This window comes from Leptonema illini DSM 21528, from assembly GCF_000243335.1.
GTDB lineage: Bacteria > Spirochaetota > Leptospiria > Leptospirales > Leptonemataceae > Leptonema > Leptonema illini.
Genome location: NZ_JH597773.1, coordinates 1051695 through 1165532 on the forward strand (window position 1 = coordinate 1051695; position 113838 = coordinate 1165532).

General features: G+C 54.6%; 110 protein-coding genes, 3 tRNA genes, 1 other RNA gene and 2 pseudogenes (2 of these 116 running past the window's edge). 47 read left to right on the forward strand and 69 right to left on the reverse strand.

Annotated elements, in window-relative coordinates; genetic code table 11:
• Positions 1–299 carry the 5' end (the start) of an exonuclease SbcCD subunit D gene (locus LEPIL_RS04760; RefSeq protein ID WP_002770500.1) on the reverse strand. Its footprint begins 847 nt before the window's first position, so only the first 299 of its 1146 coding nucleotides appear in the window; it begins with the start codon at positions 297–299; the stop codon falls past the left edge of the window.
• Positions 300–483: 184 nt separating this feature from the next.
• On the opposite strand from LEPIL_RS04760, the gene LEPIL_RS04765 reads away from it, so the two are divergent.
• Positions 484–1566: an endonuclease/exonuclease/phosphatase family protein gene (locus LEPIL_RS04765; protein WP_002770502.1), complete on the forward strand. Its 1083-nt coding sequence runs from the start codon at positions 484–486 to the stop codon at positions 1564–1566.
• Between the two features lie 5 nt (positions 1567–1571).
• Here LEPIL_RS04765 and LEPIL_RS04770 read toward each other — a convergent pair whose 3' ends face one another.
• From LEPIL_RS04770 to LEPIL_RS04790, 5 genes are all read right to left on the reverse strand, one after another.
• Entirely contained in the window at positions 1572–1970 is a 399-nt protein-coding gene (locus LEPIL_RS04770; RefSeq protein ID WP_002770503.1) for an acyl-CoA thioesterase, read from the reverse strand.
• 96 nt (positions 1971–2066) lie between these two features.
• On the reverse strand, positions 2067–3119 hold the full coding sequence (locus LEPIL_RS04775; protein ID WP_211208612.1) for an extracellular solute-binding protein: 1053 nt from the start codon (positions 3117–3119) through the stop codon (positions 2067–2069).
• A gap of 84 nt (positions 3120–3203) precedes the next feature.
• Positions 3204–3989 carry an ABC transporter permease gene (locus tag LEPIL_RS04780; RefSeq protein WP_002770507.1) on the reverse strand — a complete coding sequence of 262 codons (786 nt, stop codon included), beginning with the start codon at positions 3987–3989 and terminating at the stop codon, positions 3204–3206.
• On the reverse strand, positions 3979–4821 hold the full coding sequence (locus LEPIL_RS04785; RefSeq protein WP_002770509.1) for an ABC transporter permease: 843 nt from the start codon (positions 4819–4821) through the stop codon (positions 3979–3981). The genes LEPIL_RS04780 and LEPIL_RS04785 overlap by 11 nt, the downstream gene beginning before the upstream one ends.
• A complete protein-coding gene (locus tag LEPIL_RS04790) occupies positions 4808–6037 on the reverse strand; it encodes an ABC transporter ATP-binding protein (protein ID WP_211208613.1) in 1230 nt (409 codons plus the stop codon). The genes LEPIL_RS04785 and LEPIL_RS04790 overlap by 14 nt, the downstream gene beginning before the upstream one ends.
• Before the next feature lie 132 nt (positions 6038–6169).
• On the opposite strand from LEPIL_RS04790, the gene LEPIL_RS04795 reads away from it, so the two are divergent.
• Positions 6170–6577 (forward strand): DUF2452 domain-containing protein, encoded by a 408-nt coding sequence (locus tag LEPIL_RS04795; RefSeq protein ID WP_002770513.1) that lies wholly within the window; start codon positions 6170–6172, stop codon positions 6575–6577.
• Here LEPIL_RS04795 and LEPIL_RS04800 read toward each other — a convergent pair.
• Together LEPIL_RS04800 and LEPIL_RS04805 are read right to left on the reverse strand one after the other, a co-directional pair.
• On the reverse strand, positions 6574–7047 hold the full coding sequence (locus tag LEPIL_RS04800; RefSeq protein WP_002770515.1) for a MarR family winged helix-turn-helix transcriptional regulator: 474 nt from the start codon (positions 7045–7047) through the stop codon (positions 6574–6576). The genes LEPIL_RS04795 and LEPIL_RS04800 overlap by 4 nt on opposite strands.
• Positions 7047–7727: an MgtC/SapB family protein gene (locus LEPIL_RS04805; RefSeq protein ID WP_002770518.1), complete on the reverse strand. Its 681-nt coding sequence runs from the start codon at positions 7725–7727 to the stop codon at positions 7047–7049. The genes LEPIL_RS04800 and LEPIL_RS04805 overlap by 1 nt, the downstream gene beginning before the upstream one ends.
• A gap of 145 nt (positions 7728–7872) precedes the next feature.
• Between LEPIL_RS04805 and LEPIL_RS04810 the strand changes: the two genes are divergently transcribed.
• Positions 7873–8940 carry a helix-turn-helix transcriptional regulator gene (locus tag LEPIL_RS04810; RefSeq protein ID WP_002770520.1) on the forward strand — a complete coding sequence of 356 codons (1068 nt, stop codon included), beginning with the start codon at positions 7873–7875 and terminating at the stop codon, positions 8938–8940.
• Between the two features lie 100 nt (positions 8941–9040).
• Positions 9041–9796, forward strand: coding sequence for a hypothetical protein (locus LEPIL_RS04815; protein WP_002770522.1), 756 nt, complete (start codon positions 9041–9043; stop codon positions 9794–9796).
• Between the two features lie 8 nt (positions 9797–9804).
• Here the strand turns inward: LEPIL_RS04815 and LEPIL_RS21635 are convergent, their stop codons facing one another.
• Complete coding sequence (locus LEPIL_RS21635) at positions 9805–12186, reverse strand: ATP-binding protein (RefSeq protein WP_002770526.1); 2382 nt, start codon at positions 12184–12186, stop codon at positions 9805–9807.
• 54 nt (positions 12187–12240) lie between these two features.
• Between LEPIL_RS21635 and LEPIL_RS04825 the strand changes: the two genes are divergently transcribed.
• The 5 genes from LEPIL_RS04825 (at position 12241) to LEPIL_RS04845 (ending at position 18265) form a co-directional block, all read left to right on the forward strand.
• Positions 12241–13080, forward strand: coding sequence for a YdcF family protein (locus tag LEPIL_RS04825; protein WP_002770528.1), 840 nt, complete (start codon positions 12241–12243; stop codon positions 13078–13080).
• A gap of 268 nt (positions 13081–13348) precedes the next feature.
• Complete coding sequence (gene msrB / locus LEPIL_RS04830; RefSeq protein WP_040919578.1) at positions 13349–13747, forward strand: peptide-methionine (R)-S-oxide reductase MsrB; 399 nt, start codon at positions 13349–13351, stop codon at positions 13745–13747.
• Between the two features lie 116 nt (positions 13748–13863).
• On the forward strand, positions 13864–14577 hold the full coding sequence (locus tag LEPIL_RS21640; RefSeq protein WP_157135024.1) for a FecR family protein: 714 nt from the start codon (positions 13864–13866) through the stop codon (positions 14575–14577).
• Positions 14574–15503: a tetratricopeptide repeat protein gene (locus LEPIL_RS04840; protein ID WP_002770534.1), complete on the forward strand. Its 930-nt coding sequence runs from the start codon at positions 14574–14576 to the stop codon at positions 15501–15503. The genes LEPIL_RS21640 and LEPIL_RS04840 overlap by 4 nt, the downstream gene beginning before the upstream one ends.
• Positions 15504–15541: 38 nt before the next feature.
• On the forward strand, positions 15542–18265 hold the full coding sequence (locus LEPIL_RS04845) for a phosphoenolpyruvate carboxylase (protein WP_002770536.1): 2724 nt from the start codon (positions 15542–15544) through the stop codon (positions 18263–18265).
• A gap of 30 nt (positions 18266–18295) precedes the next feature.
• Here the strand turns inward: LEPIL_RS04845 and LEPIL_RS04850 are convergent, their stop codons facing one another.
• The 3 genes from LEPIL_RS04850 to LEPIL_RS04860 all read right to left on the reverse strand — a co-directional run bounded on the left by LEPIL_RS04850 (position 18296) and on the right by LEPIL_RS04860 (position 20256).
• Positions 18296–19186, reverse strand: coding sequence for a DMT family transporter (locus LEPIL_RS04850; RefSeq protein WP_052608162.1), 891 nt, complete (start codon positions 19184–19186; stop codon positions 18296–18298).
• Positions 19183–19407, reverse strand: coding sequence for a hypothetical protein (locus LEPIL_RS04855; RefSeq protein WP_040918301.1), 225 nt, complete (start codon positions 19405–19407; stop codon positions 19183–19185). Before LEPIL_RS04855 ends, LEPIL_RS04850 begins: the two co-directional genes overlap by 4 nt.
• Positions 19408–19476: 69 nt before the next feature.
• Positions 19477–20256 carry a Fic family protein gene (locus LEPIL_RS04860; RefSeq protein ID WP_211208614.1) on the reverse strand — a complete coding sequence of 260 codons (780 nt, stop codon included), beginning with the start codon at positions 20254–20256 and terminating at the stop codon, positions 19477–19479.
• A gap of 173 nt (positions 20257–20429) precedes the next feature.
• Between LEPIL_RS04860 and gdhA the strand changes: the two genes are divergently transcribed.
• Positions 20430–21782 (forward strand): NADP-specific glutamate dehydrogenase, encoded by a 1353-nt coding sequence (gene gdhA, locus LEPIL_RS04865; RefSeq protein WP_002770541.1) that lies wholly within the window; start codon positions 20430–20432, stop codon positions 21780–21782.
• 422 nt (positions 21783–22204) lie between these two features.
• Here gdhA and ssrA read toward each other — a convergent pair.
• Positions 22205–22551, reverse strand: a transfer-messenger RNA (tmRNA) gene (gene ssrA / locus LEPIL_RS22820).
• Positions 22552–22683: 132 nt separating this feature from the next.
• Between ssrA and LEPIL_RS04870 the strand changes: the two genes are divergently transcribed.
• A complete protein-coding gene (locus tag LEPIL_RS04870) occupies positions 22684–23616 on the forward strand; it encodes an MBL fold metallo-hydrolase (protein ID WP_002770542.1) in 933 nt (310 codons plus the stop codon).
• 6 nt (positions 23617–23622) lie between these two features.
• On the opposite strand, the gene LEPIL_RS04875 is transcribed toward LEPIL_RS04870, so the two are convergent.
• The 9 genes from LEPIL_RS04875 to LEPIL_RS04915 form a co-directional block, all read right to left on the reverse strand.
• The gene (locus LEPIL_RS04875) at positions 23623–24111 is read right to left on the reverse strand and encodes a hypothetical protein (RefSeq protein ID WP_002770544.1); all 489 of its coding nucleotides are present in this window, start codon (positions 24109–24111) and stop codon (positions 23623–23625) included.
• Between the two features lie 42 nt (positions 24112–24153).
• A complete protein-coding gene (locus LEPIL_RS04880; RefSeq protein ID WP_002770546.1) occupies positions 24154–26106 on the reverse strand; it encodes a VWA domain-containing protein in 1953 nt (650 codons plus the stop codon).
• Entirely contained in the window at positions 26103–27134 is a 1032-nt protein-coding gene (locus tag LEPIL_RS04885) for a VWA domain-containing protein (protein WP_002770547.1), read from the reverse strand. The genes LEPIL_RS04880 and LEPIL_RS04885 overlap by 4 nt, the downstream gene beginning before the upstream one ends.
• Positions 27131–27628, reverse strand: coding sequence for a hypothetical protein (locus LEPIL_RS04890; protein WP_002770548.1), 498 nt, complete (start codon positions 27626–27628; stop codon positions 27131–27133). Before LEPIL_RS04890 ends, LEPIL_RS04885 begins: the two co-directional genes overlap by 4 nt.
• On the reverse strand, positions 27625–28515 hold the full coding sequence (locus LEPIL_RS04895) for a DUF58 domain-containing protein (protein ID WP_002770549.1): 891 nt from the start codon (positions 28513–28515) through the stop codon (positions 27625–27627). The genes LEPIL_RS04890 and LEPIL_RS04895 overlap by 4 nt, the downstream gene beginning before the upstream one ends.
• Positions 28512–29498, reverse strand: a complete 987-nt coding sequence (locus LEPIL_RS04900) for an AAA family ATPase (protein WP_002770550.1) — start codon at positions 29496–29498, stop codon at positions 28512–28514. The genes LEPIL_RS04895 and LEPIL_RS04900 overlap by 4 nt, the downstream gene beginning before the upstream one ends.
• A 119-nt stretch (positions 29499–29617) precedes the next feature.
• The gene (locus LEPIL_RS04905) at positions 29618–30721 is read right to left on the reverse strand and encodes a slipin family protein (protein ID WP_002770551.1); all 1104 of its coding nucleotides are present in this window, start codon (positions 30719–30721) and stop codon (positions 29618–29620) included.
• A 519-nt stretch (positions 30722–31240) separates the two neighbouring features.
• Complete coding sequence (locus tag LEPIL_RS04910) at positions 31241–31939, reverse strand: DNA alkylation repair protein (protein WP_211208615.1); 699 nt, start codon at positions 31937–31939, stop codon at positions 31241–31243.
• 49 nt (positions 31940–31988) lie between these two features.
• Positions 31989–32243, reverse strand: a complete 255-nt coding sequence (locus tag LEPIL_RS04915) for a hypothetical protein (RefSeq protein WP_002770560.1) — start codon at positions 32241–32243, stop codon at positions 31989–31991.
• Positions 32244–32435: 192 nt separating this feature from the next.
• On the opposite strand from LEPIL_RS04915, the gene LEPIL_RS21645 reads away from it, so the two are divergent.
• Positions 32436–33773, forward strand: coding sequence for an adenylate/guanylate cyclase domain-containing protein (locus LEPIL_RS21645; RefSeq protein WP_002770562.1), 1338 nt, complete (start codon positions 32436–32438; stop codon positions 33771–33773).
• A 4-nt stretch (positions 33774–33777) separates the two neighbouring features.
• Here the strand turns inward: LEPIL_RS21645 and LEPIL_RS21650 are convergent, their stop codons facing one another.
• The 13 genes and pseudogenes from LEPIL_RS21650 to LEPIL_RS04990 all read right to left on the reverse strand — a co-directional run bounded on the left by LEPIL_RS21650 (position 33778) and on the right by LEPIL_RS04990 (position 49593).
• On the reverse strand, positions 33778–34533 hold the full coding sequence (locus tag LEPIL_RS21650; protein WP_002770565.1) for an NADase-type glycan-binding domain-containing protein: 756 nt from the start codon (positions 34531–34533) through the stop codon (positions 33778–33780).
• 94 nt (positions 34534–34627) lie between these two features.
• Positions 34628–35344, reverse strand: coding sequence for a TPR end-of-group domain-containing protein (locus LEPIL_RS04940; RefSeq protein ID WP_002770567.1), 717 nt, complete (start codon positions 35342–35344; stop codon positions 34628–34630).
• Between the two features lie 24 nt (positions 35345–35368).
• The gene (locus LEPIL_RS04945) at positions 35369–38227 is read right to left on the reverse strand and encodes a hypothetical protein (RefSeq protein ID WP_002770569.1); all 2859 of its coding nucleotides are present in this window, start codon (positions 38225–38227) and stop codon (positions 35369–35371) included.
• Positions 38228–38265: 38 nt separating this feature from the next.
• On the reverse strand, positions 38266–39810 hold the full coding sequence (locus LEPIL_RS04950) for a WG repeat-containing protein (protein WP_040918306.1): 1545 nt from the start codon (positions 39808–39810) through the stop codon (positions 38266–38268).
• A gap of 32 nt (positions 39811–39842) precedes the next feature.
• Entirely contained in the window at positions 39843–40538 is a 696-nt protein-coding gene (locus LEPIL_RS21655) for an SH3 domain-containing protein (RefSeq protein ID WP_002770573.1), read from the reverse strand.
• A pseudogene (locus LEPIL_RS22825) lies at positions 40535–40714 on the reverse strand (SH3 domain-containing protein); the annotation flags it as partial. The gene LEPIL_RS21655 and the pseudogene LEPIL_RS22825, both read right to left, overlap by 4 nt.
• A gap of 74 nt (positions 40715–40788) precedes the next feature.
• Positions 40789–43137, reverse strand: coding sequence for a hypothetical protein (locus tag LEPIL_RS04960; RefSeq protein WP_002770575.1), 2349 nt, complete (start codon positions 43135–43137; stop codon positions 40789–40791).
• Positions 43138–43273: 136 nt separating this feature from the next.
• Positions 43274–43987: an SH3 domain-containing protein gene (locus tag LEPIL_RS04965; protein ID WP_002770577.1), complete on the reverse strand. Its 714-nt coding sequence runs from the start codon at positions 43985–43987 to the stop codon at positions 43274–43276.
• A 119-nt stretch (positions 43988–44106) separates the two neighbouring features.
• Positions 44107–45060 (reverse strand): SH3 domain-containing protein, encoded by a 954-nt coding sequence (locus LEPIL_RS04970; RefSeq protein WP_002770579.1) that lies wholly within the window; start codon positions 45058–45060, stop codon positions 44107–44109.
• A 69-nt stretch (positions 45061–45129) separates the two neighbouring features.
• Positions 45130–45462 (reverse strand): ankyrin repeat domain-containing protein, encoded by a 333-nt coding sequence (locus tag LEPIL_RS04975; protein ID WP_040918308.1) that lies wholly within the window; start codon positions 45460–45462, stop codon positions 45130–45132.
• A gap of 12 nt (positions 45463–45474) precedes the next feature.
• On the reverse strand, positions 45475–46473 hold the full coding sequence (locus tag LEPIL_RS04980) for an ankyrin repeat domain-containing protein (RefSeq protein WP_002770581.1): 999 nt from the start codon (positions 46471–46473) through the stop codon (positions 45475–45477).
• A 268-nt stretch (positions 46474–46741) separates the two neighbouring features.
• Positions 46742–47833, reverse strand: a complete 1092-nt coding sequence (locus LEPIL_RS04985; protein WP_002770583.1) for a hypothetical protein — start codon at positions 47831–47833, stop codon at positions 46742–46744.
• Positions 47834–47964: 131 nt separating this feature from the next.
• Positions 47965–49593, reverse strand: a complete 1629-nt coding sequence (locus LEPIL_RS04990) for a 7TM diverse intracellular signaling domain-containing protein (protein WP_002770585.1) — start codon at positions 49591–49593, stop codon at positions 47965–47967.
• Between the two features lie 134 nt (positions 49594–49727).
• On the opposite strand from LEPIL_RS04990, the gene LEPIL_RS04995 reads away from it, so the two are divergent.
• Positions 49728–50711 carry a TPM domain-containing protein gene (locus tag LEPIL_RS04995; protein ID WP_002770590.1) on the forward strand — a complete coding sequence of 328 codons (984 nt, stop codon included), beginning with the start codon at positions 49728–49730 and terminating at the stop codon, positions 50709–50711.
• Here the strand turns inward: LEPIL_RS04995 and LEPIL_RS23880 are convergent.
• Positions 50698–51237, reverse strand: a complete 540-nt coding sequence (locus LEPIL_RS23880) for an IS4 family transposase (RefSeq protein WP_040918311.1) — start codon at positions 51235–51237, stop codon at positions 50698–50700. The two genes, LEPIL_RS04995 and LEPIL_RS23880, sit on opposite strands and share 14 nt — an antisense overlap.
• Positions 51134–51610, reverse strand: a complete 477-nt coding sequence (locus tag LEPIL_RS23885; RefSeq protein WP_052608170.1) for a hypothetical protein — start codon at positions 51608–51610, stop codon at positions 51134–51136. Before LEPIL_RS23885 ends, LEPIL_RS23880 begins: the two co-directional genes overlap by 104 nt.
• A 201-nt stretch (positions 51611–51811) precedes the next feature.
• On the opposite strand from LEPIL_RS23885, the gene LEPIL_RS05010 reads away from it, so the two are divergent.
• Complete coding sequence (locus tag LEPIL_RS05010) at positions 51812–53047, forward strand: IS256 family transposase (protein ID WP_002769350.1); 1236 nt, start codon at positions 51812–51814, stop codon at positions 53045–53047.
• 29 nt (positions 53048–53076) lie between these two features.
• Here LEPIL_RS05010 and LEPIL_RS05015 read toward each other — a convergent pair whose 3' ends face one another.
• Positions 53077–53538, reverse strand: coding sequence for an IS4/Tn5 family transposase DNA-binding protein (locus tag LEPIL_RS05015; RefSeq protein ID WP_052608172.1), 462 nt, complete (start codon positions 53536–53538; stop codon positions 53077–53079).
• Positions 53539–53747: 209 nt separating this feature from the next.
• Here LEPIL_RS05015 and LEPIL_RS05025 point away from each other — a divergent pair, with 209 nt between their 5' ends.
• Both LEPIL_RS05025 and lenA read left to right on the forward strand, forming a co-directional pair.
• Positions 53748–54854, forward strand: a complete 1107-nt coding sequence (locus LEPIL_RS05025) for a HEAT repeat domain-containing protein (RefSeq protein WP_002770592.1) — start codon at positions 53748–53750, stop codon at positions 54852–54854.
• Between the two features lie 65 nt (positions 54855–54919).
• The gene (gene lenA / locus LEPIL_RS05030; protein ID WP_002770594.1) at positions 54920–55699 is read left to right on the forward strand and encodes a lipoprotein LenA; all 780 of its coding nucleotides are present in this window, start codon (positions 54920–54922) and stop codon (positions 55697–55699) included.
• Positions 55700–55798: 99 nt separating this feature from the next.
• Here lenA and LEPIL_RS21665 read toward each other — a convergent pair whose 3' ends face one another.
• From LEPIL_RS21665 to LEPIL_RS05055, 6 genes are read right to left on the reverse strand one after another with little or no spacing between them, the layout of a single operon-like run.
• Positions 55799–58330 (reverse strand): bifunctional diguanylate cyclase/phosphodiesterase, encoded by a 2532-nt coding sequence (locus LEPIL_RS21665; RefSeq protein ID WP_002770595.1) that lies wholly within the window; start codon positions 58328–58330, stop codon positions 55799–55801.
• Positions 58331–58335: 5 nt separating this feature from the next.
• Entirely contained in the window at positions 58336–59124 is a 789-nt protein-coding gene (locus LEPIL_RS05040; protein WP_040918317.1) for an ABC transporter substrate-binding protein, read from the reverse strand.
• 34 nt (positions 59125–59158) lie between these two features.
• On the reverse strand, positions 59159–60334 hold the full coding sequence (locus LEPIL_RS05045; protein WP_002770601.1) for an esterase/lipase family protein: 1176 nt from the start codon (positions 60332–60334) through the stop codon (positions 59159–59161).
• A gap of 44 nt (positions 60335–60378) precedes the next feature.
• A complete protein-coding gene (locus LEPIL_RS24025; RefSeq protein ID WP_002770604.1) occupies positions 60379–60504 on the reverse strand; it encodes a hypothetical protein in 126 nt (41 codons plus the stop codon).
• On the reverse strand, positions 60501–61457 hold the full coding sequence (locus LEPIL_RS21670) for a DUF6206 family protein (RefSeq protein WP_052608174.1): 957 nt from the start codon (positions 61455–61457) through the stop codon (positions 60501–60503). The genes LEPIL_RS24025 and LEPIL_RS21670 overlap by 4 nt, the downstream gene beginning before the upstream one ends.
• Positions 61458–61509: 52 nt before the next feature.
• Complete coding sequence (locus LEPIL_RS05055) at positions 61510–62829, reverse strand: aspartate aminotransferase family protein (RefSeq protein ID WP_002770607.1); 1320 nt, start codon at positions 62827–62829, stop codon at positions 61510–61512.
• Positions 62830–63066: 237 nt separating this feature from the next.
• Here LEPIL_RS05055 and LEPIL_RS05060 point away from each other — a divergent pair, with 237 nt between their 5' ends.
• The 3 genes from LEPIL_RS05060 to LEPIL_RS05070 are packed head-to-tail and all read left to right on the forward strand — an operon-like array spanning position 63067 to position 65513.
• Complete coding sequence (locus LEPIL_RS05060; RefSeq protein WP_002770609.1) at positions 63067–63759, forward strand: TetR/AcrR family transcriptional regulator; 693 nt, start codon at positions 63067–63069, stop codon at positions 63757–63759.
• Positions 63756–64868, forward strand: coding sequence for a serine hydrolase domain-containing protein (locus LEPIL_RS05065; RefSeq protein WP_002770613.1), 1113 nt, complete (start codon positions 63756–63758; stop codon positions 64866–64868). Before LEPIL_RS05060 ends, LEPIL_RS05065 begins: the two co-directional genes overlap by 4 nt.
• A gap of 15 nt (positions 64869–64883) precedes the next feature.
• A complete protein-coding gene (locus tag LEPIL_RS05070; RefSeq protein ID WP_002770614.1) occupies positions 64884–65513 on the forward strand; it encodes a hypothetical protein in 630 nt (209 codons plus the stop codon).
• Positions 65514–65551: 38 nt separating this feature from the next.
• On the opposite strand, the gene LEPIL_RS05075 is transcribed toward LEPIL_RS05070, so the two are convergent.
• Positions 65552–66637, reverse strand: coding sequence for a saccharopine dehydrogenase family protein (locus LEPIL_RS05075; RefSeq protein WP_002770615.1), 1086 nt, complete (start codon positions 66635–66637; stop codon positions 65552–65554).
• 89 nt (positions 66638–66726) lie between these two features.
• Between LEPIL_RS05075 and nhaA the strand changes: the two genes are divergently transcribed.
• The 3 genes from nhaA to LEPIL_RS05090 are packed head-to-tail and all read left to right on the forward strand — an operon-like array spanning position 66727 to position 70528.
• Positions 66727–68055 (forward strand): Na+/H+ antiporter NhaA, encoded by a 1329-nt coding sequence (gene nhaA, locus LEPIL_RS05080; RefSeq protein ID WP_002770617.1) that lies wholly within the window; start codon positions 66727–66729, stop codon positions 68053–68055.
• A 45-nt stretch (positions 68056–68100) separates the two neighbouring features.
• Positions 68101–69234, forward strand: coding sequence for an LBF_2804 family protein (locus tag LEPIL_RS05085; protein WP_002770618.1), 1134 nt, complete (start codon positions 68101–68103; stop codon positions 69232–69234).
• Positions 69235–69283: 49 nt separating this feature from the next.
• The gene (locus tag LEPIL_RS05090) at positions 69284–70528 is read left to right on the forward strand and encodes an esterase/lipase family protein (RefSeq protein ID WP_002770620.1); all 1245 of its coding nucleotides are present in this window, start codon (positions 69284–69286) and stop codon (positions 70526–70528) included.
• 59 nt (positions 70529–70587) lie between these two features.
• On the opposite strand, the gene LEPIL_RS05095 is transcribed toward LEPIL_RS05090, so the two are convergent.
• The 4 genes from LEPIL_RS05095 to LEPIL_RS05110 are packed head-to-tail and all read right to left on the reverse strand — an operon-like array spanning position 70588 to position 74491.
• A complete protein-coding gene (locus tag LEPIL_RS05095; RefSeq protein ID WP_002770621.1) occupies positions 70588–72459 on the reverse strand; it encodes a PP2C family protein-serine/threonine phosphatase in 1872 nt (623 codons plus the stop codon).
• Positions 72460–72499: 40 nt separating this feature from the next.
• A complete protein-coding gene (locus LEPIL_RS05100) occupies positions 72500–73636 on the reverse strand; it encodes a hypothetical protein (RefSeq protein WP_002770622.1) in 1137 nt (378 codons plus the stop codon).
• Positions 73626–74081 (reverse strand): cyclic nucleotide-binding domain-containing protein, encoded by a 456-nt coding sequence (locus LEPIL_RS05105; protein WP_002770623.1) that lies wholly within the window; start codon positions 74079–74081, stop codon positions 73626–73628. Before LEPIL_RS05105 ends, LEPIL_RS05100 begins: the two co-directional genes overlap by 11 nt.
• A 14-nt stretch (positions 74082–74095) precedes the next feature.
• Positions 74096–74491: a cyclic nucleotide-binding domain-containing protein gene (locus tag LEPIL_RS05110; protein WP_002770624.1), complete on the reverse strand. Its 396-nt coding sequence runs from the start codon at positions 74489–74491 to the stop codon at positions 74096–74098.
• Between the two features lie 71 nt (positions 74492–74562).
• On the opposite strand from LEPIL_RS05110, the gene LEPIL_RS05115 reads away from it, so the two are divergent.
• From LEPIL_RS05115 to LEPIL_RS23335, 9 genes are all read left to right on the forward strand, one after another.
• Entirely contained in the window at positions 74563–75549 is a 987-nt protein-coding gene (locus tag LEPIL_RS05115) for an acetylxylan esterase (RefSeq protein WP_002770625.1), read from the forward strand.
• 122 nt (positions 75550–75671) lie between these two features.
• Complete coding sequence (gene rpsR / locus LEPIL_RS05120; RefSeq protein ID WP_002770630.1) at positions 75672–75944, forward strand: 30S ribosomal protein S18; 273 nt, start codon at positions 75672–75674, stop codon at positions 75942–75944.
• 9 nt (positions 75945–75953) lie between these two features.
• Complete coding sequence (locus tag LEPIL_RS05125; RefSeq protein WP_002770631.1) at positions 75954–78719, forward strand: 2-oxoglutarate dehydrogenase E1 component; 2766 nt, start codon at positions 75954–75956, stop codon at positions 78717–78719.
• A 29-nt stretch (positions 78720–78748) separates the two neighbouring features.
• Positions 78749–79960 carry a 2-oxoglutarate dehydrogenase complex dihydrolipoyllysine-residue succinyltransferase gene (gene odhB / locus LEPIL_RS05130; protein WP_002770632.1) on the forward strand — a complete coding sequence of 404 codons (1212 nt, stop codon included), beginning with the start codon at positions 78749–78751 and terminating at the stop codon, positions 79958–79960.
• Between the two features lie 71 nt (positions 79961–80031).
• On the forward strand, positions 80032–81453 hold the full coding sequence (gene lpdA, locus LEPIL_RS05135; RefSeq protein ID WP_002770633.1) for a dihydrolipoyl dehydrogenase: 1422 nt from the start codon (positions 80032–80034) through the stop codon (positions 81451–81453).
• A 116-nt stretch (positions 81454–81569) separates the two neighbouring features.
• Complete coding sequence (locus tag LEPIL_RS05140) at positions 81570–82457, forward strand: tetratricopeptide repeat protein (protein ID WP_002770635.1); 888 nt, start codon at positions 81570–81572, stop codon at positions 82455–82457.
• Entirely contained in the window at positions 82436–83761 is a 1326-nt protein-coding gene (locus LEPIL_RS05145; protein ID WP_002770637.1) for a multiheme c-type cytochrome, read from the forward strand. Before LEPIL_RS05140 ends, LEPIL_RS05145 begins: the two co-directional genes overlap by 22 nt.
• Before the next feature lie 95 nt (positions 83762–83856).
• The gene (locus LEPIL_RS05150; protein WP_002770639.1) at positions 83857–84390 is read left to right on the forward strand and encodes a dihydrofolate reductase family protein; all 534 of its coding nucleotides are present in this window, start codon (positions 83857–83859) and stop codon (positions 84388–84390) included.
• A 1-nt stretch (position 84391) separates the two neighbouring features.
• Complete coding sequence (locus tag LEPIL_RS23335; RefSeq protein WP_157135027.1) at positions 84392–84568, forward strand: hypothetical protein; 177 nt, start codon at positions 84392–84394, stop codon at positions 84566–84568.
• Between the two features lie 60 nt (positions 84569–84628).
• On the opposite strand, the gene LEPIL_RS05155 is transcribed toward LEPIL_RS23335, so the two are convergent.
• Positions 84629–85216, reverse strand: a complete 588-nt coding sequence (locus LEPIL_RS05155) for a DJ-1/PfpI family protein (RefSeq protein ID WP_002770641.1) — start codon at positions 85214–85216, stop codon at positions 84629–84631.
• 43 nt (positions 85217–85259) lie between these two features.
• Positions 85260–88055 carry an FAD-binding and (Fe-S)-binding domain-containing protein gene (locus LEPIL_RS05160; RefSeq protein WP_002770643.1) on the reverse strand — a complete coding sequence of 932 codons (2796 nt, stop codon included), beginning with the start codon at positions 88053–88055 and terminating at the stop codon, positions 85260–85262.
• A 213-nt stretch (positions 88056–88268) separates the two neighbouring features.
• Between LEPIL_RS05160 and LEPIL_RS05170 the strand changes: the two genes are divergently transcribed.
• On the forward strand, positions 88269–88742 hold the full coding sequence (locus tag LEPIL_RS05170; RefSeq protein ID WP_002770645.1) for a GNAT family N-acetyltransferase: 474 nt from the start codon (positions 88269–88271) through the stop codon (positions 88740–88742).
• 108 nt (positions 88743–88850) lie between these two features.
• Positions 88851–89252: pseudogene (locus tag LEPIL_RS05175) on the forward strand (YbaN family protein); the annotation flags it as partial.
• A gap of 6 nt (positions 89253–89258) precedes the next feature.
• Here LEPIL_RS05175 and LEPIL_RS05180 read toward each other — a convergent pair.
• The gene (locus LEPIL_RS05180; protein ID WP_002770649.1) at positions 89259–89996 is read right to left on the reverse strand and encodes an RsmE family RNA methyltransferase; all 738 of its coding nucleotides are present in this window, start codon (positions 89994–89996) and stop codon (positions 89259–89261) included.
• A gap of 51 nt (positions 89997–90047) precedes the next feature.
• Here LEPIL_RS05180 and LEPIL_RS05185 point away from each other — a divergent pair.
• Together LEPIL_RS05185 and LEPIL_RS22835 are read left to right on the forward strand one after the other, a co-directional pair.
• Positions 90048–90131: transfer RNA gene (locus tag LEPIL_RS05185), tRNA-Leu, on the forward strand.
• A complete protein-coding gene (locus tag LEPIL_RS22835) occupies positions 90105–90431 on the forward strand; it encodes a hypothetical protein (RefSeq protein ID WP_078123345.1) in 327 nt (108 codons plus the stop codon). Before LEPIL_RS05185 ends, LEPIL_RS22835 begins: the two co-directional genes overlap by 27 nt.
• Positions 90432–90581: 150 nt before the next feature.
• Here the strand turns inward: LEPIL_RS22835 and LEPIL_RS05195 are convergent, their stop codons facing one another.
• From LEPIL_RS05195 to LEPIL_RS05245, 11 genes are all read right to left on the reverse strand, one after another.
• Positions 90582–90770 (reverse strand): hypothetical protein, encoded by a 189-nt coding sequence (locus tag LEPIL_RS05195; RefSeq protein WP_002770651.1) that lies wholly within the window; start codon positions 90768–90770, stop codon positions 90582–90584.
• A 179-nt stretch (positions 90771–90949) separates the two neighbouring features.
• Positions 90950–91693 carry a 4'-phosphopantetheinyl transferase family protein gene (locus tag LEPIL_RS05200; RefSeq protein ID WP_002770653.1) on the reverse strand — a complete coding sequence of 248 codons (744 nt, stop codon included), beginning with the start codon at positions 91691–91693 and terminating at the stop codon, positions 90950–90952.
• 9 nt (positions 91694–91702) lie between these two features.
• Positions 91703–92503 (reverse strand): lysophospholipid acyltransferase family protein, encoded by an 801-nt coding sequence (locus LEPIL_RS05205; protein WP_002770655.1) that lies wholly within the window; start codon positions 92501–92503, stop codon positions 91703–91705.
• A 41-nt stretch (positions 92504–92544) separates the two neighbouring features.
• Positions 92545–92790, reverse strand: a complete 246-nt coding sequence (locus LEPIL_RS05210) for a phosphopantetheine-binding protein (protein WP_002770657.1) — start codon at positions 92788–92790, stop codon at positions 92545–92547.
• A 42-nt stretch (positions 92791–92832) separates the two neighbouring features.
• Positions 92833–94113, reverse strand: coding sequence for a beta-ketoacyl-[acyl-carrier-protein] synthase family protein (locus LEPIL_RS05215; RefSeq protein WP_002770659.1), 1281 nt, complete (start codon positions 94111–94113; stop codon positions 92833–92835).
• Positions 94110–94574, reverse strand: coding sequence for a 3-hydroxyacyl-ACP dehydratase FabZ family protein (locus tag LEPIL_RS05220; RefSeq protein ID WP_002770661.1), 465 nt, complete (start codon positions 94572–94574; stop codon positions 94110–94112). The genes LEPIL_RS05215 and LEPIL_RS05220 overlap by 4 nt, the downstream gene beginning before the upstream one ends.
• Positions 94564–95289, reverse strand: coding sequence for a 3-oxoacyl-ACP reductase family protein (locus LEPIL_RS05225; protein ID WP_002770663.1), 726 nt, complete (start codon positions 95287–95289; stop codon positions 94564–94566). Before LEPIL_RS05225 ends, LEPIL_RS05220 begins: the two co-directional genes overlap by 11 nt.
• A gap of 22 nt (positions 95290–95311) precedes the next feature.
• A complete protein-coding gene (gene fabA, locus LEPIL_RS05230; protein ID WP_002770665.1) occupies positions 95312–95899 on the reverse strand; it encodes a bifunctional 3-hydroxydecanoyl-ACP dehydratase/trans-2-decenoyl-ACP isomerase in 588 nt (195 codons plus the stop codon).
• A gap of 23 nt (positions 95900–95922) precedes the next feature.
• On the reverse strand, positions 95923–96861 hold the full coding sequence (locus LEPIL_RS05235; RefSeq protein WP_002770666.1) for an SDR family oxidoreductase: 939 nt from the start codon (positions 96859–96861) through the stop codon (positions 95923–95925).
• A gap of 46 nt (positions 96862–96907) precedes the next feature.
• On the reverse strand, positions 96908–97816 hold the full coding sequence (gene fabD, locus LEPIL_RS05240) for an ACP S-malonyltransferase (RefSeq protein ID WP_002770668.1): 909 nt from the start codon (positions 97814–97816) through the stop codon (positions 96908–96910).
• Positions 97817–98219: 403 nt separating this feature from the next.
• Entirely contained in the window at positions 98220–99281 is a 1062-nt protein-coding gene (locus tag LEPIL_RS05245) for a sensor domain-containing diguanylate cyclase (RefSeq protein WP_002770670.1), read from the reverse strand.
• Positions 99282–99427: 146 nt separating this feature from the next.
• On the opposite strand from LEPIL_RS05245, the gene LEPIL_RS05250 reads away from it, so the two are divergent.
• The 3 genes from LEPIL_RS05250 to LEPIL_RS05260 all read left to right on the forward strand — a co-directional run bounded on the left by LEPIL_RS05250 (position 99428) and on the right by LEPIL_RS05260 (position 100526).
• Positions 99428–99503: transfer RNA gene (locus tag LEPIL_RS05250), tRNA-Met, on the forward strand.
• Positions 99504–99513: 10 nt separating this feature from the next.
• Positions 99514–99587: transfer RNA gene (locus LEPIL_RS05255), tRNA-Met, on the forward strand.
• Between the two features lie 42 nt (positions 99588–99629).
• Positions 99630–100526 (forward strand): hypothetical protein, encoded by an 897-nt coding sequence (locus LEPIL_RS05260; protein WP_002770672.1) that lies wholly within the window; start codon positions 99630–99632, stop codon positions 100524–100526.
• On the opposite strand, the gene LEPIL_RS05265 is transcribed toward LEPIL_RS05260, so the two are convergent.
• Positions 100504–101130: an inorganic diphosphatase gene (locus LEPIL_RS05265; protein WP_002770674.1), complete on the reverse strand. Its 627-nt coding sequence runs from the start codon at positions 101128–101130 to the stop codon at positions 100504–100506. The genes LEPIL_RS05260 and LEPIL_RS05265 overlap by 23 nt on opposite strands.
• Before the next feature lie 152 nt (positions 101131–101282).
• Between LEPIL_RS05265 and LEPIL_RS05270 the strand changes: the two genes are divergently transcribed.
• Positions 101283–102968: a DUF1554 domain-containing protein gene (locus tag LEPIL_RS05270; RefSeq protein ID WP_002770676.1), complete on the forward strand. Its 1686-nt coding sequence runs from the start codon at positions 101283–101285 to the stop codon at positions 102966–102968.
• 129 nt (positions 102969–103097) lie between these two features.
• On the forward strand, positions 103098–104756 hold the full coding sequence (locus LEPIL_RS05275) for a DUF1554 domain-containing protein (RefSeq protein ID WP_002770678.1): 1659 nt from the start codon (positions 103098–103100) through the stop codon (positions 104754–104756).
• Between the two features lie 78 nt (positions 104757–104834).
• Here the strand turns inward: LEPIL_RS05275 and fliH are convergent, their stop codons facing one another.
• Positions 104835–105764, reverse strand: a complete 930-nt coding sequence (gene fliH, locus LEPIL_RS05280) for a flagellar assembly protein FliH (protein ID WP_002770680.1) — start codon at positions 105762–105764, stop codon at positions 104835–104837.
• A 182-nt stretch (positions 105765–105946) separates the two neighbouring features.
• Between fliH and dcd the strand changes: the two genes are divergently transcribed.
• The 7 genes from dcd to LEPIL_RS05315 all read left to right on the forward strand — a co-directional run bounded on the left by dcd (position 105947) and on the right by LEPIL_RS05315 (position 110394).
• Entirely contained in the window at positions 105947–106465 is a 519-nt protein-coding gene (dcd, locus tag LEPIL_RS05285; RefSeq protein ID WP_002770682.1) for a dCTP deaminase, read from the forward strand.
• Entirely contained in the window at positions 106462–106872 is a 411-nt protein-coding gene (locus tag LEPIL_RS05290; protein ID WP_002770684.1) for a hypothetical protein, read from the forward strand. Before dcd ends, LEPIL_RS05290 begins: the two co-directional genes overlap by 4 nt.
• Positions 106869–107501: a serine O-acetyltransferase EpsC gene (epsC, locus tag LEPIL_RS05295; protein WP_002770686.1), complete on the forward strand. Its 633-nt coding sequence runs from the start codon at positions 106869–106871 to the stop codon at positions 107499–107501. Before LEPIL_RS05290 ends, epsC begins: the two co-directional genes overlap by 4 nt.
• Positions 107502–107547: 46 nt before the next feature.
• The gene (locus LEPIL_RS05300) at positions 107548–108252 is read left to right on the forward strand and encodes a UvrB/UvrC motif-containing protein (protein WP_002770688.1); all 705 of its coding nucleotides are present in this window, start codon (positions 107548–107550) and stop codon (positions 108250–108252) included.
• A complete protein-coding gene (locus LEPIL_RS05305) occupies positions 108249–109691 on the forward strand; it encodes an aldo/keto reductase (RefSeq protein WP_002770689.1) in 1443 nt (480 codons plus the stop codon). Before LEPIL_RS05300 ends, LEPIL_RS05305 begins: the two co-directional genes overlap by 4 nt.
• A gap of 9 nt (positions 109692–109700) precedes the next feature.
• Entirely contained in the window at positions 109701–109922 is a 222-nt protein-coding gene (locus tag LEPIL_RS05310) for a tetratricopeptide repeat protein (RefSeq protein ID WP_002770690.1), read from the forward strand.
• Between the two features lie 82 nt (positions 109923–110004).
• On the forward strand, positions 110005–110394 hold the full coding sequence (locus tag LEPIL_RS05315; protein WP_002770691.1) for a bactofilin family protein: 390 nt from the start codon (positions 110005–110007) through the stop codon (positions 110392–110394).
• Here LEPIL_RS05315 and LEPIL_RS05320 read toward each other — a convergent pair.
• The 4 genes from LEPIL_RS05320 to LEPIL_RS05335 form a co-directional block, all read right to left on the reverse strand.
• Positions 110361–111512 (reverse strand): glycosyltransferase family 4 protein, encoded by a 1152-nt coding sequence (locus LEPIL_RS05320; RefSeq protein ID WP_002770692.1) that lies wholly within the window; start codon positions 111510–111512, stop codon positions 110361–110363. The genes LEPIL_RS05315 and LEPIL_RS05320 overlap by 34 nt on opposite strands.
• Entirely contained in the window at positions 111509–111736 is a 228-nt protein-coding gene (locus tag LEPIL_RS05325) for an RNA chaperone Hfq (protein ID WP_002770693.1), read from the reverse strand. The genes LEPIL_RS05320 and LEPIL_RS05325 overlap by 4 nt, the downstream gene beginning before the upstream one ends.
• A gap of 98 nt (positions 111737–111834) precedes the next feature.
• Positions 111835–113610 carry a hypothetical protein gene (locus tag LEPIL_RS05330; RefSeq protein WP_002770694.1) on the reverse strand — a complete coding sequence of 592 codons (1776 nt, stop codon included), beginning with the start codon at positions 113608–113610 and terminating at the stop codon, positions 111835–111837.
• A 21-nt stretch (positions 113611–113631) separates the two neighbouring features.
• Positions 113632–113838 carry the 3' portion of a LolA family protein gene (locus LEPIL_RS05335; protein ID WP_143464680.1) on the reverse strand. The gene runs 375 nt beyond the window's last position, so only the last 207 of its 582 coding nucleotides appear in the window; the start codon falls outside the window, past its right edge; the stop codon is at positions 113632–113634.

Here is a 113838-nt window from a genome sequence, read left to right on the forward strand (position 1 = left end):
TCTTCAAGCAGGCGTGAGGCAAAACCGATGCGATCGGCGCTATCGTGATTTCCCGAGATCACAAGCACGCGCTTCTTTAGATCAAGCACAAGCCGGTTGATGACGTCGTTCATGAGTCGGATGGATTCGGCGGGCGGATTGGCGATGTCATAAAGATCGCCGGCAAGCACGATGAGATCGGGCTTCGTATCGGCGGCCATGCGGGTAAACTGTTCAAGCACATAGGCCTGATCTTCAAGCAGATGAAAGCCATACAGGCGACGGCCAAGATGCCAGTCCGATGAATGCAGTATTCTCATGGTTCTTCTCTATGAAATTGCCGAGGGATTAGCGAACGGTTGCAAAATCTGCCGTGCCAACGCGCTCTCTGCGACTGTAGCTCGCCATCGGGACAGAACCTGTAAATTCACGCGCGGGCGAAACGATTTTTTTGTTTCCGTTTACGGTAACGTGAATAGGTTCGGCACCAGCTGAGGCAATTTCATGAAACGTATCGCTCTGTCCATCATCAGTTTTTTACTGATCCTTTTCGCCGGCCTGTACACGTGGGCCCGACTCACGACGCTGCATCCGGCTGAGACGCAGGAAGAGACGGTCAGCTGCGCCGCTGACGCTCCGCAGTGGGACGGTCGGCCGCTCAAGGTGATGAGCTGGAACGTGCAGTATATGGCCGGCAAATCCTACGTCTTCTTCTATGATCTGCCCGATGGATCGGGCCCCGATGAACGGCCTTCTCACGAAGAAATCGAGAAAACGACGCTCGAAGTCGCTCGCATCATCAACGACGAAAGGCCCGACGTTATCCTTCTGCAAGAGCTCGACGATGGCGCCTCGAAGACCGACTATCGCGATCAGCTTGCCGATGTGCTCGGTCTTCTTACAGACAGGTATCCCTGTCATGCCTCGGCCTTCTATATGAAGTCGACCTTTACGCCGCATCCTCACATTCGCGGAGCTACGGGTATGAAGCTGTCGACGATCAGCCGCTATCAGATGAGCAAGGCGATCCGGCATCAGCTGCCGACGATTCCCGATAACTTCGTCGTGAAGCTTTTTAACTTTAAGCGTGCCGTGCTCGAGGTTCGTATTCCGACCACCGGCAAAGAAGCGAAAAAAGAAGCGGCCTTCCTCAATACGCATACGGACGCCTTCGCCCAGGGGACGACGACGATGCAGGATCAGATCGATCGCATTCATGGCATCCTTTCAGATCTGAAGGCACAGGGTATTCCGTTTGTCATCGGCGGCGATTTCAACCTGCTGCCGCCGGATTTCGCGCGTACCGAACTGCATGCAAGCGTGCAGGTGTATTATAACGACGAAACGGAGATCGCTCCGCTGTTCAAAGATTTTGCGCCAGGCGCCACCATCGAACAGTTAACGGGAAAAGACAGGGCGAAGTACTTTACGGCTTACCCGAATAACCCCATCGCCTCGGGGCCGGATCGTACGATCGACTATCTTTTCTATGACGGTTTCAAGATGAACCGTTATTATGTGCGCCAGCATGACACGCTGAAAATCTCGGATCATCTGCCGCTTGTGGGCGAGTTCGCTCTGCCCTGACAGCCCTACGCCTGCTCGGCGGCTAACTTCAGTATGTCGGGAGGAAGGCGTCTCGGACGGCCTTCGTGGCTGATGCACAGATGCCACGTATGGCCCGTAACGAGCACTTCCTCGCCGCGCATCACCCTGTAATCGACGCGAAAGCGTCCGCCTTCGACGACGGCGATTCGGCCGCGGATCTCGATGCGATCATCATAAAGAGCGGATTTGAAATACTCGCAATGCGCCTCGATTACGGGAAAGCGCAGTCCGGATGCCTCGATCTCCCTGTAGCTGCGGCCCGAGCTGCGAATAAGTTCGTTGCGCAAGCGCTCGAAATACACGAAGTAGTTCGCATAATAAACGACCGACATCTGATCGGTATCGGCATAGGGTACGGTATAAGGCAGGATAACTTCTTTCATAACGATGGCGGCAGCTGATGTCGATGGATAGATAAAAGGCCCGTCTTCCCGACGGTTGTCTTTCCGACTTTTAGACAGGCCTTTCGTTAAAGTTGATTATCGGGCGAGCTTGATCTCTTCCCAGATCTTGTTATGCACCTGAACAGCGTCGCCGATATCTTCAAGCACGGTGGCTCGCTTCAGCTCCTCAATCGGATACAGATCGGGGATGGACTTCAGCTTGCGGGCCTCGACGTTGATCGACGGCATATTGAAATGCTCGACGATTTTAACATACACTTCCGGGCGCATGATGAAGTTCATGAAGCGATGGGCCGCTTCGACGTTCTTTGCGTCTTTCAGAAGAACCATGCTGTCGATGGCCATCATGGCGCCTTTTTCAGGAATGAAGTAGACGAAGTGCTTCTTCTGTTCGTCTGACAGTTCGGAGTTGATATTCTCTGCGTACCCGTGAGCGACCCAGTATTCTTCAGAGGCGAAGGCCTTGCCGAAGCCTTCGGAATCAAAACGCAGGATGTTCTTCTTCCAGGCAAGGGCCTCTTCTTTCGCCTTCCTCAGAGCCTCCGGATCTGTCGAGCCCTGATCGTAGCCGTGAATCAGCAGCGCAGACGAGATGATCTCACGCATGTCGTCAAGTAACGTCATGCGATTCTTATACTTCTCCATTTTGAAGATGTCGAAGCTGCGCGGAAAATCTTTCACATACTTCGTGTTCACGGCGATGCCGACGGCGCCCATCGCATACGGAACGGCATAGTCGTGCTGCGGATCGAAGGTCATCTTTGCCAGAAAATCGGGATCAAGATGCTTCATATTGTCGAGCTTCGAGCGATCGACCTTCTGTAACATGCCCTCGCCGATCATGATCTTTGCATAGTCCGACGACGGGAAGGCGATATCATAGCCGCCGCCGCCGGCCTTGATCTTCGCGTACATCTCTTCGTTCGAAGAATAGACGTCATAGACGACGTCGATGCCCGTCTCTTTCTCGAATTCGGCGATGACCTCGTCGGGCATATACTCGGACCAGTTATATACGTAGAGCTTCTTATTCGCCTCGCCCTTAGAGCAGCCGACGGAGAGAAGCAGAATCGCTGATAGCGAAAGCAGGATGCGAAATCCCTGCTTGCGGAAAGTTTCTCGAATCACGGAATCACCTCTTTTGTTGTCCGATTTTTCAAACATCTTCTCACATGAAGACGACCGTTTGCTTTCGGGTATCTGCCCGGCATGTCATGCCTTCTGTCGACCGATCATGTATTTCTGCATGTTCTTGCTCATCAGAGTGAGAAGTACCGTGACGGCAATCATAATTACCGAAAGGGCATTGATTACGGGAGAGACACCGAAACGTAGCATGGAGTAGATATGCAGCGGCAGCGTCGAAGATCCGGGGCCCGATACAAAGAAGGTGATGACGAAATCGTCAAGCGAAAGGGTCATCGACATGAGAAATCCGCTGATAATGCCCGGCAGCAGCATCGGAATAATCACGCGGCGAAGCGTATAGAACTCGCCCGCACCCAGATCTCGCGACGCTTCAATGACGGAGTCGTCGAATTCTTCGAGACGTGCCAGCAGTATAAACAGAACAAAAGGGACGCTGAACGTCGTATGCGCTATGAAAATCGTCTGCAGGCCGAGGTTGAAGTGCACGGCGGCGAAAAAAATCAAGAGCGAAACGCCCATGATGATGTCGGGGATAATAAGCGGCAGATAGGTGACGAACTTCAGATAACGACGTCCGCGAAAGTCATACCAGTGCAGCGCGACGGCGCCGGCCGTTCCGAGGGCGCAGGCCAGCGTCGACGAGGCGACCGCGATAAGCACGCTGAAGCCGAAGGCGCGCCACAGCATATCGGAATTCATGAAAAGCTCTTCGTACCAGCGAAACGAGAAGGCCTGCCAGATCATCGTCTTCGCCTCGTTGAACGAGAAGAGCATCATCAGAACCAGCGGCAGATAGAAGAACAGCATCGTCAGCCCGAAGACGACGGGCGAAAGCCTTTTACGCTCCATGTTCGTCCTCCCGCGCCGAATAGCGCATGAAAAGAACGATACCGACGGCGGTTACGGCCATAAGCACGACTGAGATCGCCGAGGCCATAGGCCAGTTTCGCGTTACCGTCAGCTCCCGCGCAATGACGTTGCCCAGCATCATCGAATCCTTTCCGCCGACGAGCTGCGGTACGGCATACGAGCCCATCGCCGGAATAAACGTAAAAAGCAGAGCGGTCATCAGCCCCGGCCGGATGCCGGGAACAAAGACCTTCCACATCGCCTGAAACTTGGACGCTCCAAGATCACGGGCCGCCTCAAGCAGAGAGAAATCGAATTTCTCGATAGAGGCGTAAAGAGGCAGGATGGCATACGGAAGATATGTATAGACGGTGATCAGGACGACGGCGCCGACGTTATACAGCATCTGCACGGGTTCGGTCAGACCAAAAACCTCCATCAAACCGCGATTCACAAAACCGTTATTGCCGAGCAGAGCGATGAAGGCATAGACGCGAATCAGAAAGTTCGTCCAGAACGGTATGATAATGAGCATGAGCAGCAGATTGCGCCGTCGCGATCGAGCGATAAAATACGCCGTCGGCAGAGCGAGCACGATGGCGATAATCGAAACGGCGACCGAGATATAGAAGGTAATCCAGAGCACGTGAAGAAAGTTCGGATCAATAAAATTACGATACGCCTCGAACGAGAGATTCCACTTCACGCCGCCGTAGGTGCCGCGCTCAAGAAAGCTGTAAAGCACGACGATGGCCGAAGGAACGGCGAAGAAGATCGTTATCCATAAAAGAAGGGGCGAGGCGTAAAGCAGCCCGCGATTACGATCCTGCATGCTCGACCTCCACAAGGTAGGCATCTTCGCAGTTCCAGAAAAGAAATACCTTTTCCTTCCATTTGATGAGCTCATTTGATTCGACGTACTCGACATGCTGCCTGTACACACGGATGCGGTTCTGCGTCTGAATCAGCGACATGCCCTCTTCAAGCAGCTCTTCATCATGCATTCCGTCACCGGCCGTCTCTTCCTCTTCGGATGATTCCGTGTCATCGCTTCGCCGCACCTCGCTATCGGGGCGCCCACCTGAAGCGGCGCTGACGGCGACAAAGAAGCGGGTCTGGAAGCCCGAGTAGATCAGATCTTCAACCGTACCTTCGAGAACGTTATGATTCGGATTCACAAGCTCCGGACGACTGCGCGAGATGCGCACCTTTTCGGGGCGCAGGGTGATCGTGACGCGATCGCCGGGAAGGCACGGTTTATCCATCTGAAACACGATCGAACCGAAAAGATCGCTCTGCATAACGCCCGTCGGTACCGATCCCTGCGTCTTGACCTCTTTCACCGTCCCTTCGATCAGATTCGTCTCACCGATGAAATCGGCGACAAAGGCAGTAGCCGGGCTTTCGTAAATCTCTGCCGGCGTACCGATCTGAAGAATGCGCCCTTCGTCCATGACGGCGATGCGATCCGAGACGGAAAGAGCCTCCTGTTGATCATGCGTGATAAAAATGAATGTGATGCCCACCTGATCGTGGATGGCGTCGAGCTCCATCAGCATGTGATGCCGCAGTTTCGCGTCGAGAGCGCTTAACGGCTCGTCGAGAAGAAGCACTTCCGGATGATTGACAAGAGCACGTGCGATGGCGACACGCTGCTTCTGCCCGCCCGAAATCTGATGCGGACGTCTGTCGCGCTGCCGTTCCAGCTTTACCATCGCCAGATGACGCATCACCTCTTCTTCGATCTGCTCTTTCGGAAGCTTTTTTACACGAAGAGGAAAGGCGACGTTCTCGAAAACGGTCAGGTGCGGGAAGAGCGCATAGCTCTGAAAGATCGTGTTAACGTTGCGCCGGTTCGGCGGCATGCCATTGATGCGCTGGTTGCCGAGCAGAATCTCGCCTTTATCGGGTTCGACAAAGCCTGCAATAAGGCGCAGCAGAGTCGTCTTTCCGCAGCCCGACGGGCCAAGAATCGAGAAGAACTCGCCCGGCTGAATCTCCAGATTTATACCATCAAGAATCTTCTCGCCATCAAAGCTTTTTTCCACTCCGGAGATACGAACCGAACTACCTTTCAATGCATTGCCTCACCTGACCTGCTTTCTCTCCAGGCGGACACAGGGCAATCCCATTTTAGAGGATTTGCTTGCAAGGAGGACTGCAGAAACGACAGAGGAAGCATGCACAATAAGAACGAGCCCGTCATCGAAAACCGGCGCAGCCTGAGTGTGCCGTCCCGCACGCTTGATCCTCCGATCAGGCTGGTGGACCGGGCTCGCGAGATCGAACTCGCCGACAGCTCGCTTCGCAGCCATACCGAAGGAAAGCTCGATCTGATTCTCAAACAGATTCGCTCGCTACAGGAAGAGGCTCGCAGCATCCTCGAAAAGGCCGAGCGGGACGCCGCCCTGCATCGCGTGAAATGCAGCTTCGAGAAACGTATCGGCCAGACGATCTACCTCTACGAAAAAGAAGAAGGCCGGTATTTTTCTCTTCTCTCGCCGGAGGACTGGAACGGAAGCCCGCCGCATACCTTTATCGGCGCCTACTCTCTCAATGGCGATCAGAGTTTTACGGAGGTCCGTTAACCGATCTCTGCGCGACGATGATCGCCTTTCTCGTCGATGGCCTCAAAGATCACTCGCAGCTCGCGAAGCATACCGAGCAGTATCGCCTGCTTCTCTTGCGGGAACGGCGAGAGAAGAGCGCCAAAATGTGACAGCACACGCCCGGGCAGCACATCGGCAAGATTGCGGCCCGCCTCGGTAAGAACGACGCGACTGATCCGCTGATCGGCCGCATCAACCTCTCTATGAACCCACCCGTCGCGCTCCATGCGGGCCAGCATACGCGATACGGTGGGCGCATCCTGAAGGGTAACGGCGGCGATCTCGCTCTGACTCAGGCGATCCTTTCCCCAGAGGGTAACAAGCGCCTGCCACTGCTCGGGAGTGAGCGAGTATTCGCCCAGACAGCGGAGCAGCTCCCGGCGAAACAGAAGCGAAAGACGGTAGAGATTGAATCCGATCTGCTCGTCGAGTACGATGCGCTTTTCCATTAGAATTCCCTGTTCTCAAAACCGATTTTGACGACGTCTTTCAGCTTGCCGAGTTCTCTGGTTAACGTTTCGATACGCACTTCACGCGGGAGGCCGATGAGCATACGCACATGCGTTTCTTTCTTCTGCAAAGAGCGTACGAGATCGACATCTGACGTTTCGATGCCATGCGCTGCAAGAATGGCGTTCAGGTCGTCGATATCGAAACGTGCGCTTTTCAATGACAGCAGAAGAAGCTTCTGACGATCCCCGGAAAAGAAACGCTTCTCGACCCAATCAAGGATGATGAGAGTAAATAGAGCGGCCAGCGTTGTGAGCACCGAGATCACGTACATGCCCGCGCCGACGGAAAGCCCGATGGCCGCGACGATCCAGATGGAGGCGGCGGTGTTCAATCCCTTAACGTTCAACCCCTGCCGCATGATAACGCCGGCGCCCAAGAAGCCGACGCCTGAAACGACCTGAGCGGCGATACGGGTGAGGTCGCCGTTTTCGCCGCCCAGCATATTCGGCACATGGACGCTTACCAGCATGAACAGCGTAGCGCCGACGCTGATCAGCACATGTGTTCGAATGCCAGCCGGCTTCCTTTTGTATTCCCGGTTCAGGCCGACGGCAGCACCGAGTAGCAGACTGAGAGCGAGTTTCGCTGCAGCAATGTAATGGGGGATTGGATCCATACTGCATAAATACGCATGATTCTCGGGCCGTCAAGAAATGCCACAGACCTGAAAAAAAGCGCGAACAGAATACAGGATGTTTGCAGAGATGGCATGCCGGTTAAAATGAGGAGCGGTTTTCGCAAGTACTATCCGGAATCTGTCAATGACGGCTTTTTTTCTTATACCGCTCTCGGCTTTTCTGGCCGATCTGCTTTTAATCATCGTACTGCGCAGGCGAAGAGATACCTTCGGTCGTGCGTTTCTGTTGCTGGCCATTTTTCTTGCCGGCGCAAACCTGTTGCTTGTATTCCAGCTCATATCTGCCGACGAGAAAACGGCCGGCTTGCTCTTTCACGCGATGCGGCATGCGCTGTTCCCTGTACCGGTAATCCTGCTCGCCCTGTCCGTACTTCTTTCGGGTCGAAAGCTGTCTTCGCCGGTGCTGCTTTTCCCGCTCGGCCTGCTTTTCATTTTTCTCGTGCTGATCAATCTCGCCTTTTTCAGCGGAAGCTCCATTCTTGTCGCGGGCATGAAACGGCATACGTTCGGATTCTTCCCCGTTCTCAATACACCGGGCTTACTGCTGCTCAGCACCCTTTTCGGGGCTTGCTTTCTACTCTCGATGAGCGTTCTTCTGCAACCGAAAGAGGCCTCTGTCGTCGACCATCCCCTGAAGAGACGTCTGCCTGTTCTGTTTTTCCTGTGGTGGGTCGGATTTTCGTTGAACCTCATCCCATTGAGCGGGCAGGCCTTTCCGCCGGTGGGCATGGCTGTCGACGCCCTGATCTGCATTCTCTTCGCCTCTCATCTGATCAGCAGCGACGACCGCTTGTTTCGCACCTCTGAAATGCTCGGAGCTCTCTCTGCCAGCGCTCTGGGCGGAACGCTTGTCCTGTTGCTGCTTCCCGAGCAGCCGGGATCCGTGCAGACGGCCACTGTTATGATTGCCTGCGCCCTCTCGGCGCTGCTCTGGACGCGCATCATTCAATCCTCGCCGAAGCCATCCGGTGATTTCTCTTCTACCGCTCTCACCAAACAGGAGAATCGCATCTGCGAGTTGATCAATGAAGGCTACAGCCGGAAGCAGATCGCCTTCTTTCTTGGAGTTACGGAAGGAACACTGCGAAACCATCTGATGAACATTTACGCGAAACTGCTCGAAGGCGATGATGGACGCGATCGCTTTCAGAGGCTCACCGTCTTAATTAAGAAGGCTTCGGGCAAAACATGACGGGCGTCATGCCCCTTCGACGGATTCATGACGCCGCGCCGATGGACAGTTTTATCCGCGCGATGCATACTCTCTGTAAATCCCTTCACAGGAGAGAAGTATGTATCACTTCGCTGTTCAGATTCCGGCCTTCACACAGGCCTTCATTCTTGCGTCCGTTGTAGCTATCGTCGCTCTGTTGCACCTTTCCCTTCGACGTCTCGTCGGAGCACAGCCGTTTCTATGGAAGGCGACGGGCATGCTCTGCCTCTATCTACTTCTCATCGCCGGCCTGTCGGTGATCGGCGTTTTTGAGGATTTCAGTTTGCCGCCTCGTATTATCGCTGGAGCGTTCTTGACCATCGTCGTTCTAATCCTGATCTCGATCTACTTCAGACAGAGCATGCACCGAATGACGACGGAACGCCATGAAACCGGCATCAAGAATTTTACGCTCTCAGGGTTAACGATGGTACAGGTCTGGCGTATTCTTCCCGAGACGATCATTCTGCTGCTTATTCAAAACGGCATAATGCCCGAAGTGATGACCTTTACGGGTCGTAATTTTGATATCTTTGCGCCGTTAACAGCGCCTTTAATGGCGATGATGATTCGCCGGGAATCGCCGGCAAGGATCAAGATCCTGCTCGTCTGGAACGTAATCTGTTCGCTTATCTTGATCGTTACCGTCACGCACGGGGTGCTTGCGACGCCCACACCTCTGCGTATAATATTCTCAGAGATTCCTAACGCCGCAATCGGATCGTTCCCCGCCACGATGCTACCGGTCTTTATGGTGCCGCTCGCCTTCGTAATTCACGGATGGAGCATTCGCATCTGCCTGAATCGCCTGACATCGATCAAAGAACATTTGTGAGATGGCTTCTAATTCAGATTGCGGTAGAGCACTTCTTTCAGTTCTGACGGTCGGAACGGCTTGGCAAGATAATCGTCCATTCCGACCTCAAGGCAGCGCTCTCTATCGCCCTTCATCGCATCGGCCGTAAGGGCGATGATGCATCGGTGGCCGCCGCTCTGCGCCTCCCTGTTACGTATGGCGATCGTCGCCGTATAGCCGTCCATGACGGGCATGTGCACGTCCATCAATACGACGGCATAATCCGTCTGCTCAAGCCTGTCGAGAGCCTCGCTACCGTCGGTGGCCTCATCCACCTCGAAGCCCATCGATTTCAACTGTCGTCGCAGGATCTCTCTATTCAGCGGATCGTCTTCGACGATCAGAGCTCTTGTTCCGGGATCTGCGCGAAACGCTTCGGATAACGAACTCGATTCGGACGATTTTACGGAAGGCGTGCCCGGCAGAGGTATCTCGACGATAAACGTCGTTCCCTTACCTATCTCGCTATGAACACGGATGCCGCCGCCCATCAGCTCGACCAGCTTCTTCGCAATCGACAGACCGAGTCCCGATCCAGGATAACGACGATGCGTGCTCTGATCGATCTGATAAAAGCGGTCGAAGATACGCGGAAGCGCTTCGCCGCTCATTCCTATTCCCGTATCACGAACGGTAAAGCGAATCAGGTCGTCGAAGGCCGGTTGCACGCGCAGCTCGATCTCGCCATGCTCGGTGAACTTCAGAGCATTGCTGAGCAGATTGAGAAGAATCTGACGCAGTCGCCCGCCATCGCCGAAAACGGTCGTCGGAACGACGGGATCTATCTTCCAGAGGCATTGAACGCCTTTCTGCTCGGCTCTAACCTGCAGCGGTCGCATCATTCGCTCGATCAATTCCGCCAGAACGAAGGGCTTTGTATCAAGCGTCAGCATGTCCGACTCGATTCGCGAGAAATCCAGGATATCGTCGAGCACCTCGAGCAATTCAAGAGCAGACTCTCGAATATTCTTCACGTCTCCCTGAACGGACGAAGATAAAGACGACGAATCGGTTACCTGCTCGGCGAGAACAAGATCGGCAAGACCGACGATACCGTGGATGGGAGTGCGGATCTCATGACTCATCGTAGCGAGGAAAGCCGATTTTGCTCGATCGGCCTTTTCGGCCTCTTCTTTCGCGAAAAGCAGGGCCTGCTGAAACTGATGCCTGTCGGTTACGTCACGATTGGAGATTCGACGGCCGAGGAAGCGACCGTCCGGAGCGAATACGGGACGGCAGACATGCTCCATCCAGCGCAGCTCGCCGTCTTTATGAATAATACGAAACTCCGAACGATGAAAGGACTCAAGATGCGTCAGGTTACCGCCATGGTACTCGCCGAGATGCTTGATAAATGCCGGACGATCCTCGACATGTACGATCCGCTCTATCAGACCGGGATCTTTCATGAATTCTTCGGATCGATACCCCGATAACGACTCGCACGAAGGCGACATGTACACGATATTGCGGTCGGGATCGATCCAGTATTCCCAGTCTCCCGTATAATTCGACATGGTACGGAATTTTTCTTCGCTGCTCTGCCTTCGGTTATACTCGCGAAGAAAAACCGAAACAAGAGAGGTAAGAATCAGACCGGCCGGAATGGCCCACCAGTAAAGAAACGATCTATGCGTCATTACATAGTCCGGCGTGCCGCGCACATCGATGCGGTAGGAGCGCCCCGCCTCGTTAAAGAAAAACGTATGGCTTAACGCCGGAGAAGGATCAATCATGAGAACCGACGGTACCTCAACGGCATCAGGACTCCATGAGATAACCTGCTGATGCCCGGGAGTCGCCGAAACGTCGAACCACTCTACGGGTAACGGCTGGATCTGACGTTTTACCGTCTCGTCCAGAAGAGCTGCGATCTCGATGATAACAACGACGATGCCGGTCGCCTGTTTGAGCTGCGTGTACACGGGTACGGCCAGGATCAGCGTATCGTTCTTCGGAGGAGAAGCGACCATCTTCCCGCTTCGCAGTGCATTCGCAAGAAGGTCTCTCGGAATGCCGCCCGTCGGAGCATGGCGCTCTTCGCTATACAGTATCCTGACACCGCCTTCGAGATTCGCAGAAACGAAGTAGAATCCGTGAATGCCTGGCCTGCTCTCGATAGCGGGACGCGTAAACGCCGCGAACTCAGCCTCATTCACAGAAGCGGATGACTCGAAAAGGCGGCGTACGGCGTCCGCCTCCTGAAAGTAATCTTTATAGCCATTCGCAAGCCGACTGGCCTGATTCTCAGCAGCCGGGCGAAAGCGAGCCTCCAGGCCGGTATTCTCAAGGCTACGGCCCAGAAAGAAGGCGGCAGCCGTCGCGAGCAGACCGGAAAGCCAGATCGTCAGCAGTTGAGAACGATGCATAGATAGCCTTTAATTTTTCGATGCCACCGTAAGGGCATGCCTTTTTCGTGACTCATGTTCTTCCTGGTTTCTAAAGTCGCCTCTCTTTTTCTTTTGCCGTATCCCTTTTTTTATTTCTGCGGTCTGTTCGGATTGCTTGCCTATCGACGACGCATTCCTGGACGGAAACCCGGCTGGCCTGTTCTGCTCTATCTTGGATTCGGCCTTATGTCGACGGATATCTTTTCGAATTATACGCTTCGCCTGCTTGAGGACCGGTTCCCGCGACGCTCCGTCGCCGAAGTCGCCCCGGCAGACGCAGTCTTCGTTCTCGGAGCAATCAGTAATCCGCTTGCAAGCGTCGATGAGACTCCTCAGTTCACCGACGGCGTGGACCGCCTGCTTGCCGCTATGGATCTTTTCAAGGCAGGCAAGGTAAGGTATATTATTCTCACAGGAAGATCCTCGATGATTGATCATAAAGGCAACGCCGAATCGGAGGATCTGAAGAACTACCTGATTCAGCGCGGATTCCCCGCCGACCGTATTCTCATCGATGCTGAATCGCGTAACACGGCCGAGAATTTCCTGTATGGTCTCAAACTCGGGAAAGAGCACAATCTTCGCAGCTACTATCTGGTCACATCGGCCTTTCATATGTACAGAAGCGTGCTGACTTACGATAGAGTGAAGGCCGAGCATTATGCCGATCTATCGATTGAGATGACACCGTTTCCGGTCGACTACCGATCCGATCGCATTCCCTCGGGCATAGAGCAATACTTTCCGGCCGCTCATCCCGTTTACAAATCCTCCCTTTCTCTCAAAGAGTTCATGGGAATGCTGGTGGAGGCAGCGAAGGGGCATACAAGTTTTGATCGCCTCGTTTCGGATTTCAAGACCGTGGACTTCTGATTGGCGCAGTTTCACGAAGCGGAATTAAAGGCCTGACCGTAACCGTCCGTCGCAGATGACGAATGATCTCTGCGCGGAGGTAACCATGAATCGTACCGCAGCTCTTGTCGTTTTCTCCATCTCTCTCTTATCTGGAGTACTGGCATGCGCCGATTCAGGCGCCATGCCCGGAAAAAGTGAGGAAGCCATGCAGGGAACGAAACGACCGGACTTCTATATAAAAGGAACGCCCGATCAACTCGAAGCCTATCGTTTCGATGGAAAGACCATTGGGCTCAGCGAAGACGAATGGAAACGCATCCTCACCCCCGAGGCCTATCATATTCTACGCGAAAAAGGAACGGAGAGAGCCTTCACCGGCAGTCTCAATAAAGAGTATTCCGAGGGCGTCTTTCAATGCGGCGCATGCGGGATGCCGCTTTTCACTTCTGACAGCAAATTCGATTCGGGCAGCGGATGGCCGAGCTTCTTTCGACCCATCGTACATGAGGGCGAACCGGCCCGCGTGAAAGAAGTCGTCGATCATGCATTCGGGATGGTGCGCACCGAAATCCTCTGCGCGCGATGCGGATCACACCTCGGTCATGTATTTCCCGACGGGCCTCATCCGACAGGGCTGCGTTACTGCGTGAACTCCGCCTCGCTCGGTTTCAGCAAAGAAAATTAGCTTACGCGAAAGAAGGCGAAGACGGACGCTTCATGAGCGCACCAGGCGCTTTCGATGAGCTTACAGGAACGAGAAAGTTTGATAGACAGCGATCTTTAGCTCTCTATCATGTGACCATGTTCTCAAGAAAACTACAGCGAACGGCATGGATCGCTCTTGCTCTTCTTATTGTTTTGCAGTGCAAAGAAGAGCCTAAACTCAAGGCTCGCATTAACCGCACAAAAGGGTCGGTCGAAATCGTATCAGGCACAACAAAGAAAGCTGCGGCGGTCGGCGATCTGCTCCTGCCGGGTGATCGGCTTGTAACGGGCTCTGACAGTTCGGTCGATCTATTGTTTCCGGGCGGCTCGGTGCTCAGGCTCCAGCAGAGCAGCGATTTGACGCTCGAAGAGCTCGGAGCAAAAAGCCAGATGAAGCTCGATAAAGGCGATCTTCTGCTTGGAGTGAGTAAGCTGAAGGCCAGCGAAAGCATGCAGATCACGACGCCAACCGTCGTCGCCGCCGTCCGTGGAACGTCGTTTTCGATCTCAACGATAAAGAATGCCATCGCCGTCCTGACCGGCAAGGTCCAGGTAGAAAAAGACGGACAGAGCGTCGTCGCCGAATCGATGAAAGAGGTTCGCACCGACGAAGATAAGCTGCAATCGGCGAAGCTGAGCAAAGAGAACGCCGATCAGCTGCGAGAGATTCTTGAAATCGAAGGCGTGCAAAATCTCGATGACTTCGAAGAGATGCAGAAGAACTGGGCCGGCTTCGCTCTCGAGAATAACCTCGACTATCTGCCCGCCGCAAAACAGGAATTACCTTCACGCGAGGTTCGCGAGAAATGAGATTTCGTCTAACCATCACGTTATTGATCGCCGCCCTCTCCTCCTGTGTATCGGCGCAGGACCTCTTTCAAAAAGGCGTAACCGAAGAGTCGCAGGGAAACCGGGAAAAGGCGATCGAGTATTACAGCGCCGCCATTCAGACCGACGCCGACTTCGTGAAGGCCTACAACAACAGAGCCCTTATCTATATGCAGAACAATCGACTCGCCGATGCGGCGACCGATCTCGACGAAGCGCTGCGGCGTCAGTCGCAGTATGCTCCGGCTCTTGTGAATCGCGGAATTCTCTACGAGAAACAGGGAGATCTGGAGCGCGCCTACGGCTCTTATGACGCCGCTTCACAAGCCGACGGCGCCCTGCTTGCCGCACGTTTTAACGCTGCGAAAGCGGCCCTTTCGCTCGGTCGAACGAAAGATGCCGTCCTTCATATCGACGAGGCGAAAAAGATCGCCCCCGCCGACGCGGCCGTTAACCGGCTGGCTGCCCGCATCTATCTGGCCGCAGGCAGAAGCGGCGAGGCCCGCGATATCTACAAGACGATCTATGACGGCGACGGCAAAGACGAAGAGGCGCTGGTCGGTCTGATACAGGCGTCGCGACGCATCGGCCGACGTGATGATGCCCTGAAATACGCCGAGATCTATGCCCGTGAAAGGCCGGGTTGTTCGCGCTGTATCATCCTTCTCAGCTCTCTGTATCTTGAAAACGGACGTAACGAAACTGCGCTGACCACGCTTGAAGCGGGCGTACAGCGCTTTCCATCCGACTCGACGATACGCTATCGCCTCGGACTGCTCTATGCAGGCAAAGGGGAACGGGCAAAGGCCGTGGCACAGCTGGAAGAATACGTAAAACTGCGCGGCGAAGAAACGGATGAAGAGGCCGAGGCGGCTAAGACGCTGCTTGCGACGATGAAGAAGAAATAAGGGCCGTATCTGATAACTGTTTCCGGAAGGTAAAGACGATGGAACGTATCTCGACAGAGTTTCTCTACCTCTGGCGGGCTTTTGAGCAGGTCCTCGGCGAGAATGGCGAAGCCGAGCTCGCCGACCGCATGTCGGCCCTTTTCCTGTCGCCGGCAGCAGACGCCTCCGTGCATGCTGCCCGATCTCTGCCGGTTTCTCTTGCCCTTTTTCAGGCCGGCTCTCTTGCCTTTCACCTGATGAATATCGCCGAAGAGCGGGCTCTTTTGCGGGCTTACCGGCGCGAAGAGACGCCCGGACTTCTGCCCGAGCGTCTGAATCAGCTGAAGCGTCCCGGCACGGATGATCAAACTCTTGCGCTCTTGCAGCGTGTTCGCGTCGAGCCCGTCTTCACCGCGCATCCCACAGAAGCAAAGCGAGCAACGATACTCGAACATCATCGTGAACTTTACGATCTTCTGACCGAAACCGATCGTGAGGCTTTAACCGAAGAGGAAAATCGGCATATACGCGAGCGGATTCTCGAAATCATCGATCGACTCTGGAAAACAGGCGAGATCTACCTGGAAAAACCCGACGTAGCTTCCGAGGTCTCGAATATTCTTCATTACGCGACGAACATCCTTCCCGACGCGATCGTTAAGCTGGGGCAGAGGTTAACCGATAGTTACGAGACGGCCTCCGGCGCCTCTTTACCGTCAGAGGCACAGCCCGAAATCCGATTCGGCTCCTGGGTCGGAGGAGACCGCGACGGTCATCCCTTTGTTACGGCCCGCGTTACGGAAGAGACGTTACAGCGTCTGCGCCTGCAGGCATTTATCGTTATCCGCAGACAGCTTCTGCGCCTCATCGACCTGAGTCTTTCAGACCATCGCGTTCAGGTTCCGGATCATTTTATCAATCGGTTGAAAGAGCGGGCATCCTCTCTCGGTGAATCCGGACAGGCCGCCCTGAAGCGAAACGTCGGCGAATCATTCCGGCAGTGGGTTCAGATTATGCTGATCAGGCTTCCGCTTGCCGTCGCCCGTGACCACGCCACACATCTTGAACAGCGCCCGGAATGTTATACGGATCCCGCCGAGCTTCTCGATGATATTGCCATCCTTAAAGACGCTCTCATATCGGCCGGCGGTCAGCGACAGGTGCGCTGGCTGCTCGATCCCGTCGTGCAGGTTATTCGCACGTTTCGGTTTCATCTGCTAAAGCTTGATATCAGACAGAACAGCGCGTTTTACGAGACGGCTCTGTTGCAGATACTCCAGCATGCCGGCATTCCCGCACCCGCGACGGCCGACGAGCGTCGCCTTTTCTTCGATCGGGAGCTTTCATCCTCCCGCCCGTTCTTTCCTTACGATCGGAATCATGCATATTCCGATAAACCTGAGATGGCCGAGAGCCTTGCAACGCTTCAGGTGATCGCCGACTGGATGCGAAGGTACGGACCTGAGGCGATCGGCCATCTGATCATCAGCATGACACGCGACGCTACCGATCTGTTTACCGTCTATCTGCTTGCGCGCGAGGTCGGTTTACTCCGGAACGATGGCGATGGACAGTTCTTCATGCCCGTCTCTGTAGTGCCGCTCTTTGAAACGATCGACGACCTGAAACGGGCTCCGCAGATTCTCGAACAGTTCCTTGATCATCCGATCACCGCGCAGAGCCTGCGCTTCTGGAATCCTGGCGGACCGCCTGCTGTGACCATCATGGTCGGTTATTCCGATTCCAATAAAGACGGCGGCTTTCTTGCAAGCCAGTGGTCTCTGTATCGATCGCAGCAGGATATGATCGCCATTGCGGAAAAAAGAGGCATCGCCGTGCGTTTCTTTCACGGTCGCGGCGGAACGATCAGCAGAGGAGCCGGACCGACGCACCGCTTCGTCGAGTCTTTGCCCGAGGGATCGATCAACGCCGCGGGCATCCGATTAACCGAACAGGGAGAAACGATCGCCCAGAAATACGGAACGCCTCTGACCGCCTGCTATAACCTTGAACAGCTTGTGGCCGGAGCGCTCATACGCCTCGCCCCGCGACGCAGGCCGGGTCCGCCCGGAACGATTCTCGACCGCCTCACGCAGAGCAGTTATGAACGCTGGCGCAGCCTGCTTGACCGCCCCGCATTTTTACAGTTTTACGCAGAGGCTACGCCGATCGATGCCATCGAAACGAACCGCATCGGTTCGCGCCCCGCTCGCCGTACCGGAAGGCGCAGCCTTGCCGACCTGCGGGCCATCCCCTGGGTGTTCAGCTGGAGCCAGTCTCGCTTTCATCTAACGGGCTGGTTCGGCACCGGTCATGCGCTGGCAGAACTGCGACAGAATTCCCCGCAAGAATGGGATGAGCTTCAACGCCTCTCGGTTGAAGCGAACGCAGCAGGAGCGGATCGAGCAAAGGCCAGTCCGTTTCTTATCGCCCTCTGGAGCAACATCGAGAACAGCATCGCCTGGGCCGATCCGTCTATTATGGAGTTATACAGCTCCCTCGTCAGAGATACAGACGTTCGAAGCGACGTTCTGCCCCTGATACTTGCCGAATATGAATCGACGATGAAAGAACTCCAGCTGCTCAGAGGCGATCTCTTTCCGCGAAGAAAAGGCCTGCATGCTACGCTTCAATCCCGCAGTGCGGCATTGCACGAACTGCACCGCCATCAGGTTACACTGCTTCGCGATTGGAGAGAGACGGACCGCTCGAACAAAGATATTGAGCAGGTTCTGTTGCTCAGCCTGAGCGCTATCGCCGCCGGTCTCAAGGCGACAGGTTAGTCGAAGGTCCTCGATCGAGCCTCCGGTCCGCTATCCTCCCGATACGGAAAGCAGGTAGAGCGAAACAAGCGAGGTCACAACGGCAATGCCCTTCCGCCAGGTAAGCTGTTCCCATTTCAGAGCTACCGACAGCAGCAGAGCGAAGACAAAGCTCAGGTTTGCGACCGGAACGACCACGCTGGCCTCGCCGAGTTCCACCGCCTGCAAGAGAAGGTTTACGATTAAGAATACGAGAACCCCAGAAAACAGTGCGTAGAAAAGCAGCGTGCGATCGAGCGGCTGACGATCTCTGAAAGATGGAGCGGTCAGATACCGAATCAGAGCGTAGAGAAGCCCTCCGACGATCCATGAGACGGCCGTAATCAAAAGCATGGTGTCCTTTGCAGCGCCATGCAACAGAGCAAACTTTGAGACGACGACATACAGGGCGCGCAGAACGGAAGCCACAACCGCCAGCCCGAAGAAGAAACGAAAATTCGTGTATAGATCGCCGGCATGCCCGCTCCGCCTGTAAAGCAGAAGCACGGCCGCCAATCCGGCCAGCACGCCCGAGGCCTTGAAGAAGTCCAGAGCCTCGGCCAGGAAGGCCACGGAGAGGATAACGACCACAACCGTGTTCAATCGATAGATCATCGAACCAAGCCCGACGTCAATATGAGTGAGGCTTTCGAGAAGCAGGATGTTTGATGCAGCAAGCAAAAGGCCGCAGATCAATCCAAACACAAGCGAAGGCGTGCTCCAATCGAAGACCTGCCCCTGAATAGAAGATAGGGTTAACTGCAAGATCGTCCATACCATGCCGATTCCTGCAAGATACAGACCTCGCGAACGAGATCGTGTAGAAAACCTTTTAAAAACGACGTCGTTCAGTCCGGCGCAGATCAGGCTTCCCAGAGCGAAGAGTAACGCTGATGAAATCATCTCACCTCGCCACATACATCCCGTAGCCGTAATAGGCGCCAGAGGTTTCGTACATAAGGATCTCTTCTTCGTCGTCCGCCACAACCGATATCGGCGATCTTTAATCTGCGCGAGCGATCCAGGCCGGCCAGCGAAAGGGCTCGCATCGTTTCGGTATCGTTACCGGGGCCCTGTCTGTGATTCGGCCGGTGTTCATCGACGAGCAGTTGCAATGTATCCATATCGTAAGACTCCTGTTCGCTCAAGAAGCGGCTTCAGGTCAGATTCTGATGAGCATCGTTATCGAGCTATCAGTCAGGCGATAAACCGAGAGCATACCAGTACGGATCGAAGGCCGCTTCAGCCAGGTCTATACTCAAAATGAGAAAGCGATCGTAATCCTGCGTCGTATGAGCAGAATCGAGCGCTTCATAATATTCCAGTCTTCTTTCCATCGGAACGATCAACGGCGGAAATCCGTTCTTCATAAGTTCAAGGTTCATCAGCAATCGGGCCGTTCTACCGTTTCCATCGATAAAGGGGTGGATGCCCACGAAATCGACATGAAGCCTTGCGGCTCTCTGCACAGGATGCATGGCTGTAGCGGAGTCGTACCAGTTCATGAGCTCTTCCATAGACCTCTGCACGTGAAGGGCATCGGGTGGCCGATGAACGGCGCCAGCAATCGTAACGTTAACTTTGCGATACTCACCTGCATGCTCATCGTCGATATTCTTGAGTATCAATCGATGAATAGACCGAATCAAACATTCCGATAAAGGCTCGCGATTCTGGACGACATCCTCGATAAAGAGAATGGCCTCACGATGGTTCATGACCTCAAAGTGTTCCCGGATCGTCTTCCCTCCTATCGTGATCCCCTCCAGAGCAACGCGCGTCTCTTTCAACGTCAACGTATTCCCTTCGATGGCATTGGAATGATAAGTCCAGCGGAGGACCAGATCTTCATGCAGGTTCCGCGCCACCTCGGGCGATAGAGGACGAACGGCATCAAGCTGCCGTTTCAAACGGTCCAGTTTTGCGAAGGTCTGCACGGCCATCTCTCTGATATCTCTATAACGAGGTAACATGTAGAAAGATAATCCGATCAAACGGGTGTCAAATGATGTTTGCCCGGCGATAGAGTTCAGTCAGCGTTTCGGGCTCGACGAGGGAAAGCGGCGTAAGATCCTATACTTTCAAGTATTTTTTTCTGCCTGAAAGCAGATGAAGAAAGGCCGCAACAGGCAGAAGGAGCGAACGGATGGGAATTCGACTGGATGAAAAACTTGAGCCTATCTACAGGGAGGTGCTCTCGCGAAACCCCGGCGAGTCGGAGTTCCATCAGGCCGTACACGAGGTGCTTGAAACGCTCGGGCCGGTGCTCGTAAAGCATCCGGAGTTTGCCGACCGAAAGCTCATCCAGCGCATTTGCGAGCCCGAGCGACAGATCATCTTTCGTGTGCCCTGGCGCGACGATAAAGGCGAGATTCATATTAATCGCGCCTTTCGCGTCGAATTCAACAGCGCCCTCGGCCCCTATAAAGGCGGCATGCGATTTCACCCCTCCGTTTATCTCGGCATCATCAAATTCCTGGGCTTCGAGCAGATCTTCAAGAACGCCCTGACAGGCCTTCCTATCGGAGGTGGAAAAGGCGGCAGCGACTTTGATCCGAAGGGAAAATCGAACGAAGAGATTGAGCGATTCTGCCAGAGCCTCATGCTTGAGCTCTATCGCCATCTCGGCGAACACACCGACGTCCCGGCCGGAGACATCGGCGTCGGCGCTCGCGAGATCGGGTATCTTTTCGGACAGTACAAGCGTATTACGAATCGCTACGAATCGGGCGTTTTTACGGGAAAAGGGTTAGCCTGGGGCGGAAGCCGTGCCAGAACCGAGGCCACCGGTTACGGCACGGTCTTCTTCATGCGCGAGATGCTCAAGATGCGCAAGAACGGCGGCATAGAAGGTAAGCGTGTCGTCGTCTCGGGCGCCGGCAATGTGGCCATCTATGCCATCGAAAAGGCCCATGAGCTCGGAGCGAAGGTCATCGCCTGCTCTGACTCGGGCGGATTTGTCGTCGACGAACAGGGAATCAACCTTGAAACGCTGAAGCAGATCAAAGAAGTCGAGCGCCGTCGCATCAGCGCCTATGCCGACATTCACAAGCATGCCCGCTACATAGAGGGAAGTTCCATCTGGACCGTGCCCTGTGACATAGCCCTGCCCTGCGCCACGCAGAACGAGTTAACAGGAAAGGATGCGAGCATCCTGATTAAAAACGGCTGCATCGCCGTCGCCGAAGGGGCGAATATGCCCACGACTCCTGAAGGCGCTCAGTTATTCCAGGAAGCCGGCGTCGCCTTCGGCCCCGGCAAGGCGGCTAACGCTGGCGGCGTTTCCACATCGGCTCTTGAAATGCAACAGAACGCCAGCCGCGACTCCTGGTCTTTTGAATACACCGAAAAGCGGCTTGAAGAGATCATGGTCGACATCCACCGCACCTGCTACGAAACGGCCGCCGAATTCGGAGCAGAAGGCAACTACATCCTCGGAGCGAACATCGCCGGATTCATCAGAGTGGCAAAGGCCATGGATGCGATGGGATTGATCTGACGAGCGATTAGAGGGTCAGTCAGTTTGAAACGGCTCCGTAAAGCGGGGCCTTTTTTTTATGGAGGAGTTGATCTGCGAGAGGCGGGGGAGCGAGAGCGTCCTGCTTCGACGGGAATCGATCGGGTCACGGTCGGGCGTAAAGCGACATAACGTGCGGTATTGAAGCCTGGCTGCGTTAGTCGATGGCAACGGTCGCCGACATAAAAACCAGAAGCGCCCAGCCACTCCTACTCCGCTACACAGGCAAGCGAGCAGGCTGCATTCAGCGCAAGCAGATTCATGAAGAGGCACTTTCGATTACGGAGAGGGCTCTAGCAAGCGCCTGCAACCCATTCCCTCTGCGCTATCCCGTCCGAACCGGGCCTGGCGCTCAACCCGACAACAAAGGCGCCACCCGCACGGTGAGGATGGGATGGCGCAGATTCTGGAGACGGCGGGAGTCGAACCCGCGTCCTACCGTGCGACCCGAGGGCCCCTACATGCTTAGTCGCTGCTGGTTACGATCGGGGCAAGCGCAGCGACGGCCAACCACAATCGTTCCGGGCGGGTTATACAAAAGTTACAGCCGTCCGGGCCCGCAACCTTCGCCTTCTCTGAGGTGGCGCTCTGTTCCGGCCCGAGAAGGAAAGCCGGGCAGAGCGTCTTGCTACCTATTAAGCAGCGAGAGCAAACTCTTCGTTTGCACGTAAAGGGTGAGGTTTTTAGAAGCTCCTCAACTTCGCATGCGACCAACGACCCGATTCACGGCAGTCGAAACCAGATCGTCCCCGATTTCTTCTGCAAGGTCATAGGCCTTTCCGCAATGATGCGGAAAGGCCACCACCTATAGAAGGAACAGGAAGCTCCGACGTCAAGCGGAATTCAGTTGACATGAGGCGGATCTACAGTCCGGGTTTCCATTATGACAAAAACCCGTCGCAACTGGCTCCTTATGCTTGCCGCCCTGCTCCTGCTTTCTGCATCTCTTTACGGCATATTCATTATCAACTCCCCTGAGGGCAGGCCCGGCGCCTATACGATCGATCTGGCCGGCATGCGCGAAATGGCGAAATCCGACGATCTGCCTTCTGAGATCGAGGGTCTTGCCATCGGCGAAGGCGCATTCCCTGCCGCCGCCATTCGTGCAGGATGGTCTTTGCTCAAGAAGCATCCGATGGTTTTCGCCACCTATCGCTTGAAATACGACGACCGCTCCGTCATCATCGATACGGCCCACGATCGTTCGCTGCACGAAAAGATGTTTCCGGGCAATCCGTTCTACGACGATCGCTATGAACAGATGCAAAAGGTGATGCTTGACTCGGTCGACCGCAACGGCGCCATCGTACTAACGCACGAACATCCGGATCATATCGGAGGCATCGCTCGCTCCGCCTCGATCATGGAGCTGGCGCGGATCGCGAAGATCACCGTCGAACAATTGAACGGTCCGTCGTTGCCCGAGTCCGGATTCCCCGAAGAGGCGAAGCCGCTTTTCACTCCGTATGCCTATGAAGGCATCGCCTCGCCGGCTCCCGGTGTCGTCGTCGCAAAGGCGCCGGGGCATTCGCCCGGAAGCCAGCTCGTATACGTTATTCTACGAGACGGACGTGAGTTTTTATTTGTGGGTGATATCGCATGGGATCGCGCCAATATCGAAACCGGCATCGGTCGCCCGCTGCTCGTCAGTCTCTTCTTCTTACATGAAGATCGCCAGGCTGTCGCCGATCAGCTGCTTGCGATCAGGGAATTGCAGAAGACCGAACCTGGCTTGCATATCGTCGTAGCGCACGACGCCGCCCAGTTTGAAGATCTGAAGCTCAGGAAGGTACTGGCGGATGGATTCGCTCAGTAGCGCCGCTCATTTCTGAAACTGCATTCTCTCACCGGCACGACGCACCGAACCGAACCTCCATTGTTCGCCGTCCTTCTCGTATCTGATGCGTATCGCGCCTTCGATACGCTCGTTGCTTTTCGGGGCGTCATCAAAGACGACGTTAACCACAATCTCTCGCGCTGTGTCGTCGCCGTCCACGGTCTGCACGGCAAATTCCTTGATCTCACGGGCAAAGATCGTCCAGGCCACATCAAGCTGTCGGCCTTCGCCTTCTTCAGGGCCATAGGCGAATATGGTCTTACCCGTCAGATCGTCTTTGATACGCTCTTCGGTGATCTCTGTGCCGAGTAGCTCAGCGTTCCGCCTGCGTATCTGCTCGGCTGGATCTACCGGCGTCGATTCTTCTACCTGTCGTGTGCTCTTCTCTTCACGAACCTGTGTTGCACAGGAAGACGTTAGCACCGACACCGCAGCGATCACGCCTGTAAATATAACTCGCTCTAATTGCTTCATTTATTCTCTCCTTTGATCATACGATGCATATAAAAGCATGGCTCACCACCAGATCGGTCGACCGTCGGAGCCTTCTGTCGGTTTGCCCGGCTGGCTCTCCTGTCCTTCCTCTTCTCTGCCCTGTTGCTGCCTGCTCTGACGGAACTCTCCGCGGTTCTGCCCTTTCAGCTGTTCCAGGCGGGCGGTCACTTCATCGGCGGGCTTTACAGATCCTCTGACGCCAGGATTCTTCTGTGGTTCTTCGTTTTTGTTTCTGTTCTCGTTCTTCTCGGATTGATGCTCCGGTTCTTGTTCAGACTCGGGCTTTTTCTCCGGATTCTTTTCAGGCGGATTCTTCTTTGATGAGTTGGGGTCCTGATCTTTCCCTGAATTGTCCTTATCGTCCTGTGATTTCGGATCTTTCTCAGGCGGCGGGCATTTCTTCTGCATGGCTTCGATCTTCTGACGCTGTTCCGTTAACAAATCGAGCGAATCCATAGCCCGGGATTCTACGTCAGGCTCATGAAGCAGATGCCGTTCATAAAAACGTCGGATGGCTCCGCGATCTTTCGAAAGAGAGACGGCCGTCTCGAATCGCTGCGAAGAAACGTCCAGTAGCTCTTTCGCTCGATCAAGCCGGCACTCTTCGGCCTCATGAAGAGCCCAGAGAACGAGCAGGCGACCGTCTTCATAGTGAACGGCAGGACGATCGAACTGCACACGGATCGACGCCTCAAAAAGATCATGCGCTGCGGCATAGTCTTTCTCGTCGCCGGAAAGTGAGCCGAGGTTAGCCGATGCCGTTCCCGCACCGGAGCTGTAAAGTCTTGCTCGCTCGTACTGCTCTCTGGCCTGCGCTGCGTCGATCTTTTCGAGAAGGATGCCCTTTTCATTATACATATGCGACGTCCATCGATCGCATTGAAGCAGAGATGAAAGCATAAAAGGCAGAAGAAGAAAGGCCATCCGACGTTCTCGCAGAATCGAAAGGCCAATCGAATCGATCACAAGCAGAAGCGCAAAAAATCCCATTATGTACGGAGTGAGATCTTTGCGTGCCTCGGGGTCGGCGATGCCCGCCTCCCCGGCCTTCGCCGCAAGGCCTCTCACGACAGGGGCAACGGTTTCATCGATCGCGACGATACTTTCGACGGCAGCAAAGCGAGCGTCGGTGGCGTCGGCAATGCGCTCGTAGTGTTCGTCCTGCCGAGCCGTCTCTGCCGTACCGAGAGGCTTGATGCGCTCGCCGGGATTGCGAATGAGCTCGGCGGTGTCATAGAGCGTGATCGTCGTCGGCACGTCATGCCCGACCGTGATCGCATGCACGGCAATGCCGGCCGCCTCAAGCGCATCAAGGTCTTCGTCGTATTGATCCTCGTAGCCTGGCGGGATCTCACCGTCGCCGATTAACACGGCCTGAAAGGTCTCACCTGGGGCGGCATAGGCGGCCTGCGATCGGATCGCCGCAAGCACAGCGGAGAGGCTTGATCCGGTGTTTGCATAGGATGTCGTTCCAAGCGAATCCAGCACCGAAAGAACGGCCTCTCGATCATCAGAAGGGGGGCTGTGAACGACGACGGTTCCCGCGAAAGAATAAAGACCGGTGCGAAGATTCAATCCCGCCTCTGAGGATTTGAAGATTATATGCCGGGCGATGTCCTTCGCTATCTCAAGCCTTGAAACGGAGTTGCCGTCTCGCGTGATGTCGCGAGCCTGCATGCTTAACGACGCATCAATGAAGATGAGCACACGGCCGCTGGCCTTCGAAACGGCGCCTTCGCCCTGACTGTAAGGAGAGGCGACGGCAACGATCACAAGAAGCGACATCAAAAAATACCAGACGAACAGAAGTGCATGGCTGCGGCGATTCAGCACGGTTAATCCGGCACGACGCTCAGGCGCACTGTGCGCCTCTATAAAGAGTAGAGAACATCGACTGCGCCAGTACAGGTACAGGATAACGACGACCGAGGGCACGATCAGAAAAAACGCTATAGGATGAGCGAAGCCGATCACAGCGGCGGCCTCCGCACAAAGTGAATCAGATAGATCTGCCTGACAAGAAAAAGAAGAAGAGCTACAAGGGCGGCCATCCATGCATCAGATCTACGGGTGCGGATTTCACGCACATCAAGCGGAGTTCGGCTTAGAGAACCGATCTCTTTCAGGATCGATCTCAATGCATCCTCGTCCTTTGCTCTGTAATATCGTCCTCTGCCCAGTTCGGTCAGTTCGCGAAGGCTTGTATCGTCGAGAGAGGTATAAAGCTGCTTGTTCTCGACCGTAATAAAGGGCTGACCGTCGATAAAGACCGGAGCCTTCTCGTCACCGGCCATGCCGACGACATACAGGTTAACGTCACGCTCTCTCAAATACGGGATCACCTTCTTCGGGTCAATCCCGCGATCGTTCTCGCCGTCCGTTACGAGAACAAGGGCCTGATCCCGACCATAGATGCGACGGCGTTCCAGCATATCGACGGTCATGAGAAGAGCGTCGCCGATGGCCGTGCCTCCGCTTCGCGAGTGATCGATCATATAATAAGAAATGCCCGAAAGCAGCTCTCGAACGGCCTTGCGATCCGTCGTCAGCGGAGCCTGCGTGAAAACCTCGCCGGCGAAAAGGATCACGCCAATGCGATCCGAACCGCTGCGCTCCACAAAATCGGCGGCCAGCTTCTTGAGAGAATCAAGCCGTGTCGGCTTGAAATCGGCGGCCATCATGCTGGCCGAGATATCAAGCACAAGGGCTACATCGATGCCTTCTTCTGATATGGATTGCAGCCGTCCCTCTTTTCCTGGAGAGGCGACGGCGATTAAAACCGCAAGCATGAGTATGGTCTCGATCAATAAAAGTCCGATGACATTCAGAGGTAGAGAGCGGATTCTATGCTGCACGCTGGCAAGCGGAGCGGCTCCCTTTTTGAGATAGTAATAGCGAAGAAAGGCGAATACAGGCAGCAGCAGTACAAGCCACAGAGCAGCAGGATGGGCAAACTGAGTCGACAGATGCTCTGCGGCAAAGGCGCTTAACGTTTCCATCATACAAGCCTGCCTGTGACGTTACGTAAAAGACGGCGTAGAATGCCTTCTCTGCCAATAAGCTTCGTCGCCTTCTCGGCGCTCTGTCGGTAATCCTTCTCCGTGGGGATGCGACGATCGAAGCGAACGCCGTCAACCTGCTCGAAAAACTGAGTCGTCGGTTCTTCAGGCGGAATCGCTTTGCGAATCTCAACCGATACGGAGCTGATAAACGGAAAGGATGTCGTGCGCGTCAGATGCCGGCGCATCACCTCTGACAGGCGATGCAACGACAGGCGGTAATCCTTGCTCAGGCTTGCATCGGCGTCGATCTCGCGCAGACGCTCTCGCACGTCTTGCGGCGAAGCAACGACGGCAGGCGACGTCTGCCGTCTATTACGCAGATAATAGAGCAGTATCCACAAGGCGATCACGGCCAGCATGAAAAGAAAAGCGGCCGTTAGGATCATCAACGTGAGCGGCGGCAGGATATGCAGCGGCTCCAACCCTTCGTTCATACGAGAGACCTCTTGCGATGCAAGAACGCCCCCAGTGCCGGGCCGACGGCATCGGACGTCGAAATAGAATGAACAAGGATACGATACTTCGTCGCCCCCTCCTCCAGAACGGAGCGAGTTGCGGCGAGCGTATGCTCTTTCATCAGAGAGGGTTTCATCATCGCACGTCTTCCGCCCTCCGGCGCGAAAACGGGCAAAAGCAGATCGGGGTCGGCCTTCATCGTATCGCCGAATTCGATCGGATCATAGATATGCAGCAACGACACATCATGGCGGCGGCGCACAAAGCGCAGATCGTCGGGAACGTCATGATCGATGAAATCCGAAATGAGAAAGATGACAAAGCGGCGTCCGCGCAGTGCTTCAATAGCGTGAATGGCGACGCGCGGATCGGTACTGCCCGACGGCTCGGTAACGGTGCTGTACTGTACAAGGTCAGAAAGCAGGCGATGCAGCTGCGCCTTGCCGGGTCGGGGCGGATGAATGCGATGGACCGAATCCGAGAAGAGCAGATAGCCCAGTCGATCGCGCTGCTTCACGGCCGAAAGGGCAAGCGTCGCGGCGACCTCTATGGCCGTTTCAATCTTGTTTCGCGTCTGGTAGCCCGTGTACATACTGGGCGAGACGTCGATCGCGAGAAATATCTCGCGCTCCCGCTCTTCGTGAAAGGTGCGCACAAAAGGCTCACCCAGCCGGGCCGTCATATTCCAGTCGATATGACGCACCGGGTCGCCCGCTAAATACTTGCGCGCCTCGCGAAAGCTCAGGCCCGACCCGGTATACGTCGTCGCATAGTTACCCGGAAGGAATCCCGTTACGTTCTTGCGCGAACGGAACTCCAGCTCACGTATCTCGCGAAGCAGTCGTTCGGTATCGCCTCTTATCATGAAACGGGGACCGCTCCAAGTATCTTTGAGATAAGATCGTCGGTCTTTACGCCTTCGGCCTCGGCATGATAGCTGCGTATAATGCGATGTCGCAGAACGTTATGCGCCACAGTCTTGACGTCGTCGGGCAGAACGCTGGCCCGCCCGGCGATGACGGCCCTCGCCCTTGCCGCCAGTACGAGCCCGATCGAGGCTCGCGGAGAGGCCCCGTATTCGATGAACGGAGCAAGAGGCAGTCCGAAGCTTTCAGGGTTTCGCGTAGCCTTAACAAGTGCCGTCGCGTACGTTGCAATGCGATCCTCGACGAAGACGTCGCGCACAAGCTCCTGCATCTCTTTCAGCTCGGCGAGAGTTAGCACCTGCTCAATGTCGGGTAACTGCGTCTCTTCGATCACCATACGCACGATCTCTTCTTCTTCATGCGGCTCGGGATACGGAACGACCACTTTTAGAAGAAAGCGGTCAAGCTGCGCCTCGGGAAGCGGATACGTTCCCTCCTGCTCTACCGGATTCTGCGTGGCAAAGACGAGAAAAGGCTCGGGAAGATTATGGCTCTGATTGCCGATCGTTACCTGCCTCTCCTGCATCGCCTCAAGCAGAGCGGATTGGACTTTCGCCGGCGCTCTGTTAATCTCGTCGGCAAGAAGAAAGCCTGCGAAGATCGGGCCGAGCACGATCTCGAAGTTTGCCTTCTGTTGATTGTAGATGCGCGTGCCGAGAATATCGCCCGGCATCAGATCAGGAGTGAACTGGATGCGACGAAACGACGTCTTGCAGGCGCGGGCAAGAAGATTCACCGCTCTTGTTTTCGCGAGACCAGGAACTCCTTCAATGAGGATGTGCCCGCCTGCAAGCACGCCTGTGAGCAGGCCGTCGATCAGATCTTCCTGACCGACGATGCCGCGGTGAACCTCTTTTTTTAAGAGTTGAAGCTTCTCTGCAACCTTTTCGATTTCTGAGTCAGTACTGCGTTTCTTTGCCACGCTGAACGTATCGCATCGGTCTGCGAAAAACGCAAGGCTTTCTTCGAGCGCGATTTTTCCTGACCGAATTCTGCAAACAGAAGTCTACGAAAAATTCGCACACGGCCCGTCGCCTGTGATTACTGCCCGGAGAGCAGGATCGATCGCAGCTGATCGAGAAGGCGCGATCCGCCGTTCACGTTGATCTCGCTGACCTTTTCTGTCAGGCGTTCCATGTATTCGAGCTCTTTCAGGCGAAAGAGAAGCGGATTCTCTTCCATTAGCTTCGCCGTATTCAGCAGATTCCGCGTCGACGCCGTCTCTTCGCGACGCGTGATGACGTTCGCCTGCGCCCGCTTCTCGGCGATCAGCACCTGATTCATGATGTCGCGAATCTCACCGGGCAGAATGACATCTTTGACTCCGGCCTGGCTCGATTCGAGGCCAAGCGATACAAGCTCGGGTTTTACACGATCGAGGACAAACGGACCGATCTCTTCTTTCTTCTGCAAAATCTCGTCAAGCGTAAGATTGCCCACATACTCGCGAAGGGCGAGCTGGAACAGGATATAAAGCTGCGTCTGCAGATCCTTCACCTCGGTTAACACACGCATCTCGTCGACGACGCGATACTGAAAGACGAAGTTGATGCGAAGCGTCACACGATCCTTCGTCAGAAGCTCCTGCGACGGGATCTCCACATGTTGAATCCTCATATCGACCTTCGTCACATCGACGGAAAGGGCGCTTTTCCAGAAAACAAAGTCTCCAGGGCCGAGAATCTCGACGAATTTACGGTCGATGAAAAGGGCGGCCTTTTCAAAAGGCTGGACCGAGAAAACCTGAATCTGCTCGAGTACGGCCGGTACGCGAAGGGCATGTCGATCGAGATCGTCGGGAAGACGCGGATGACTGCGATCAAATACGCGAAAGCTTCGCTGCCTCACGCCCTTCCAATACGCATGTCTGCCGGGAAGAAGCACACCTTTGCAGACTCCGTCTTCGAAAACAAGGGCGATCTCGCTCTGCCTGACTTCGACGATGTCAAGTTGCGCGGCAAGAGCGGCGTCTTCAAGAAAGATGGATAACTCCCCTGGCGGAATAAAGATCTGCGACGCGTCAAATAGACGCAGATCGGCGCCGGGCATCAAAAAGTACGTTCCGGGCATCAGGAACTTCTCGTAGTCGCCCTCTTTGAATAATAGTCCGCGACGATCGCGGGGGATGCGAGTTTGTAGTGGCATATTTACTCCTGTATGATTTCGATTTCGCTTCGACGGAGCGACGAGAGAATCCGACCTCCTCCCCACACATGACGGAGAACGACGTTAGCCGTCGGGCCTGCTCCGCCCGGCCGACAGATGCACGGACCTCGGTCTGCACATCACATCGACCTTCCTGAGCAGGATGGACGGCATCGGCCGCACTGCGGGTCCTGTGCCGGGCGCCTCTTCCGTAGATTCGGCCGAAGGCCGGATTCCTCCGAATCCTTTTGCGAAGGGATCAGCTTCTCCTTTGAGCAGCCTGTCGCTCTACCCGCTGAGCTACCCGTCTTTCGACGGAGCAGGATTCGAACCTGCGGCCTACAGGTTAGGTTGGGTGAGAGTCTGAATTATTCCATCAACGAAATACGCGAAGGCAGCGCCAGGCGCATCGTCGTGCCGCTTGAAACACGGACTCCCGGAGGATGTGTAAGCTGCCTGCCGGGGTCTGGCAAGTATTTTTTGCTGCTGACTGCAATCTCTTCAGGCCATACGAGCGCTTTATATTTCGCCGCTCAGATACTGCCTGCGCCGGCCATCGGAGTATTTTTCAATCGCATAACGCAGCATCGTTCTCGGCATGCGTGCGTAACGAGTCTGTAAGAATTCCTCGGCGACTCTCTGATTTCGATTCCCGATCTCACGCAGCATCCATCCGACCGCTTTATGGATCAGATCCTCTTTATCATGCAAAAGAAGATCAGAAAGACGCAGCGTGTCATCAAAATCATTCCTGCGAATAAAATGAAACGTAGCCATGATGGAGATGCGACGTTCCCAGAGCGATCGAGACTTTGCAAGCGTGTAAAGCGGTTTACGACTTTTTTCAAAAAGATAGGCGCCGACGATATGTTCGGCTGAAGAATCGACAAGATCCCAGTTATTGATATGGTCGGTACTCTTCAAATAGAGATCATAGATCTTCTTCTGCAAAGCAGCATCGCCCTTCTTATAAAGATGCACAAGCATGAAGAGGGCGCAGAGTCGATCCTCGTGGTACTGCGATTCAAGCAGTTTGATGACATCGGCAACCGCGGCATGCCTGAACTCCTTCGCCACGGCGCGTATCTGCGGAACGCGAATACCGCGAAAGCGATCCCCCTCACCGTATTCGCCCGGGCCAGTCTTAAAGAACCTCTGTGAATGCCGGGCGATGGCCGGATCGCCCAGTGAGATCAGTCGGCTTTGAATATCTGTCACGGCCACAGACAACGCAATCGCTCTTTGCGATCAACGCATTTTCGACGGATTACTTGCATCCCCCTGACTTACCATCCTCGGCGATGAAGCAGGTTTTGCCGGCATCGCATTTCTGCGTTTCCTGCCATTTATAGTTTGAATACGAAGAGCAGAACATCACGCTGTTGTTCTCGCATTTCATCTTCGCATCCATCGCCGAGATCCCCTGACACCCTTCGTCGGACGTCGCCTTTGAATCGCCACCTTTACCGCATGCCACAAGAGAGAGCACGCTGAACACAAAAAGCACTGTAATCTTTTTCATGAGACACAGGAAGTCGGTCTGAAAAAATAGCAATACTTTTTCTTGCGCAAAAAGTCGGGACGCTTTTCTCGTCTCGCCCTGAGCGGCTGAAAGAGCCCGTCTTGAATGATCTGCGCGCAGTGGACGCCGTCATATTTTCACTTGACGAGCGTCATTCATACGCTTTGCTATTGCATAAAAAAAGAGGTGTTCATGCAGACTCAAGCAAATCCGTATCAGGATGCGATCATGGAGACGATGCGCCAGCGCATTCGCTCCCTCTTTCTTCTCGAACAGGAACGCAGCGAAAAGCTCGTCGTTTATATCAGGCTCGGCATCATGGCGCTCTATGCAGTCGGCGGCCTCGGAGTGCGCAAAGAGATCCCCGCTCATTCGCTTCAGGCGATTCTGATCGCCGCAAGTATCGGAACGGCTCTTAGCTTCGTCGTCTTCTTCTTATTGAAGAAGGGGCTTTTCACCGAGAAGCTCAAATACTATACGACGACGGCCGACATCGTGATCTTTCTCACGACGCTGTGGCAGTTCGGCACCTTTCGCACATTCAAGTCCGAGGCCTTCCTGGTGCTTTTTCTGTGGATCGCCATCGCCGCCATGCGCTTCTCTGTAAAGCTGACGATCTACGCCGGAACGCTTGCCTCGCTCGGTTATATGCTGCTCATCGTTCTTGCGCTGTCGCTTGGAACGATTCAGACCGGAACGGTGACAGAGCATTTCACTTCAGAGAAGGTCAGCCTCGGTAACCTCGGTCTTCGCGTTCTCTTCGTTACGGCGCTCTTTGTCGTCTCGGCCTATATCGCGAAAATCTATGAAGGACTGATCCTTCGCGCGGCCGAGAGGGAGATCGCCGCCGAACGCGAAGTCCAGGAAAAAGAAAAAGTAAAGGATACGTTCTCGCGCTATGTGACGCATCAGGTTGCCGAAAAGATCTTGCAGGAAGGCATCTCGATGAGCGGAGAGCGTCGTCGCGCCACCGTACTCTTCTGCGATATTCGCAATTTCACGCGCATGAGCGAGCACATGGAGCCTGAAGAGGTCGTCTCTTTCCTGAACGAATATCTGACCGCCATGGTCGACGTTATCTTTGAATATGGCGGCACGCTCGACAAGTTCGTCGGCGATGAGATCATGGCCGTCTTCGGCGCTCCCGTATCGACGGGCCGCGATGAAGAGAATGCGGTGCTCGCCGCACTGCGCATGAAAGAACAGCTTCGCGAACTGAACGAGCGCAGACAGAAGCAGGGTCACGCTGCGATTCAATTCGGCATCGGCATTCACACGGGAGAGGTCGTCGCCGGCAACATCGGTTCAGACAAACGCATGGAATATACCGTCATCGGTCAGGCGGTTAACATCGCCTCGCGCATCGAGGCGTTGAACAAGCATCTGTCGACCGACATCCTGATCACGCAGGAGACCTTCGACGCCGTATCTTCTATGATACGGGCGGAAAAGCAGCCTCCGGTTCAGGTAAAAGGTGTCGAAAAACCGATCCAGACCTATCTCGTCAGAGATCTTGCCAAAGCGGGATGATGAATTATCCGTCGGAATTCTCGACCGGCTGCACTTCAGAGATCAGCGTATCGTCGTAGTGCGTGCCTTTGTAAACATCAAGGATTTCGATGACAAGAAGCCGCGCCCATATCAGATGCTCCGGCACTCCGGTAGCCGGCGCATCTGGAAGGGCGATGGTCTGCCAGCCGTTTGTGTCAGCCAGATCGACTTCCGTCGATGCCAGGTATTTGAGGCCGGAATATGCCATGCCCATCTGCGTCGCCCCGCCGCCATACGCCTGGAGAATCGTTAGCCGCACGCGCTTCGGGCGATTGTTTCTCTTGAAAAGCTCGGTTGTCTTGCCGAACCCGATCCAGATGCGCGCCTGTTTTGCTGTGCCGATCGGAACCATAAGCAGCTCGCCGATGCCGGCCCCTGGCACTCCTTCAGACCAGGCCGTCTTTGTATCGTTATCCTGCGCCCTGTAGGCCGAGTACATGCAGGTCCAGGCATCATAGCGCTCCGTCCCCACAAGAGGATCTTCGCGCTCCGCCTTTGTGAGAACGGGAGCCGCTCCTTCGGCTTTCAGATAGGAGGACGAAAACATCTCAGCGCCATATAAAAAGGCCCAGTGAAGGGATAAGGACGACGGGCCTCCGGACCGAAGCGACGAAAGCTGCCTTTTCAGTTCGGCATTCTGTTTCGTGCATGCGCTGCCTTCGTAGCCCTGCGCAAGTAATGAAGGGGCATGCAGAACAAAGAGCAGAAGAGAAACGATAAATGCTGAGATTCGATTCATGCCGTAATCTCCTTCGGCGAAGAATTTCTGTCAATGTTAAAATATGCTTTCCCCGGAACAAGAACTGTTACGAGACGGCGCAGGCCCTGTGCCTTCACTCCACCTCGTAACATTCGCCGGCCTGCTTCAAACGAGCGACAGGCACGGCTAACTCGATGCTCTCAGAGGTCTTCACCTGCTTTGCACCTCCATCACCCGGTTCGCTTCGCATTCCTTCGAATCGCAGTTGAAGCTGGATGGAGTCGCCCTGTTCCCTCCACTGTCCGTCCGTAAACTCAAGCATGCCTGTCGCCCCGCTGATTGAGCCCTCGCCGCTTATCCTGCCGCCTTCATCGAGTCGAATCCTGTAGTATTTTGTATCGTGCGGACCGGGCGGAAGACGGCAGATCTTACTGCCCACGACCGAGCCTTCACCAGCGCTGACGATCTCGGCAAAGCCCGGTTGTGATCGCAGCCAGGCAAGATCGGCGTCGTTCAGATTCGCCTGCACCCATGCAGGATTCAAAGCAAGGGCCCTGTTCAACGCCTTGAGGGCCGGTCCTTCTTGCTTCAATAGGGAATAGGCGCAGGCCATATTGAAGTAACCCTTGTAATACTGCGAATCTCGAATCGTGGCATACTCAAAGTGACGGGCCGATTCTTCGTAGTTTCCCGTCTTATGGAATTCCATCGCCTTCGCGTTCAGTTGATCGGCGTTAAGCGAGGCCAGCTCGGCCGGAATCGTCGGTCTTGCCTGCTCCGGATCGGAAGGCTTGCATGCCGTCGTTATGAGAAGGGTCAGCAGCAGGATGGGTCTATAGGGCCATTTCATTTTGTTTTCTCCTTGATGCAGGTGCTATCGAGCGATGCAAATCGTTCTATAGCCGATGTAGCCGGGCCGGGGAACGGACGCTTCCTCTCCATAGTATTGCCGCACTTCTTCTTCCGTTGCCATGCGTTCCGCATACTGCTTGCAGAATTCAACTTCCATCGTTCTGATAACGTCAGAATAATAGGATTGTGTCAGATGCAGGCCGGCATCGGCGATGGCGTATTTGACGCCATTCTTCTCTTCAATGCCTGTCATCTTTGATTTATACTGGATGCCGTGAATCTGCAAACTGTTCGATATCACAAGCGATCGGAATACATCTGATTCACCATACTCCACCATGCAGTCCAACCGCTGCTCATATTCCATAAGCATTACCGGATAGTCGGGCCAAAGCTCACTCTCTCCTCGATAGGCGGCGAATATCGGTTTCCATTTCTCGATGTCATCGGCAAGCGCCGCGTTCAACCTTCTGAGTCCTTCGCCCGTCTGGAGCGTCAGACCCTGGCTGACCGTATGAAGCGTTCCATCACCGAGAGAGACGGTTATCTGCATGTCAGGCTTCTTCTCCATGATGAGAGGCGTCGTTTCGGGATCGGTGATAAGCATTCGAAGCCTTGGTTCGTAGGGCAAGGCTTGCCCGGACCGGAGATCCGATTCGCACGCATTCTTTGCTTTCAGGTAGTTATCAACGAGATAGTTCTTTCCTGACGCATTGAAATAGCGGTGAAGCGGATCGTTGAAAATGGCGGACGGATCAGCATCTCGCTTTTCGCGAATCTGCGCAATCAGTTCGTCATATGGAATCAAAGACTCTTCAGAAATCCAGCCGTTGTAAAAAAACCAGGATCGGTCCGTCTGGATTCGATACGCGGCCTGCAGGATCATGCCGCCGGGCAGCTTTCGAACGATTCTGTTTCCGCCGATCTCTTCATAAACAGCCGCACCATCCGGGCGCACAACAAGCTTTTTATCGATCTTTTCAAGCCTTTCAATCGTGTCCGGATGAAAGACCCGGTTCTCAGCAAGTCGATCTGCGACCTGTAAACAATCGCGAAGATGAACGCTAACCTGTCTGCCTGGAGCCATATTGAACTGGCCATCCCTCGTCAGGGCGTAAGCGGCGCCGCCATCCTCCAGAAGCCATGTCATGCCTCCATCCTTAAATCCAATGTATGCACCGCCGTTCATAAGATCCTGACCGCTGTCATAACTCAGAATGGGCGAGGAAAACAGGCGAGAGAGCGTAACGATGGTTTTAATATCCATCGAACCGTCCAATGTGCTTCCAGCTACCGTAAACCTCGGACCGAAAAGCGCAGACGATGGCAGCTGCAGCGTGACGCCAGTAATACCTGATGGGCGGCATTCGCTGCTCTTCGAGACGCGAAGCAAACTCCAGCGCTTGATCGTCACCGTCCGACCATCCGTGTCAAAGGTCAGATGCGTTCGAAAATTTGACGTGTCATCCGCGCCCATTAATGGCGGCCACGTATAACGCCTGAGCGGATCGTACGAGGATTCAGAGGCGACATCTTTCAGTGAAAGACCCTCTATCAAGGCATCCTGCAACTCCAGGGTTCTGTGACTCCAGCCGGACCAGAGCGATGCGACGAACAGCAGCACCGATATCGACCATACTGCCACGGGAAGTTTTTTAAGATGGGACGTTTGCCCTGTAGATTGCCGCAAAACCTGGAGTATAGAAAGCAGCATAGCCGTCATAAAGAGCAGCCAGTAGGAAAGGTAGCCGTTCAGAAGGATCCAGACATCGGGCAGGGCCGTATCGACGGCAATGGAGATCACAAGAGCGAACAGTGCTCCGATCAGCACAATAAAGACGCCAAACTGCCCGGAAAGGGAAATTCCGGCGGACATATCCATGCGCATACGGTTAACGGTGCTTACAATGACGACCAGGCTTCCCGTTGCGATAAACGGAAAGGCATAATAAGATACCGGCAGATACAGAGAAAGCAGCGCCGTCAGGAGCAATCCGAACGCAGTAGCTTCGGCGATGCGGGGCGGCTCTTGTTCTTGACGCTTGAAAAAAAAGCCTGGCACGATGCCGAACGGAAAGAGCAGCGGCACGAGATTGATGAGATCGAACGCCCTGATACCCAGCGTGCTCACGTCGACGATGCGGTGAGGCAGTATTCCCGAGAAGGCCTCTTGCAGCTCGATCAGCGAAATACGCATAGGAATAGATAAGAGCATGCCCATCATCAAGTAGGTCCAGGTGAGGCCGTTCCCACCGCGATCCTTAAAGGATCTGAGATTCCTGCCGGCCTCGAAAAGCAGCGCTGAAGCTGTGACGGCAAAGAGTAACGGAAACGGAACGATCAGCGCCGTTAGCGGAAAGGCGACGAGGTTATGCAGCAACGTCAATCCGAGAAGAAGACAGTAGATGACGGCAGGGATCTCGCCGTTGTTCCAACGCCAGAGTAGACCGAGGCCCTCGCCCGCGGCTCTTCGTTTGCGGATAACGTAGCGACCGTACGATGCAAGAAAAAACAATCCCAGGATAATAATACTCGCACGAGACAGGAGCAGCATCATATCGCGTTCTTTCCAACCCACGCCGGTGGAAAGAGAAGCGGCAAAGGCCAGCAGAAAAAGAAGCGGAAACACATAAGCGTGCTTTCCGAATTTCACCAATCCTGCCTTCAGAGCGGACGATAGATTGATCCGTCGTAATAGACAGAGCAGGCCGGATATCAGACCCATAAGCGAGAAGAAGGCCATCACTGGCAATAATTCCGGCAGAAGTAGATCTCTGTGCCACAGAGCTGCCAGCGGCAGCAGAATGAGAAAGCTATGAAATGCAAGATAGGCGCAAAGGGATCCCTTTACTCGATCACGCGACTCTGTTGTATCGTTCATTCTGTTAACTACTCCTCAGAATCAGATTTCCAATCCCACTACCTTTCAGGTTGCCATCGTATTCGGCCTGTCATGTCAATCAGAGCCCATTGGCCTTCCTTTAGCTTTACTCGAGCATAACCGTTCATAAAAGGTCCGGCAGAGCTGAACTGAGCCGGGATTACGACTCTGTCTGTGGAGCAGGACTTGTAGCCGTATAGCGGCTGCATCCCGCCGGTAGACCATTCATATAGATCCTGAGAACAACCCTGCTTTTCAGAGTAATCATTCACGCGGCCCTTCTTCTCCATATGAGCGCTAAATCGAGAATACATATTCCACTTGCAGACCCATGAACCCAGTGTGGGCTCAATGGTCACTTCCGTGCAGGCCGTAAAATGGCCTTCTCTGACGTCTGAAGGGTAATAGAAATCGCCCGATCTTGTCCCGCCAGAGCGTTCCAGAAGGATGTGCCTTTCCCTGATATGATCCCCGGGGGTGTCATCCGGAACGGTAATAACGGCGTAATTTTCGTGAAAGTGCCGTCCGATAATCGCATCGCGGGGCGCCCGGACCATAACTCGTCCTTCGGCGTCGATGTAGCGAATCCCCTCGCGTCTCTCAGCAGCATAGCGACCGCATCCTCTCGTACCGGATTGAATCGGAAAAAGGCCCTCCTGAAAATGCAGCTGTCTGTGGTCGTCAAAGGCCGGCCAGACTCCGGGCAAATCGATAATCCTGCCGTTGCGATGGACGATAAGAATATGCCTGTCACTATCCACTCCCGCGCTTTTTACCAGCACGGCCACGCCATTGTAAAAGCCAGCTGAACGCCACGCGCCTTTGAATTCCAGGTACGTACGACCGTCAGCATCTATAAACCGACTTACCATTCCGTTGTCGGCAAGATAAGCGTCCATCGGGGCCCCTCTATCCGCTCGCAAACCGATGAAGGCAAATCCCTCGCGAAAGGGCATATAAATATTTTCATAACCGATCTGGCTGGAAATGCGATGGTAGGTATTGTCTTCAAATTGAATTCGCGCCTTTCCGTTACGATCCACATAATGAATGGAGCGATGACCGGTGCCATTGAAATCCATGTCCTTGAGTAAGGCCAGGCCGCTCATAGCATCGTAGGAAGAGAGATCCGGAAAAAACGGCGATCGAATGGAGATCGCGGTCTGTATTGCCGCTTCCCTGCGCACGGAGTAAATAACAAGCTTGCCGTTCTGATTTAACCCAAAATGCTCCGGGAATGTGTCCTCACTCGGCGGATAACTACTCGCAAGACCTCCCCCGAAGATCCAGCCAGATCGCCCGTCTGTAAGCTGCACCTCTATCCAGTGTTCATCGAATGGCTGGCCGCGCAGCTCAATCCGGTTTGTGTTTGCAGAAAGGCGGCCTGTAGGCCTCACCTCATTTCCCTCTTTCAGGTGCGTGATGACGGCTGCGCCTGGAGCGGGAAAGCCGCGAACCGCCAGTTGATCGACAATCACATAGAGCCTGGGAGCCAGGCTTTTGTTCGGCAGCTCTGGATAACTTCGGCATGACAGTAGAAAAAGCGAGATCGCTGCAAGCAGAGTTATTGCAGCTCGATGCATCAAGATAGCCTGTAGAGACGTGCTCACCGACCTCACTTCGCCTTCTCCGGCCCCAGAATCTCAAACGACTTATGCGTGTGATTCGCGATATGGACGTCTTTTTTTCGGAAGGAATCAAAGCGATAGTCAAGCTGTTCCTGTGAAAAGCCGAAACAATCGGGCGGAGTCGTGCCCGTCGCCGTGATGGTCAGACTGTCATCGGCGATCGCCCAGCGTCCGTTTGAGATGTTGTAGCCGCATTCAAATCCGGTGCAATGTAGATTCTCCGCAGAGACGCTTCCGTCGGCATGCAGCTTCCAGGAATAGGCCGTGCAGGTGCCGTTCATCGTTCCCGTATCTTCGTAGACGAAGGTTATACTCTCGCCGTTCCGAAAGACCTCATGCAGATCGATCTTTCGATCCTCTGAGACAGCATCGGATAGAAAGCCGCCGAATGCCCAGCCCGTTGCATCGAGAAAACGAATCTTCGTCCAGCGGCCCTTCTTGCCGGCAATCTCTGTTTCGTCGCCTGTTTGCTCGACCATCTCAACCAGGGCACGATTTGGAACAAGGGCGAGCACCCTGGCGTTCGCATCGGGGGCCTCGCGCATCTTCAGGCCTCCTTCGGCAGTGACCACCATCCCGGCATTACCGGGCCGGCCACATCCTACGGATATAAAGAACAGAAGCATGACGCCTGTGAAGTATGTCCATCGAAGTCGTGAATTCCGGTCGTTTCTGGCAGTCATTGTTTTCTCCTTGATGCAGCCGGCTTGCTCGCGCTCAAATAGCCGCCGAATACCCAGCCTTCTTTATCGCCGTAGCGCACCTGTTTCCAGGGCGCCGTGATGCCGTTGATCGTTTCATTCTCTGCCGATACCGAAAGCACTTCGACCTCGGCTCCGAATTTCAGAACCTCCAGGGTCGATCCTTTTTGAGAGCAGACTTCTGACGCTAAGCATCAGAAGTCCGACGCCGCCGCAACCTGTATATATTCAATCAATTCATTAAGCGCTCAAGGAAGCTACAGTTTCCCGGAATCCCTTCTACTTCAAACTGAACGGCCGGGTCATCGGCGAGCATATCGGCAGGCCGAAACGAGAGAGTAAAGACCGTACTGCCGTACTCGCTGAAGCAAACCTCGTCCACATTACCCATGCAGGTATTATAGGCCACAAGGCGAAACTCCGACGCCTGTGGCTTGTACCACTCCACGGAAATCGGACCGGGTAACTCTTCGCATGCATAGAAGTAGTCCGATACGCCGAACGACCGGTCGACGAATCCGCCTTTCCAATCGGACTCACGCGTCAACGATGGATGACGACTGACGACGGCATGGGCGATCCAGAAGCCCTGAGGCTGCATCATATCCAGTTTGTAGACCATCTTGCCCTTTTCTTTATTATAACCGCCTTGAAAGTTACGAATTGCGATCTTAATAAGATCACGCTTGTATTCTTTGAGGCTCTTGCCGTCAAGATAGGTGCGCATCTCTGCCGCCACAGTCGGAGCGGTCACGGCATGCTGAGAAATTGCCGGTCCGCCTCGCAGTAGATAATCGGGCATTCTCATCGGCTTCAGCACCAGTTCAGAGTCAGGCATCTCTATCGTAAAATACAGGGAGTCATACTCGGCGACGGCCTTGATATTGCTTACCGGAGCATCGGGCTCGACAGGTTCAGTGCCGCTTGCAGGCTTCCGTTCGAGAAGGATCGCTTCTGTCAGTTTTCCGTCAAGGGTCAGAACCGTGTACGAACGACCCGTACACGTTGAGCATCGTTTTGCGAAGCCAAATGCGCGGCCCTCAATGCCAGGATCATAGCCGCCCTCCTCTTTGAAGACCGACTGCAGAATCTCACGCTTCACTTCGAACGGCTGGCGGTTAAAACTCTGAGCAAGGCCGGACCAGCTTGATTCACTGAAAGGAAAATCCTCAACAGCTCGCGAAATGTTGGATTTGGCTCCGGGGAGCAATAAAGCGGATAACTCATCATTCAGGATCTGCTTCCCTCGGTAAGCAGCGTAAACGGCCTGCACTCCGGCATATCGCGGCGAATCGGTCAGGTCGCTATGAAACGTGATCAGATCAAGAATGAGTTCAAGCTTCTGCGACGTTTCGGGACGATGCTGGAACCAGAGAACGAAGAAATCTCGATGCATCGTCTCTTTCGAGATCTTCGATGGATCGGCCAGGCGTCGCTCCAGAAAGCCGCGGGTGTTTCGCGCCCGCTCCGCTTCTTCGGCGGATTTCACAAGCCATACTCGCTTCTCTTCAAGGTCTTCGGAATAGACCAGACCGCCCGAAGCCTCGCCCTCGTAGACCACATCAGCGGGAACAAACACATTCTCGCTTCCCTGACAGAGCGCCTGACTTGCAGCGTCACAGAGAATACGATAGTATTTACGATGACCGTACTCTTCGTTGATCTCCTGAACGCCGTCAAAGGTCAGCCATGCCTCGTTGGCAACCGGTACAAGGTTAGCCCCCTCTGCCGGCTGCCGGTAATCTCGAACGGCCGAAATCTTCGCGTTGTGCGAAAGCAGGACGCCATGAGCGATCTGCTCGAACGGTCGAAAGAAGCTGCGCGGCTGCGACAGTGAGACGGCAATCAGCGCAATACCGACGGCTAACGCCGCTCCGGCCGATATCTGCTGAAGCCGATGGGACCAGGCACGAGCCGCAAGCACAGACACGATCAGATAGAGCGCCACACCGAAAAGAAAGGCGCCGGCAGGAGGCATCAGGGCAGAGATCCACCCTACTCCGCGAATCCATTCTCCACGGTATAAATCCGCCGCCGTAAGACCGCCGATGACGAGCAAATGCAGCAACAGATTTCGGATCAGCGACGGCTTCGTTTTTACCGCTAAAAGCTCGATCAGAGAAATGCCGAAACCGAATGAGGCAAAGATCAGGGCAAAACCCGTTGCATAAGGACTGCTTTGCTTCAACGCAATGTCGGCGATGATGACCGTTGCCACCGCGCTCAGGAAGGCGCCCAGCCTCATAGCTTCAGAACTGCGAACAAAAAGGAAAAAGAAGCCGATCGCGATAAGAGGCGGCGGAAGCACAACGGCTATCTGCTTCACATCGTCCTGATTGGCTATTGTTGCGTACGCTGCGAGCAGGGTAAGGCCGATGACTGGCAGGATCACGGCAGCTGCGCTTAAAAGAAGCCACCAACGATTCATCTTCGTCTGCTCCGGTTTGAAAGCCTGCAACATCGCGTCGATGGCGGGAATCATGAGAGTGCAGACCAGCAGATGCACTCCGCCGACCTGCCCGATGCTCGCAGATACGGGCACAGTCATGGCAACGCCGGCAAGTATCATTAGATGATTCATTACATCGGCTGCGATCCTATCCTGAACGGCAACGCGCAGGGCAAGAGCGGCAAAGAGAGCCAGACAGCGGCCAACAAAAACAGTATCATAGTCAAATCTCCAGAATGAAAAATATCAGCATTTCGAACGCACTACCTCAATCGACTATCGCCACACACCGCGGATCATGTGCCCTCGCCTGAACAAGCCTCAGACCGTAATCCCTGTACTCGATGCCTTTGTATTCACACCGAAATCGAACCGATTTCTGTGCCGTAGCATCTCCTTCAACGGGAGGGTTATAGTCCATCTCAGTCGTCTCGACATCGACAATAAGACGTCCGCCTTTCACCTGCCAGTTATAGGTCGTGGGCAGGCAGCCGATGTAGCATGTCATGGAGTCGAAACCCTGCCTTCCGCTTTTGCCTCCGGGCAGAAGCCGGGCCGAGACCGACGGAGCCGGGTTATCGGCGTCATACAGCAAGATGCTTAACCTGCGAAAGGCCAGTCGCTTTTCAAGAGGAATTGACGTATCGAGCATTCTACGGCGCAGGTCTTCTTCGGTTTCGCTACAGGGTCTCAAGAAGCCGCTGAAGAGAAAACCCGACTCATCGATACAGTTAAGCGCGCAGACCTTATTCTCGATTTTCATCCAGCGGCCCTCTTTGCCGCCAATGACAAGAGGCGCCGATACGGGCTCCGCCTTAAAGATGCGATGCCCGTAGTAATACTCTCGTAAAACCGGGGCGTCCGTCGAAGGCTCGGCGCGCAACCTGACGGCATCACCGGCAATGCAGAGCTGCTCGTCGGCGAAGAGCGAGGTCGCAGAGAGAATGAATAACACAATAGAGCCAGCGCTTTTTTTCAGCATACGATCCTCCCGTGAAAAGGCTGCAATAAAAAGAACGAAATATCTATATCGACGCTATCACAAATTCTCCAGATGAATAACCTCTGAATCACAATAAACACGCTGACATGCATTAGATATTACCGGAAAATCGAGTTTCTGCACTGGCCGCAGGAGATGAATTCCTGCTCCGGAATCAGCGTGCCCTTCGAAAGCTTAAACCTGGACTCCTGTGTTGACGGCCCGAGGTGAATGGCACTACCGGCAACACTGTAATCGCCGAGAGTCTCCATGTAGCCTTCGCACTCATTCGAAGATATCCTGACCTTCGTCTCTGAGATAAACGTCAGGGATACATTAGAGTCCGTATCGCATACAAACTTGCGACCGATGAGAGTCGACTTATCAATGCCATCAACAGGCTTGCGGCCAATATAGCGAGCGTACCGGCCGCATAAAGCCTCGAAGCCATCACATTCGCAGAATGAAAACGTCTCACTCTCATTCATCTGGGATGTTTTCTTGGGGCCGATCGGGTAACCTACATCGCCTTCCTGTGTTTCCTTCTGCACCCAGGCGACGACCACGCTCTCTTCGCTATCATTGACGTCGTACGTACCCGAGACTTCACTGCGAAAGTTACCGTGTGCATCGCCGACATCCTTTACACCTTTCACGCGGAAACCGGCTTCAAAGATCAGTGTTGTTGCTGCAAAGGTGCGGGGCGTACAACTCTCCGCCGTCTCCGTCTCCACGAAAGTGCTGCCCGCCAGATCTCTGCCGCGCTTTGCTTGACTCAAGAATCCGCCGAACACCCAGCCTTCTTTTCCCTGATACTTTACCTTCGTCCACCGGCCCGTCTTTCCGCTAATCTCGATCTGAGGCTCCGCTATCTCAAGCACCGCCACCTGTGAGCCGTTCGGTATCGTCAGAATGACGGCAGCGCCCGTATCGGCCGAGCTTCGCATTCTCAGACCGGCACCTGCATCGACATACATGACAGACTCGGACTTCGTCGCATCGTTACCCCCTTTCGAGCATGCGGCGATCATCACAGCCAGCAGAACCAATACGCCAATCTTTTTCATTTTCATTTTTGTCGCTGCCTCAAACAAACCTCGAAATGTCGAAACGGCCGACGCTGAGGCCGGCCTGCTCCCACATCAATCGATCTTGTATCCCCACATACGCCGGGATTGCCATTTTTTCATGTAGCCGGTCGTTTCGGCAAACGGCACGGCATCGAAGGCTCCTTTCGATGTCATGTAGTCCACAAGCTCCTTCTTCTCGTTCTTTTGAGCGAGAAGAACCGGCGTGCTGACGGGGGTCTTGCCCGAAGTCATGCTTTTCATCGCGGCAAAGGGATTGATATTCGCAAGACTCATCGGGAAAGGAACGTCGCCAAGATTGCCGCGAAACAGGGAATTGATGTCGGCCTTGTTTTTTAAGAGAAGATCTACGACGGCCTTCTGGCCCTGATAGGCGGCCACATGCATCGGCGTCCATCCCTAGATATTGATGTAACGCCCATAGGCGTCTACGGAACCGCCGAGCTTGATATACTCCTCGATTGCAGCCGTATCGCCCTTACCGGCGGCGGCCCATACGTCGATTCTCCAGTCGGCCATATCATAAGCGGTGAGCATATCTTTGTTGAGGATGCGCGGATCGGCCTTTGCCTGAATCAAAAGATCATATACAGGCCGCTGACTGCGAGCGAGATGGAGCGGCGTATTGCCGAAACTATTCTGCGCATTGGTACTTGCGCCTTTTCCGGTAAGGGCCTTAACCGTCGCCTCGGACTGCCGGAGAACGGCCAAATGAAGGGCCGTATTCTGATTCAGAGATTCCACTGCCTTTGTGTTTGCGCCTGCATTCAGTAATGCCGTTGCCATGCGGTCAAAGGGCAGCTGTAGAGCATTCAATTTGCGGATGTTCTCCATCCCCTTATCGCTTTCCTTCTCGTATTCCTGGACCATCTTCGCCAGTTCGGCGGCGTCGCCGGCAGATCGGCCGAACTCGACCTCCTTTCTCTTCTCTGCGATTTTCTCAGACTGCTTCTTCAGCTTACGATCGAGCTCGATGAAGTCGCCGCCGACAGCCTGTAGAAGCGGAGTGATCCCGTCGTTATCGACGGCATTGACGTCAACGCCGTTTTTGATCAGGAAGAGCGCCGCGTTCAGCCGATCTTCGTAAAGCTTCCTGATCTTATCATCAGAGCCGACCATCTCAGGCGGACTGACGGCAGCATGCAGAAGCGTGCGGCCTTTTTCGTCTTTATATTTGAGATCGTATTTCTGCTGCAGAAGAAACTCGAGAAAGGCAATGCTTCCCCAGCGCGCCGCCGTTAAGCCGACAAATTTCTGGTCTTCGATCTTCTCGCCCTTCGCAAGGGCCTGCTTCGCCATCTCGACGTCGTTGTTCACCGCCGCCTTTTCAAGCATGGTGCTGCAAGAGGCAAAAAGTGATACGAACACAAGTAATGTGCAAACAATTATTTTCCGCATGATCGTCTGAGCTCCTGTCAACATTTTTCTGGCGCTCTTTATACCATGCCCCGACGCCGAACGTCGACCGGAATCATGATTTCGGACCTGTTGATTGTGTCGAAACAACGCAAGTTTCTGATCGTAATCAGAGACCTCTCGTCTCGCGAATAAAAAAAAGCAGGACGGCCGTCGGCTCATCCTGCTTCGCGCAAGCACTTGTGGCTTCTCTTTCTGGCTTTTATGCGGAAGCCCTATATGTCAGCGAACGAAAGCTGTTCCTGGAATCTCAAAGTCCGACCTTCAGCTCAAGGCCGATGCGCTGTTCGCGATCGGTGCTGGCCGGATTCGCGCCAAGCGGATTAGATGTGTCCATGATATACGGCAGGAAGTCGCCCGTCACCATGGCCATAAGCGGCATTACATTCGGATTCTTAACGGTCGATTCATCGACCTTCGACTGAATCTGCGAGAAGCCATAAGAAAGACGCAGTCCCATTTTATCGCTGAACGCATGCGAGAATCCTACCTCGGCAAGAAAACCGCTGCGAGTCAGCTTCGTGTCGCCTTTGAAAGTCGTCTTGCTGGGCATCGCCGGTGCAGTGGGGATGATGGTAGCCAGCGACATGGCGTCATGCTTGTATTTGCCCATACCCTTTCCATAGACGCCCGTTGCAGCTACGTCAAGCGTCGTATTCGTCGTAACTCCGTATTTATAGCTGAGTCCGCCCAGCAGCTCAAGAGCATGCTCCTGATAGTTCAGCCTGTGATCGTTCGGAAAGCTAAGCCCGAGTGGTATGGTGATCGTCCCGCCGGGATTGGCGACAACCGTCATACTCTGCATCACAAGGCTGTCAGAGAGCTTGAGATCATCGGAACGCAGCCGTCCGCCCAGACGAATTCCCAGTTTCTGCAAGGCCACTCCACCGCTTCGAAAGGCATAGATGTCGGCCGTATAACCAAGACTCGCCTTCTGGAGTTTATTCGACGAAAAAGAGAGGATGTTGCCTGAGGTGATCGCCGTCGAGCTGCCGCCGTACGAAAAGCTCGAATAATCCTGAGAGACGATCTCGCTTTTCGAAGCGGAGAGATCGGCGAAGTCGAGATAGAACTTCCAACCCCAGTTAAAGGCCTCATTGGAAAGACCGAGCGAAATGCCTGGGCCTGAGTAGCGCGGATTGGCCGTTACCGATTGAAAGACAAGGCCACCATAGGCCATGTCGTTGATGTCGCGCGCCGCTTCCATTCCGAGGGCGTTCCCTGCCGTTGACGACTCACCCGATACATGTTGCAGGCTGATGTTAAACGATTTTCCGTCCCGTGCGGCCAGTGGCGCCGCCGCTGAGACCAGAGTCGCCACAATCAAGTAGCGTACTTTCATAAATGTTTCTCCCATTATCTGGCAATATCTGGAGCATTCACGATCAGAAAGCAAACACTCTACCACAAGCGGGGGAGAAGTCGACCTGAATCATGAATCCATACCTCAGGCGATACATTCATACAGAAAGTTCACTTTTTTCGTCTGAACTCACCGGGGTTCATTCCCGAATATTTGCGAAAGGCCTCATAAAAAACGGACTTCGAATTAAACCCTGCGTCAAACGCCGATGCAAGCAGGCCACTATCAGGTTGCTCCTCCCACAGCCGCAGAACATGGCGGATACGGTAGCCGTTAACGTAATCGTTAACTCTCAGCCCCGTTTCTCTATTGATCATCTCTGATACCTGATCGGGCCTCAGTTCCAGCATCTGAGCAAGCCGTTGAAGATTCAGATCTTCATCGCAGTACAATCTTTCATCTTCCATGAGCCGGTGCAGCTCTTCCATCTTCTCGCCTGTGTTGACGTTATTCAGGCGCTTCCTCTGTCGCTCCGATTCTGAGCTCTTTGCTTCGCCGTTCCCCCGGGAATCCCGTGCGAGTCCACTCGGTTCATCGGATCTGTGCGCGAAGACGCGATCGACGATAGCCAGACTGAAGGCGATCATATCAACGGCTGTGCCGATCTGAATGGCATTACGCGAAAGCACGGGATCAATATAGATACCGAAAGCGAATAGATTAAACGTGAGGATGGCGCAGAAAAGTACGGCCCATCCGAGCACAAAAAAACGAAAGTCACTTCGCCGTGTTAACCATTGCCAGATGGCGATTGCCGGAAAGAGAAGAACAAGCGGCAACACAGTCAGATGCGTCATTGGATCTGAAATCGAAACGGGTATAAACCAGACAAGAATCATCTGCAGCGTCAGGACTCCAAGCAATGCCTGGATAACCCTGCTCCAGAGCGGAGAGCTATGCGAAAGCCGCAGAAACCGCAGGGAGAAGACGGTCAGCCCCGAAAAGTTCAAGAGGCCGGCAAAAACAAGCAACTGATTCATCCACTCGCCGCTCTGCGGGGACAGATGCTGCCTGAATAGCCCGGTATACACGAACTGATAGAGAGCGGTCACAACGAGGTAGAACGAGTAGAAGGCAAAGTCCGCTTCGCGGGTTCGGATGGCGGCCGCCAGGTTCAGTACAAGCATGAGGACGAGAAAGGCGAAATACGTTACCTGAAAGTCGCGAAACGTTCGCGTAACTTCGGCCATTCTCTCGCGGCTGCGTATGATGGGTTCAATGAAGTGTGCGGACTCCGAGGCGAAGCGCATGAGCAGAACGACCGACTCGCCCTCCTGCAAGCGAAATGAAAAGGCCGGCCGCGGATGATGCGGTAGTGCCGCTCCGTCGAGAACGGGCAGGATGTCGCCATCATACTGATGCTCCGTAACTCGCCCCGAGCGGATGACGTAAACGTCGATTCGATCGACATAGGCGACCGGATTCTCGACAAAGAACCGACGACGCTTGCCGGCGTTTGTCAGATCGAGTCGAACCCAGTAGACGCTCTTCGAGAATCCTGGAACATAGGGATTCGCCTGCTTCTGCCAGCCTTCGCGCTTCGAGAGCACATCCTCTGCGGTAAGCTTTCCGGATTCATCGATAAGAACGTCTATTCGGTCGGGCCGCCACTCCTGATTTGATATCTTTTCGCTATCGAGATTGAGTCGCACCTCGTTAGCGAAAAGCGGATTCATGAGGCCCGAACACACAAGAAAAAGGGCCTGCGACCATCTGATTAAAAAAGCGCGTTCACGCATGATGCTTCACCAGAATCTCAGTTCAGGCCGACGCCAGTTCGATCGAATAATCACAACGATCCGGCGAGTCAAGTGCTCCGCGGGCAAAAGCAAAATCTCTTGAGAGAATCCAACGGGCCATATCCTATGGAAGAATGAAAAGATTCACGATTCGTTCTCTGCTCTTCTACGCTCTTCTTGCGACTGGCCTTCTATCGACAGATGTTCTCTTTGCCGCTCCGTTGCCCGAATTCGGGGGTGTGATCACCGATACGGCATCGATGCTTCCAGAAGCAGACCGAAGTCGCATTGCCACGAAGATCCGCGAGCTGCGCGAGCGCAAAGGATCGCAGATCTTCGTCGTCACGATTCCCACGCTTGATGACGAGACGATTGAGGATTTCTCGCAGCGTCTCTTCGAGGCATGGCGTCCCGGCCGCAAAGAGGTCGACGACGGAGTGCTTTTCGTGATCGCAAAAAACGACCGCAAGATGCGCATCCATACGGGCTACGGCCTCGAAGGGGCCATCCCCGATGCCTTTGCAAAACAGATCCTCGCCGATACGGTACGCCCTCTTTTTAAAGAAGAGAGATACGCAGAAGGCATTGAGGCCGGCGTCGATCGCCTGATCGGTGTGATCGACGGCGAAGAGCTGCCGCCTGCCGATGCCGGCGAAGAAGAGCCGGACGATTCGCTCATCGCTATCATCCTCTGGCTTATACTGGGCGCTCTGAACCTGCCGGGGATTCTGAGCGGGTTCTTTTCCAGAGAAGAAGGCGGCCGGCTTGCCGGGAAATGGCTTCTCGGGTTAACCGCCATACTGTGGCTACCGGCCGTTCCGGTGATGCTTCTTGGATGGCAGCTTCCCGATTTCTGGCTTACTCTTTACTTCGTCGTCTGCCTTTTGCTTCTTGCGGCAAACGGGCTATTCTTCCTGGGATCTCTGATCTCACGCTTTGCGAAAGGCGGAGGATCAGGCTCATACAACAGCAGCTCTTCAAGCTCGTCCTACGACTCTTCACCGAGCTCTGACTCCAGTTCTTCGTATGATTCCTATGAGTCTTCCTCAAGCTACGATTCGTCTTCAAGCTCTGACTCAAGCTCCTCTGACTCAGGCCATATCCTTACCCAGAAGTAGCCTCTGGGCGGAGGATTTTGTAGACGGCGGCCATATCGTAGAGGACGTGCATCCCCTGGAATATGGTGATCGGCCCCGGGAATCCATCGCTCTTTCTTGCAAGGAAACCACCGAGCTTCGCAATTTGAATCATGACAGTATAGAGAGAAGGAACCGTGTTTGGGAGTTCGGATGTATTGTTGATCCGACAGTGCAGGCTCTGCCATTCGTGTGGTTCAAAAACAATTTCTGCGGAGAGATCCGGAAGTTCTCTGCCTATGAATGTCAGGAAAAGGATCCTCCATGCAATGATGCTATCGACTGTGATGCATGACATCAGTCGAGCTCCGGTCTTCATCTGTCGGTTTTCAATCTTGCATCCAGATTTGAGGACCTTGAAGAAAGTCTCAATGATCCAGCGATCGGTGTACCATTCCACCTTCTCAACGGCTTCTTCGAAAGTGAGAACCGGCATTGTGGTGAGCAGCATCCATGAAATCCCCTCTTCCTTTTGCGGTGGATTTTTTTTCGCATGTATATACTGCATAGAGATCGAAAGATGGATTCTCTTTCACAGGATATCGGTGAAAAGGCCGTCGCATTGTTATCTTTGAGAAGCGTATTTGCAGCGTTGCTTCTCTTGCTTTCTTACCCACCTTTCTTTGAACCTGAATATCATACTCACCGAATACATCTATGGACTCCATGAAATCCCACAAAAAGCCCGAATCCCCGGCCAATTTGCGGTCTTTTGCAGCTCGAACAAGCAAATCAGGCGGATTTTCTGTAGATAGTTTATGATGTTCAAGGAAGAGATCATACATATCTCCTTCGCGATCGCAGACGTTTACGAAGTGAACTTTATCATTCATCTCCTTCTGAATCTCACAGACCTTGCGGTAGCTGTTTATCCATTTCATGCTCTCTTTGTCTTCGAGAGGAGTATTTCTTCTTTCCTCACGTGTGAGTTCAGAAGACCATGTGTTGTCAGGTCTATTCCAGATTTGTAGATCCAGTATTCCGAGCGGTGGATTATGTCCCGAATTTAGTTAGAGTTTGAAAAGGCGGAACCCTGGCCCAAAATGGGCCGAACAACCACATTCCCTTACGGAGGGTTCCAAGTGAAGAAGAACGAACGGGCAGAAAACAGTCAAACACAAAGCCTGGCGGCCGATGAGTTTCGGGATTATATTCGAACCAGCCTCGATTCCCGTGTGCGCGAATTTGCACTCGGCTACGTAGGAGCTTTGATTCTCGAAGAAATCGAAACGTTATGCGGCAAGACAGGGGAGCATAAGAGAGGCCGTGGATTTGCTCATCGAGGCGGCAGCCAGCGAGGTTCCATTGTGCTCGATGGAGAAAGGGTGGCCATCCAGAAGCCCAGAGCTCGACGTAACGGCAAGGAGGTGAAGCTGGAGCGATATGAGATCCTTCAGGATCGCTCTGATCTTCGCGAGCATGTTGAGCGCCTGATGCTGGCGGGCATCAGCACCCGGAACTATGAAAAGACGCTGAGAAAGACAGAAGCCTCTCTCGGCCTTTCGCGGAGTGCGGTTTCGCGGGAGTTTGTGAAGTCCAGCCGTGAGTCGCTCAATCATTTGAATTCACGCAGGTTTCCTGATCAGACATTCTGGTGTATTGTTCTTGATGGCATCGTATTCGGCGGCTCTGTCGTAATCGTTGCTCTCGGGGTCGATACGGCCGGAAACAAGCATTTTCTGGGCATTTCTGAGGGGTCTACAGAGAATGCTGATAGCGCACTCAGTGTCCTTCAATCAATCGAGAGCCGTGATATCCGCTTCACAGATCGTGTGCTTGTCGTCATGGATGGATCAAAGGCTCTTGAAAAAGCGGCCAGAGAGTTCTTCGGAAAGAAGGCAGAGATCCAACTCTGCTACCTTCATAAACAGAGAAATGTTCTTGCCAAGCTCCCACGGAAGTATCATGCAGAATTCTGCAAGAGATACAAGCAGGCATTCAGCGCTAACAGTTACGAAGATGTCGCAAGCGAGATGCGGTCCGTTCTATCATGGCTCGAATCCATCAGCTACAGTGCCTCTCAGAGTCTTCAGGAGGGTTTAGAGGCACTGTTAACGCTGCATCGCATCAATATGCCGCCGAAATTGAGAACATCCTTTTACACAACCAATCTGATCGATTCGGCATTCTCGAATCCCAGATCTCAGCTTAACCGGGTTAAACGGTCAAGGCCTCAGACAGACCAGGTGCTCCGATGGGTCGGCAGTCTCCTGCTATCACAGGAGGAACAATTCCGTAAGGTGCGGTCATACACTCATATCCATGAGTTCTTAAACAGCTTCCTGGATAAAAAGATTGACGAGCGGATCTCGGCATAGGATGCATTCAGTGGGTCCCGCCTCAAAGTCTAACTATCACTGGGACATAGTCCGAGCGGTGTGCCTTCGGGAGTAACGGCAAGAGTGGGATGAAGCATAAGTCCTCTTGTAAGGCGATTGCCGGCCGGTCCAATATCGTCGGTAGCGTCACGAGTGCTATAGTCGATCGTCGATGTATCCTGAATCGCAAGAACAAGCTCTCGACCCTCGATCCTTTGCTTCGTAGACTCTGTATGCGGACTTAAAATATTCTGTGAGTTCACCTTGGCGTTGTCAAAGAACCGATACACTCCTTTCGCACCCGCCCAGCTTGCCGACGCCTTTGGAACAGATGCACCCGGCTTCTGCATGAAAGCCTCAGCGACAGCAATGAGTCTGGCGTTCAAACGCGCATCACCGATATTTGCACTGGCGAATTCCTGCGCCCCCCAATTGGCTACTTCGCTATCCAGCTCCTGTGGTTCCTGAGCACTCTGCTGTCGTTTCTTCATGCGACATATTGCGCGGGCTCAAAAACAGTACAAGGAGAAATACTTCTGGGTAAGGATATGGACTCAGGCGGTGGAGGGGACTCCGGAGGAGGAGGCGCAAGCTCGGACTGGTAGCGATCTTCCTGTCAAGATCTGTTTTCTTCTTGCCACATCAGTAAACGGATGGTACACGTTCACACTATCTAAAATGCCTTTCAGGAGCGACAGCCATGACGACGATGAGACGACCGGCGCTTTACGCTGACAGAATAAAAAAGAAACTTATGTATCTGTGCTACGTCCTCGTCGCACTATCCTTGCTACTGCCCCTCTCCCTATCTGCAGAAACCGAGGCCGAGGTTCACGCCGCCTACAAAGCTTCGGCAGAGGCGGAGAAGCCTGCCGTTCTCGATCGCCTCGATGCGATCGTCAGCAACGCCTCCGTCGTTTTCCTGAAAGACGTTCTGGCGAACGGCGAAACATCCGCACTGCGTTCGCGAGCGGCGCAGCTGCTCGGCAAACTGAAGCAGGGACGCGTCGAGTTGCAGAACGCCTTTGACAACGACGACCGGTATGTGCGCACGGCGACGATGCAATCGCTTGCGATGATCGGCGATCCGATGAGTTATCCGTGGTTCGTGAAAGGCTTCGGCGACACGAAGAATCCCGACGTTCGACTGGCCGCTCTGAAGGGTCTTTCGCTGACGGGCAAACCCAACGATGCGGCGAAGTTTCGCGAAGCTCTGAACTGGGGCATCGTCGATGCGACCGTTTATGCCATCCAAGGCTTTGGCACGATCGGCGCTCGCAACGAATGGAATAACATCCGACGCTACTGTGAAGATTCCAACCCTTCTCTCGTCGCCGCATGTCTTCGCTCGGCGGGACGACTGCGCAATCCGGAATCGGTCTCCATCCTCGAAGCTCGCATTCTTGATCAGAATCAGGAGATAGCGGCGGCCGCTATCGAAGCCATCGGCAACTTCGGAGGGCAGACGACGATTCAAACGCTCATTCGCGTCAAGAAGGCGAATCCGTCACATCCTCTTCTTTCGCGCATCAACGACGTGCTCAAAAAGAACAAAGCGGGCAAACAATACGCCGTGCTATCTACATCGTTGAACTTCAGACAGCAACCGAATGAGCAGGCCGCTTCACACGGCATACTTGGCGAAAACGAGGTCGTGGAAGTACTGGAACGCGGCAAGCGCAAATACACGTATCTCTCTTCGACGGGTCAGGAATACGAAGACTTCTGGTATAAGGTGAAGGATTTCAAGGGACGCACCGGCTACGTCTACGGCGCCTTCGTTACGCTCGTCGATACGCAGAACTAATAAACTCGGGCCGGCGCTTTGAATTCAGGGGCCGGCCTTCAAACACACAGATAAGGAGATCACCGATGATAAACAAAACGACCGCAAAGCAAAGAACGCTGCTTGTTCTGCTTTCCGCTCTCATATTTGCCGCTCAGTGCGGCAAAAAAGAGGCCGATGCGCCGCAGGCCGATGCCGATCTGCGCTATGCGCGTTATGCGATCGCTCTCTATTCAAAAGCGGGCAGCACTGCAAAGGGCGATTATGTAACGACGCTCACGAAAACCGAGAAGGTCGAGGTCGAAGATAAGGCTAACGTCGACGGTCCGAAGGGTCCCGTTGCTTATATCAAGGTTCGCGCCGCCGGGGATAAGGTCGGCTTCGCAGAAGAGCGTCACTTCGCCACCGAGGTTGCCGTCGTTCTCAGCGACTCGCCGAAGCTTCTACAGCGTCCCGTCGTCACAGCCGGTAAAGGATTCAACGCCGATGCGCTCAAGCAGGGAACGATCGCCTTTATCGAAGGTCGCTCAGAAGAGGCCGAGACCTGGTTCGAGATAACGGGCACGGCGGCCGCCGGTCACTTTCGCGGCTGGATTCGCGCCAGCGAGGTTTCGCGGGATTTCACGACCGTAACCGATGCCGTTCTGCTTGAGAAGGCGATAGCGCAGTTCCATAGCGATAAGCAGTCCGAGAAAGACGAAGGCCGTAAAGCCCTCGAAGAGCTGAGCACGAACAACAACGCCTCGATAGCGGGCCTGGCCGCGAAGGCTCTCGAAGCCCCGAAAGAAAGCGAAGAGAAAGAAGAGCGCGAAGAGCCTGCCGCTCCTGAAACTCCGTCCGCACCGGTTAAACCACCGGCCGGCTGATTGCCGATAGCGATTTCTTCACCGAACTGGACGCGCTCATAAGGGGCGCCTCCAGGTTCTCTCAGCGCCTCTCATCGCTCTGATCCACTGGCTACCATCTCACATCTCAGAAGGATGCCCGAACAGATAACCCTGAAAACTATGGCAGCCGTTCTCGATCAGGAACTGCCACTGAGCGTCGGTCTCGACGCCTTCGGCAATGACGGTCACGCCAAGATTCTGTCCAAGGTTAACGATCGCCCGCGCTATGGCCGCATTCTTTTCATCAAAAAGCATATCTCGAACGAACGATTGATCCACTTTCAGCTCGTCAAGAGGCAGCACCTTTAAATAGGCAAGCGACGAATAACCCGTTCCGAAATCGTCAAGCGAGAAACTGACTCCCTGCTTCTTCAAAGCCGTCATGGTTGCGATGGCCTCTTCCATATTCTCAAGCAGCAGACTTTCCGTAAGCTCAAGTCGCAGCAACGACGCATCGATTCCCGCCGCCTCGACCAGCCGACTGACGATTTCCACAAAGTCCGGCTGGCGAAACTGTCGTGCACTGACGTTTACGGCGATACTCAGATGCGATCTTTCCGGATCGTTTGCCCATTCACTTAACCGCGCGACCACCGTTTCGAGAACCCAGCTACCCAGCGAAACGATGAGGCCCGTCTCTTCGGCCAGCTCGATAAACTCTGACGGCGGTATGATGCGACCATCGGGATGCTGCCAGCGAACGAGGGCTTCGACCCCCACAGATCGCCCGTTGCGATCCACCTGCGGCTGATAGTGCAGAATAAACTGCTTGTAATGAAGGGCATCGCGCAACTCGTTCTCAAGGGTAACTCGCCGCTCAATCAGACTCTGCATCTCAGGATCAAAGAACCGTACGGTATTTCGTCCTGCCGACTTTGCCTGGTACATCGCCACATCGGCCCGCTTTAGTAGCGTCTCGGCGGCCGTCTGCTGCGGAGTGAATAATGCTATGCCGATGCTTGGAGTGCAATGATACTCGCGATCATCAAGCAGATAAGGAGCTCCGATGGCGAGACGGATCTTACCGGCGATCTTCTCGGCTCTTCGCGCGGCGAGCGATTCGTTCTCGCCCAGGAATTCAAGGAGAACGACGAATTCATCGCCGCCGATGCGCGCTACCGTATCGCCGACGCGAATCGTGGTGGACAGACGCAGAGCGACCTGCTGCAAGAGACTGTCGCCCGTATCATGGCCGCGCGTATCGTTTAGATTCTTAAAATGATCGAGATCGATAAAGAGCAGCGCTCCGTAACTGCTATGCCGCTGCGCCGTCGACAGCGCCTGACTGAGTCGATCATAAAGAAGCCGTCGATTCGGAAGATCGGTCAGCGTATCATAATAGGCAAGATAGCGGATCTTCTCTTCGGCGGCCTTTCTTACCGTGATATCGGCAAAGTTAGCAATGAAGTGTGTGATTCGTTCGTGATCACGCACGGTCGTGATACTGAGCCACTCAGGGTAAGTGCTTCCGTCTTTGCGACGATTGACGATCTCGCCCTGCCAGTAGCCCTTTTCAAGGATATCCTTCCACATCGCTGCATAGAATTCGCTCGAATGTACGCCCGAGGCGAGCACCTTCGGATTCTTTCCCAGAACCTCATCTTCAGTATAACCCGTGATTCGCGTAAAAGCTCTGTTCACCGAGATGATCGCCGCTTTTTCATCCGTTATGAGAAAGGCGTCCTGACTGGCCTCATACACGCTCGCCGACAGTCGGAGCTGCCGTTCCGCCTTCTTGCGTTCTTCGGCCGCCTCTGCCATCCGATCATAGTAGAAAACGGATAACCCGGCGATACCGAGCAAGACGGCAAAAACGACGATCGAATAGATCAACGCCTCAGAGCGCCACCCGGCCAGGATCACAGAACGATCAAGACAGACGACGAGAACGAGCGGATACGTTCGCGAGGCCCTGTATGATAGAATATAGTCTCGCTGCCCGAGTCTCGCGTTATCAATCGTGTCAAACTCACGGGCAAGAAGCCTCTCTCTCCAGACCTGTTTGCCATCGGGCAGCATCTTCTCATCGGTTGAGATCAGCAGCACTCCGTCATAACGCAAAAGCTGTACAACGCCCGTCTTATCGTCGACCCGGTGCACAAATTCATTGATAAAATAGTCGGGGTTTAGCGACGCCATCTGAAGCCGACCATTCGCCTCACGCACCGCCGGAATAAAACGTCGGCCATCCCCTACCCTGTCGTTCCAATCGCGCCCATTTCGAGAAGATCCGATTCGAAGTATGTCGTCGCCCTGTTCTGGAAAGAAATCCTCTGTCGGCACGATGATGCCCGAATTCTCGGGATTCGAGCTCGACAGAATCCGCCCGTGCCGATCGAGCACGGATAACGAACGTATATACGGAGCCAGTCGCAGAGCGGCCGAAACGTCGATCTGCTCGCCGGGAACACGGGAAAGAGAGAGGTCGACGACATGCAGGCTCTGTGTCAGCTGATCTTCGAGCGAGCGGGCGTGTAGCTCGGCCATCTGCATCTGCGAGGCGATCACCTCTTCGCGAAGGCGCATCAAGAAGTACAGCGTTCCGGCAACGACGGTCAGAATAAAACCGCCCAGAACGGCAAAGAACAATCGACGCGATAGAAAAACCATGAATGCTACGGTGCGAGAATTCCGTCGAGTCGATGACGCTTTGCCGCAGCAAGAAGACGACCGTCTTTCTTAACCGTTTTTACGAACTCTTCAAGCCTTGCATGCCAGCGATCGTCGCCTTTAACGACCGCATAGGCATACGGCGTCAGATGAAACGGTTTTGGAGGAGCGATCACTCGAGCCCAGTCGACGGCATCAAGCATGCGTCGCGAATACGGGTAATCGGTCAAAAAAACGTCGGCCCTTCCCGATTCCACTTCTTGCTCGCGTGCATGCGGCGTATCCTTTACGAGCAGGCGCGCCTTTTTCAGACGTTCCTTCATTACGCCTTCATGGTATGTGCCGCGAGCGACGACGACGATGACGCCTTCCTGATCGATATCGTTCCACTGCTTGATACGTCGGTTCGAGCGGGTCGTAATGCCGTAAACGTCGCTGATCAGATGCGGGCTCGTAAAGCGAAGATACCTTGAACGTTCTGCCGTAATGCCTATGGCAAACATGGCGACGTCGCAGCGATCCGACGTCATATCTTCGATCAGCTTCGCAAACGAACTATCGACGAAGCGAAGACGTACGTTCAGGTCGTGAGCAAGCTGCTCTGCCATCTCGACATCGATACCGTTCAGCTGCCTGGTTCTTGGATTGCGATACGATATGCCGTAATAATCGGGCCAGATGCAAACACGCAGCTCTTTTGCTGCAAGGATTCGCTCCAGCCGGCCCGGTGCCGCTTGAAGCGCTTCCGTCAGGCCGGTAATGATAAAAACAAGAAGCATCGCCGCCGATCTCATAGTCGCATGCACAGTACCTTGCCTCTCTTATGCGTCAAGGACAATGCATTTCGGCGAACAGTCGTTCGATCAATGCGCGAATCTGTTCTGAGCCGATGATCGAATAATGGGACAGGCCAGTGAGGCAATGAACGCGTCCTGTTTCGGTAGCAGGCATTGCTTTATATACCGATTGCAGGCGCTCCAGACTGGGTCGCTCTACGACGCCGTCACCAAGCACAGAAGCAGGATGCTTTGCGTCTTCTGTGATCAGTCCGTAGGCCTGATAGGCGTCGAGGCCATCAAGCTCTCCAAAATAATAATGACGGCCGTATCGGTCCGGATGCGGATCGTTCTTCCAGTCCTCTTCGCGAATGAGCCCGTGCGAGAGATCCTTCATGGCGTCGCTTCTTTCGTTACCGATCTGACCGAACAGGCGTGCGGGAAAAAGCGGTATGGCATCGGCGGCGGCGTTAACCCAGAATCCTATCTTTTCGATATAGGATCCTCCGTCCGGGGAGCTGATCAGGAGTAAACGCCCCATCCGGCTGCGATCGCTCATCAAATAAAGAGCGCTTCGAAGGATCAATCCACCCTGGCTGTACGTCACGACGTTAACCTTATTAGCGGTTCTCGTCGTGATCTCTGTGATCATTTCGAGAAGCGCCTGACCGTTATCCGATATATGGGCCCCCGGATTAAACCGAACATAGAGCGGATGATAGCCCATCTTTTCAAATACGGCATGCAGCCCGGACCACATGCCTTCGTCGCAGAAGAGGCCCGGCACACAGAGAAGCAGTGCCTTATCGGTCGATCCTTCGAGCGCCTCATCGATACCGACGTCCCGACCGTTTCGACGAAACGACGGACGGATCTCAGAGATCGTTATGCCGGCAAAAGAGGCGCCTGCTATACTTGAGACGGCAACATTCTCGAATAAAGCCTTGCGGATCGTCTCATCGGCCATATCGACGGACTGCCGGGCTTTTGTGAGGGCATCGGTCGTTGCATCAAGAGCGGCGTTCAGTCCCTCTACTGTCTTGCGGCCGGCCTTTTCTATTTCACCGATGAATTGATCGAGCCAGGCGACCGTCGGCCTGCGATCCGACGCCTGCTCGACGGAATGGCTTACGACGTCACGCAACCCACGCAGCACATTCACGGAAAGATCGCGGGCAAGGTCGAGCCCGGCTCGGCTCAGATTCATGGGAGGATCGGTGGGACGCATTCCTCTTTACTCTAAAGACGATCGCCTGTCGAGTCAACATCGAATCATCGGCTCTGCTCTTTTTTCTCGGGCTTATGTGAGGTATCAGGCTTCGACTCAGGTCGAGTAATGATAATCGTTGCGACAAAGATCGCAAGCAGGATTGCGATCGCCAGATTGATGCGGTTCATCGCTCCACCTTCTCGGGCAGAATAAGTTCATACTCCGTCCTCTGGATCTTTGTTTTTACGAAGCGCTCCAGTTTGCGAAAGGCCAGAAAGATGCGCCAGATCCAGGCATCCTCTTTATAATAAGCGTCCACCTCTTTGCGTCGGATGGGCTTCAGATCCGCATATCGCTCGCGTAAAAAGCCGTTGGCGGCCTCGATAAACGGATCAATCAGATCGATTTTCTTCTCTTTGTAAAGATTGGCGATCAGGTCAATGATGACAAGGCGCAGATCATAATAACGATTGAGAACATCTTTCAGGAAGAACAGCCGAATCACCCACACCAGATACGAGGGACAGATACGCAAAAAGAGCTCGGGGTCAAGCTGTTCGACTCCATCGCGACGCATGAGCGGCGTGCTTGTATCGAGATAGAAAAGGCGTTCGTCCTGCCAGGCCCAGTTCGACATCTGTCCGTCGAAGCCGAGAGACAGATCGTCATGGTCGGCGTTATACGAAAAGACTCGATCAAAACCGAGCAGCACTCTCTGAAACAGATCAAGCGCCGACTCGCGATCGGTTGCCCTTAAATACGCCGGGCCGATACGCAGCGGATCAACCATGCGCTGAAAGATATAGAGCACGGGATGATGATGACGATTTAGCCGAAGCACTCCGTAATCGGGAGTAAAGACGCCGATCTCGTTCAGGAGACGCGAATACTGCTTGAAGTTCTCTTCGTAGGGCAGGATCTCGCTCTCGCTTCGAAATACGGCCATACGCTTGAAGGCAAGGCCTTTCAGATCTACATCATCAAAGCTAAATACGGTGCTCATCTCGCCGTAGCCGATGATGCGAGGAGCATACGGTCCTGCCTCGGGCCGTGCCGGATCAAGCTGCGCCTCAAAACGCCGCAATTTTTCGACGGCTGCATCTGTTAAGGATATCTCTTTTCCCGCCAGTTTATCTTTCATGTTCACTATTCCACCAAGAATGGAAGCCATCTTAAAATAGCTTATAGACGCTTCAATTTTGAAGCATCTTCTTTAGAACTGCCTTAAGAAGGCGATACTTCAATCGGCTCTTATCTTTGAGCGACGTCTCGACGATCTGCATAATCTCTTCGCGCTCGCTTTCGCTGACGATAAGCGGCGGCAGGAATTGCAGCACGCGCTTATCGTTATTGGCATAAACGGCGAAGATTCCGTTATCAAGAAGCGTGCGCACAAGTATCAGACAGTCCTCAGGAGAACGCATGCGAATGCCCATAAACATTCCCAGACGTCGCACTTCGGTAATCTCGGGAAAGCGACCGCTTAACTCATTCCAGCGTTGCTCGAAAAACAGCCCCGAGGTCTCGATACGCTTGAGAAAGTCCGCATCACCGACGATATCAAGCACGGTCAGAGCGGCGCTGCATCCGACCTCTGCGCCGCCGAACGTCGATATATGAATAAAGGGATCTTTCTTGAAGACCTGCTCGAACTTCTCTCTGTAGCAGGTCGCCGATATGGGGTACATGCCCCCGGATAACCCTTTTCCCGATATTACGATATCGGGTACGATATCATAGTGTTGGTAGGCCCAGACTTTGCCCGTGCGCCCGAGCCCGGTCTGGATTTCATCCATAATCATGACGACGCCGTACCGATCGCAGAGCTGGCGTATCTCGCGCATCTGCTGGGCGGGAAAGATCGGCATGCCCAGCGTCGCCGGTACGGTTTCGAGGATAACACCCGCCGCTCCCTGGATCTGCTTTCGCATCGCCGCCATATCGCCAAAGGCAACCTGCACAAAATCGGGAAGATGCAGGGCGAAGGGATTACGGTATTTCTCGTCGCCGGTCGCCGCAGCAAGACCCGTATGTCCGTGATAGCCGCCGGCCAGAGAAACGATCTTTTGCCGTCCCGTATAACCCCGAGCAAGTTTGATGGCCAGGTCGGCTGCCTCGCCGCCCGACGCTCCGAAGACGACGCGGCTGAGCTCGCTTTTTCCACGCCCGCTCGCAAACGATTGAGACAGGCGTTCCGCCAGCAGGGATCGCGGCCCCGAAATCAGGTGATGGTTCCCGATATCGTACTCGCCGAGCGCCGACTGAAGCGCCGACACCACCCGCGGATGACGATGGCCGAGATTGAAGACGCCGCCGTTACAGTGGCAGTTGATGTATCTCTTTCCAGAGAGATCCCAGAAGTAGATGCCTTCGCGCCGGCCCATCACCAGATCAAGCCCGACCTTGCGATAATACGAAGCCTTGTATCGGGATAGGTGCCGTTCGTAACGTTTTATGATATCTTTTTTTTGCTTTTTATCGAGCTTCTTTTCGCCCTTTTTTTCTTTTCGCATGAACGGTTCAGCGTGCGACGGCGAGCGGCACAGTCAAGAGAGATTCGCGGGAAATCATTTTTACCACAGAGGTCTCTGAGGACTCGGAGAGAAGAATCGGCAAATTCACCGGGCTGAGACTGCTCGACCACGCATCACCTCTACCCGGAAGCCCTCTATGGTTTATTCGCTTCGCACTGCCCCGGGGCTCACTATTTTATAGGTGACTATATTTTTTAAGCAGACTATATTCGTTTCATGCTGCCCTTCCGGCGATACGGCGCCATTCCCGACGAGCTGCCTCTGCGAGAGCGCAAGATGGCACAGGCGCGTCTTGATGTTCTTGACGCCTTTCTTGAGATGCTTGAAAAACGCCCTGCCATCGACATTCAGGTGCGCGAGATCTGCAAAAAGGCGCGCATATCAGAGCCGGGTTTCTACAACCACTTCCCCGAAAAAGATCATCTCTTTCTGTTCTTTATTCAAATCTGGAGCGTCGATATGGCGCTACGTCTGCAGAAGCATCGCGGCGTCGATGCCATCCGTCGTCTGTTTCGCGAAACGGCCAGCATGAACGACACCACCGGTCGGCTGTTACTTGAGGTCATCGCCTTTCAGGCCCGCAGATCGGTGCCCGAGCTCCTGAGTAAATGGCGCCCCTTGAACCGAGTGGAGAAGCTACTTGTATTCGGCGACGCTCCTTTTGACGATCTGCCTGACACAGGCCTCGGTCCGCTGCTACAGAAGGCCGTAAGCGAAGCAATTCACGACAGCAATCAAGACAACACAGCAGATGGCAATCTCAGGGCCGACGCGAAAACGATCGCACTTTCTCTTTCCGGATTGTTCTTCGGTCTGCCCGTGGCCATGCAGGGCACAGGGTCGCTCAGCAAGGCCTATGACCGGGCCATTCTGACCTTCTTTCCGCTTAACGACAGGAGAACGATATGAAACACCTGATCTGGTTACTTGCCGCTCCGACGGCGCTGCAGGCCTCGCCCGTTCAACTTGAGCTCGAACGCATGCTTGACGATGCTCCGGGAATACAGTACGCCTTCGCCTCGACTAACGACATCCTCTATTCTTACGAGGGAGGAAAGAGCGACATCTTCAGCGGGGCGATCGTCGAGCGCGAGACGGCGTTCGCCGGATTTTCTGTGACAAAAACGTTTACCGCCCTCGCCGTTCTGCACCTGGCCGATCAGAAAAAGATCGATCTCGATGCACCGCTCTCGCTGTATCTGCCCGGCCAGGCCGTCCGCTATGACTCTGGAAATGAAACTTCTCAACCGACCGTGCGTCAGACGCTTAACCATACGGCCGGCTTTGCGAATCCGATGCCACTGCGCTGGATTCACCGACTCGATCGTCCGTTTCACAGACAGACGTGGGAGGATTCGCTTCTCAAAGAACATGCCATCTTGAAAGGCAGGCCCGGAGCAAAGTTCGCCTATTCCAATGTCGGCTATGTTGCGCTCGGAAGGCTTATAGAGGCTCAAAGCGGTTTAGACTATGACGAATACATCGAGAAACACATTCTTGCGCCGTTGCAGCTGCGCTCCGACGAGCGCCTCTTTTTTCGCACGTCGTCGACGCCACACGGAACCGGTCATGCCGCACGCTGGTCGCCGGCGACGTTGCTCATGTCCTTTCTTCTCTCTGATGAAAAGATCCTCTCGAACGATAGCAAAAGTGGATGGCGCACGCTTCAGCCCGTTCAGATGAACGGGCTTGCCTACGGCGGCCTGTCGGGCAATCACAGAGGGTTTATACGTTATCTTCAGGCGATGCTCAAAGGAGATGCTCCGTTCACGCCGCAGATTCGCGACGCGCTGCTTTCCGGTGACAGTCTTCCGGTCACGCTTGCCTGGTGGCGCGGCGACCTGAACGGCGAGCCGTATTTCAGCCATGCCGGCGGAGGAGGCGGTTTTTATGCCGAGATACGCCTGTACCCGCGCCTCGGAAGGGCAAGCGTCCTGCTGCTGAACCGAACGGGATTAACCGATGCGCGTATGCTCGACCGTCTGGACCGCTTCTTTATTGACAGAAATGCGCCATAGCGTACTTCTCAGTCTGTGAACGAGAAGCGACTCAAAGCGGCCGAAAAATCTTTCTTAAAGCGCTATCCGGGCGGCTTCAAGCATCCGGAGCTACAGGCCATCGTAAAAAAGCATCACAAGCCGAAACTGCTTGCAAGCGTTCAGGAGGCCTTTGCTGCCTATAGGTTCAAGGATACGCAGGCCGTTCTCGACAGCTTCGTAAAGATCATATCGCAGTCCACCGTCGTATCGGTCTTTGAGAAGACGAAGCTGCGCAATGTCGCTCCGTCGCTGAGCGATACGGATCGCAAGAAAATCGTGCTCGCCCTGAAAGAGATGCTGCATGGCGATCGGCTGAAAGGCTTCGACCAGCTCTCGTCTCAGCTGAAGCCCTTCGGAGTGGCGAAATGGCCGGTGTTAACCGCTCTGCTTCTTTACTACGATGCTCAAAAAGAGGTCATCGTAAAACCGACTACGGCAAAGGCCGTCATCGACTTCTTTGAAGTCAAAGATCTCAAATACACGTCGACGCCGAATTCTTCCTTCTACAAGGATTACAGATCCCTCATCTTAAAAATGCGTAAGATGGTTTCGCCCGATGTCGCTCCCGATAACGGCGCCTTCTCGGGCTTTCTCATGATGTCGATGGAAGAGCCGGTCGAGTGATATAAAGTGATGCTGCCAGAGGACGGGACCTCAAGCGCTTACAGCCATCTTGTAAGACCGACCTCGAATACGAAGTTTGAACCGAAGGCTAACGACGGCGTCTGGAAACCGGTCTCATGCCCCTTTTCCAGACGTCCGTCAAGAATACGTCGCACGGCGGCAAGAGCGCTCTCGACCGTAAAGGCGTATCCCTCCTGCGTCTCAAGGCGCAGACAGAGCGTATGGCCGCGACCGTCCATCCCCAGTCCTTCGATACGAGCGCGCGCCGTGCGGCGTACCGTTTCATCGGGGCCTTTTACGAGCGGCGAAAGCATCTTTCCAAGAGCACCGAAGAATGACCGGGCCCTTGAACGACCGAGCAGTGAACGAAGCGGCATGAGGGCGCCAAGCAGCACACGTTGCGACGACGGCACGGTCGTAAAGACCTCGATATTCGGGATGCCCGTCGATACGAAGGCTGTAAAGACGTCTCCCCATGGAATCGCATGATACGTTTCGGTTCGATCGGTTAAATCAAGCTGAGCGGTTCTGCTGAAATAGGGAATCGACGTTACCCGACCATCTTTACGCACGACCGAATCATCGGCGAGTCCGAGCAGTGCCGAGCGCATCGTACCGGCCGATATATGCGATAATCCGGCGAAGGCAAGCCGGAGCGAAACGGCAGTCGGCATCTCTTCATACACCGTTCGCGCCACACAATCCGTCGGCACCACGTCAAAACCGACGCCCGGAAGCAACAGCACGCCGGCGTGGCGTGCGTTAGCATCCATCTCGTGAAGAGATTGAAAAACGCCGATCTCACCCGTTATATCGCAATAGGCGGTTTTCGCCTTCATACAGGCCTCGGCCATCGGCTTCGCCGTAAAAGCAAAGGGACCGGCGCAATGCAGCACGACGGCGCAATCCTCAATCTGCTTTGCGATAACGTCAGAATCAGAGGAGAGATCAAAGACACGCGCTTCACAATCAAGGCGGCTTGCGAGGGCCTGAATCTGAGAGGCATTGCGACCTGCCAGGACAGGCCGACGCATCGAAGAACCGGCGGCGGCTTCGGCGATGAGAGCTCCGGTGTACCCGTTCGCTCCGTAGATCATCCAGTTCTTTTTTACGGTATCTTTCATATATACGATGCACTTGATCGAAGAAATTCAATCCTGTAAATAAAAAACCCTTGTCTTCTGAGCCGCTCTTTCATTTCTTCCCGGCAACTATGGCTAAGAAGAAGACAAGACCGCCCGGCGTTATCAGCACCATACTCTCGCCGTTTGACCGCTTTGTTCAGATGGAATCTTCATCGGGGATTCTGCTCATCCTGTGTACGATCGCAGCGATGATCTGGGCAAACTCCGGTTACTCAGATTCCTATCACGCTCTGTGGCAGGTTCCTTTCTCATTGGGCCCTGAAGCCCTTCATCTTACGAAGCCTCTCATTCTGTGGATCAACGACGGATTGATGGCCGTCTTTTTCTTCGTCGTCGGTCTCGAAATCAAACGCGAAATCGTCGCAGGAGAACTTTCGACGGTAAAGCAGGCCGCCCTTCCCATCGGAGCGGCTCTTGGCGGTATGATCCTGCCTGCCGGTATCTTCCTCCTTTTGAATCAGGGCCGTCCTGGATCAGAGGGCTGGGGCATTCCCATGGCCACCGACATCGCCTTCTCGCTCGGCGTGCTCTCGCTTCTCGGGGCCCGCATACCGTTAACCATTAAGGTCTTTCTTACCGCCTTCGCCATCGTCGATGATCTTGGCGCCGTGATCGTCATCGCTCTTTTTTACAGCACCGGCGTGCAGCTCTCTTTGCTCGGCCTTGCCGCACTGCTTCTGGGGCTGATGTTCCTGTTTAACCGCATGAACATCAGATCGCTGGCGGCGTATCTGATTCCGGGTCTCGTGGTCTGGTACCTGTTCCTGAAATCGGGAGTGCATCCGACGGTGGCCGGCGTACTCGGCGCCTTCGCCATTCCGATCAACCCTCTTGCAAAGGCCGGCGAGTTCGTCGCCTCGATGCGCGAGAACCTTGCGCTTTTCGAGAAGGCGCCCGGCAAAGAGACCGACACAGAGAAGCTGCTCAGCCATGAACAGCTCAATGCCATGGAAGATCTGAACGAAGAACTCGAGAAGGTACAGTCTCCACTGCAGCGTATCGAGCACGGATTGCACGGCTGGGTGAGCTTCTTCATCATGCCCGTTTTCGCCTTCGCCAACGCCGGCGTCACCATCGAAGGCAACCTTCTTGAAAGCCTGAGTCGTCCGCTCAGCATCAATATCGCCGCCGGCCTGTTTGTCGGGAAGCTCATCGGTATCTTCTCGTTTGCGTATGTCACGGCGAAGCTGTTTCGCACACAGCTTCCTGAAGGCGTACGCTGGGCTCATTTTGTCGGCGCCGCCCTGCTCGGCGGCATCGGCTTCACGATGTCGCTTTTTATCACCGGCCTTGCCTACGAAGACGCCTCGCTGATCGCCGACGCGAAGATCGGCATTCTCACGGGATCTCTTATCTCAGGACTTCTCGGCTACCTGTATTTGAGAAGAGTGGCCTGAAAAAAAGACTGGCCTTCTGAAACGATTCCGGCCACTGCTCTTTCGATGTACGAGCGGTGGCTGGATTCTCAACCCGGGCTTTTCGAGCGATGGGGCATTCGTTACTTTCACAGGCTTTCGCGACGATTCGGCCATCTTGATCCTGTGGCAACGACCGACGAGCAGATGGTGCGGGCCGTGCGAGGCGTCACAATAACCGGTGCGACGATCGCCTTTCTCATCGGAGCGCTCTCCGCCGGCGGCTCCGTCCTTGCTGAAATCCTCACACTGGAGCGCCCGCTCATCGAACATTACGCGTGGATTGGCGGGGTAACGCTTGTGCTCACGGCCATCGAATTCGCCGTGCTTTTTGTCGTCTCGATTCATACGGTCTTTCGTATCGCCCGCATCACAGGCCATCAGCGTCTCTCTCAGGCGACGAGTTTTCAGGAGGGCATCATCCCCAATCTGCTTGCCCGCGCCGCTCTCGAAATTCCCGATCCGGTGCAGCGTATCCTCGGCATCGATCCGCTGGCGAAGGTTTCAAAGAAAAAGATGATGGCCGTCGGCCTGATCTACAAACTCAAAGTGGTGATGAGCAACGTGCTTGCGAAGCTCATTCTCAAACGCGTCCTTGCCAAGAGCGGAGTGCGCATGCTCGCCTACTGGGTGTCTGTTCCTATAACGGGCCTCTGGAATGCCATCGTCACCTTTCGCGTAGCGCGCGAGGCGCGCCTGCGCCTGTTCGGCAACCTGCTCGCCGAGCACATCGTCCGGCATCAGCTGACCGACGAACAGATGGCCGCCCTTTCGCCCGCCGCCCGTATCGGATGCCTTCGCGCCGTCGGGAACGCCGTCGTGCTCACGCAGAACTATCATCCGAATATGCTGATGCTGCTTGTGCGCATCGCCGACTCGCTTCAGATCAACGATGGCGAGGGCTTCGACGACTGGGATGCCTTTCTTCACTGCCTCGATTCGGTAAAGGAAGGCGAGCGCTGTTTTCTTCTCGATCTGCTTGCCGTCGCCACCGCCTTTGACGGCAAGCTTTCGGGCCTTGAAAAGAGCATGCTACCGCTTGCCTTCAAGGAACATACGAGTCTTTATATGGAAAGGATCAAGAAGCTGATAGAGTTCATGCACGCCGGCCGGCTGCACGCGGCCATCGAACTCTGCGATCTCAATTTCGAGGCCGGTTGACCGGGGAAAGCGGCTTGACCATTTCGACCGGCCTTGCTGTTTCTCTCTTATGGGCGAATTTCCGAAGCTACCCGGCCTTCCGGGGCTTCTTCTGCAGATCACCGGACTCCTGACCGAATCGGCCGTCTCGGGCATACGTAACTTTGCGTATGAATCCATGACGTGGATGGGCGAGCAGGCCGAGAACATCTCGGACTATCCCGTTCTACGCAACACCGAACTGGCAAGACAGCTGCGACGCACCGGCGACTCGTTGAAAGAGGCGGGCTCGGTCTCTTTCGAGGCCATCTACAGCTCCATTCACAGAGCGGCAGAATCGCTTTCCGAGACGTTGCTCACGTTGCGCATCGTCGATCAGAACACATTTCAGAACCTGGCCTCGAATATCGCCGACACGGCCATCCTGGGCGATAGCTTTGTCGCGTTGCGTGATCCGTTCGAGGTCAAAACGTCCTTTCGCCTGAACGCCGCCGACGCAACGCCCGAGCAGATCGCCGACGCCTTTCGCGCCGCTCCGGCAAGGCGCGGGCTGATGATCTGTGTGCCCGGCCTCTATCAGGATGAAAGCCTGTGGAAAAGCGGCAGGCCGCAGCCCGTCGTCGAATTGCTCAAACAGCAGTCCTACTTTCCGGTTTATCTGCGCCTTCACCCCGGCACGCACGTCTCGACCATCGGCAAAGAGATCAGCACTCTGATGGAAGCTCTGCTCGCTGCTCTGCCCGATACGCCCGTGCATTTTATGAGTTTCAGTCAGGGCGGATTGATCCTGCGAAGCACGCTTCTGGCTAACGATCGCTCCGGAGGGAGTATTCGCAAACGCACCGGCAGGGTTATCCTGATCAGCTCGCCCGACGGCGGCTACTTCATCGAAAAGACGGGGCTGCTTTTCGGCTTCGGTCTCGGCGAGGCCCCCTCGCGTGCCATCAAGTTTATGAGCTTTGCCGGCAACGTTCATTCGCCGGCCTTTCGCGACATGGCCGCCGGTATTATTCGCGAAGAAGACGAGAAAAAGACCGGGCCCATCCTGCCCATGAGCACGAATCATTACTTCGGCGAACTCGACGGCCTTGACGCCTATCAGATCTACAGCCTGATCAGCGACAGCAACCACATCTGGAGCAACTGGCTCGGCGACGGACTCATAGAGGAGTCCTCTCTTGCACTGCTTTCCGATACGGTATATCGCAAGAACGAGGAAAGTCGGGTTCATTGCCTGGTCGGGCTCTCCCATTTTCAGATCTTACAGAGCGAGGCCTTCCAGAAGGCCCTCTTCCAGATACTCGAGAAGTCCTGATCGGTCGGCTTTGAGTTAGTCAGTTTTGAGTTAGCCGGTTTTCAGTCGTCGCTTTTCGGTCAGTCGATTTCGAGAAGGATCATCGCAATGTCGTCCTCACGGATGTCGCGACGGGCAAATCGGTTCAGCGAGGCGAGGATGGCGTCGAGAAGATCGTTCCCCTGACTGTGCCTGTTCTCAAGAATCGTGCGACGCAGTCGCTCCGTCCCGTAAAGCTGCTCGGATTCGTTCAGCGTTTCGATGATGCCGTCGGTGTAAAAGAGCACACAGTCGCCCGATTGAAGCTGCGTTTCAAGCGTGGCGTAGGCCGGTTCTTCGAGCACGCCCAGACAGATGCCGTTCGCCTGTATGTCCTGAAACTCCTGCGTCGCTCTGCGAAAAAGAAGCGGATAACAATGGCCTGCATTGCCCACCTTGAGCTTCAGATCCCGGTAATCGACGGAGCCGGCAAGCGCCGTAATAAAATGCATGCCCGTGCGATCGAAGATGCTGCGGTTCAGATGTCTCAAGAAAACATCGGGTAAAATCAGCATATCCTTACTGAGGGTCGACGATATCTTGATCATCATCGTGATCAGAGCAGATGATATACCGTGACCCGAAACGTCGGCCATAAGAAAGCCCAGGCTTTCCTGAAGATCGTGCAGATCGAGAAAATCGCCTCCGAGCGAACTGGCAGGGACGTAGCGGGATGTGAGGCGCACGGGCCCGTACTGCCGCGATACGACGGGAATGATGCTTAACTGCGTCTTTCGCGCAAGATCAAGCTCTTCCTGTATTTTCATCATCGCATGACGCAACTCTTTCTCGCGAAGTTCGAGCATCTGCGTGGTCGAATGAAGCGAATGATCGACGTGTTCGAGCTCTTCCTGATACGGCGAGGTGATCTGCCGGGCGATAAAAAACGACATGGCGATGGTTAACAGCAGAAGCCCGCCAACAAGCAGAAGCACCGTTGAACTGCGGATCTGTATCGTCTGGATCAGCTCTCCCTCGGGAAGACAGAGAAAGATCTGCGGCGACCGCTCCCGCGAGGGCTCCACCTCGTCGCTCCACCATCGACAGCCCTGTGAGTCCTCGGCAGCAGCAGGATCCTGAAGCAGAGCGACGACGGCGGGGTCTTTCGCGTCGGCTGCCGTCACCACAAAAAGGCCTCTTTGTTTCTTGCCGGTGTGATATCGCAATCCCCCTATTTCAATGCCTTCGGGAAGATCGGCCTTTACTTCGGGGAAATAGAGAACGGGCATGAGATTCTCGTCGGGCGTAATCAGTCGAAAGAATCGCGAGAGCTCGATCAGACGCAGATCATAAGCGACGATCAATCGTTCTGCCGAAGGCAAGCGCTCGGCGGCAACGCTTGTGATGCCCGGATCGCCCGTCGTGCGGAACCGATATACGTCGGTCCAGCGACCCGGCGTATCCTCTTCGCCGACGACGGAATACCAGGCGCTGCTTTTATAAGAATAGGCGACAGGCGGCCCCTCTGCGCGGCAGATGGCTTTGCGGTCACAGATCGAATAACGCGCCTGGCCGCCACGCTCCTCTCTGATGCGATACCGATCGACGTCTTCTTTCAGGATCATGAAGCTGGCCTCGGCGACGACGACGTTCAGCGACGTCACGACATCGTTCTCGTCGAGAAAGGGAGCGAAGTAGCGCACCATCATGCTGCGATCATAATGACGGATAACGCCATCTTTTATCAGTTGAACGGAAAGCCGCTGATGCTTCATCGCCGGACCGAGAGTTCCGCGAAACTCCTGTACGAGAAAGGCGCCGCGACTGCGCAGATTCGACATCGACAGCGAGTCGACGGACGACCGCAAAAGCAGAGCACCGCTTCCCAGGACGGCCAGTATCAAAAGGCCGAGCAGCAGTACGATTTTCTGAACGACCCGTCCGTCCAGCCTGTAGCCTTTTCTGAGCTCCATAATGCGGAGCTGGCATTATATAGCAATGCAAGCAGATCTGTCAAGTGGATCGAGGCCAGAAGAGCTCGAGCGTGCGACCGATGCCCTTTGAATTCAAGAAGCCTTCAAGAGCCGAAGCGCCATCAGAAGCGGGGACTGTCGTCGTATCAACGGCAGGTTGTTCTTGCGTTTCCTGCCGTGCCATTTCCTGGATCTCCCGTTTTTCCGCCGATGTCAGAGGAGCCGGGAGCATAAGAAGCCGGTCCCCTGTCTTCATCTGCCAGCGCTGAATGTGCAGATTACGGCCCGCCTGCGCACGCACGGTATGAAGATCCCCATCTCTTAGAAAAACATGCTCATGTCCGTAGCTGAGCATCTCCATGTTGCCGTCACGCCGGGCCTCAAGAACGGTCACGCGCACCTCTGAGGGCGGATGATTCAGCAGAAGATCCTCAAGTCTGTACACGGGATAGGTCGACGAGGCCAGGCCGTCGATCAGAGCGGTCACATATTCGGATCGCAGGCGGCCATCAGAGCTTATGTACACAAGAAAGAGTCGGTCGCCGGCCAATCGAATGAACATCTTACGAAAGACCTCACCCCGGCTTGTGCCGACGACGCGGTAGTTAATCGAATTGCTGCCAAAGGGAAGCTCTGCGTCCTCGCTCTTCGGTTGGGCCTCGGGCCGCGGCTCCGGGCTCTCTCGCTGCTCCTGAAAAAGCTCTCGAAAGGTATAGCGGTCCTGCTTGATCTGTGCCGGCAGATCGGCCTTGCCCGAAAGCAGCCGTTCGAGCAGAGGCGCATCGGGTGACCAGAGAATAAAGAAAAGCGGCGTCGTTTTTAGGCGTCCAAGCCGAAACCTCGTCGGACGCAGGAATTCAAACTCAGATTCCTGACGTCCGCATCCGCGCAGATACTCGCGCAGATCCTCAAGCAGATGCAACCGCTCGCTGCGTGTTACCGTGCGGCCATCGGCGCAGACAAGACCGAGATGCAGCCGACGACGATCACCGAGCAGATCACCTCCTTCTCGCAAAAGAAAGGCCTCGGCATCGGCCTGTTCACGTAACTGAGCAGGAAATCGATCCTCGCCGATCCAGCTCAGCTCGCGCACCTTCAACCATTCGGCGATCAGCAGATCAAGGGGGATGGATTTCAGAATCCAGCGACGTACGGGATGCAGGGTTTTACGGGACATCGGACTTGCCGCTGTAGTAGTTGGAGATCTGCGTGAACGCCGACTGTATGCGACGACACAGCGCTCCAATGATCTTGAACGCCCACCGCGGATGCGTCTGAAAGATACGCTCGAACTGCTCCGGAGCGAGCACAAGCAGCTTTACGTCCGTGGCCGCGATCAGGGTCGCCGAACGCAGCTCGTTCTCAAGCAGGGCCATCTCTCCAAAGATCTCGCCTGGCCCCAGTCGGTTGAGAACGCGATACTGGCCCGAGATCTGGCGCTCGGTCACAAGCACCATGCCCGAGATGATGATGTAGACCTCTTTGCCCGAATCCCCTTCGCGAACGATGATCTTCTTCGGCTCGTAGGTCTTGCCATATTTAAAGAACAGCTGCTGGGTGATGGCCTGCTCGCCTTCAAAGCCCAGCTTGATCAGGTCGTAGTCGTGATTTTCGATCTTCATGGACGATTTGCCGGTCAGGCCGGCAGCTCCTTAATATGACGGTTTACTTTGCGCAAAATGGAGCTCAGGCTTCGGATGATCGAAAGCGACACCGACATCTCAGAGCTCATCAGTTTTTCCACTCCAACCCTGTTAAAGGCCAGCAAGCGCACGTCGGTCATACACTGCGCCTCGGTGATGCGGGCCTTGCCGAGATAGACCTCGAGAATGCCGAACATCTCGCCCGTTTTATAGTGTAGCTCATCGCTTTTCAGAGCCGTGTACTTACGTCGAAGCGTCACCTCTCCATCGAGGATGTAGTAGACTCTCAGATCGTCGAGCAACTGTCCCTGTTTATAGACATAATCGCCCTTCTTAAAGCTGAGAGGATGCCCGAGCTCTTCAAAAAGCTTCATTCCTGTGGACTCCATCGTCCCTCCATAGATAGCAACTGCGAGTATTCCGCTTTACCGCATGTGCAGCCGAAAAAATCTATAATAATATGGCCATACGCCGACCCGGATTTGACGAATGCTACCAGGCGCTGCCCGAACTGACCCGTCCGGCCCAGTTTCAGTCCTTCTGGAATAGTGTCATCCTTTCTCTGAAGAAGGTTCCTCTCGAACCACAGCTCAAGCTGCGTCTGAAGCGAACCTTTGCCCGGGAAAGCCTGCACGACGTGCAGTTCCGCAGCCATAATGACACCGTCCTGTCGGGCTACCTGAACATCCCTCGAAAGCTGAAACGCGTGCCGGCCGTCATCACGTTTCACGATTATTTATCGGATTTCGAGCGCGTAAACGAAAGCATTACCGAGCCCCTTTCTCAGGCCGGAATCGCGCATCTTTACCTCAAGATGCGTGGACACGAAAATCCGGCCGTATTCGCCCGGCCGACACGATCGAAAGACGGAGCAGGCGCTCCGACGACGTTTTTTCTCGACCAGCAGGGTCAGCCTTTTGAGCGCAGCTTCGGTGTGGCCATCATCCTCGATGCGCTGCGCGGTGTTGACTTTCTGCGCCTGAATCGTAATATTAACCACACTGCCATCGGCCTTATGGGAAGGGGATTGGGCTGTGTTCCGGCGCTATTTGCCGCGGCCTTCAAGCCCGAATCCGTGCGGGCCCTGGGCTTGGAAAGGCCCGGTCCGGTATGGCATGAGGAGTGGCTGCAACTGAGTCAGTCGCCTCTGGCCCGTGAATGGAATGAATGGATGAAAGGAAGATCGGCGCAGAAGAAAGAGCTGCGCGAGAAGATGAGGCAGATTGATCCGGTTTATCTCAGTCAGGAAATCAGCTGCCCCGTCTTGATGAGCACGGGACTTGAAGATGCGGAGCATCCGGCGTTGCCCGGTTTCGGCCTTTTTAACCTGCTGCGCACCGAGAAAGCGATGCAGATCTTCACGGATGAGGCGCAGGATCCCGATCATAAGAAGGAACATCAGCAGCAGGTGGAGTTTCTTATTGAAACACTGCGAGCGAAGGACTGAACGATTGTCAGAACGTATGTTTTGACGGTCGTGGGAATCGTTGAAAAGATTTGTAATGCAATTTAGTAAATATTTTTTAGTTTACAGTAACAGAAGCACAAAATAAGCATACGAGGAAAACGATGGCTACAGACAATCAAGATCAGGAAATGCATCAGGGCGAAGAAGGCGATTCGCCGCGTAAAGCCCGGTCGCGTTTCAAGAAAAAGGTACTCGATACTCGTGGTCTCAACATCGACTACAAGAACATCGAAGTAATCGAGAAGTTCGTTTCGAAGACCGGTAAGATCCTTCCGCGCAGAATGACCGGAGCTACGGCTCGCATCCAGCGTAAGATCTCCCGGGAAGTTAAACGCGCCAGAATGGCCAACCTTTTACCGTTTGTAAAACGCTGAAGATAACCTATGTCACTGTTCGAGGCTATCTCCGTCCTCCAGGGAGATCAAAAAGAGTTTCTGGAGGAGCTGTATCAGGAGTACGTTAAGAACCCTGATAGTATCGCTCCCGAATGGAGAAGTCTTTTCAGCGAGCTGGACGGCGGAGGCGGAGCAAGATTCCCATCCGCCCGAACATCGCTGGCCCTGCAGCCCGAAGATATCCCCGATACGGATGACATAAATCTCAAAGCACATCGTCTGATCCAGGACTACCGTCGCCACGGCCACTTCCTGGCCCGGATCAACCCACTGGGATTCCGTAACACCGACGAAGACCTGCTTGATCCGAGGCGATACGGTATCGGCCCGGCCGATCTTCAGAAGATCGTGCGCGTGAACATCGCCGGTCAATCCGTTACCGATACGCTGGCGACCGTCATCAAGAAGATGGACCAGATCTACTGCTCCTCGACGGGTATTGAATTCTTCTATATCCGTGACGAACAGCGTCGCAACTGGGTCGCCGAGCGCATCGAATCCGACGATTATTTTAAACCTCTTTCCAACGAACAGATGAAGCTCATCTATTCGAAGGTCTATATCGCCGAGGCCTTCGAGAAGTTTCTCGCCACGCGGTTCCCGGGTAAAAAGCGTTTCTCTCTTGAAGGCGGCGAAAGCCTGATCCCCTCGCTCGCCTGTATCATTGAAGAAGCGGGCAACCATTCGATCGAACAGATCGTTCTCGGTATGGCCCACCGCGGTCGTCTCAATGTTCTTGCAAACATTCTTGGCAAAGACCCGGCGGCGATCTTTGCGGAGTTCAACGAAAACGTTTCCATCGACTTCGGTCCCGGTGACGTGAAGTATCACCTCGGCTTTTCACGAGATCACAAAACGATGTCGGGCAAGATGGTGCATCTGTCGCTTGGCTTCAACCCGTCGCATCTTGAGGTGATCAATCCCGTCGTCATGGGCTCGATCCGCGCCCGCCAGACGATGTCGAACGACGAAGGACGTCTGCGCCATCTTCCGCTTCTCATTCATGGCGATGCCGCCCTTGCCGGCCAGGGCATCAACTACGAATGCGCGAATATGTCGGGGCTGACGGGTTATGCCGTCGGCGGCACGATTCATATCGTGGTGAATAACCAGGTCGGATTCACGACCGATCCGATGGACTCGCGTTCAACAATCTACGCCACCGACCTCGCGAAGATTCTCAATACTCCGATCCTGCACGTAAACGGCGACGATCCTATTGCCGTCTACCGCGCTTCACGTTTTGCGCTTGAATGGCGCCAGACGTTCAACTCCGACGTTTTCATCGATCTTGTTTGCTTTCGCAAATGGGGCCATAACGAAACCGACGAGCCGACGTTCACGCAGCCGAAGATGTACGAGATCATCAAGAAGCATCCCGGTACATTCACCGTTTTCGATCAGGCTCTTGCCGAATCACAGCTTTCGCCAGCCGAGCGCCAGGCCATTCGTGACGGCCATAACCAGGCCCTTGAAGATGCCTTCAATCGGTTTCAATCTCAGAATATCCAGGTCGATATCGAAACGCTGCAGGGCAAATGGCAGGGACTCAAGAAGATCGATCCCGATTCGAACCCCGAAACCGGAGTCTCTGACACCCTTCTAAAAAAGGCAGCCGATGCGATCACGTCCGTTCCGGCCGGGTTTACTCTTAATAAAAAGCTGCAGCGTCTCTTTGAAGATCGTCGCAAGATGATCTTCGAGCCCGAGCAATCAAAAGGCATCGACTGGGGCATGGGCGAACTGCTCGCCTACGGAACTCTTCTTGCCGAGGGATTCTCAGTTCGCATCTCGGGGCAGGACTGCAAACGCGGCACGTTCTCGCACCGACACGCCGCCGTTATCGACGCCGAAACCGGGTCGGAGTTCGCTCCTCTGAGCCAGCTTCCGGGCCTGAAGGCGAACTTTGAGGTTCTGAACTCTCTTCTTTCTGAAGAGGCCGTCCTGGGCTTTGAATTCGGTTATTCGCTGGCCGACCCTGCAACGCTTGTCATCTGGGAGGCGCAGTTCGGCGACTTCGCAAACGGCGCCCAGGTCATCGTCGACCAGTTCATCTCTTCCTCTGAAGCGAAATGGAAGCGTATGTCGGGCCTGACCATGCTTCTGCCTCATGGCTATGAAGGCCAGGGACCGGAGCATTCGAGCGCACGTATGGAGCGCTATCTGCAACTGTGCAGTCAGCATAATATGCAGGTCTGTTATCCGACCACGCCGGCGCAGATCTATCATCTGCTGCGCCGTCAGATGCATCGCAACTATCGCAAGCCTCTGATCGTCATGTCGCCGAAATCGCTGCTGCGCCATCCCGAGGCCGTCTGCAAACCCGAGGATTTTCTATCGGGTCGGTTCCAGGACGTCATTCCCGAGGTCGACGCCGATATTAAGGCCGATAAGGTGAAGCGCATCCTCTTCTGCACGGGCAAGATCTACTACGAGCTGCGCGAAGAACGCAGGAAGGCGGGCATTACCGATACGGCTATCATCCGCGTCGAACAGCTCTATCCCTTCCCCGATCGCGATATTCAGACCATCCTTGAAAGCTACAAGAAGATCGAAGAGGTGGGCTGGGTTCAGGAAGAGCCGCGAAATCAGGGCGCCTGGATCTACATGGAGAACCTGCTCGGCCATCTGTGTAAGAGCCGCCTGAACTACTACGGGCGCTCCGCTTCTCCGAGTCCGGCGACGGGTTATTACAAAGTACATGTGAAAGAACAGCAGGCCATTATCAATGAAGCTCTGCTGCTGAATAAATAACGGCTACGAGCCGCGAGAAAGGAATAGTTATGGCACTGGAAGTAAAAGTTCCGCCGATGGGCGAATCCATATCCGAAGCAACGGTGGCCTCCTGGCATAAGAAGCCCGGCGATGCCGTGAAAAGCGGCGACATCCTCGTCGAGCTTGAAACGGATAAGGTGACGATGGAAGTGCCCTGCCCCGTCGACGGAGTTTTGAAAGAGATCAAGCGCCAGAGCGGCGATACGGTTAAACTCGAAGACGTGCTCGCCATCGTCGAGGCCGGCGCCGTCGCATCGACTCCCGCTCAACCTGCTGCACCCGCTGCATCGGCACCGGCAGCCTCGTCCTCAAGTGCTAAAAACGAAACGCTTCCTCCTGGCGCACGTCGCCTTGCCGAAGAAGCCGGCGTCGACGCCTCGCAGATCCAGGGATCGGGCAAGCGCGGACAGGTCACGAAGCCCGACGTCGTAGACCATATCGCAAAAGGTGCCTCCGCTCCTGCTAAGCCGGCTCCGGCTGCATCGGCGACTCCGATCGCCCCGTCCCGAGAACGCAAAGGCGCCCGCGAAGAGGTCGTTCCGATGAGCCGCCTTCGTCAGCGCATCGCCGAGCGCCTTGTTGAAGCGCAACAATCCGCCGCCATCCTTACGACCTTCAACGAAGTCGATATGTCGGCGATGATGGACATCCGCAATCGCTATAAAGACGTCTTTGAGAAGAAGCATGGTGTGAAGCTCGGTTTCATGTCTTTCTTTGTGAAGGCCGTCATCGAAGGCCTGAAGGCTTATCCGGCCGTAAACGCCGAGATTCGCGGAACCGATACGATCTACAAGAACTACTATGATATCGGCGTCGCCGTCGGCGGTCCGAAAGGGCTTGTCGTTCCGATCGTGCGCGACAGCGACCTTCTGTCTATGGCTGAGATCGAGATGGAAATCGCCCGTCTTGCACAGCGAGTCAAAGAAGGAAGCATCACGCTTGATGAGATGTCGGGTGGAACGTTCACCATCTCGAACGGCGGTATTTACGGATCGATGATGTCTACGCCGATCCTCAACCCGCCGCAATCGGGCATTCTCGGTATGCATAACATCACGAAGCGCGCCGTCGTCGTCAACGATCAGATCGTTATCCGACCGATGATGTATCTTGCGCTTTCCTACGACCACCGTATCATCGACGGTAAAGAAGCCGTGAGCTTTCTCGTAAAAGTGAAAGAATGCGTCGAGAACCCTGAACGCATGCTTCTCGAAGTCTGAGGCCTGAAGGCCGACCTGACGGTCGGCCTTTTTTATGTCATTATCCCACCAGAAACACAAGGAGATCTACTATGGCAGATGCAACGCAGAATTTTGATGTCGCAATCATCGGAGGCGGACCGGGCGGATACGTCTGCGCCATCCGCGCCTCGCAGCTCGGGCTGAAGGTCGCCCTGATCGAGAAACGCGAAACCATCGGCGGAACGTGCGTCAACGTCGGATGTATTCCGTCCAAGGCGCTTCTCGATACATCGGAGCATTATCATCGCATCAAGCATGAGATGGACGATCACGGCATCACCGTATCAAGCGTTAAGATCGACGTGAAGAAGATGATGGCCCGCAAAGAGCGCGTCGTGAAAGAATTAACCGACGGCCTGAACTTCCTCATGAACAAGAATAAGATCACCGTCTTTCGCGGAACGGGCAGCCTCGTTTCGGCGAAACCCGACGCCGTCGAGATCAAGGTTGAAGGCGAAAAGCCCGCTTCTCTGATCGCGAAGAAGTGCGTCATCGCCACCGGTTCTGATATCATAAACATCCCCTCCGTCCCTGTGGACGGCAAGAATATCATCACATCGGATCATGCCATCGCTCTTGAAGAGACGCCCGAAAGCATGGTCGTCATCGGCGGCGGCGTCATCGGCCTTGAACTCGGCTCCGTATGGAGTCGTCTCGGTACGAAGGTAACGGTCGTCGAGATGCTGCCCGATATTCTCATGGGTCTTGACGCCTCGCTTCGCACGCTGGCCCGTCGTACGCTCGAAAAGCAGGGCTTCACGTTCAAGCTCGAAACGAAGGTGCTCGGTGCGCAGGCAAAGGGCAAACAGGTTGAAGTCAAGATCGCCGATAAAGACGGCAAAGAAGAATCCATCGTCGCCTCGAAGGTTCTTGTCGCCGTCGGTCGCAAGCCCTTCCATGATTCGCTTGGAGCGGAGAAGGTCGGCGTGAAGATCAACCAGCGCGGACGTATCGAGGTGGACGCGCATACGCTGCAGACGTCCGTGCCCGGCATCTACGCCATCGGCGACGTTATCGAAGGACCGATGCTCGCGCATAAGGCCGAAGAAGAAGGCGTCATGGTCGCCGAGATCATCGCCGGCAAGCCCGGTCATGTGAACTATGACTGCGTTCCGTTCGTCGTCTACACCTGGCCCGAGATCGCCTGGGTGGGCAAAGGCGAAGATCAGCTCAAAGCGGCCGGCATCGAGTATAACACCGGCAAATACATGTTCAAGCCGAACGGCCGTGCGAAGGCCATGAACCAGACCGAAGGGCAGATAAAGATCTATGCCGACAAACGCACCGATAAGATACTCGGAGTGCATATCGTCGGCCCGAACGCCTCGGAGCTGTTAGGCGAAGCCGTCGTCGCCATGGAATTCGGCGGAGCGGCAGAAGACCTTGGCCGTTCGTTCCATTCGCATCCGACGCTTTCTGAGGTTATGAAAGAAGCGGCTCTCGATGTGAATAAGATGAGCATTCACCAGTAAGGCCCGCTGCCCCCACTCCTTCGCCCTTGCGTGACGCCCGTATTGGAGGCGCCACGCAAGGGACGCAAGGACAACGATCCTGCTTGACATACTCATTTCTGCGCTCACCTTATGGCATGCCTCGCTTTACGACATTGCCAGCAAATCTCATTCTTGTTCTACTCCTGACATCCTGCCAATCAACACGACCATTTGAGCCGTTCAATGAATCCTGGGCTACCGCACAGCTCAACGCCCCGCCCGAGAATTTACAGAAGGCCGAGGCCTTGCACAAGTCCGGCTTCCAGCTCTACAAGCAGAAACGAGATAGCGAAGCTATCATTCAGTATGAAGCGGCCCTACAACTTCATGCACACGCCGGCCTGTATTACGACTACGCGAATAGCCTTTCGAATATCGACGGTCGACTGGAGGATTCTATAAAGGCATATCGCATCGGCATCAGGTTAAGCGAGAAGCCCGACATGAACCTTCACTACAATCTGGGCTGTGCTCTTGTTCGTGCCAATCGCATCGCCGAGGCCATCCCTGAACTGCAGCAGGCCTACAGGCTCGGAAAGCCTCCTGCCATCATGGAGCAGGACGGCGATCTGACGAATCTGCGGAAGGATCGAGACTGGCGCGAGAAGATCGGCATCAAGGAGCCGATGAAATCATGGAGGCTGTTCCCGCAAGCATGGGGCAGAGGCAGCTCGCACACTACTATTTGTTCCAATTACAGACAGACAGCCGGGCTTTTGATCGAATACTTTGAAGATATGGGGGAGACCCGCGTAAAAAAAGGGAATTGGACGCGCGAAGGGAACAAGATCATAGCACATTTCAAACAGGAAATCGGCAAAAAGGGCGTTGGTCCGACCGTGAACGACGGTCCTCGCGGGCCATACCATCTAAAATTCGAGCCTTACGAGCGCGAGATTGATGAGACAGCAACATTTGATTTTCTGGAGATATCAAAGCACATGCAAGAATCGGACGGACCATGCCCCGAATACCGCTTCTGATCGTTTCGACGCTCTTACTGATCGGGCCTGGCTGTATAACAAATCCTCCGGAAACTTCCGATCCCGATCCTTTCGCGGATAACGATCAGGCTGCCCTATCAGCGTTTGAGCGCATCAAGAGCCGCGGCGAGACCTTGCCAGATTCAGAGCGCTATCGAATGCTCTTCAACAGACCTCCGTTCGACGATACTGCGAGTCCGATCCTTTCCCGCTTGAGTCAGGGGCGTTATCCGGTTGCAGACGCCGGCTCAAATCCTCGCTGGCAGAAAGCAGAGTCCTGTGCTCGATGCCACGAAAAAGAATTTGGAGCCTGGAAGAAGAGTCTTCACAGTCAGGCCTTCACGAATGCTCGATTCTATCATGCCTTTCAGCTTGAACCGATGGCCTGGTGTATGAACTGCCATGCACCTTACTGGTATAACAGCGGGCACGCCGCCGAAGCGAGGCCAATCAGGCCGATTCAGGAGATCTACCAGACCGATAAGCGGCAGTACGTCGTTCACCGCCCTCATGCAACCGATCGCCTGCCTTCTTACCGAGAGGATTACGACTACGATGATCTGCGCTCGCCGCAGAACGAAGAAGGAGTCAGCTGCGCCGTTTGTCATGTGCGCAATGACGTGGTTTATACAGGCCGCCCCGTCACATCAGAAATGGCCACGAAGGCCGGGGCAGACGACGGCCATGAACTGCGTCATGATCCGATACTGCGCAGCCCGGACCTCTGCGCCGGATGCCACGAGTTCAACTTCCCGGATCGAGTGAGCCCCTTTATCGCATACTCCCCTCATCCCATGCAAGCGACAGTCAGCGAATTCCTTGCACACAGGCAAAAGGGCTCTGCGCCGGCAACAACCTGCACGGGCTGCCATCTACGACAGGACGCTCACATCGCCTCTCCTCTTTCCCATCGCGAAGCGATCCCGCATGTTATCCAAATCCGGTTTCACACCCGGCAGTCCCTTTTAAAAATGCAGATCCGCATCCCGCGCATCGGGCATCCCTTTCCTACAGGCGATCTTTTTCGTCAGGTGCGAGTCCGCGCATTCAGCGACGGCGGCCGTGAGCTTCTTGACTATCGCATTGCCCGAATCGTAAACAACGCTACATTGAAGATCGAGTCAGACACTCGTTTACTGCCTGTGAATCAAACCATCGACACCGAACTCGTTTTCCCTCTCAGAGAAGCGCCGAGCCGGTGCGAGGTCGAATACCTATTCGAGGGACGCATCGAGCATACTCTTCCGCGGGCTATGCCTGATGAGGAAAAGCGGATTGTTCTTTTCAGTGGTCCATGCAAATAGAATGCACATAAGCCCGCCGCAGAAGCGCTCACACTTTTTCAGAAAAATGATTGCACATTCCGGTAACGTCCTCACAGTTCTCTTGAGACGTCTTTATGCCCTCGCGCATCACCCTTCACATGGTTACAAGCCTTGACGGCTTCATCGCCACCAGCGACGGCAGCATGGACTGGTTCGAGTTTACGTCTCCCTATGAGAGGGGTGTCGAAGAAGAAGATGCCGCGCAGTTCCTATCCGGTATCGATTGTTATATCATGGGCTCGCATACGTATGAACTTGCGCGTCAGGTCGGCTGGCCCTATGGCGATACTCCTGTCATCGTGCTTACCGGACGAAAGCTTCCTGTAACGAAAGAGAACGTACGCTTCTATTCAGGAGAAATTCCCGAGCTGCTGAAGGGCCTGCCATATCAGAACACCTATCTTGTCGGTGGAGCGAAGGTGTGTCGGGAGTTTCTTCGTCTGAATCTCGTCGACGAGCTATGCCTAACGACGATTCCCATGCTGCTGGGCTCGGGCCTGCCTCTTTTTGAAAGCGGCTCAGCACAGACCAGGCTTGCACTCAAAGACTGTAAGGCTTACAAGAATGGTCTTGTAGAAACCCGCTACACGATCGGCAAGGGGCTCTAACGTGCCCTTTACACTTGCACATCCGGCGGCGGTGCTTCCGTTGCTTCGTGACCCGGTTTCGATTTCGATGAAAGATCTCGGGCATATCGCAGTCCGGACGATCTCTTCGATTCTTCTGGCTCTGCTTCTTGCATGCGCTCTCACGATAGCCCTCAAGAAAAGCGGCAGAGTAAGTTAGTTTCTCGGCAAACAAGAAAAGATCCCCGCCCGATACAGGATACTATCAGGCGGGGGAGATTCAAGCCTCGATTTTTGAGCCGAGAACGATCAGAAACTGTCGCATCCACTCAGGATGCGCCGGCCATGCCGGAGCCGTCACGAGGTTTCCATCGGTTAACGCATTTGATGCGGTATCGTTCACCTCACCAAATTTCGCCCCCGCCACCGTGCATTCGGGACCGACGGCAGGATAGGCTATCACGTTACGCCCTTTTAATACGCCGGCAGCGGCCAGTATCTGGGGCCCGTGACAGATTGCTGCGATAGGCTTCTTGCTATCGGCAAAATGGCGTGTCATCTCCAGCAGCTTCTGATTCAGACGTAGGTACTCCGGAGCCCGACCGCCGGGAATGACCAGCGCATCGTAACTCTTTGCATCCACCTTCTCGAAATCAAAGTTCACGACAAAACGGTGGCCAGGCGCCTCCATATACGTCTGATCTCCAACAAAGTCATGAACTGCCGTTCGAACCGTATCTCCGGGTTTCTTTCCCGGACAGACGGCATGCACCGTATGCCCGACCATCGTGAGTATCTGAAATGGAACCATCACCTCGTAATCCTCGACAAAATCACCGACAAACATCAAAATCTTCTTCGCGCTCATTGTCTCCTCCTGTTGTATGCGTTTTCTTTTCATTCAATATGACCTATTCCGTCGCTCGATCAAGCAGATGAAGCATCGAATGATACGGTTGCCCCGTCGCTTCGGTTAAAGCAAGCTCGCAGGTTCGGGCCGAGCTGTAATGTCCAGAGCAATGTTCGTTTCTCATCTGCTCCGCCTCTTCACGGGTCGCAGAAGCCGTCAGCTCGGGAAAGAGCATCCCTCGATCGCCGGCCATACCGCAACAACCGGCCGAGATAGGAATAACGACAGATTCAGCGCAGGCCGCAGCGACGGTCTGTAAATACGCCAGATGATTCATCTTCTGCGAGGCGCAGGTCGGATGCAGCGCAATGCTCCTCTGTCGCTTCGTTACCCGAAGGCGCGGAAGCAGCTTCTCAGAGGCAAAGACGACGGAGTCCAAAATCCGCAGAGCATGCAGCTTCCTGCCTACAGCGTCGCCATTGTCAGACGCTGCGGCCCTCTGGAGCAAAGCGTAGGTGCATGAAGACGTATCAAGAACGACGGGGATCCTGCCACCTTCGCTTTCTCGAAAGAGCATCTCAACAAGGGCGGATAACGAATGCTCTGCGGCCTCTGGAAATCCCTTCGACGCCATCGGCGTTCCGCAGCAATGGCCGCTCGAATCGCTGGCCACGCGCATCTGCAGGCCGGAGCGGCGCACAAGGCGCTCGATCGTTTCAGGAATGGAGGGTGCATCTGCATAACCACCCATCGTGCGACTGATACAGGTGGGGAAATACAGAATATCGGCGTTTGAGTCGCCCTTCGCAGCTATGCGTGCGCCTGCACGCATCGAAACGGGAAGCTGTGGTATGCGAAATATGAGACGCACGACATCGGTGAAAAAACGCCCGAGGTGACTCATACCCGGCACAGATAACGGACGCAACGAAAGCCCGATAAAAAAACTGATGAGCCTCATGTGCGTCGATACAAACTGCGCCACACGCTTCGATAGAGCCCCCTGCTTCTGCGCGCGCAGATCCTTCATATAGCGGCCCGTATCGATTCCCACCGGGCAGGCCGTGGCGCATAACCCGTCGGTGGCGCAGGTATCGACTCCGGCATAGGCGTAGTCTTTCAGGATCTCAGGGCGCAGGTCGGATCTTCGAGGATCTTGAAGCAGTCGCTGCACGACGATGCGCTGCCTCGGCGTCAGCGTCAGATCCCTGCTCGGGCAGCGATTCTCGCAGAAGCCACATTCGATACATAGATCGACCTCGTCATGTACGGCTGGCAGCGGCTTCAGGTTAGCCAGATGTACACGTCGATCGTCGTTAATAATAACGCCCGGATTGCAGATGTTCAACGGATCGACGAGTCGCTTCACCTCTTTCATCAGTGAATAGATCACATCGCCCCACTCCGTCTCCACGAAAGGCGCCATATTCCGGCCCGTGCCATGCTCGCCTTTCAAGGCTCCGTCGTATTTATGCACGACAAGATCTACGACGTCGTTCATAAGAGCTTCGTATCGTTGAACCTCTTCATCAGAGGGGAAGGTCGGCGTTATAACAAAGTGCAGATTGCCGTCTTTTGCATGGCCGAAAATGATGGCCTCGTCATAGGCATACGTCTTGAACAACCGCTGCAGATCGGCGCATAGATCGGCAAGATGCCTTACAGGCACCGCCACGTCTTCGATCAGAGCCGAGCTGCCCTTGGGTCTCAGCGATCCCACAGAGGGATACATGCCCTTGCGCAGGCTCCAGTAAAGCGCCTGCTGTTGCACGTCGGCGGTTAACAACGGAGCGACCAGAAGCGAGAAATCACTCAGGCGTCTCTCGATGTCCGGCTTGTGTTCTTCCAGCTCGGCGGCCGTGGCAAACTCAAACTCAACAAGCAGTGCGGCGGCCTCATCGGGAGCCGAACTGAGAATCTCTGCAAGAGAGCCTGCCTTTCTCTCGATGCTGCGAATGGCGCTTCGATCCATGATCTCGACCGCCGCCGCGTCAAGAAGCTCGGGCACGGCCGCTCCTGCCGCATGCAGATCACGAAACAGAAGCAACGTCGTCAGCTTATGCTTTGATGCGGGCACCGTCCGAAGCGTCGCATCGGCAATAAAACCGAGCGTGCCCTCGCTGCCGATCATCAGATGGGCGAGGATATCAAGAGGACGGTCGAAATCAAGAAAGGCGTTCATGCCGTAGCCGACTGTGTTCTTGATGCGGTATTTATCGCGAATGCGATCCCGAATCGCTTCATCGGTTAGCATACGCCGTCGGATCTCAAGCAGGCCGTTATACAGCGATGCATGCTCGTCTCGAAAACGGTCTGCATCGGCCGCCGTCTCGGTGTTAAAACGGCTGCCATCGGGTAACACAATCGTCATCGCATCAAGCGTATGATAGGCGTTCTGCGTTACGCCACAGCACATGCCGCTTGAGTTATTCGCAAGGATGCCGCCCAGCATCGCCGCCTGTATGCTGGCTGGGTCAGGTCCGATCTTGCGACCATAGCGGCGCAGATGGTCGTTCGCCCGTTGACCGGTGACGCCTGGCTGCAGGCGAATGCGTCGGCCTTCGTCAAGAATCTGAATATCGCGAAAAGAGCGGCTGATATCGACGAGTACGCTGTCGCTGATAGCCTGGCCCGAAAGGCTTGTTCCGGCCGCTCGAAAGGTCAGCGGCAGGCGATAGTTGCCGGCAAGACGCAAGAGGGACGCCACGTCGTCTACCGACGTCGGGCGCACGATGCAGGCCGGCACAAGGCTGTAAAAGCTCGCATCGGACGATAAGGCCAGGCGGTCGATCCATCGCGTCGACACCTTCTCGACGCCGATCGCCTTTTCTAACGAACGAATGAAATCTCTCTGCATGACGTCCTCGCCTCCGGAGAGTGAGCCCGGAGCAGAAGCTGTCAATTTGTTTTATAAATTTTTAGAACCTTCCCCCACCTGCTCAAACGCTATTTCTGCTTGCGTCGGGCAAGCGACGGCGTTGATAGGAAGTATGCCCCTCAGAGCCTTGGTCGCTTTGCTGCTGTTTATGTCCGCTCCGCTCGCCGCAGAGGTCATCGATCGAGTGACGCTATGATTCAGATCATCGACTATTCGCCCACCATGGCCCATCAAATTGCCGATCTCTTCCATGCCTCCATTCATCGGGTGGCCTGTCGGGATTATACAGCCGAGGAGCTGGCCGTATGGGCGCCATTTCCTATCGATTACGATCACTGGCTTGAGCGGTTAAATAGAAAACAACCAGCTGTGGCCGTTGATTCGAACGAGACGACGGTACTCGGTTTTGCAGAGCTTGATCCGGACGGACATATCGATTGCTTCTATGTTCATCCCGATCATCAACGTCGCGGTGTTGGAATAGCGCTCATGCAGGCCATCGCGGAAAAGGCTGAAGAGATCGGGTTGCGCCGTCTTTTTGCCGAGGTGAGCATCACTGCAAAACCCTTCTTTTTACAGATGGGATTCACCGTTGTGCGGCCGAATCTGGCCGCACGCGGCGGTATGTTGCTCAAGAACTATATCATGGAACGCTTTTGTCAGTAAGCAGCAGCCATTAAATCCCAGGGAGCCCTGGCCTTGCCGTCACCAGTTTTTTCATCGACGCAGGCCCTATGCCTGTTTTTCTTTAAGAACAATTCATTGACGACACACATGCAGCGCGATTTCTCAAATGAAACCAGCCCCGTTCGCAACCGACTGCTGCGCATCGTCCTGATAGCAGCCGGCACGGCCAGCCTTGCGCTGGGCATAGCGGGCATCTTCCTGCCTGTGCTGCCGACGACGCCGTTTCTTCTGTTAACGGCTCTCTGTTACGCGCGAAGCTCCGCCCGTTTTTATAACGCCCTGATGAACCATAAATATCTGGGGCCCTACATCCATCAGTGGCGCATCGAACGCAGCCTCACGCCAGGCACAAAGATCTTCGCCCTGAGCACGCTTGCCATGACGATCATCAGCTCCGTTCTGTTCTTTATTCCATTGTTGCCCGTAAAGATACTCGTCGCCGCTATCGGATTGACGGTCGCCGTCTATATTCTGCGCATCCCCACAAAAGTTCGCTCAGGCCTGAAGCAGGTTGAGATAACTCAGTCCGGCGAGAACGGCCGTCTCAATGCGCAGGATACCGTCGGATAACGCAACCGGCAGAGCCCCTTTTTCAAGCATAGCGATCCGTTCCAGATCTGTGATGCCTCCTTCCGGACCGACAACGATGGCATGCGAGCGGATCGTACGCTCCGCATCTCGCTTGCGCGGAAGTAGATCGACGGCCGCTCTGCCCGATGGATCAAGTAAAAGAAACATACAGGCTTCGGCCGATCCCTCGATGCGCGAAAGCAGCTCTTCAAGACCGATCGGCTGTTCAAACACGGGAATATAACGACGTCTGCTCTGTCCGGCCGCCTGCATGGCAAGACGCTCCGCTCGTTCCTGCGAATAGGTCTCGCGTACAGATCGCTCGAACTCGACGGGAACGAATCGCGTCATGCCGAGCTCCGTTCCTTTTTCGAGTATCAGATCCACGCGACTGCCTTTAGGCAGGGCGCAATAGACGATGCACTCTGGAGCATCGACGAATTCCTGACGGGTGTAATCGGGCCTGCAGCTCCATTGCTCTTTGCGCCCGGAGCTTTCGCGCAGCAGCAGAGCGGGAGCGGTGCGACCACGGCCGTCACAGACGACGATCTCGGTATCGGGCTCGATTCGACGGGCCTTCAAATGCTGGACTTCGTCGGGATTCAGTTCAACAGTCTCCGGATGCTTCCGGAACTCTTCAAATGTGCGGTAAATAAGGAACATATTTTTGTTTACAGTCAACGCTACAAAAGAATGCTCATCCCGTCAACGATTGCCGGAGTGGTGAAACTGGTAGACACAGTAGATTCAAAATCTACCGGGAGCGATCTCGTGTCGGTTCGAGTCCGACCTCCGGTACTTTCGCTGATCCTTCTTCTTTTATCTTTTATTCTGGCCCCCATCCATTCGCTTCTTGCAGACGACGCCATCGTCGGAGTCGAGATCCTCGGCGGCGAAGGGCGTCCCTACTGGGCCCATCGCATGCAAGATCCGTATCTGAGGCAGTTGCAGGACGAAACGCTGGTGCGCTCCCTTGAATCACAGAATCTGCATCGGACGCTGCTCGAACTTGACCGTCTGCGACGTCAGAGGCCTTCTGTGCGTTCGGCCACGGGCCGTATCAGCTTCCTCGCATCCTCTGGCGAGCCGTCAGCCTGATCGTTGAGGGTTATGCGGACGCCTACCGCGTTCTATGGGAGGATTACACTCCCTTAAAGAAAGACGCCGTCGTATGGGATGCGGGCTGGCGCGCCGGATTCGGATTCCGGCTCTGACCACGGACGATAGACGTCACTACTGCGCCGGCCTTCAGACAAGGTTATAGATACAGCTTGCGTCGTGACGTCCGCTGTCATTCGCACAACGACAGCGAAGTCGTATTCCCGTGCGCGCATCGACTTCACGCAACGCTTTCGTCGCATTATCGGTCGGCAGTCGTTCCTTCGTCGCAGGACGCAGGATGCTTTTCTCTCGTTCAAGAAGAAGGCTGGGGCTCATGGCTCACTCCTTCATCCGGTAACTCTTGCGGCTTTTTCTTTCTCTTTCACGACATTACTGCCAGGCAGGAATGCCGCATTCTGCCCGGTTCTTACCCGGACAGGCTTTCGCCGTCTCTCTGAGTATCGGTTTTGCGAAGCGTCGAATTTAAGGCTCAAGCACAGCACGAGGCATCAGGATCAATTCGCCGGAAGAAAAAAAATCCGTCGCCCATCCCGTAGAGTCGGACGATCCTGCCAGTGTTTCAGATAGCGTTCGACCGAAGTATCAAGATGCATGGTCGTCATCACCAGTCGTCCATGGTGCGACAGAGAAACGGGAGCTTCTCCATACGGAAGGTCAAGCACGGGCGGCAGCAGCTCTCCGTCGGGTGCGGGCCTGCGCTGCACGATATCGGCCGAGGCGTCGATTTCCAGATCGCGCAGAATCGACGCCGCCTGCTCGCGCACCTCACGCGAGAGATCGGCCTCTTCTTCTACATGATCGATCCAGCTGACAAGAAGGGCGTCTTCTTCGGCAGGAGCGGACCAGGCGATGCCGACCACACACTGGCAATCCGTTTCTTTGCGGGATTTTGTTTCAAAACGGGATTGCCTCTCGAAAAAAACGGACGCTTCCAGGGCCAGGCCTGTGCCATGATCATGCACCGCATGAAAGCCAGGCTGCACCTCAAGCTCACGATAGCGAAAGGATCGGCTGCGATCCCGACGGTTAACGGCCTTGAAGGCGCTCTCCTTTAAGGCCCATACCTTCCAGAGAGCTTCTTCGAAGTCATCCTCCTTTCTGAGAAAGGACGCTTCGGCGTCCGTGCAGATCTTCCGCACGTAGCGATCAAGAAAGGCCGCCGAGCGATCCCTTTCTTCAAAGAGATCGACGACATCGTTACCAAAAACGAAATGCGGATCTCTTAGAAAGATGCCCATACGCCCTCCTTATAAGGTCGTCTGCGATTCACGGCTGCGAAAGAAATCCTCTTCCATCGATTGCAGCTCTGCAAGGATCTGATGCGAAAGCTCTCTCTGTGCCCGCATCCCCCGCTGCTCTGTCGAAGGGCGGATCAGTCGCATCGCTAACGTAAAACGTTCCCCTTTCGCAGGCAGGGTCGATTTTGCCGTTTGATGATCGCCGCGCATGTAAATACAGAGCACGGCCGTGTCGGGCACGCACTGCAGAAGCAGACCGGGACCGTAGGCCGCCCCTTCGAGATCAAGTCGCCCGGTCTGAGAACGTCTGCCCTCAGGAAAAAGAAGGATGGGATCGCCGCGTCGGAGCAGCCAGGCCATGCGATCGAGTACGCCTTCTCGATGTTCGCTCGGCCCGGTACGATCGATCGGAATACACTTCGTCAGATACGTAATCAGCCGCAGAAAGAAGTTATGGCCGAAATTCTCGACGGCGGGAATATTCCACGGAAGCTTTCGATAATGTAAGAAGTAAAACGTATTGGCGGCAAGAGCCCACTGGATAACGCCAGAATCGATCATCGTCAGATGATTCGGACATATAAGAAGCGACGGATTCTCGCGCACGATGCGACGGAACTCACGTCTGATTTCTTTCATCTCACGGATCGTATAACGCCCGACCAGGCGCATCGCAAGCACAAGAGCCGCTCCCATCACGGGAAAGACAAGCCAGCCAAGCAATCGTTGCCAGAGCAGGTATCTTGCAAACGACGGCAGATCTTCAGTCGCAGTCGTTTCGCTTCGGATGTGGGATGATTTTTCAGACACGGTAGGAAACCCGGGCAGGCAGAACCTACCCGGTACAGATCTCAGAGTTTATTCTTGATCATGCTCACGGCGGCGCCGACGGTGTTCACCTTATCAGCCTCGCCATCTTCCACTTCAATATCGAACTCATCTTCAAAAGCGAGGATGATGTCGACCAGACGGGAAGAGTTGACTTCCAGATCTGTCAGGATGTTCGTGCTGTCGTTAGCCGCAGCAAGAGCATCTTTATTTTTGGCATACGGTCCGAGTATTTTCAGGACCTTTTCCATTATTTCCTTCTGTTCCATTAAAATTCTCCTGATATGGATTGATAAAGGATCACGGGGGAGTTATCCCTCCCATTTCTTGTAGATCACGCATCCGTTTACGTCGCCGAAGCCGAAGCTGGCTTTGGCGAAGATGCGCGCCTGTTTGTTCAGCGTCTCCTGGAGAACGCTTTTCGCATACGGCTGAATCTTCTCGTGAAGATCCTCACAGTTGATGGACTTATGCAGAAAGCCCTGTTCGAGCTGAAGCATAACGGCCGCCGACTCGATCGATCCGGCGGCGCCAAGGCAATGCCCGATCATCGACTTCGTCGACTGAATATGCGGGAATTTATCGGCCGGAAGACCGAGCGCCTGCACCCAGTTATTCACCTCAACGGGATCGGCCATCGTAGCCGTCAGGTGGCCGTTAATGGCGTCGATCTCTTCAGGCTTGATACCGGCCTTGCGAATCGCTTCTTTGATGGCAAGCTGCACCGACTCCGGATTGGGGAAGGTCATGCTTCCGCCGTTACGATGTCCGCCGCAGTTCAGATGAGCGCCGAGTACTTCGGCATAGATCTTCGCTCCGCGCTTCTGAGCGCTTTCGAGGCTTTCAAGAAGCAGTACGCCCGATCCAGAGCCCGGAACGAAACCGGCGCTTGAGGCGCTCATCGGTCGCGAGGCCTTTTCGGGAGTCTCGTTATACTTCGAGCTGAGAACCTTCATCGCGTCGAAGGCGCCCCATACATAACGCGAAGACGACTCCGCACCGCCGACGACCATGCGATCGGCATCGCCATGACGGATGCGATCATAACCCATGATGATGGCTTCGGTGCCGGTGTTACACGCGCTTGAATTCGATGATGATTGATTGCCAAGAGCGAGCAGGCCGCCGATCTTCGCCGAAACGGACGACGCCATGATCTGCTCGACCATCGTCGAACCGAGTCGCTTCACCTTGCCCTCGTCAATACGGGGGATAACCTTCTCGGCGATGGTTTCCATACCTGAAAGGCCGAGACCGACGATACAGCCCGCATCCCAGTTCACGTGATCGTCTTTCGGATCGGTGACCTGAAAACCGGCGTCTTTCCAGGCGTCGATCGAGGCAATACCGGCAAGGATCATGATTTCATTCATGGCGAGAAGGTTTTCTTCAGAGAAATATCCCTCGGCCGTTTTCATCAGCTTATCGCGATCGATCCAGCCGCCGACATGGCAGGCAAAACTCAGATCGGCGATTTCCTGACGAAAGCGTATGCCGCTCTTGCCTTCGCGCAGGGCCTTAGAGAATTCCTCTTTTCCGTGACCGTTCGAGGTAATCACCCCGACGCCTGTTACAACAACTCTTCTACTCATAATGCTACTCCCATTCCGGACAGCGTGCCCGAGGCGGCCAGTGTGCCGTCCTGCTTATAGATATCAACCTTAGAACGGATCTTCCCTCTTCGCAGGAAGATCTTCTGGCTTTTGATAGTAACCGTATCACCGGGTAACACCATCGCCGCGAACTCCACCTCTGCGTCGGTGAACAGAGATATCTGGTTCAGACTTCCGCCATTCTTTATCGCGTTGTAGATTCCGAGGGCGACGACGCCCGTTTGCGCCATCGTCTCAAGAAGGATGACTCCCGGCGTGACGGGATGCCCGGGAAAATGCCCCGGATAAAAAAACTCATCCTTGCTGTATGTGTACTGCCCGACGATATGATCCTCGGACAGTTCGAGAATGCGATCGATGTAACGAAAAGGCGGCCGTTGTGGAACGGTCTGCAGAACCTTTTCAATGATCGCCGGGTCGGTGACGAGCTCAGCCGCCATACATGCCTCCGTTTACGTGGATAACCGTTCCCGTAATGTATGTGCCCGACGTCGAAAGGAAGCCGACGACTTCGGCGATCTCTTCGGGTCGACCGATGCGACGCAGCGGAATACGATCGAGAATAACTTTTTTATGCTCTTCTGAAAGATCTTTCGTCATATCCGTTTCAATAAAGCCCGGAGCGACGGAGTTGACAAGGATGCCATAGTCGGCCATTTCCATGGCGGCGACCTTCGTAAAGTTGTCGATGGCCGCTTTGGTCATGCCGTAAACGGACTGCGTCGGATTTCCCTGACTGCCGATGATGCTCGATATGTTCACGATGCGACCGCTGCGATTACGGATCATCAAGCGCATCAGACGCTTCGTAAGATACCACGTGGCCTTCATGTTCAGATCGACCATCATCTCAAATTCTTCAACGGATGCCTGGAAGAGAGGGTTATCCTTTACAGCGCCGGCATTGTTCACCAGGACTTCAAGCGGCTCGGGGCGGGCCTTGATCTCGTTGTAGATCTTATCGCAGCCTTCGATCGTCGAAATATCGGCCTGAATCAAGAAGGCGTTCCCGATTTCCTCTTTCAGCTTTTCAGCGGTGGCCGAGCTTGAATTGTAATGAATTCCGACGAGGAAGCCTTTTCGCCCGAGTTCACGGGCGATGGCCGCTCCAATGCCACGACCGGCTCCGGTGACAAGCGCTATCTTCTGTTCCATGTATAACCTCTCTTCTTCCGTATCAGCGGTTCAACAGTCCGCCCATAAAATTTTCCGTTCTGTTCGGATAGCCTTTATAACCGATGTCGGTAAAGAGGCCGACTTTCGCGTCGTTCACCCTGTAGATCAGCTCTCCGTCGACCGAAAGCGTGCCGTTCCCGATAGCCAGACAGGCTCCCTGATCGGGCAGCATCGTGAATCGACGCACTTCGAGCTCATACCGCAGCAACTTATTATGCGGGCGAATCTGACCCGAAAACTCGATCTCTCCGGCGCCGAGAGCCCTTCCCGAGCCCGGCGCTCCGTTCACACAGCAATAAAAACCAAGCAGCTGCCAGATGGCGTCGACGCCGAGGCATCCTGGCATCACCGGATCTTCGCGAAAATGGCACTGAAAGAACCACTCATCAATCTGAACGTCCTTCTCGGCCACAATACGCCCTTTTTTGCCCGATTTCTGGATTTCCGTAACACGATCCATCATCAAAAACGGAGGAGCAGGCACCTTTGCCAGCTCGTGCGGCGGGTTTTCCACGAGATTTCCCTGTGAAAAGGCCAGCAACTCCTCTTTGTCAAAATGAGTTCGCTCTAAGAATTCTTGATATGTCATTGTTTCACGGTTTTTTTGAACGATTATCCGGCAATCCTTTCGCCCCCATCCACACGGATGATCTCGCCGTTAATCCAGGCCGTTTCATCAAGACTCATCGCCAGAACGACGGAGCCGACGTCTTCAGGAGTGGTCAGTCGACCGAGCGGATTGCGCATACGCGAATGGGCCGCCATATGCGTGCTTCCGGGAATCAGACGCAGGGCCGGAGTATCGGTGACGCCGGGCTGCAGAATATTCGAACGAATGCCATGCGGACCGTATTCATAAGCGATCGATCGCGAGATCGCCTCAAGAGCGACCTTCGCGGCGCTAACGGCGGCGTATCCGCGCCAGGCCGTTTCGTTGCCTTCGCTGGTGAGGCCGAGCACCCTTGCATCAGAGGCGAACATCTTTCTTTGAAAAAGGGCGGCCGTCCATGTGGCGAGGCTTGTGCCCATCGCATAGATGGTGTTGGCGATATCTTCGTCGCCCAGAAAGAGCTCTTGATTGTAGGCCGGCTCTTCGGCGATGTGCATGAGTTCGTCCACGCCTTCTTCGAGAAAGAGTCGCGTCGCCTCGGAGCGCAGTTTCGCGGCATCGACGCCCAGAGAGGCGGCCAGCTTTGCCACGGCATCGGAGCGATGCTTCACTATCGGAGCCATCAGCTTCAGGTTGCCAAAGGCGATCGAATGCAACAGGGTGCGCACCTTTCCGCCTTTCATCGCTTCTTCAAGACCGTCAAGGACGGTTCTACGGCCTTCTTCGCTCAGGCCGTCGAGGTTATACGTAAGCAGTTGCGATCCCGTTGCGCGGATGGCCTCAAATTCCGGATCGATGCGAGCCATCGCCCCTTTTCGATCGCGGTGCACGATGCAGATGTTTACACCGGCTCCGGCGAGACGCTTTGCAGAAGCAAGGCCGAATCCGCTTGATCCGCCGAGGATCAGCGCCCAGTAGTTTTTATCTTTTAGAGATGCCATAGTCTTTTCCTTTATTGAACAAGAATAATCAAGCGTATTCGCCGGATCAGCCGAACGCCTTCTTCAATCCTTTCACATTGAGAACGGAGGGAACTTCGGCTCCAAGCGTGGAGAAGAATTTGCCAAGCGGACGATTCGGACCGACTTCCAGGATGGAAGCCTTCGTATCGATTAAAGCCTGCATATTCTCAATCCAGCGAACGGAACCGCTGATCTGACGGACAAGATGATCGATAAGAGTATCGGGGCGGTGAAAGGTTCCCGAAAAGTTCGAAAGCACCTTCGCCGAATGCTCGGGACGAATCGTAAACGATGTTAGATACGAGCGAAACTCATCTTCAATCGGAGCCATCATACGCGAATGAAACGGTGCGCTTACGTTAAGGAAAACAGCGTTAATGCCCTCGATCTTCTCGCGAATCTCGGCAACGGCTCCTTCAACGGCAGCCTTTGCGCCGCTGATGACCACCTGATCGGCGCTGTTAATGTTGGCGACGTCGGCGTCATGCTTCGCTACAATCTCGCGATACGACGTTGACTCGATCTTTTCAAGTATCAATGCGGCCATAGCACCCGTTCCTTCGGGAACGGCCACCTGCATCAGATTCCCCCTTTTACGCACGATCTTTACCGCATCGACAAAGTCTACTACCCCGGCTGCGGCAAGCGCGGTGTACTCGCCAAGACTATGACCGGCAAAATAGTCGGCAGTTTTCGAGTATTCCTGTTCAATCACCTTCACCATCGCCATCTCAACGGTGAGGATAGCGGGCTGAGTAAACTCGGTCAGGTTGAGCTTCGGATCATCTTCGGCAAAGATAAGAGCAGCCAGATCGACATCTATTGCTGCGGAGGCGTCTTCAAAAAGAGCCCTGACAGTCGCATACTCATCATAGAAATCTTTTGCCATCCCCGGGCGCTGAGACCCCTGTCCCGGAAATACAAACGCATACATAGACAACTCCTGTTCTCGCTATCCGTCTTCGATTCGCGAGGCATTCTGAGAAGAGCCCGCAATATTAAAAGCCGAAAAAAACCTGTCAGGGCTTTTCTCGGCCGTTGCCGGTTCGGTCATTTCGACCTCTCAGTCTACAGTATGGTTGCAAACTTATTCAGACCTTTCGGTCTTGTTGAATTCGCTGCCATCGATCCCGCATCACACCTTACGCTGGTTATGCAGTCATCCTGCGAGTTTCAACGTTGTAACTGAGACGACAAAATGATAAACATTTTTTAGTAGATACAACCATCCCGGCGGGGGGTATGTGTCAACTCAAAAACCCCTTCAGGATTTCTACTTGAAAACGATAAAGGAATGCAATTTAATTACGAATGTAATACTGAATTGGATTCAGCTTTTATACGGAACGCAGTGAATCGTCAAAGAGGATAACGCGATTGCGTCCGCTATTCTTGCATGCATACAGTGCGCGATCGGCCCGCTCAATCATCGCCTTGCTTGTGCGCGCATCCTGCTCGGGATCAAACAGCGATACGCCTGCCGATACCGTCACCCTCAGCTGCTTTCCTTCATGATGAAGGACCATCTCTTCGACGCTTGTGCGAAAAGCCTCGGCGATCTCCATCGCCTTTGCGGCGTCGGCGCCGGGCAGAATCATGCAGAATTCTTCGCCACCATAGCGCGCCGCCGTATCCGAAGGCCGGGCCTGCTGCATGAGCACGCGAGCCACAGCACGCAATACCTCGTCCCCTGCTTGATGTCCGTAGGTATCATTGAAGACCTTAAAACGGTCAACATCGGTCAGAACGAAGGCAAGCGGTGTTTTGCGCCTGAGCGCCTTCTCCCTCTCCTCACGAAGACGGCTCTGCAGATAGGCGTGGTTTTTCAGGCCCGTCATCATATCGACCGTTGCGCGCTCATAGAGTCGCGCATTGTCGACGGCGATGCCGCCCAATGAGGCGAGATCGACGAGAAAGCTCTTCTCGCCTTCAAGGTAGACGCCTCCGACCGCCTTCTCGCCGAGCACGATGACTCCGATAATCTTTCCTTTGGCCCGCATGGGCACGACAAGCTCCGCCCCCATCTCGCGTAGGATCTCTTTAGAGGGACAGTCGGGAAAAGACTGCTCCACCTCCTCAAAGGTAAGGGCCCGGTTCTTTTCTTCGAAAAAGTGAATCAGCGGCGAATCAAGAGGAATGCTGAAGTCGGATTCGGGCCGGTTCAGCTCGAAGCCCTTTGTGTCACCTATAAGGAAAAGATACTCCGCATCCATGTCGGGGGTCAGGAAAAGGGCGGCCTGAAGGGTCTGCACCTGCGCAAGGCAGATATCAAGAACGGCGTTGATCAGGTACTGATAGTCCAGCGTCGAATTGAGGGCGCGAGAGATCTCAATCAGCTGTCGCTGATCATAGATCTTTTTCTCGTACTGCTGGAATTCGTCAGGAATACTGAATGACATGACCCGATTCTCAATACTGCTCTCATTTTCGGATCAGAGATCAAAAAAACATAGCAGCAAGCGACCGTAAAGCGGCGACGGCAGAAGTTCAACTCTTTTTTGCCTTGACGGCCAGAGCCTTTTCGCATTTCTGGACAGCAAGAGACCGCGCGGTAGAGCAGTTGGCAGCTCGTTGGGCTCATAACCCAAAGGTCGCAGGTTCAAATCCTGCCCGCGCTACCACTCTTGAAAAGGCGAAGTAGCTCAGTCGGTTAGAGCAGTGGAATCATAATCCACGTGTCCGGGGTTCGAATCCCTGCTTCGCTAATCTTTCAAAGGAGTTCTTTTCTGAGTCTCCTTGTCGCAGGCGTGCTTCTCACGCTTCTTTTGATACTGCCCCGGGCGCTGCTCTCGCTTCTGCCTCGCCTCCTGCCAGTTCAGATTCGAATGAAAGGCCCGGGATTTCTTTCCCCCTTCTATTTTTCGGCCCGCGATGTTTCTTTTTCTTATAGAGGAGAAGGCACCGATCATTTTCTGCTTCAGTGCTCCTCTCTGCGTTTTCGCATCTCTCTAACCCAGCTGCTATTATTTCGCCTCCGCTTTCGCTCGTTCTCTCTCGTTGAGCCCTACCTTGAATACGAGAATCATGTGGAATCGTTTCGCAAGACCCGGCTCCTGCCGGCACGGCGGCGCATCCAGATCGACTCTTTACGCATTGAGATGGGTGAAGTCTTTGTCGTCGACTATACGCTTCCGGGCCCCTACCGCTTACGTATCCGGAACATCAATGTAGAAGGAGGAGTCGTCGATCTCGCCACAAGCGCCGCCCTTTTGCTTCAAATTCGACGTGGCCGTGCGGAGCTCGGCCGCGGCATAATCCTCGCCCACCGGACGAAAGAAACGGGTACCTTGCTTTTGAAAAACGTGGACTGGAACTCCGTCATTGGGATGGAGCACATCCCCTTTCTGCCCGGCACGGCCTTCTCGCTTTTTGTAAAGCACCGGGTAGTATCAGATGCCCTTGTACTTGTACACGGAAGCCTGCATCTGCTCGGCAGTCGTCCCGGCATGGAAGCTGAAACAAATTCAGGCATTCCCTTTGCGTTTCAGATACGATGGGATGATTACCGCATGACGATGGACCTTGGAATTCAGAAGCTTGTCGATCAGATCCTCGCCCATGCAAAGCCCGGACTGATCGAGGCCGGGCTGCTTTTTGTGGGTAAAGAGATCTTCGACCGCTTCAAGAAGAGCGCGGAGGGATAGACTGTTTTTCCCCCACGGATTGCTGCAAGAAGGTCTCACGATAGAGCACGATAGCCTTTAGCAGCACATCTTCAGCTTCTTCTTTGCCCGAGAACTTCTCGACGCTTACCTTTCGGTCGGCCTTTTCAAGCTTCTTATAGTCAAGGAAGAAGGTTTCGAGCTCGCGGACTCGATGTGGCGGTAGCTGGCCGATATCTTCGTAGTGATTGTACTCGGGGTCGTCGAGATGGATGGCGATGATCTTGTCGTCCTGCTCCTGATTGTCGATCATCGTCATCACGCCGATAGCACGACAACGCATGAGAATACCGGGATAGACGGGCTCCTGCCCGAGCACAAGAATATCGAGCGGGTCATTGTCGTCGCAATAGGTACGTGGAATAAAGCCATAGTTCGCCGGATAGTGAATGGACGAATGCAGGACGCGGTCGACCATCATCAGGCCGCTTGGTTTATGCATCTCGTATTTATATTTCGAGGTTTTGGGGATTTCAATGACTCCGAAGAAGCCTTCCATGGCGCCGATATCGATGGTATGCCACGGCGTAAAGGGAAGGAAGTCCGGCGTTTCCCAGGGAGTGAGGGAGGAAGTGAGAGATTCCATCCCACCGGCTTTGCCGGACTGCTCACCATGTCAATGGGAATAACGATGCAGTGAAGTCCGGGAGGAGCGTTTGTCTGAACCGGCCTCGCGCAAATCGGTGAGAAGTTTGGAAAAAACCGCCTCCTGTTTGTCTATAATAAAGCGAAAAGGCAATGAAACGCAACACTATCATCTTCATCGCGCTGCCCATATTGCTGAGTAGCTGCCTGGGCCGATTGGACGACATCTCCGTTGATCCGAGCGTGCTGCTGCAGAGTATGCTTTCGGCCGGTGCACAATCGCCTGCGCCTGCCGGTTTCACGGTGGGCGGACAGATCTATGGCGATACTCCGAGTGGGCTCGATTTGAGCCTCTCGGGCGGCACCGGCTGTGGTGGAGTACAGAATCTGTCGCCGGCGGCAACGGGCATTTATCAATTTGTGGGGATTCCTGATGGCTGCATGGGTACCGGTATCACGATCACGACTCAGCCGACAGGCGTCTATTGCCAGATCTACAACAACACAGGCCTGAACGTTTCGGGCGCAAACGTCACGGGCGCCGATCTTTACTGCTTCTCGGTAGAAATGCCGGCAACGACTCAGACGACGATTGAAGGCAACAGCAATACGGCATCGATCAGGCTTTCGGCAAGCCCGGGCCCCGGCGGTATTACCGTGAATTTCACAAGCGGTTCCGGAGCCGTTACGACGACGGCCTCGCTCAGCTTCACGTCGGCTAACTTCAGCACATACCAGAACCTCACACTGACCGGTGCAGCCGACGGTAACCTTTCGCCAGAAACCGTTACCATCTCGGCAGACGTTGCAACGCATGCGATGGGCGGATTTGATACGACGACGCTTGATACGACGGCGACCGGCATGGCACGCTTTATCTATGTTACGAGCGGCACGCACAACGGTAACTTCGCAAGCGACGCAGCCCTGCCTGGCTCAAACTGGGTGCAGCGCGCCGATCACTACTGCAGCCTTAATGCGAACCGCCCTGCGTCGCTTGTCGGCACCGGTAACTACAGGGCCCTTTTAACGGGCGCCTCGACTCGCCGGAGCGACGCCGGAGCTCAACTGGACTGGCCGCTTCGGGCTGGTATTTCTTACTATGATCAGGATGGTACGACCCTTTTTGCAACTGCCGATGCGAGCAATCTATTTACCACGCCGGTGGCTAACCTTCTTCCCGGGGGCGGGGATTACTGGACCGGCGTCGGCTCTGCGCCTTCCTGGACAACCGGATCTCATTGTGCATCGTGGACGGTGGGAACGACTCTACAGACCGGACACTTCGGTCAGGGTGTTACAAACGACGCTTCGCTTTTTGCTTTCAGCAATTTCAACTGCGATCAACTGAAAAGCCTGCTCTGCGTTCAGGATATCAGAGACAACGGCGACGGGACGGCCTCTTCCGTTCATCAAAACCTGACATGGATGCGTTGCAGCATGGGACAGACCTATGATCCGGCGACGAACGGCTGTACCGGAGCTGCAGGAACATATCAGTACTGCGCTACCGGCGATGATAGTTGCAACGGAGGGACATCTCCGGGTTTACTGGACGGTTTCGGGCCAAGTCCGATGTTTACGGCCTGCGCTTCTTCGACGCTTGCCGGCCGTAGCTGGCGAGTTCCGACGCTGGCCGAGTTGAGCGAGCTTGCAAGAAGCTATCGCGCATCTCCCGACATATTGCCCGATATTATGACAAGCTACTACTATGCCACCACCTACGCCGCCAATCCGACAAACTATTACGGCATCTGGTTTAATCCCTCTGTCACCAACGGGTTTCTCGTTAAGGATTCCCCTGTTGCTTTTCTCCTCTGCGTATCGGATGGCATGTAGCGGGATCAGAATTCTCAACAGACAATCACTTCTGCTTCAGGCGGCGCATTCGAGCGGGCAAGCCCCGTCTGCCTGTTTTTTTTTTGAAAATTCCTTGCATTTAATCACGAATAGCGTCTCATTCAATATATGAGAACGGCATGGCTTTCCATCATCGCCCTGCTCACTCAATCCTGCTTGCAATCGATTGAGGAGGTTGATGTTGATCCGATGGCTCTTCTGCAGGGGCTGTTCTCGAATCCCGCGTCTGCGACGACTGCATCGGGCTTTGCCGTCGGAGGTCAGATCTACGGCGACATACCGACCGGACTGCAACTTGATTTCTCGGGAACGGATTGCGGGGCGCCGCAGACGATCTCACCGTCGACTACAGGCTCATACCAGTTTAACGGCGTGCCCGATGGATGTACGGCGGCCGATGTGCTCATCTCACTCCAACCGACCGCAAGTTACTGCTCTATTTACAACAATACCGGGCGAGCCGTTTCGGGGGCGAGCATCAGCGATATCGATCTGTACTGCTTCGCCGTAGAGATGCCGGCCGGGCCGCTCATCGTTTACGAGAATGCTCCCGTCACCATCGACATCCGTCTGAGTGCAAGCCCCGGGCTCAATCCCGTTACCGTCAGTTTTGCCAGTTCAAACGTCGGCATCACGACGACGGCCTCGCTTATTTTTACCGCAGCGAACTACGGCACATACCAGCAGATAACGATCAACAATCCGGCCGATGCGAATCTTCTGGCCGAAAGCGCTACGATCACATCATCCGTCGCGGCGCATAACCTTACCGATGTGGACGTGAATTCTTTTGATACGACCGGAGGCTCGACGGCCCGATTTCTTTTCGTAACGTCGGGAACACATAACGGCAATTTCGCCGGCGACGGAGCGCTGACGGGATCTAACTGGATGCAGAAGGCGGATTGGTATTGCTCGCTTCCCGCGAACCGTCCTGCTTCGCTGACCGGGCCCGAGAACTACAGGGCGGTGCTCACAGACGGCTTGCTGCGCGTATCTCAGGTCGGCTCTCAACTCGCATGGCCCGTAAGAGACAGCGTCGCCTATTACGGGCACGATGGCACTCCTTTTGCAACCGCCAACACGGATAACGTCTTCACTTTTCCAGTCTCGAACCCAATCCCGGGCGGAGGGAACTACTGGACAGGCATAAATACAGTGGCGACATGGAATTCCACCGATAACTGCAACAGCTGGGCCAGCGGGTCCATCGCCTTCAACGGCTCCTACGGCATCGGAACGTTCACGAATAGCTCCCTGATCAACCAGGGCTCGCAGTCCTGCGATCAATTGAAAAGTCTACTCTGCGCCCAGGATTTGCGCGACAGCGGAGATGGAACGATCTCGTCGGCGCATCAGAACCTTCTCTGGCAAAAGTGCGAAAGCGGGCAGACCTGGAGCGGATCATGCACCGGAGCGGTATCCTTCTACGCGTACTGTAGTTCGGCTAACGATACCTGCAACGGCGGCTCCACGCCGGGCTCGCTCGACGGGTTCGGAGCAAGCCCCGCTTACAACTACTGCAACTCTCTTGGTCTTGCCGGACGAAGCTGGCGCGTTCCGACGCGTGCGGAGCTTCAGGAACTCTTCCGGGCCACGCGTCAGGATTCATCGCTGCTTCCAGGCCTTGTGACAGTGCAGTATTATCTGAGTACGGAATCGCATTCGATCGATCGAGCGTATGCCATTCTCTTTTCGGGCGGCACAGAAGGGAATCTGATGAAAAATTCCACGTTTCGCATCCGCTGCGTTTCAGACGGAATGTAGTTTCGGCCGGAATTACGGTCGATGCTTCAGGCTGCAGGGTCTTCTTGCAGGCCCTTACTCTTAATCCTTGTCCCAGTCTTACATCGGCTCGGCGTTGCGGATGGCCTCTTCGATCTCTTTAAGCTGCGTCGAGATGCGGGCGTCGATCGAACCGACGTCCGTTTCGATGATACAGCCGCCGCGGTCGACGCGAGAGTCTTCGTAGATGTTGACCTTGCGCAGCGATTCCATCATCTTGATCAGCTCATCTTTATGAGCCGTCGTCAATTCGAGGTCGGCGAAGTTCACGCGGATATTAACGCGATCGCGATCCTTAATACGACGCAGAGCTTCGCGGATGTTATTGAGAACGACCTCTTTACGTTCGACGACCTCGTCTTTGATCACCTTGCGGGCGACCATGAGAATCATATCGACCATCTGTTTTTCTGAGGCGGCGATGATCTCTTCGCGAACGTCGATGGCCTGACCGACGATCATACCGAGTCGGTCGATGAGGCGGCGCACCTCGCTCTGCCCTTTCTTGAAGCCGACCTCGCGACCGGCATCATACCCTTTCTGGTAGGCCTCGTGTTCGATCTCGGCGACGCGCATCTCGGCCTCTTTGACCATGCGCTCCACTTCCATCTTCGAGCGTTCGATGATCTGCTCGGCGTCCTGGCGGGCCTTTTCCAGATCCTTCTTCGCCCGCTCATGGGCGTCCTGATTTAACTGAAAGGCTACGGTTTTGCCCTGCTCCTCGATGGTACGGGCCTTTTCATGCGCCTCTTCAAGCGTCCGTCGGATCTCTTCTTCGGTTTCTTTGCGGTAGCGCTCGAGCTCGGCCTCGATCTCTTCGATGGTGGGGCCGTGATACTGTTCGACGACATTTCCTTCGGAGTCGATCTCGTATTCATCCACCTCTTCGATGCCCTGAAACTTCTTATAGCGGTCGGGGATCTGCAGGGTCATCTTTTCCTGCACACGGGAGATGTGACCGGGCTTGAATACGAGTCGATTTGTGGCCATATCGTTATTGATTATCGGCAGATCGGCGAATCAGGGTCAATCAAATTCGGGTAATCATGTAAAGACGACAGAAAGCAGCGCCGCTCGGGCGAAGGGTATGCCTGCGGGCCACAGGTTCTTCTTTTTTTCCTTTTCAGGCGCAGCTGGCAAAAAAAAGCTCTCCAGAGTCCGATGTATTAGCTATGATTCTGTCCGGTAAAGAAATAGAGAGACGTCTTGGCAGCGATATCCTGATCGACCCCTACGATCCGGAGTGCCTGAACCCGAACTCGTATAACCTGCGCTTGAACGACGAGATGCTCGTTTATCGCAATCACGAGCTCGATATGAAAGTGCCAAACGACACCGAGCAACTGCGAATCCCCCCGGAAGGGCTGTTGCTCCAGCCCGGCAGACTGTATCTGGGAAGAACGGTGGAGTATACGGAAACCCGCAATCTGGTTCCGATGCTTGAAGGCCGCTCTTCGATCGGCCGCCTTGGTCTTTTCGTGCACGTAACTGCCGGTTTCGGCGATGTCGGGTTCTGCGGCTACTGGACGCTTGAGATCTCATGCATCCAGCCCGTTCGCATATATCCTTTCATTGAGATCTGTCAGATCTTCTATCATACGATCGAAGGCGAGTTCGTAGAATACCGCAGCGGCAAATACCAGAAGAACACGGGGATTCAGCCAAGTCTGATCTACAGGGAGTTCCAATGACACGCCGCATCTATAAATCTCGCTTTGCCTTCTACATTTTCTGGATCGCACTGCCTTTCTTACTCGGCGGGCTTTTGCTTGCCTTTTATCCGGGCCCGGTTCTGCCGTATCTGGCGCCGGGCAATAGCGGAGAGTTCTCGGGTGCGCTGCGCCTGGCCACGCGCATCAGTGGAACGCTCTTTCTTTACACCGGCCTGACGATGCTTTTCATGCGCCGCGAGCCCGATCGCAACCGGGAGCTGGCCTTCTGGCAGTCGATCTTCTGTGTCGGGCTGGCGGGGCTTTTTGGCAGCTCTCCCTGGCTTTTTGGCATGAGCTACTGGGCTCTACCGATCGCTTTTTATCTGCTCGTTTCGGGCCTTTTCCTTTTCACTTTCGCGTCCCGGAACCTACTTGTACGAGAATGAGCCTTGCCATTGTTGATGATATAAAGGCGGTGCGGCGGAACGACCCCGCTGCCCGCGGCCTTGAGATTTTGCTTTATCCGACGCTGCATGCGATGCTCTTTCATCGCTTCATCTGCCATCCGCTTTACCGAATCCACTTCTTCTTTCTGGCACGCTTCTTTTCGCAACTCAGCCGCTTTTTCACGGGGCTTGAGATCCATCCCGGAGCGAAGATCGGAGCGGGCTTTTTCTGCGATCACGGCATGGGCGTTGTGATCGGCGAAACGGCCGAGATCGGCAAAAACTGCGTGATGTTTCATGGCGTGACGCTGGGCGGCACCGGAAAGCATAACCGCAAACGGCATCCGACCGTCGGCGATGATTGCTTCATCGGAACGCACAGCACGCTACTCGGGCCCATCCGCATCGGCAACGGCGTGAAAATCGGAGCGGAAAGCGTTATCGTCAACAGAGACGTGCCCGATCAGTGCACCGTTGTGGGCGCACCTGCGATGATCGTAAAGCGCGGGCCGCGCAAGGTTCACCCGCCTGAGCCGCTCCCTTTTTCTGGCTACCGCCTCGAAGAGGTAAAGCAGGAACTCGGCGGAGGGCTCGATCTGGGCTACGTCTCAGACGGCGGCGGCATCTGACCTGAATTCCACTTGACCGTCCCTTTCTTTTCGTTAAATTCACCCCATGCAGCCATTTGTCCGGGGGAATCAGAATGCTCCAAGCGGAGTTCTGGTCGCCTTCGCCGAGGTCCGCGGGAGGAATCCCATTGACCCGGAAGGCAAGATCCTGGCCGTTCATATCTCTGTGAGCGCCCTCTCTGCCCATATGAGCCATTATCCCGTTGTCGTTTTTCCGCCCACGTCGTTTCGCGACCGCACGCATCTGGATCGCGTCCTTGACTTCATGGATAATGTCGACGTCATCGAGCTTGATCCGTTTCAGCTGCCCGATGACACCGAAGAAGAAGACTATTTTCAGGTGCGCATGGACGAGCTGAATCGCATCGTGCAGGACTATGTCGATCTCTTCCAGAAGCGATATATTGCGATGGCGCAGGAGCAGGGAATCGAGTTTCTCAACTTTGATCTCGATATGGACCTTCCCGAAGAGGACGATCGACCGCTTGATCTGCGTTCGAGCCTCAACCAGCTTGAGAATCTGCTGCAGAAAAAGGCCGATATCGACCAGTATAAGTCCGTCATCCGCTATATTCGCTCTCATCATCCGGAGCTTGATGTCTGGAATTTCGAGCAGCTTGTACGTAGCTCCAAACATGAGATCGCAGAGCTGTATATTAAGAAGTTCCGGGCCATCGCCGAAGAGCGTTACGAAGCGGCCGCCTTTTATCAGAATCGCATTCTCGACGCCGAGCCCGGTCGCAACGCATGATGCCCGGAGGGGCGAGCCGCGAAGGGACAGAGCGCTACTTTGAACGGCTGAAACGCAGCTTTCCGAACTACCACGATACATCCTGGTTCCTGACGCCGGCTCTTCTGCCGTTTCGCGTATCTCGCATCGGCATAGGAACTTACAGGGCCCACCGCGATCGTACGGAACATCATGAAGCGTTACGCGAGGCCTTTATCTCGGGCATCAACATCGTCGATACCGCCGCGAATCATTCAGATGGAGCGGCCGAGGTGCTTGTCGGCAATGTGATACGCGATCTTATCGAATCGAAGCGATTGTTTCGCGACGAAGTCGTCGTCGTCGAGCGAGCCGGCTTCATAGAGGATTCTGCGCTACAGCTTCTTCGCGGCCGTATGCCTGCCGATACGGTTGCCCTTTCGCCGACGCTTGCCCATTGCATTCATCCCGATTTTCTCTCGATGCAAATCGAATGGTCGCTACAGAGGCTCGGCCTTCAGACCATTGATCTCTTTCTACTCCAGAATCCTGAGATACAGCGCGACTCAGAAAAGGATGGTAGTTTCTTCGATCGGATTCAGAAATCCCTCGCCCGTCTCGAAGAAGAACGCAGCCGCGGTCGCATTCAGTTTTATGGCATCAGCTCGAATCTGCTCCCATCTGCCGAAGGCATAGCGATGCTGGAGCGTATTCTGAAATTCGCTCCGCCGGGTTTTCGCGCCATACAGCTGCCGGCCAATCTGCTTGAAACGGGGTACCGCCCGGTGGCAGCTCTTGCGCGTAAGAAGGGAATCTTTACGATGGGTTGTCGTCCCTTAAATAGCTTGCATGACGGTCGCGTGGTTCGCCTGGCCCGGCTGATCGATCCACCTCCTCACGGAGAAGAAAATCCCGAAGCCCGGCAGATGCGTATCGAAGATGAGCTGCTCTCCCTTGAAGAGCGCATGCTACGGATCATCAATGAAAAAGAGCATCGACTGACGTTCGATGCAAGAGTTCCGTCCGTTTACCGCACCCTGCTGCATTACCGCCAGAAGATCAACGACCTCGAAACCATTCTGCCGATGATCGACGCCCTTGCCGTTCCTTTTCAGCGCACCGTCTCATCGTTGAAGGCAGGGCTGGAACGCAGTTCTGACGCAGAAACAGGTCGGCTGCTTTTTGAACGGTATATGCGGCTTGTGCATACGGCGCTTGGTTTCCTGCTTCCTTATGCCACTTACAAAAATCATCTTGCTTTAGAAAGACTCGAACAGTCGCTTCAGGAGGCCACACACACCGAGCTTCCTCTTGCAGGGCTGGCCGTTCAGGCTGCTCTTGCCGACGGTATGGATATTGTCTTTGTGGGGATGCGTCGGGCCCGCGCTGTGCGACAGATGTGCGATCTTTTCAGCCTGAATGCCTTCCAGAAAATTCCCGAAATCCAGGAAAGTTTGTTGCCCGAAGCATTCGGTGAGTAGAATTCAGACATGTTCACCGAGCAGGACAAAAAGCTCCTCGAAACCTACAACGCAGCCCTCTCTCTTTACAAGCAGAGAAAGTGGGATGATGCCATTACCGGCTTCAAGAAAGCGCTGGAAATCCACCCGGATGACGGCCCGTCAAAGCTCTACCTCGAACGATCCGAGGCCTACAAGGCAAATCCGCCCGGCGACGACTGGGATGGGGTTTTTGTCATGAAGACGAAGTAAGGCCGAACCTCTCGCCGGGTTTTCCGGACGATCGTAAAAAACCTTGCTCCGTTACCGCGCTGAAAAAACCTGTGGCTGACCTATGGCAAAGAAACCCTTAGCCCCCCTTATCACCGAAGAAGGATCGGTGGCCACGATCTTCGAAAAAGGAACCCATTTCCAGGGCATCCTCGAATTCGAAAGACCGCTACAGATCAACGGAGAGTTCGAGGGCGAAATCCGTTCCAGCGGAGTTCTCGTCATCGGCGAGGGAGCCCGGGTGAAGGCCAACATCCGCTGTAGCACCGTCATCGTCGGCGGCACGGTCATCGGTAACATCGAGGCTCTCAAGCGCATAGAGATGCTCGGTACGGGCAAGATCGTCGGTAACATCCGAACCGCACGCCTTCAGATTGCCGAAGGCGTCGTTTTTGACGGGAATTGCGAGATGATCGATCCTCAGGAGGCGAGCTCTTTAAAGGCCGCTCTGTAGATCTCTGCCGTTTCTTTCCACGACCATGCAGCGACGTCGAAGTCGACGTCTTTCAAAGATCCGCTTCGATGCCTTTCCACCTGTTGCTTCAGAGCAAGGGCCCAGGCATCGACATCGCCTGCCGGCAGATACCTGGCCTTTTCGCCGGCGATTTCATGAAAGCAATCGAGATCTGAAACGAGCGCCGTTTTGCCGAAGCTCAATGCCTCAAGAAGCGTGATACCAAAGCCCTCGTATAACGATGGCAGACAGAAGAATGAGGCATCTTCGTAAAGGGCCGTCAGCTGATCGTCTCGCAGTCCTTCGAGCACAAAGACCGAACCCGTTTCCTGTTGGATCTGATCAAGGCGCGAGAAGAACTCTTTTGACTCCCAGCCGCGACGGCCGGCAAGCACGAGACTGTAAGGTTTCTCAGCCTCGCTTCGATGATATTTCAAATAAGCCTCAAGCAGCAGGCCAAAGTTCTTTCGCGGCTCGATCGTCGAAACCGAAAGGATGTACGGTCCCTGGATGCTGATAGGCAGAGCGTTTGCGGTTTTCTTCTCGGCTTTGCGGTCGTTCTTGCGGTCACGCAGTCGGCTTTCCACTCCGGGATAACCCACCTTCAATCGTGTGGAGTCGACTCCGAAAAACGATTGAATCTCTCGCATCGTCTGACGGGAGTTTGCGATAATGCAATCGGCAACGCGCACGCTGCGGCGTTGCAGCATCCTCTGTTGAATACGCGCCGCAAGCCGGATCGTGCCGGGAAATCTGTAGCTTACAAAGTCATGAAACGTAAGAACGACGGGAATTCTCGACGAAAGAAAGGCCGGAACGGTCTGTTGCGTTCCCCAGTAGATCGCAGGCTTCATGCGATGCAGGATCATCGGCAGTGAACTGTTATACCACAGCCCCGCTTTTTTCGAAAGAAGGCCGTGCGATTGATTCCAGATTACGTTGGATTGTTTGATAACGCTTTCAAAATCACGGTTCCAGTTATTCGGCGCAAAAAGGTGGAACTCGAACTCGCCGTCATCAAGGTGCTCGATGATGCGCGAGATCATTCGCGATACGCCGCTCACCGGATGCGTGAGCGGGCGGGCGTCTACGGCTATGGTAATCCTGTCAGAGCTCATCGCTTGCGCGCCGGCGGACGTGACGGCGAAAGTGAAGAAATGGCGTGTTTGTAAATGAGAACCTGTCCCTGTTCGGTTACGATAAAGACCGAATGGTTGTCATGGGCGATCACCTTGCCGCGGATCGGCACTCCGCTTTTAAGGAATATCTGGATTGCCATCGAGCGCTTCCTTGCCTTCTCGATAAGCTGATTCTGTTCGATTGCGCCGTACTGTTTGGGCATGTTTCCCTCTTTTTTTTGTTTTGCAGCCTTCCGGCCGCCGGCAAAGCTCCAGCTTGCCCGTTCCTGAAAGCACAGGAACTCAATAATAGGATTTCTTACTAACCTGACCCGTATTGCAATAATTTTTTCTCAAGCAGGCCGACTTCTGACTTCAATCTCGGCACGGAATTCAGCGTCTGCAACAGACTCGTATCCCTGTATATGTACAGGTAATTATAGAGACATCGTACCATATCGTCGAGGGCGTCGAGCACGGTTTTCTGGCTGAACCTCGAAGAATCCGCCACAACGGCATCGGACCACGGAAGAAAGCGCTGCTCGGCGCTGATCGCCTCAATGGGAATGGATCGCGTCCGCTGAACGGCTTCTTTCAGGTGACCGGTCGCCTCTTTTTCAAGCGTTTCACGATGAGCGACAAGAACGGTTCTCAATTTGCTCTGTAGCGATGAGAAGAGCTGGCAGCTTTTCATTGCCAGAGGCCGAAAACCCTGGCTTACCTGATCCTTCGCCTCTCCTTTCGTTGCCGCAAGATACATGGCAAAGGAAAGCGCAGTGTTCTTGAATTTCTTCAAGAATTCCGCCATATCCTGTTGTAGCTCGTTAAGCAGATCCAGCTCAGCCTTGAAAACGGCCGGGCGAAAAATGATAACTTCCGTAGGCGCACCCTGCTGATGCACGTGCACGCTTCCTGACAGTATCTGAATAAAGTTCACATCCACATCTTTCAAAAGTATGGAAAGCAGACGATGCGGCTCTGAAATCGAGGCCCGCAGATATTCCGCCGAGGTTCTCTGCTCGCTGGACGACCGCATGAGCACGTCACGGGCAATATCCTGAATAAAATCGACGTTCGCCTTACCCCGCTCATCGATCTTGAAATACGTCTCGCGAATATAGGCGATTTCAGCAATCGACCGCTTGCGAAATTCAATCTCGTTCTGTAGTCGATCCTGCCTCTGCTGGATCACCTGCTGTATCTTCTCGGGCGCCCTGTATCGGTCGGTTACCGGAGCGCCCACTTTAAGTTCGGTAATAAGCTCGGTCCAGTTAAACAGCCGCTTTCGATCGACGGCATAGAGAGAAAGAATACAATCAGACAGGCGAGGGCGACGGGTTTCAAAACCAAGCAAGCTCTCAATGCCCGCAAGCAGCTCGGAGCTGACGGCACCGTAGTCCTTATCGTCTTTCAAGAATTCGACAAAGTCGCCGCGAAAAAAATCGGCGAAGCCCTCGAATTGCAGAAGCTGCGCATACAGCACCTGCATCTTAATCGTCTGCGTCAGGATAGTACTTACGATTTCCTGTTTGCGAAAGAGCAGCTCCACTTTAAGGTACTCTTCGAAAAACTGATAGGCGGTGACGACAGAGTTATACTTCGCGGGAGGGAATCGCTCCCATCCCTTCTGGATAAAGAAGCGCATCGCCTTGAGCAGCTCGACGATCTGCTGTTCGTTCACAGCTGCAAAGCTGTGCTGCACCTGCGACGACAGATGTTGATTCAATCCAAAGAGGCCGGTGACGATCGTGCCGGTCTTTTCCCCCCATGCTGCAAGATCGCTCTTTCCGAAAATAAACGACAGGAATCCGCCTGAGTTAGCCGCCGGGGGCTTCGGACGATTTGCAATGGCCGACGGGCCCGTTCCGGTACCGCCGCCTCCACCGCGACGACTGCGTTGCACGGGCTCCGGTCGTGATGGTTTTCGGCTGCGTTCGAACTGTTCGTCTATTTCCTGTATCTTTCTGATGCGAACAAAGATGTCAGACACTCCCTGAATCGCAGCTTCGACCTTTTCCTGTAGCTCAGGGGGGCGAGACTTGCTGTAAAGCTCTCCGAACAGAACATGCGCTTTGGTTCTTGTAAGAGCGGGGTCCATTTTGATACAGGGAACTCTGAATCAGTTGCGCTGATTCAGGGGGTTATCAACGGTTCGAGAGCCCGGAGGGGCCTTATAGCTGAAGATAGAAACGGGAAAGCTGGCGACTCTCGATACGCTGTTAATCTTAATGGTGATCACATCGCCTCCCTTTCCTTTCATAGAGATGCTTCGCAGGAAGTAGCCTTCGTCCCAGCTCAGGCGCACCTCTTCATAGTTATGCGCCGG

Coding starts and splice junctions, on each gene's coding strand:
- LEPIL_RS04970 (WP_002770579.1), bottom strand. CDS start 45,060: ATGAAAATGAAAAAGATTGGCGTATTGGTTCTGCTGGCTGTGATGATC.
- fabA (WP_002770665.1), bottom strand. CDS start 95,899: ATGACATATCAAGAATTCTTAGAGCGAACTCATTTTGACAAAGAGGAG.
- LEPIL_RS05220 (WP_002770661.1), bottom strand. CDS start 94,574: ATGGCGGCTGAGCTCGTCACCGACCCGGCGATCATTGAAAAGGTTCTG.
- nhaA (WP_002770617.1), top strand. CDS start 66,727: ATGGCTAAGAAGAAGACAAGACCGCCCGGCGTTATCAGCACCATACTC.
- LEPIL_RS04765 (WP_002770502.1), top strand. CDS start 484: ATGAAACGTATCGCTCTGTCCATCATCAGTTTTTTACTGATCCTTTTC.
- lpdA (WP_002770633.1), top strand. CDS start 80,032: ATGGCAGATGCAACGCAGAATTTTGATGTCGCAATCATCGGAGGCGGA.
- LEPIL_RS04800 (WP_002770515.1), bottom strand. CDS start 7,047: ATGGAAAAGCGCATCGTACTCGACGAGCAGATCGGATTCAATCTCTAC.
- LEPIL_RS04965 (WP_002770577.1), bottom strand. CDS start 43,987: ATGCTGAAAAAAAGCGCTGGCTCTATTGTGTTATTCATTCTCTCTGCG.
- LEPIL_RS05270 (WP_002770676.1), top strand. CDS start 101,283: ATGAAACGCAACACTATCATCTTCATCGCGCTGCCCATATTGCTGAGT.
- LEPIL_RS04915 (WP_002770560.1), bottom strand. CDS start 32,243: ATGAAAAAGATTACAGTGCTTTTTGTGTTCAGCGTGCTCTCTCTTGTG.
- LEPIL_RS05170 (WP_002770645.1), top strand. CDS start 88,269: ATGATTCAGATCATCGACTATTCGCCCACCATGGCCCATCAAATTGCC.
- fliH (WP_002770680.1), bottom strand. CDS start 105,764: ATGGCCACAAATCGACTCGTATTCAAGCCCGGTCACATCTCCCGTGTG.
- LEPIL_RS04890 (WP_002770548.1), bottom strand. CDS start 27,628: ATGAACGAAGGGTTGGAGCCGCTGCATATCCTGCCGCCGCTCACGTTG.
- LEPIL_RS04795 (WP_002770513.1), top strand. CDS start 6,170: ATGCACAATAAGAACGAGCCCGTCATCGAAAACCGGCGCAGCCTGAGT.
- LEPIL_RS04980 (WP_002770581.1), bottom strand. CDS start 46,473: ATGCGGAAAATAATTGTTTGCACATTACTTGTGTTCGTATCACTTTTT.
- LEPIL_RS05025 (WP_002770592.1), top strand. CDS start 53,748: ATGACGACGATGAGACGACCGGCGCTTTACGCTGACAGAATAAAAAAG.
- LEPIL_RS21650 (WP_002770565.1), bottom strand. CDS start 34,533: ATGAATCGAATCTCAGCATTTATCGTTTCTCTTCTGCTCTTTGTTCTG.
- LEPIL_RS04990 (WP_002770585.1), bottom strand. CDS start 49,593: ATGCGTGAACGCGCTTTTTTAATCAGATGGTCGCAGGCCCTTTTTCTT.
- LEPIL_RS04905 (WP_002770551.1), bottom strand. CDS start 30,721: ATGCCACTACAAACTCGCATCCCCCGCGATCGTCGCGGACTATTATTC.
- LEPIL_RS05125 (WP_002770631.1), top strand. CDS start 75,954: ATGTCACTGTTCGAGGCTATCTCCGTCCTCCAGGGAGATCAAAAAGAG.
- LEPIL_RS05215 (WP_002770659.1), bottom strand. CDS start 94,113: ATGAGTAGAAGAGTTGTTGTAACAGGCGTCGGGGTGATTACCTCGAAC.
- LEPIL_RS04875 (WP_002770544.1), bottom strand. CDS start 24,111: ATGAAGCAATTAGAGCGAGTTATATTTACAGGCGTGATCGCTGCGGTG.
- LEPIL_RS04815 (WP_002770522.1), top strand. CDS start 9,041: ATGTATCACTTCGCTGTTCAGATTCCGGCCTTCACACAGGCCTTCATT.
- LEPIL_RS05325 (WP_002770693.1), bottom strand. CDS start 111,736: ATGCCCAAACAGTACGGCGCAATCGAACAGAATCAGCTTATCGAGAAG.
- LEPIL_RS05105 (WP_002770623.1), bottom strand. CDS start 74,081: ATGAAGATCGAAAATCACGACTACGACCTGATCAAGCTGGGCTTTGAA.
- fabD (WP_002770668.1), bottom strand. CDS start 97,816: ATGTATGCGTTTGTATTTCCGGGACAGGGGTCTCAGCGCCCGGGGATG.
- LEPIL_RS05275 (WP_002770678.1), top strand. CDS start 103,098: ATGAGAACGGCATGGCTTTCCATCATCGCCCTGCTCACTCAATCCTGC.
- LEPIL_RS05330 (WP_002770694.1), bottom strand. CDS start 113,610: ATGGACCCCGCTCTTACAAGAACCAAAGCGCATGTTCTGTTCGGAGAG.
- LEPIL_RS05090 (WP_002770620.1), top strand. CDS start 69,284: ATGGGCGAATTTCCGAAGCTACCCGGCCTTCCGGGGCTTCTTCTGCAG.
- LEPIL_RS04825 (WP_002770528.1), top strand. CDS start 12,241: ATGTTCTTCCTGGTTTCTAAAGTCGCCTCTCTTTTTCTTTTGCCGTAT.
- LEPIL_RS05305 (WP_002770689.1), top strand. CDS start 108,249: ATGATGCCCGGAGGGGCGAGCCGCGAAGGGACAGAGCGCTACTTTGAA.
- LEPIL_RS21665 (WP_002770595.1), bottom strand. CDS start 58,330: ATGGTTTTTCTATCGCGTCGATTGTTCTTTGCCGTTCTGGGCGGTTTT.
- LEPIL_RS05145 (WP_002770637.1), top strand. CDS start 82,436: ATGCCCCGAATACCGCTTCTGATCGTTTCGACGCTCTTACTGATCGGG.
- LEPIL_RS05055 (WP_002770607.1), bottom strand. CDS start 62,829: ATGCGAAAAGAAAAAAAGGGCGAAAAGAAGCTCGATAAAAAGCAAAAA.
- LEPIL_RS05060 (WP_002770609.1), top strand. CDS start 63,067: ATGCTGCCCTTCCGGCGATACGGCGCCATTCCCGACGAGCTGCCTCTG.
- LEPIL_RS04950 (WP_040918306.1), bottom strand. CDS start 39,810: ATGCATCGAGCTGCAATAACTCTGCTTGCAGCGATCTCGCTTTTTCTA.
- LEPIL_RS05015 (WP_052608172.1), bottom strand. CDS start 53,538: ATGAAGAAACGACAGCAGAGTGCTCAGGAACCACAGGAGCTGGATAGC.
- LEPIL_RS04945 (WP_002770569.1), bottom strand. CDS start 38,227: ATGAACGATACAACAGAGTCGCGTGATCGAGTAAAGGGATCCCTTTGC.
- LEPIL_RS05310 (WP_002770690.1), top strand. CDS start 109,701: ATGTTCACCGAGCAGGACAAAAAGCTCCTCGAAACCTACAACGCAGCC.
- LEPIL_RS05300 (WP_002770688.1), top strand. CDS start 107,548: ATGCAGCCATTTGTCCGGGGGAATCAGAATGCTCCAAGCGGAGTTCTG.
- lenA (WP_002770594.1), top strand. CDS start 54,920: ATGATAAACAAAACGACCGCAAAGCAAAGAACGCTGCTTGTTCTGCTT.
- LEPIL_RS04985 (WP_002770583.1), bottom strand. CDS start 47,833: ATGAAAGTACGCTACTTGATTGTGGCGACTCTGGTCTCAGCGGCGGCG.
- LEPIL_RS04855 (WP_040918301.1), bottom strand. CDS start 19,407: ATGGATACATTGCAACTGCTCGTCGATGAACACCGGCCGAATCACAGA.
- LEPIL_RS05245 (WP_002770670.1), bottom strand. CDS start 99,281: ATGTCATTCAGTATTCCTGACGAATTCCAGCAGTACGAGAAAAAGATC.
- LEPIL_RS05180 (WP_002770649.1), bottom strand. CDS start 89,996: ATGTTCCTTATTTACCGCACATTTGAAGAGTTCCGGAAGCATCCGGAG.
- LEPIL_RS05160 (WP_002770643.1), bottom strand. CDS start 88,055: ATGCAGAGAGATTTCATTCGTTCGTTAGAAAAGGCGATCGGCGTCGAG.
- LEPIL_RS04780 (WP_002770507.1), bottom strand. CDS start 3,989: ATGGAGCGTAAAAGGCTTTCGCCCGTCGTCTTCGGGCTGACGATGCTG.
- LEPIL_RS04860 (WP_211208614.1), bottom strand. CDS start 20,256: ATGTTACCTCGTTATAGAGATATCAGAGAGATGGCCGTGCAGACCTTC.
- LEPIL_RS05235 (WP_002770666.1), bottom strand. CDS start 96,861: ATGGCATCTCTAAAAGATAAAAACTACTGGGCGCTGATCCTCGGCGGA.
- LEPIL_RS05265 (WP_002770674.1), bottom strand. CDS start 101,130: ATGGAATCTCTCACTTCCTCCCTCACTCCCTGGGAAACGCCGGACTTC.
- LEPIL_RS05075 (WP_002770615.1), bottom strand. CDS start 66,637: ATGAAAGATACCGTAAAAAAGAACTGGATGATCTACGGAGCGAACGGG.
- LEPIL_RS05315 (WP_002770691.1), top strand. CDS start 110,005: ATGGCAAAGAAACCCTTAGCCCCCCTTATCACCGAAGAAGGATCGGTG.
- LEPIL_RS21670 (WP_052608174.1), bottom strand. CDS start 61,457: ATGAAAGATAAACTGGCGGGAAAAGAGATATCCTTAACAGATGCAGCC.
- LEPIL_RS05100 (WP_002770622.1), bottom strand. CDS start 73,636: ATGTCCCGTAAAACCCTGCATCCCGTACGTCGCTGGATTCTGAAATCC.
- LEPIL_RS04840 (WP_002770534.1), top strand. CDS start 14,574: ATGAGATTTCGTCTAACCATCACGTTATTGATCGCCGCCCTCTCCTCC.
- LEPIL_RS23880 (WP_040918311.1), bottom strand. CDS start 51,237: ATGCAGTATATACATGCGAAAAAAAATCCACCGCAAAAGGAAGAGGGG.
- LEPIL_RS04850 (WP_052608162.1), bottom strand. CDS start 19,186: ATGATTTCATCAGCGTTACTCTTCGCTCTGGGAAGCCTGATCTGCGCC.
- LEPIL_RS05115 (WP_002770625.1), top strand. CDS start 74,563: ATGGCCATACGCCGACCCGGATTTGACGAATGCTACCAGGCGCTGCCC.
- LEPIL_RS04975 (WP_040918308.1), bottom strand. CDS start 45,462: ATGCATGTGGCCGCCTATCAGGGCCAGAAGGCCGTCGTAGATCTTCTC.
- dcd (WP_002770682.1), top strand. CDS start 105,947: ATGATTCTGTCCGGTAAAGAAATAGAGAGACGTCTTGGCAGCGATATC.
- LEPIL_RS21640 (WP_157135024.1), top strand. CDS start 13,864: ATGTTCTCAAGAAAACTACAGCGAACGGCATGGATCGCTCTTGCTCTT.
- rpsR (WP_002770630.1), top strand. CDS start 75,672: ATGGCTACAGACAATCAAGATCAGGAAATGCATCAGGGCGAAGAAGGC.
- LEPIL_RS05065 (WP_002770613.1), top strand. CDS start 63,756: ATGAAACACCTGATCTGGTTACTTGCCGCTCCGACGGCGCTGCAGGCC.
- LEPIL_RS05200 (WP_002770653.1), bottom strand. CDS start 91,693: ATGGGCATCTTTCTAAGAGATCCGCATTTCGTTTTTGGTAACGATGTC.
- LEPIL_RS05225 (WP_002770663.1), bottom strand. CDS start 95,289: ATGGAACAGAAGATAGCGCTTGTCACCGGAGCCGGTCGTGGCATTGGA.
- LEPIL_RS24025 (WP_002770604.1), bottom strand. CDS start 60,504: ATGAACCGCATCAATCTGGCGATCGCAATCCTGCTTGCGATCTTTGTC.
- epsC (WP_002770686.1), top strand. CDS start 106,869: ATGAGCCTTGCCATTGTTGATGATATAAAGGCGGTGCGGCGGAACGAC.
- LEPIL_RS04940 (WP_002770567.1), bottom strand. CDS start 35,344: ATGAAATGGCCCTATAGACCCATCCTGCTGCTGACCCTTCTCATAACG.
- LEPIL_RS05155 (WP_002770641.1), bottom strand. CDS start 85,216: ATGAGCGCGAAGAAGATTTTGATGTTTGTCGGTGATTTTGTCGAGGAT.
- LEPIL_RS04870 (WP_002770542.1), top strand. CDS start 22,684: ATGACAAAAACCCGTCGCAACTGGCTCCTTATGCTTGCCGCCCTGCTC.
- LEPIL_RS04995 (WP_002770590.1), top strand. CDS start 49,728: ATGAAAAGATTCACGATTCGTTCTCTGCTCTTCTACGCTCTTCTTGCG.
- LEPIL_RS04885 (WP_002770547.1), bottom strand. CDS start 27,134: ATGATGGAAACGTTAAGCGCCTTTGCCGCAGAGCATCTGTCGACTCAG.
- LEPIL_RS21655 (WP_002770573.1), bottom strand. CDS start 40,538: ATGACTGCCAGAAACGACCGGAATTCACGACTTCGATGGACATACTTC.
- LEPIL_RS05095 (WP_002770621.1), bottom strand. CDS start 72,459: ATGGAGCTCAGAAAAGGCTACAGGCTGGACGGACGGGTCGTTCAGAAA.
- LEPIL_RS05320 (WP_002770692.1), bottom strand. CDS start 111,512: ATGAGCTCTGACAGGATTACCATAGCCGTAGACGCCCGCCCGCTCACG.
- LEPIL_RS05290 (WP_002770684.1), top strand. CDS start 106,462: ATGACACGCCGCATCTATAAATCTCGCTTTGCCTTCTACATTTTCTGG.
- LEPIL_RS04805 (WP_002770518.1), bottom strand. CDS start 7,727: ATGGATCCAATCCCCCATTACATTGCTGCAGCGAAACTCGCTCTCAGT.
- LEPIL_RS05085 (WP_002770618.1), top strand. CDS start 68,101: ATGTACGAGCGGTGGCTGGATTCTCAACCCGGGCTTTTCGAGCGATGG.
- LEPIL_RS05195 (WP_002770651.1), bottom strand. CDS start 90,770: ATGAGCCCCAGCCTTCTTCTTGAACGAGAGAAAAGCATCCTGCGTCCT.
- LEPIL_RS05040 (WP_040918317.1), bottom strand. CDS start 59,124: ATGAGATCGGCGGCGATGCTTCTTGTTTTTATCATTACCGGCCTGACG.
- LEPIL_RS05110 (WP_002770624.1), bottom strand. CDS start 74,491: ATGGAGTCCACAGGAATGAAGCTTTTTGAAGAGCTCGGGCATCCTCTC.
- LEPIL_RS21645 (WP_002770562.1), top strand. CDS start 32,436: ATGCAGACTCAAGCAAATCCGTATCAGGATGCGATCATGGAGACGATG.
- gdhA (WP_002770541.1), top strand. CDS start 20,430: ATGGGAATTCGACTGGATGAAAAACTTGAGCCTATCTACAGGGAGGTG.
- LEPIL_RS21635 (WP_002770526.1), bottom strand. CDS start 12,186: ATGCATCGTTCTCAACTGCTGACGATCTGGCTTTCCGGTCTGCTCGCG.
- LEPIL_RS05150 (WP_002770639.1), top strand. CDS start 83,857: ATGCCCTCGCGCATCACCCTTCACATGGTTACAAGCCTTGACGGCTTC.
- LEPIL_RS23885 (WP_052608170.1), bottom strand. CDS start 51,610: ATGAAATGGATAAACAGCTACCGCAAGGTCTGTGAGATTCAGAAGGAG.
- LEPIL_RS04960 (WP_002770575.1), bottom strand. CDS start 43,137: ATGAATCATCTAATGATACTTGCCGGCGTTGCCATGACTGTGCCCGTA.
- LEPIL_RS05045 (WP_002770601.1), bottom strand. CDS start 60,334: ATGCGTCCCACCGATCCTCCCATGAATCTGAGCCGAGCCGGGCTCGAC.
- LEPIL_RS04895 (WP_002770549.1), bottom strand. CDS start 28,515: ATGATAAGAGGCGATACCGAACGACTGCTTCGCGAGATACGTGAGCTG.
- LEPIL_RS05140 (WP_002770635.1), top strand. CDS start 81,570: ATGCCTCGCTTTACGACATTGCCAGCAAATCTCATTCTTGTTCTACTC.
- LEPIL_RS05210 (WP_002770657.1), bottom strand. CDS start 92,790: ATGGAACAGAAGGAAATAATGGAAAAGGTCCTGAAAATACTCGGACCG.
- odhB (WP_002770632.1), top strand. CDS start 78,749: ATGGCACTGGAAGTAAAAGTTCCGCCGATGGGCGAATCCATATCCGAA.
- LEPIL_RS04770 (WP_002770503.1), bottom strand. CDS start 1,970: ATGAAAGAAGTTATCCTGCCTTATACCGTACCCTATGCCGATACCGAT.
- LEPIL_RS04785 (WP_002770509.1), bottom strand. CDS start 4,821: ATGCAGGATCGTAATCGCGGGCTGCTTTACGCCTCGCCCCTTCTTTTA.
- LEPIL_RS04810 (WP_002770520.1), top strand. CDS start 7,873: ATGACGGCTTTTTTTCTTATACCGCTCTCGGCTTTTCTGGCCGATCTG.
- LEPIL_RS04845 (WP_002770536.1), top strand. CDS start 15,542: ATGGAACGTATCTCGACAGAGTTTCTCTACCTCTGGCGGGCTTTTGAG.